Below are 112,164 nucleotides of genomic sequence, written 5' to 3'. Positions count from 1 at the left end.
ACAACCTGCAGGGTGACGGCATCGGGCCGAAGACCCCGGGACTGCCCGACACCGCACTCGGTCTGCGTCGCGCCCGCGCCGCCACGGCCCTGATGCTCGCCCTCCCCGGCAGCTCCTACGTCTACCAGGGCGAGGAGCTCGGCCTGCCGGAGGCCATCCATCTGCCCGACGACGCGCGACAAGACCCCACCTGGTTCCGCACCAAGGGTGAGCGTTACGGGCGCGATGGATGCCGCGTGCCGATTCCCTGGGAGGCCGGCCGGCCGAGCTACGGCTTCGGCCCGACGGCCGCGAGCTGGCTGCCACAGCCGAGCGATTGGGATTCCTACTCCCGCGACAGCCAGACGGGCGTGCCCGGATCGACCCTCGAGCTCTACAAGCTCGCGCTGTCGCTGCGCGCACAGCACGAACTGGGCACGGGCCTGATCGAGTGGCTACCCGGTTACGGCGACGACGTGATCGCATTCTCGAACGGAGCGGTCACCGTGATCGCGAACATCGGTTCGGTGCCGGTCGAGCTGCCGGTCGCGGCCGGCGATGTACTGCTCGCCTCCGAGGCTGTCACCGAGGGCGTGCTGCCGATCGACACAACGGTCTGGCTCGCGAACTAGCCCTCGGGGGCACCGCGGTCCAGCATCGACACGTCGAAAAAGCACCCAAGAATCCGCTCTTGGGTGCTTTCGCGACGAGTGAGTTCGAGGGCACCGATCCATGCGGCGAAGATGCACTCTCCGCCTCGGCTATCGGTGTTTTTCCGCCGAGTCGGCGTATCCGGCGGCTAGTTGGCGTACTGGTTCAGCCAGGGCATGGGGTCGATGGGCTTGTCGCTCGCATCGTGGATCTCGAAGTGCAGGTGCGCACCCGTCGAGGTTCCAGTGCTGCCCACGTTGCCGACCTGCTGGCCGACCTTCACGTCTTCGCCCTTGCTCATCGCGACCGAGTTGCACTGCATGTGGCCGTAGAGGCTCGCGAACTTCATGCCGTTGACGTTGTGGTCGACGATCACGTAGCAGCCGTAGCCGCCCGCATCGCTCTTCTGCGAGAGCCGCACGGTGCCGTCGGCGATCACCTGAATAGGGGCGCCCATTCCGGGGTTGAAGTCGATGCCCTGGTGGTTCGTGCTTCCGATACCACCGGGTGATGAGCGGTAGCCGAAGCCATCGCTGATCGGCACGCCTGTCGGGAACGGCCACTGGATGCTGCCGCTCGTGTCGTTCGAGAAGGTGTCGGCCGTGCTGAAACCGGTCATCGACACCTTGGGCACGCTCGTGACCGTGTAGGAGTCGCGGTTGACCTGCGCCGCGGCGGCCTCTGTCGCGGTTCTGGCCTGCTGCTTCGTCGTGTCTCGGGTCGTGTTCTGCTCGGCCTGCACCTGCACGCTCTGCGAGATCGATGCGTTCGGCGTCGCGGCGAAGTACGCCTCGGCGGGAAGCGACGTGGCCACGGCGATTCCGCCGGCGATCAGGAACGCGAACATGCCAAAGCTCTTCTTGGCGATCGTCTTGGTCGACGGGCGCCGGCGTCGCTGCTGCGGGATGGCCGCCTCGCCAGAGCCGTTGCCGGATGCGTCGGCCGCCGATTTCGGCGAACTCACGCGGGAGCGCTCGGCGGGCGCGCTGGCCGCGCGGCGACCGACCTTCACCCGGGGAGGAGTGTTCTCGTCGTCGGACCGGCCGGAGACGGCGCGGCGGCCCGGCACGCGAGTCGAGGGCGCGGGTGCCACTTCGCCGAGCACGTCGGCGGCGGCGATGTCGACGGAGGCCTCAGCCGAAGAGTCGACGACGGGAACGCTCACGTCGACAGGCGAGTCTGCCGAGACTCCGGAGCCGTCGAGGGTGACATCGACGGCAGACACCGGCGTGACCGACTCGGCTACGCCGACCGCGACCAGTTGCGGCTCGGTCGTTGCGAACGCGACAGCGGAGGCGAGCTCGTCGGTCGACGCGGCAGCGCGACGCCCGCGGGGACGAACAGTGTTCTCGAACGCGGCGCGTTCGGCCGCGCGCTCCTGCTCTTCGGTGAGGATGACGGGGTCGGCCACGCCGGCGGCTCGAGCCGCCCTGCGGGTCTGGGGGGCAGCGACCGGTCGCGCATCCGGAGTCACGGCAGCGGCCACGGGCGCCGCGAGGGGAACTTCGGTGCTGACCGCATCGCTGGATGCCGCCTGGCGCCGTGACCTGCGGGACTGGGGAGCGTCGTGGGCCTTGGGGGTCGAACCGTCGGTCGCAGACGAGAGGTCATCTGGACGGGGGTTGTGACGAGCCAAGGTGCAGGAGTTCCAATATCAGTTCGAGTTTTAGAGCAAAGTGCGTTCTGTATGTCTCACGCCAGTCAAAGACGCGACTGTCGAGGCTAACCGTCTAGTCTGAAAATTTCCGCAAAACGAAAAACTTTCGGCGGACAATGACGGTCTCCGACCGTCAGATGAGGCCGGCGGATGCGTACAGCTCGCGCAGGATCGGCTCGAGCTCGACGGCGAGCGACTCGTCGGCCGCCAGCAGGAACCGGGCGCTCTCGGCGTCGCCGTCGAAGCCGCTGACCCTGCCGCCCCCCTCTCGAACGACAAGGGCACCCGCAGCGTGATCCCACGGATTCAGACCCCGCTCGGCGTAGACGTCGAGGCGCCCCGCCGCGACCCAGCAGAGGTCGAGAGCCGCAGAGCCGGCACGGCGAATGTCGCGGACGCGGCCGATGATGCCGGCCAGCACCTGACCCTGGCGCACGCGCGTCTCGGCGCTGTACGAGAAGCCCGTGCTCAGAAGCGCCTGCTCGAGCGAGACGTCGGAGTTGACCTGAAGCTGCTGCGCGCCGAGGTAGGCGCCACCTCCTTGCGAGGCCGTGAAGACCTCTCCCGTAGCCGGGTTCACGACGCAGCCGGCGAGGGTGTTCCACTGCAGGGGGTCGGCGCCGCCCTCGACGACGGCGATACTCACCGCGTATTGAGGAATGCCGTACAGATAGTTGACCGTTCCGTCGATGGGATCGACGATCCACGTCAGTCCGGAACCGCCCGTCGAGCCGGTGGACTCCTCACCCAGAAAGCCGTCGTCGGGTCGCACGTCGGCGATCGCGCTGCGAATGTAGCTCTCGACCTCTCGGTCGGCGAGGGTGACCACGTCGACGATGGAGGACTTCGTCGCCGCGACCTCGACACCCTCGGCGCGGCGTCGAGCCGCGAGCGCTCCCGCTTCGAGGCCGATTCGTCGGGCGATGTCGAGCAGATCGTTGTTCGCAGCGATGGTCATGACTCCAGCCTGTCACAGCAGTCTGATCCACAGAACTCGCCCGATTATTCACGTGAACGGGCGCCCCGGTTATGATCGACAAGCCTTAAACGTCAACACCGCGCTTTAGACAACATGTGGTGGAAAGAATCTGTCTAGCGACATACATTCGCCGAAGGAGATACGGATGACTCCGGCCGCCGAGGGAGCAGACTCCGAATGCGCAGCGCGACGACGCACCCCGGGTCTGAAGGAGCGGCTGATCGATGCGACGTCACGCATCGTGGCGTCGCGCACCGCGGGCCGCCTGCCCGAGGCGTTGGCCCGCGCGACCGAAGCGCACCGCGCACTCCGTTCTGCAGAGAGCGGCGAGCTCGCCCCGCTGAAGTCGACTCTTCCGCTCCTCACCATCCAGTGGTCGAGGGCGATGGATGTCGCCGACCACCCCTCCGCCGTCGAGCTCTACGAAGACACCTACGAGACCGCGCTGCTCGTCGAGCAGCCTCACGTGGCACGTCGCGCGGCTGCCTCGCTCGCGTGGATGTACGCCGAACAGGGGCATACGCACGAGGCACGCAACTGGCTCGACCGAGCCGACGCGATCGATCGACCGGCGCACGGGCACGATACGCCTCTGTTCCTCGCCGCCGCGTTGCTGTCGGCAGACTCCCTCGACTTCGACGAGGCTCGGGCGCACCTGGCGATGGCTCTGCGATTTCCGCCAGGAGAATACTGGGCCGCCGCGTTGTGGATGAGGTCACTTCTCTGCCGCTCAGCAGAGGACCGCACAGAGCTCGAGCGCGACCTGACCAGCGCGCTGAGCCAGCACCCCGCGGATCTGGCGAACAGCGGCGCCAACCTGCGCTATATCGAACTCGCCCGCTGGGTGCTGAACCGACCTCGAGAACTCTCACCCGACGGTATGCGGACAGCTCTCCAGCCCAGCGCCATCGGCGGTTTAATCGAATCGGAGATGGCCTACAGACAAGGCCTGTTCGACGAGTCGCAGCGCCGAAGCGCGCCGCTTCTCACCGCAGGCACCGCGCCCCGTTTCAGAGCGTTGGCGTTGCTCCTCACCGCCGCGAGTCGATTTCACCTCGACCGCACCGCGTCTGCGCTCGACGCCTTTCGCCAAGCCCACGCGCTTGCCGAGCACGAAGATCTGCTTCTCGTCTTCTCCGTGATCGATGGCGCCGACCTCCACGAACTCGCTCGCCTGAGCGAGAGAGAACTGCGGCCCATCGTCGTCGAGGTCGTCTATCCGCGCACGACATCGCGCCAGAGAATCGCCTCCCTCAGCAAACGAGAGCGCCAGGTGCTCGAGTTGCTCACCACAGAGCTACCGAACACCCAGATCGCCGAGCGTCTGTTCGTCACGACGAACACACTCAAGTCGACCCTCCGCAACGTCTACCGCAAACTCGGCGTACACAACCGACGAAGCGCGTCTGAGGCCGCCCGGTTGCTCGGCTTCGACCGCAGCCGCGAATAAGCCGCCTCATCGAGAAATCCGCGTCATAAGTAACGCGGTCGTGCGTCCCTCCAAGTGATGCCTTCCGCACTCTCCGTGACCGAACCGGGAATTTGACGATGACGATAGACCGGGCCCTGCCCCTGACCGAGACCGCAGTCGCGTTTCTTGCGCGCTTTTCTGCGGAACTCGACGCCCACGGCTGGCGCGCAGCGGCCCGCATCATCGAAGACCACTGGGATCGTCTCGCTCTGACGGAGCCGCAGGCCCTTCTCGACGCCTTCACCGCGCTGCCCGCCGAGGGCTTCATCGAGACCCCCTCCTGGCTCATCGAGGTCGACTACCTGCGCTACATCTCATCGCGAGCAGCGCCCCGCGCGTTTCGCCGCGGGTTCAACCCCGCCGCGGATACCCCGTCTTCCGACCTTTCCCTCCGCGACCGACTGTTCGGCATCACGAGCAGAGTCGCCGAATACAGGTCGGCCGGCAGGGTCTCGGATGCCGTGGCCGCGGCGACGGAGGCGCGTCGGGTTCTCGACGACGCAGAGTCCACAGAGCGCGCGGGTCTGCGGATGTCGTTGCCGCACCTCAGCATCCACTGGGCCCAAGCCCTCGACGTGGGCGACAGCCCTCTCGCCGCGGGGGAATACGAGGAGACCTGCATCGCCGCCGTCGCCACAGACCAACTCCGCGTCGCTCGACGCGCAGCCGCCTCGCTGGCGTGGCTGCACGCCGAGCAGGGGCGCATCCACGACGCACGGCAGTGGCTGGACCGTGCGACCGGATTCGACGTCGCCATCGACCGCTACGAGGTTCCGCTTCTTCTCGCCCAGACCCTGATCGCCCTCGACTCCCTCGACACAGAGGGCGCGCGCCGGCACCTCCAGAACGCAGATCGGTTCATCGCCGGAGAATACTGGGCCGCATCGTTGTGGCTGCATGCCCTGCTGAGCACCTCGCCCGAAGAGATCATCATCACAGAGACCCTGATGACCCGTGAGACGCGACGCCACGTATCGATGGCCGTCGAACCGGGCGCCCACAGGAGGCAAGTCGCACTCGCCAGCTGGGCTCTGCGAGCGAGGCGCGGAACGCTCGCAAGCCCGGACGCGTCGAGCGAGGGTGTCTCCTCCGCGATCGGCGCGGAGACCGCGTACCGCCTCGGCAGATTCAGCGAGGCTCACGCGATCGTCTCTCGACTGTCGCACGACGAGCTTCATCCTCGCCTTCGAGGGGCGGTTCTGCTCGTCGATGCGGCGAGCAATCTCCGGCTCGGCAAACAGGATCAGGCCGTCGAGGTTTTTCGACGCGCGCACGATCTGATTCACACCGAAGGGCTGTCGATGCTCTTCGCGACGATCGACGCTCACGCCCTCCGTGAGCTGGCCGAGGCGAGCCATCTCTCTGTCGATTCCGCCGTGCTGCAGTTCCTGCACACCAGCACCGACGACCCGCGGCCCGCGATCCCTCGGCTGTCGCGCCGCGAGCGGCAGGTACTGGCGCTCCTCGCATCCGGGCTGTCGAACAACGAGATGGCCGAGAGGCTCTTCATCACGGTGAACACCCTCAAATCGACCGTTCGCAACCTCTACCGCAAGCTCGGGGCGAAGGACCGCGCGGAGGCATCGGACCTCGCCCATCGACTCGGACTCGATGACGGGACCGACTGAGAGGTCTGCGCCAGATCGATCGCTCGCATGACGGAGCTTCGACGCGGGTGCCCCCGCTAGGGTCGTTGCCAACACCGGCAGCGGAACAGGAGCAGTAAAAGGATGATCGGCAACAACGCGCCCGTATGGTTCGGCGGCGACTACAACCCGGAGCAGTGGCCGGAGGAGGTCTGGGCCGACGACGTGCGGCTCATGCAGAAGGCCGGCGTCACGATCGCGACGGTCGGCGTGTTCTCGTGGGCCAAGCTCGAGCCGCGCGACGGGGAGTTCGACTTCGCCTGGCTCGACCAGGTGATCGACGGTCTCCACGCGGGCGGAGTCCGCGTCGACCTCGCGACTGCGACCGCCTCTCCCCCGCCGTGGCTCAGCGCCGCGCATCCCGAGATCCTGCCGGTCACCGCCGAGGGTGTGCGCCTCGACGTCGGCAGCCGGCAGCAGTACAGCCCGAGCTCCCGCGTGTACCGCGAGTACGCGACCCGCCTCGTGCGGGCCATGGCCGAGCGTTACGGCGCGCATCCGGCCGTCGCGGCCTGGCACATCAACAACGAATACGGATGCCACGTGGCGCAGTCGTTCGACGACGAGTCGGCCGCGGCGTTCAGGGTGTGGCTCGAGGCGAAGTACGGCAGCATCGAGGCGCTGAACCACGCGTGGGGCACCGCGTTCTGGTCGCAGCACTACGCGGAGTTCAGCGAGGTGCAGCCGCCACGCGCCATGCCCACGTTCCCGAATCCCACACAGCTGCTCGACTGGCACCGCTTCTCTTCGGACGCGCTGCTCGAGTGCTACCGCGCCGAGCTGGCCGTTCTGCGCGAGGTCACCCCCGACATCCCCGTGACCACCAACTTCATGGGCTTCTTCAAACCGGTCGACTACTGGAAGTGGGCGAAGGAGGTCGACTTCGTCTCGGACGACTCGTACCCCGACCCCGCAGATCCGCTCTCCCCCGCGTTCGCCGCAATGACGCGCGACCTCATGCGCTCGCTGCGCGGCGGCCAGCCGTGGATGCTCATGGAGCAGACGACGGGCGCGGTGAACTGGCGAACCCGCAACGCCCCGAAGCTGCCGGGCGAGAACCGGCTCTACTCGATGCAGTCCGTCGCCCGTGGCGCGGACGGCATCCTGTACTTCCAGTGGCGGCAGTCCGTCGCGGGGGCCGAGAAGTTCCACGCCGCGATGATGCCGCACGCCGGAGAGGACACGCGCATCTTCCGCGAGGTGACGGCTCTCGGCGCCGAGCTGACGGCCCTGGGCGACGTCGTTGGATCGCGGGTCCCGAGTTCTGTCGCGATCGTCTTCGACTGGGATTCGTGGAACGCGCTCGAGCAGCCGGCCTCGCCCGCGCAGCTCGTCTATCTCGACGAGATCATGTCGTGGTACTGGTCGCTGCGGGCGCTCGGCGTGACGGTCGACTTCGTCGAGGCGGGCGCTTCTGTCGACGGATACTCGCTCGTCATCGCGCCGGCTCTTTTCGCCGTGCCCCGCGAGGCGCTCGAGACGTTGGCCGCGGTTCCCGCGCGCGGAGGGCAGCTCATCGTCGGCTACCAGACCGGCATCCTCGACGAGAACCTGCACGTGCAGCAGGGCGGCTACCTCGGCCCGCTGCAGGCGGCGCTCGGGGTGCGGGTCGAGGAGTTCGCGCCCCTCGCCGGGCCCGACCTGCGCGCCACGGGAACCGCGCGCGTGCCGACCACGAGCATCCGGTTCGGCGACGAGGTGCGCCCGGCCGCTGTCTGGACGGAGCTTCTGCGCGCCGACGACGCCGAGGTGCTGGCGACGTTCACCGACGGGCTCGCGGCGGGGTCACCTGCGATCACGAGGCGCTCGGCGGGCGGTCCGGCGAGCGGGTCGGATGCGCCGGGCAGGGCCGCCGGCACGGCCTGGTACGTGGCGACCCAGCCCGATACGGCCACCGTGTACGAGTTGCTTCTGGATGCGCTGGGTCGCGCGGGCGTGCGCCCCCTGCTCGACGGTTCGAACCCCGACATCGAGGTGGTCGAGCGCGCCGGAACCCGCTGGGTGCTGAACTTCGGACGCGCCGAGGCCACGGTCACCGTCGGCGACGACACGGTGACGATCCCGGCTCACGACCTGGTGCGGTTGCCTGTGGTGTAGAGCAGGGGCGGCGGCGCTCAGGCGCGCAGGAACTCGATCGCCGCGGTGCGGAAGTGGCGCGACGTGGGCGCGTTGAAGTGGTTGCGACCGGGGATCTCGTAGAAGACCCCGTTCGGCGTAGCCTCGGCCAGGCCCTTCGAGCGCTCGAGTATCGAATCGTCGCTGCCGGTCGCGAACAGCACGGGCTGCAGGGGCGGATGCGCCGGGTCGGGCTGGATGCCGTCGCGCATGCCGTCGACGAGGCTCATCAGCGCCTCGAGATCGTTGCCCGGAATGGCGGAGGCCATGGTCACGTAGGCGCGGGTGATCCGATCCTCGACCTCAGCGCCGGTCTCGATGAACGCCCTGGCCTCGTCGGTGCGCAGACGGGTCAGCGGCTGGCCGTCGGGGATTCCGCCGAGAACCGCGCGGGTGATGCGCCCGGAGAGATCGAGCGCCGCCTGCCAGCCGACCCTCGCGCCCAGCGAGTATCCGGCGTAGACGGCCTCGTCGATGAGATAGGTGTCCATCACGACGACCAGATCGGAGACGAGCTGTTCCATGGAATAGACGGAGGGGTCGTGGGGCTTGTCGCTCTCACCGTGCCCTCGCTGGTCGAGGGCGATCACCCGATAGCCCGCGCGGGTGAGGTCACGGGTCCACCCCGTGGCATGCCAATTGACGAGCGCACTCGAGGCGAATCCGTGCACGGCGAGAACGGTCGGCGCGTCTGCATCGCCGAACTCGTAGGTGGCCAACTGCAGCCCATCGGACGACATGATCTTCTGCGCGCGGGGCGCGGCCGGCACAAGTGAGTTCACGCGTCCAGTCTGCCAACAATCGGGGGCACCTACCGCCAGGCAGAGACTGTGCCCGTTTACCTCCATTCCGTCGGTGCGCGGCCGCACAGTTGGAGGTAAACGGGCACAATCATCGGGCGGAGCGGAACGGGCAACCGCAGCAGCAACGAAGAAAGCCCCGCGAATCGTATGATTCGCAGGGCTTTTCTGGTGGCAAGTGAGGGATTCGAACCCCCGAAGTCTAAGACGGCTGATTTACAGTCAGATCCCTTTGGCCGCTTGGGTAACTTGCCAGGGCGCACCCGACCACGTGAAACACACAACCGAAGGCGCGTGTACACATTACCCGCCTTCACGCCGTCGGCGAAATCAGCCCGTCGCGAGGTCGTTCGAATAGCGGATGGCGTACTCCGAGACGCCCACCGCATAGGGCGCAGCGTCGTTGTATGCCGCGATGGCCATGCGCCAGTTGTCGGCCACCGAGAGGTCTCCGCCCGCATGGCAGAGGTAGTTGGCGGTCGCCAGCACGGCGTCGTCGAAGTTCTGCGGATCGACCTCTCCGTCGCCCGATCCGTCTGCACCCCAGTTGCGCCAGCTGTCGGGGATGAACTGCAGCGGGCCGACCGCGCGATCCCACTCGGCGTCGCCGTCGATCGCGCCCTGGTCGCTGTCGGGAATCGCATTGGTGGTCGCACCGTCGAGGGCGATTCCGAGAATGGGAGGGGTGACGAGGCCGTCGGCGCCGATCGACGAGCCGTCGATGGTGCCGTGGTGGCTCTCCATCTCGCCGATGCCCGCCAGGGTGTTCCACCCGAGGTTGCAGCCGGGGTTCTGGTTGGCCACATAGACGGCGGCACCACCGTAGGCCAGCATGGCGCGATCAGGGATGCCCGTGGCCGCGGCCGCGCGCGCCGCCCAGTCGGCATCGACCAGGGTCGGCAGGCCCGACCAGGGGTCGACGACCGGAGCGATGGCCGCCTCTGGCGTGGCCTTGGCCGGAGCCTCGGCCGTCTCGGATTCGCTGGACTCGGGCGACGTCGTGCACCCGACGAGGGCGAACGCGACCGCGAGGACAGGAGCAAGGAGAAGGGAACGACGCACGGCCTCAAGTGTACGGATGGGGTCTGACACGGCGCCGACACGGCGAAGCTAAACTGGTGCGCATGGCAGATTCAAGCTTCGACGTAGTCAGCAAGGTCGACAAGATGGAGGCGGACAACGCCCTCAATCAGGCGCACAAAGAGGTGGAGCAGCGCTACGACTTCAAGAACATCGGCGCTTCCATCGAGTGGAGCGGCGAAAAGGTTCTGATGAAGGCCAACTCCGCCGAGCGCGTGAAGGCGATCCTCGAGGTGTTCGAGGCCAAGCTCATCAAGCGCGGCATCTCGCTGCGCAGCCTCGACGTGGGCGAGCCCTACGCGTCCGGCAAGGAGTACCGGCTCGAGGCATCCATGAAGAACGGCATCGAGCAAGAGGCCGCCAAGAAGATCTCGAAGCTCATCCGCGACGAGGCCCCCAAGGGCGTCAAGAGCCAGATCCAGGGCGATGAGCTGCGCGTCTCGTCGAAGAGCCGCGACGACCTGCAGGCCACCATGGCGCTACTCAAGGGCGCCGATCTCGACGTGGCCCTGCAGTTCATCAACTTCCGCTGATCGGCGGTCAGATGGTGATGGATGCCGGCACGCCGGCCACCGCCCAGCAGTCCGCGGGAGTTCCCGGCGTCGACGTTCCTGACGCCCGGGGTCGCACCGGTCTCGACCAGACCGGCCGCGACCTGAGCGGCAATCCCCGCGTGCGCGTCGCAGACGTGCGCCTGCTCTCGTCGAACTGGCACGTGTTCCGCGCCAACACGCTCGAGTATCAGCGAGCCGACGGCGTGTGGGAGACGCAGCATCGAGAGACCTACGATCGCGGCAACGGAGCGACGATCCTGCTCTACTCCGTCGAACAGCGCACGGTGCTGCTGACCCGTCAGTTCCGCTACCCGGCGTACGTGAACGGGCATCCAGACGGCAATCTCATCGAGGCGGCCGCGGGCCTGCTCGATGACGACGACCCGCTCACCGCCATCCGGCGCGAGGCGCGCGAAGAGACAGGCCACGAGATCGGCGAGGTGAGCCCGGTCTTCGAGGCGTACATGAGCCCCGGCTCGGTCACCGAGAAGCTTTTCTTCTTCGCCGCGCCCTATTCGCCCGATACCCGAGCGGATGCCGGTGGCGGGCTCGCCGACGAGGGCGAAGAGATCGAGCTGCTCGAGATCGACTTCGACGAGGCGCTCGATCGCATCGGAGTCGACATCATCGACGCGAAGACGATCATGCTGCTGCAGTGGGCCGCACTGCGCGGACCATTCGCACGCTGACGCCGTAACGAATTCAGGAGGGGAGACCCGCCAACGCCACTGTGGCGACGGTGAGCCTCTCCTCCTGAATTGCGTTCGCGCCGACGCCTACTTGGTGGCGGCGGCCAGGGTGTCGACGAGGTTGTCGAGGCCCCACGGCAGTGACAGCGCGGTAGGCGGCGAGACGGCGGAGATGTTCTGCGCCCCCACCAGCTGCGCGGCGTGCCCGGCAGCGACGGCCGGGATCACCGACGTCTGAGGCGAGCTGGTGAACGTGTCGGCCTCGGGCTGCGTGGTCGCGTAGTTCAGCACGACATCGGCCTGCAGCTTGTCGAGCTGCTCGTAGCTGAGTGTGTAGAAGAACGTGCCGTCGCCATTCGACAGCTCGTCGACCGCGGGTGCGTTCGTGAAGCCGAGGTCGAACATGAAGCCCACGCGGGGATCGTTCTTCTTGTAGACGTAGAACGTGCCCGAGCTGTCGGCCACGGCGGCGAGGGTCTTGCCCTTGAACTCGGGGTGCTCGGACGCCTTCTGAGCGATCTGCGCGTCGATGTCAGAGAGAACCGTCTTGGCCTCGTCGCTCTTGCCCAGGGCGGTGCCGACGGTGGTGACGACGTCGCGCCACGGCGTGCTCCACGCCTGATCGGGGTACGCGACGGTCGGTGCGATCTCCGAGAGCTTCTTGTACTGCTCGTCGGTGATGCCCGAGTAGACGGCCAGAATGACGTCGGGGTCTGCGGCGGCGATCGCCTCGTACGGCGGCTCGTCGGGCGAGTCGGGGAGGATCGTCGGCATGGCGGCGCCATCCTTCTCGATCGCGTCTTTCACCCAGGGCAGCACGCCGTCTTCGTCGCCCGCATAGGAGTCGAACGGAATGGCCTTGGGGATCACGCCGAGGGCGATGGATGCGTCGGTGCTGCCCCAGCCGAGCGTCACCACGTTCTTCGGGTTGGCCGGCACCGTCGTCTCACCGAACGCGTGCTCGATGGTCGCGCCTCCGGCCGACGCGGAGTCGGTCGAGGAGTCGGAGGCGGCGGTGCTGCAGCCGGCCAGCAGCAGCGCTGCGGTAAGAGTCGTCGCTGCGAGCGCGGCGAGTTTCATTCTTCGGGGCAAGGGGAGATCTCCAATGGTGATGCGAGGGTTCGGGGATATTAGGTAAGCCTAAGCTGACCTGGCCCCCTCGCGCCACTCACAGCCCCTGGTGAAACCGCCCCATCGGAATGACCATGGGCGAGTGGCTGATCGGGTCGTCGATGATCATGGCCTCGAGGCCGAAAGCGGTACCCACGGTATCGACGGAGATCACGTCACCCGGTGCGCCTTCCGCCACGATCGTGCCCGCCGACATCACGACGAGGTGGTCGGCGTAGCGGGCAGCCAGATTGAGGTCGTGCAGCACCATCACCACCGTGGTCCCTCGCTCGCGGTTGAGCTCGTGCAGCAGGTCGAGCACCTCGATCTGGTGAGTCACGTCGAGGAAGGTCGTGGGCTCGTCGAGCAGCAGGATGTCGGTCTGCTGCGCCAAGGCCATGGCGATCCACACCCGCTGCCGCTGACCTCCCGACAGTTCGTCGATGCGCCGGTCGGCCAGATCCACCGTGTCGGTCGATCGCAGCGCCTCGGCGACGGCCGCCGAATCCTCGGCTGTCCACTGCCGGAACAGGCCCTGACGAGGAAACCGTCCGCGACCCACCAGGTCGGCCACGGTGATGCCATCGGGGGCGATGGGCTGCTGCGGAAGCAGACCGAGCACGGTCGCGAGCTGCTTGCTGGGGTAGCGGTGCACGTCCGTTCCGTCGAGCGTCACGACGCCCGCCTCCGGGCGCAGCAGCCGCGCGAACGAGCGCAGCAGCGTCGACTTGCCGCAGGCGTTCGGACCCACGATCACGGTCACGCGCCCGTCGGGGATGACGGCGTCGAGGCCCTCGACGACGCGACGTCCGTCGTAGCCGAGAGCAAGACCATCCGCTCGCAATTCATGAGACGTCATGCTGTTCCTCTCGATCGGTTGCTGCGGGCCAGCAGAAGTAGCAGAACCGGGGCGCCCACGATCCCCGTCACGATGCCCACCGGCACCTGGAGATTCGAGACGGCGTGCTGGGCGATCAGATCGGAGCCCGTGACGACGAGCGCCCCGACGAGCGCGCTGACGACGAGGGCGGGCCCGGTTCCGCCGAGGAGCCGACGCGCGATGGGCGCAGACACGAAGGCGACGAACACGACGGGCCCTGCAGCAGCCGTGGCGACGGCCGCCAGCCCCACCGCGATCAGGGTGATGACGAGCCGCGCCGGGGTGACGCGCACGCCGAGACCGGCGGCGGCCTCGTCGCCGAGCTGCAGCATCCGCAGCCGGGGCGACACCGCCGCGAGCGCCACAACGAGCACGACAAGACCGACGGCCGTGCTCGTCAGCTCCTCCGAGGTGACGGTTCCGAGGCTGCCGACCAACCAGACCAGGGCGGACTGAGCGTCGCGCACATCCGCCCGGGTCAGCATGTACCCGATCACCGCCTGGGCGAGAAAGGCGAGAGCGATGCCGACGAGCACGAACCGAGAGCCGGCCACTCCGTGTCGGGCCGCGAGCACCGTGATGAGGCCCGCCACCAGCACGGCGCCACCGAACGCGGCGAACGAGACGGCAAGGCCGCTCCAGCCTGCCAGCAGGATGGCAGCGACTGCCGCCGCGCTCGCGCCCTGCGAGATGCCGATGATGTCGGGGCTCGCCAACGGGTTGCCGAGCAGACTCTGGAAGACCGCGCCCGACAGCCCGAACGCCGCGCCCACCATGAGACCGAGGAGGAGCCGTGGCACCCGCAGGCCGAGGATGACGAAGCGGTCGCCACCGCTGCCCCCGCCCAGCAGCGTGGTGAAGACGTCGCCCGGCGCGACGACACGGTCGCCGAGCATCAGCGCGACGACGGCGAGGGCGGCGAGCGCAGCAAGCAGCACGGCGGCGATGACGACAGTCCGGATGCGCCCGGCCCGGCGCGCGGCGGCCACCAGCGCGAGATCGTCGGCCGGCGGCCGGCCGTGGTTCGGCACGCTCATCGGGTCACCGCCTTGTTTCCGCGGACGAGGGCGATCAGCACCGGTGCGCCGATGAGCGCGACAACGATGCCGGCCTCGACCTCGGAGGGCGGGGAGATGAGGCGTCCGATGGTGTCGGCGATGACGAGCAGCGCGGCCCCGAGAGGCATCGACCAGAGCAGGATCCAGCGATAGTCGGCGCCCACGAAGCGACGCACGATGTGCGGCACGACGAGCCCGACGAAGACGAGCGGCCCCGCCAGCGACGTCGCCGAGCCGCAGAGGAAGATGATGGCCACGCCCGCGACGATGCGGGTGAGTCCCACCCGCTGGCCGAGCCCTCGGGCGACATCGTCTCCGAGCGCAAGCGAGTTGAGGCTGCGCCCGAGCAGCAGCGCGGTCGCCGCCCCCACGACCAGGAACGGCGCCAGGGTGGCGACCGTCGACACGTCTCTGCCTACCAGCGAGCCGACAGACCAGAACCGGTACTGCGCGAGGGTGTCGAGATCGCGCAGCAGGATCAGCGTGATGAATGACGTCAGCACGGCCGTCGTGGCTGCGCCCGCAAGGGTGAGGCTGAGCGGGGATGGGCCCGTGCGGCCCGAGGCCACCGCGTACACCAGTGTTGCCGCCAGGGCGGCTCCCCCGAACGCGAACCAGATATAGCCCGACGGAGCGGTGACGCCGAAGAAGGCGATGGCCGTGACGACCGCGAGCGAGGCTCCCGCGTTCACCCCGAGGAGACCGGGGTCGGCGAGCGGGTTTCTCGTGAGGCCCTGCATCAGAGCGCCGGCTAGTCCGAGAGCCGCGCCCGCCACGAGTCCGATGACCGTGCGGGGAACGCGCAGATCGAGCACCACCATCTGCTCGACACCCTTCGTGCCGCGCGAGAACACCGCATCGAGCACGGCGGCCACGTCGATCGAACGGCTGCCGAGAAGGAGGCTCGCCCCCACCGCGAGAAGCACCACGACGAGGAGGGCGATGAAACCCAGGACCCTCGTCGCGGGCCGGGTGAAGGTAAGCATTACCTAAGTATGACAGTCAGCCCGGGCCGCTCTCTGAGAACGGGCGGGCGAATCGTCAGTAGGTGACGGTGACTTCGGTTCCCATCGGAGCCCAGTCGAAGACGTTGGCTGCCTTGTCGAGCGGCATGTTGATGCAGCCGTGACTCATGACGTTGCCGAAGTTGTTGTGCCAGTAGGCGCCGTGGAGAGCCTCGTCACCGTTGTAGTACATGACGTCGGGAACGTTCTGCGTGTAGTAGTTGGGCGCCTTCGTCAGGTCAGGGTTGCCCATGTTCTGCGAGGTCAGCTTCGCCGTGATCCGGAAGCTGCCCGTGTGCGAGTCGTGCCCGGCAGTACCCGACGAGATCAGGAAGCTGTCGATGACCTGGCCGTTCTCGAACAGGTACGTGCGCTGCTCGCTGAGGTTGACGACGATGTTGCGCGACGTCTTGGTGACCTGCGCGGGAGTGACGGTGACGGGCAGTTCGAGCGCGGGCTTGCCCGCGGCCAGCTGTGTCGCGAAGGCCGCAGCCACTCCACTGGTGTCGCCAAGCGCGCGGCCGTCGACGCCCGCGGTGACGGTGTCGAGAGTGGCGCCCTCGGTGTCGGTGATCTCCGTACCATTGACCGCATCACGGTTCACGGCTGCCGGCAGGGTGTCGACGACCTTCTGAATGGCCGCCTTGTCTGCCGTGTAGCTGTAGGTGCCGTCATCGTTCGTCGACAGCGTGATCCACGATGCCACCACCGCTCGATCGACGGGAACGGTGCGCTCCTCGCCCACGTAGAAGCCCGCGGTGTCGAGGATCGTGTTCAGCTGCGTGGCCGTTGCGGTCACGGCCTCGGTCGAAGCGGATGCCGGAAGCACCGTGGGCTCCGCCGCGACCTCGACGCTGGACTCGCCCGAGACGAGCGCATTCTGCAGCGCGTCGCGGAACGAATCGAGGTCGACACCCGTTCCGTCGACGGCGGGCGTCACCGTGTAGGTGGCGGTCGCCGCGTCGAATTGCAGGGTCGCGTTTGTCGGCTCGACGAACAGGCTGGGAGCGACCTTCTGCAGCTCGGCCGTGGCCGTCTTCTCATCGATCTCGACGGTCGGGGTGACAGAGGTCTTCGCGTTCCACGCGGTCACGTTCCAGAACGGACTCTGCGCGTGCGCCTTCTCTGCGAGCGTCTTGGCGTCGACAGACGCGCCCAGGTCACTGCCCGTGAGCTCGGTGGTCGCGCTCTTGGGCGCGCTCAGGACGCTGGCCCCCAGTTGTGCTCCACGAACGATCGGGTCGCCGTCGGCCCCCGTGATGACGATCGAGGTGCTGGCGAGTCGCTTACTCACGGCATCGGATGCGGCGCCGACGGTCATGCCGCCGACATTCACACCGGCCACGGTCGTTCCCGGGGCGATCAAGACGAGCGAAGCGGCCACGAGAGCAGCCACGGCCACGACCGCCGGAATGCCGATCCAGAGGCCGAGGTGACGCTTCTTCTTCTTCTTGGTCTCGGGAAGGACCCATCGGGTCGTCTTGGGCGAGGCCGCCGACGCAGGCGTCTGGGCCGTTTCGGGCGCGACAGTAGAGGCCTCGGCCACGCTGGGCGCAGGAGCCAGTTCAGTCACGTCACTACCTCCGCCTCGGAGAACTCACTGACCTCATGCTACGTCACAAGATCGGCGCGGCCGATAACGATCAGGCGTCAGGCGTTGGAGACCCGGATCATCTCGTCGCGCGGCACGACCTTCTTGCGCAGACGCCCCTCGGCCTCGCCGAGCGCGAGCTCGTGCTGGTCGAGCTGGTGCCAGCCGTCGATGGTCGTGAAATCGATGCCCCGCGAGGTGAGCAGATCGACGATGCTCTGCTCGTCGGGCTGCGACGGCGCCCACCAGCTCGCCTGGTCGTTCACCACGTGCTGGATGGTCTCCATGGCGTCTGACTTGGTGTGACCGATGAGGCCGACCGGCCCGCGCTTGATCCACCCGGTGGCGTAGACGCCGGGAATGACGGAGTTGTCGTCTGCGAGCGCCTGCCCCTCGTGATTGGGAATGACACCGTGACGCTCATCGAACGGGATGTCGATGAGTGGCGATCCGAAGTACCCCACGGCCCGGTAGATGGCCTGGATCTCGATCTCGCGGATCTCGCCCGTTCCCTCGACGCTTCCCGCGCCGTCGGGCCGCGTGCGCTCGTAACGGATCGATGCGACCCGGCCATCGGCATCCGATGTGATCTCGAGCGGCTTCGCGTAGAAGTGCAGGTGCAGGCGACGCGAGGCCCCGCCCACGGGGCGCTCTCGCCACTGGTTGAGCACCTTGTTGATGACGAACACCTGCTTGTTGCTGGCGATCGCGGCCTTCGACGCCTCGTCGAGCTCGAAATCCTCGTCGTAGACGATCATGTCGACATCGCGCATCTCGCCGAGCTCGCGCAGCTCGAGCGGCGTGAACTTCACCTGGGCGGGGCCGCGACGGCCGAAGACGTGCACGTCGGTGACGGGCGACGACTTGAGGATCTCGTAGACGTTGTCGGGGATCTCGGTGGGCAGCAGGTCGTCGGCGTGCTTGGCCAGGATGCGCGACACGTCGAGCGCGACGTTGCCGTTGCCGATCACGGCGACCGACTGGGCCTCGAGCGGCCAGGTGCGCGGAACATCCGGGTGGCCGTCGAACCAGCTCACGAAGTCAGCGGCGCCGTAGGAGCCCTCGAGCTCGATGCCCGGGATCGCGAGCGGAGCGTCGGTGATGGCGCCCGTGGCGAAGATCACGGCGTTGTAGTGCTTCTTGAGGTCGTCGAGGGTCACGTCGACGCCGTAGCGCACGTTGCCGAAGAAGCGGATGTCTCCGCGATCGAGCACCTCGCGCAGAGCGGTGATGATGCCCTTGATGCGCGGGTGATCGGGGGCGACGCCGTAACGCACGAGTCCATAGGGAGCGGGAAGGTGCTCGAAGAGGTCGATCGAGACGTCGAAGTGACGTTCGGCCTTGATCAGAAGGTCGGCAGCGTAGATGCCGGCAGGGCCGGCTCCGACGATGGCCAGTCGCAACGTGGTCATGGAGGGAGGTGTTTCCTTAATTTGTGCGATCCACCACAGTGTCGGCGAATCGGGTGAGGGTCTTCTTGACGGTTCCGTCTGGAAGAGGAGCGAGGGCATCGACGGCGCCACGGGCCCAGCCGTGGGCCTCGTCGATCGTGGCCTTGGTCACCGGATGCGCACGCAGCTCGGCGATCACGGCATCGACGGCGGCCTCGTCGACCGGCGCCCCCGGCTTCGCCGTGGCGATCGCGTCGATGCGCTTCAGCAGCGCTGCGGCCTCGGCGTTGCGCTTGGCCCGCTTGCGCAGATAGAGAACGGGGAGGGTGACGACGCCCGCACGCACATCGGTGCCGGCCTTCTTACCCGTGGGCTGACTCTTCGCGTCGCTCGCGGCGGGCGGCGACATGTCGAGCACGTCGTCGATGAGCTGGAAGGCGACACCGATCTTCTCGCCGAACTCGATCACGGGCTGCTCGTACTCGACGGGAGCGTTCGAGAAGATCACGCCCATCTGAGCGGAGGCGGCGATGAGCGACCCGGTCTTGTCGCTCAGCACCTGCAGGTAGTGCTCGATGGGGTTCTCGTTGTCTTTAGGGCCGATCGTCTCGCGCAGTTGTCCAAGGCACAGGCGCTCGAACGTGTCGGCCTGCAGCTGGATCGCGCGCTCGCCCAGGATGGAGAGCAGCTTCGACGCGCGGGCGAAGAGCAGGTCTCCGACGAGGATCGCGATGGAGTTGCCCCACACGTTCTGCGCCGTCGGAACGCCGCGTCGCACGGGAGCGGAGTCCATGACGTCGTCGTGGTAGAGCGAGGCGAGGTGGGTGAGCTCGATGGATGCCCCGGCCATGATGACCTCGTCGGTCACGCCGTCGCCGAGCTGGGCCGTGAGCATCGCCAGGATGGGTCGCACCCGCTTGCCACCGGCTTCGAGCAGGTAGCGCGCCGCCACATCGGCGAGCTCGTCGCTGAACTTGACCTCGGCGAACAGCCGCGCCTCGAGCCGCTCGATGCCGTTGTCGACGGCGCGCGCGACCTCGCGGTCGCGACTCGTCGAGAAGAGGCGGTCGTGCAGATTGAGCGACGACGAGAGGCTCTGGGTGCGCCGTGCCTTGCCTGCGGGCACACTTGTGCCGGCAACGGGTGTTTTCGGGGTCACGAGTTCAGCCTACTGACCCGTGCGGGGCTTGATGCCCCGATGCAGGGCGACGATACCGAGGCTGAGGTTCTTGTACGCGACCCTCGAGAACCCGGCCACGCGCATCCATTCGGCCAGGGTCTTCTGGTCGGGCCAGGCCTTGATCGAGTCACCGAGGTAGTCGTAGGCCTCGGCGTTCGACGAGGCGAGCTTCACGAGGGTGGGCATGACCTTGTTGAGGTAGGTGAAGTAGCCGGTGCGCACGAGCTTGGCGGGGGGCTTCGAGAACTCGCAGATGACGATGCGGCCACCGGGCTTGGTGACCCGGTAGAGCTCTTTCAGCGCGACGTGGGGGTCGACGATGTTGCGCAGACCGAACGAAATGGTGACGGCATCGAACTCGTCATCGGCGAAAGGCAGGTTCATGCCGTCTGCCTGCACGAACTCGACGTTGCGGTTGCCGGCCTGCTGCCGCTTGCCGACCTCGATCATGCCGGGCGAGAAGTCGGCGGCCACGACGTGGGCGCCCTTCGCGGCGAGCGCGGCACTCGACGTACCCGTTCCGGCCGCAAGGTCGAGGATACGGTCGCCGGGTCGAGGGTCGACGGCCCGCACCGTGGCCGCGCGCCACAGCTGGTCGTTGCCCACCGAGAGCACCGCGTTCGTGCGGTCGTAGTGCGTGGAGACCTGGTCGAACATCGCTGAGACCGCTTGGGGCTTTTTAGTAAGGTCTGCCTTATTCACGCTCCCAGTGTAGTTGCGTAGCCCGCATGACGGCTGGGGATAGCGCATCCCGAAAAGTCGACCGCGCGGATCACGGAACGGGCCTGGAGAACAGATTCACGAGGTTGCCGTCTGGATCTCGGAACAAGGTCGAGCGATTGCCCCAGGGCATGGTGGTCGGCACGAGCACGACGTCGTCGAGCGAGTTCTGCAGGCGGTCGAACTCCGCGTCGACGTCGGCGACCATGAACTCGATGATGAGGGAGTCGTTGCGCCCGGGCTTCGGTGCTCTGTCGCCCAGCATGGCCACGGTCGCCGTGCTCGCGACGGCGAGAGTGCCGTTCTCGGTTCGAAACTCGGCGAACACGGGCGCGGGCCTGGCCGGAGCCATGCCCGTGACCGTCTCGTAGAACGCGACGAGACGATCGACATCGTCTGTGATGATGCGGATGGATGCGAGGTTCATTTCTGCCTTTCCGTCGAACCGCTCGGCCCGACGCGTCCATCGTGACCCGGGGCGACGACACCGTCCTGTCGGTGTTTAGCGATTCTTTTCCGTCGTTGTGATGGCGCGCAGTTCGCCGAATGCGATATCGAGGTCTTCGACATGAAGGGCACGCCGCTCCGGAATCTCGCCGGTAGGCTCCGCGGTTACGATCCGGTCGCCGCGAAACGCCCGAATGCCCTGCCGGTCACGGCACCAGGCGACGAGGTACCAAAACTGACCGCGCGCGACGAACCCCATCGGCTCGACATCGCGAGTTGTGCGCGCGCCCGCCTTGTCGGCGTACGCGATGCGGAGCACGTGCCCCGTGCGCAGCGCATCCGCGAACTCCACGGGGGTTTCGGCCACGGGGCCGTCCGTCAGAAGATGCACTCGCTCGGCCAGCTCCACCGTCTCCGCGAGGCGGCGGTCGTTCATGACGGCCACCACCTTGCGGAGCGCCGACGTCGCGGCATCACGGAAGGGGCTCGTCGCGAGCATCTCGAGCGAGATCGTGACCGCGAGGGCTTCGTCGACCGTGAGGCCGAGCGGAGCAAGCGTGTGCGACACATCGAGGCAGTAGCCGCCGGTGCGCCCCCGTTCAGCCCAGATCGGCACCCCGCTCTGCTGCAAGGCCGCCAGGTCTCGCTCGATGGTTCGAGAACTGACCTCGAACCGCTCTGCGAGCCAGCGAGCGCTCCTCGGGCGAGGCGCGACCGTGCGAAGTTCCTCCACAAGTGCATAGAGACGGTCGGTACGGTTCACACCTCGACCCTAGGCGCGGCTAGCGGAACTAGGCTGAACTAGTGAGCGAAACGTCACGAACTCTGCCCCGGCTGGTCGTCGAGACCACCCGCGTCGATGACATCCGACTTCTGGTGCCACTGCTCGACTCGAGGCACCCGCTGCTCTGGATGCGCAAGGGCGAGGGGATGGCCGGCGCGGGTGTGGCGCTGCGACTCGAGTTCTCGGGTGAGAACCGCTTCGTCGATGCGTGCGAGACCTGGCGAGAAGTCGCACGGCTCGCCCAGGTGACCGATCCGCTGCAGTCGCCTGGCACCGGGCTCGTCGCCTTCGGCGCCTTTGCGTTCTCGGCCACCTCGGCACTCATCTCCACCCTCATCGTTCCCGAGATCGTGATCGGCAAGCGCGCGGGCGTCTACTGGATCACCCGCATCACGGCCGTGTCCGACTCGGGCGCTCCGCTCGCCCCTCCCCTGCCGATGCCCACCACCCGACCGCTCGGCGCCGAGTACCGGCTCTCGCTGCTGCCGGGGCAGGTGAAGCCCGACGACTACCGCGCCTCCGTCGAGTCCGCCGTCTCACGCATCGCTGCTGGAGAGCTGAACAAAGTGGTGCTCGCCCGCGACCTCGTGGGGCACCTGCCCGCCGAAGCCGATCTGCGACGCACCCTCACCGACCTCGCCCTGGGCTACCCCGACTGCTGGACCTTCGCGGTCGACGGCCTCATCGGGTCGAGCCCCGAGACTCTCGTGCGTGTCGACCACGGAACGGTCAGCGCCCGAGTGCTGGCGGGCACGATCTCGCGCGGTCGCGACGCCGAGGCCGATCACGACGCCGCCATCTCGCTCGCCACGAGCTCGAAAGACCTCGACGAGCACCGCTTCGCCGTCGCCAGCGTCGTGCAGTCTCTTCAGCCGCACACGCGCACGCTGATCACCTCGGAGATTCCGTTCACCCTCAAGCTGCCCAACCTGTGGCACCTGGCGAGCGACGCCGAAGGCATCCTCTCCGACGGCTCGACCTCGCTCGATCTGATCGCCGCGCTGCACCCGACGGCGGCCGTCGCCGGTGCGCCGACGGCGACCGCGCTGTCTGTCATCGACGAACTCGAGCCGTTCGACCGGGGCCGCTACGCCGGGCCCGTCGGGTGGGTCGGGGCCGATGGCGACGGCGAGTGGGCCGTGGCGTTGCGCTGCGCCCAGATCGCCGAGAACGGCGACATCACGGCCTACGCGGGTGCGGGCATCGTGGCCGGATCCGATCCGGACCGAGAACTCATCGAGACGAAGATGAAGTTCCGGCCCATCGTCGAGGCGTTCGGCTAGGAGCGTGCGTCGTGCCGCCGTCTTCGTTCTCTGAGCGCGAGGCGCTGGCGCGTGTCGCCTTCGGACGCACGGCATCGAGCGAAGACGAGTCCCGCGCCGCCGAGGCCGCACGCAGGCTGCGCGAGCTCGATCTCCTCGAGGCCGCCGAGCGGCAGGCTCTGGAACGGGCCGCCCTCGATGCGGCGGATGCCCGCGAGCGCCGAGCCCATCGCATCCGGTCTCGCAGTATTCGGGTGCTGCTCGCGCTCGCCGTCATGGGCGTGATCGCGATGGGCGCCGCGTTGCTGCTCGCGCCGCCCCTGCGATCGAGCACGCCGCTCGATGCCGGCGCGGCCACGGGGCCGGCGGGCTCGTGGTTCGACGAGACGCAGACCGACCGCGATCGAGTTGACTCGTACCTGCCGTCGTATGTCGATGGGTCGACCACCCGGCTCGTCTCGACGGCGATGCCGGGATGGAAGGTCTACGTGGCGAAGGGCGACAACGCCGATCTCTGCCTCGTCGTGCACGAGTCCGGCACGACCAAAGCCGTCGCCGAGTGCGTCACCCCCGAGGTCTTCGCGGAGTCGGGTGTGGTCATCTCGAGCGTGGGATCGACCTCGATAAGTGCGTTCTGGGACGGCGCCGACGTACACGTCGGTCAGAACGGATCGAGCGTCGGGCAGGGCGAGCCCTAGCTGGCAGCCAGCCGCGCCTTCTCGACCTCGATGTCGTAGTCGGCCGGAGGCCAGCCCTGGCCGAACGCCGACATCGTCTCGATGAGAATCTGCTGCACCGCGGCCCTGGCGTACCACTTGTGATTGGCGGGTACGACGAACCAGGGGGCGATCTCGGTCGACGTGTTCTGGATCGCCAGCTGGTACGCCTCTTGATAGGCGGGCCAGAGCAGGCGCTCGTCGACGTCTCCCGGGTTGTACTTCCAGTACTTGTCTTCGCGCTCGAGCCTCGCGCCCAGTCGCTCCTTCTGCTCGTCGGAGCTGATGTGCAGCATGACCTTGACGATGCTGGTGCCCGACTCGGTGACCTGACGCTCGAACTCGTTGATGAGCTCGTAGCGGTGCTCGATCACATCGGGGGTGGCGAGATTGCGCACCCGCGCGATGAGCACGTCTTCGTAGTGAGAACGGTCGAACACACCGATCTGCCCGGCCTTCGGCAGTGCGTTACGGATGCGCCACAGAAAGTCGTGGCTGAGCTCCTCGGGCGTCGGCTTCTTGAACGAGGTGTGCGACACACCCTCGGGGTCGACCGTGCCGATCACGTGACTGACGATGCCGCCCTTGCCCGCGGAATCCATTGCCTGGAGAACCAGCAAGACGCTGCGGTTGTCACCCGACAGGCTGTTGGCGTGCAGCCTGATCTGCAGATCGTCGAGAGTGGGTGCTCCGGCGGCCAGGGCCTTCTCACCCTCTTTCTTCGACGCGGTCACGCCCGGGGTGCTGGCCGGATCGACGTCGGCGAGCACGAAGCCCGCGCGCGCCGCGAGAAGATCGCGGGCGCTGCCCGAGAAGAAGGTGTCGTCGTTCTTGGCCATGGTCGTTCCCTTACTGTTTGCGAGTGAAGACGTAGTGCACCACGCCCGACGGCGAGGCCGTCGTCTCGACGTCGAAGCGATCCTCGAGGTGCTCGAGGCCGTCCCACAGTCGAACGCCCCGGCCGAGCACGATGGGCACGACGACGATGTGCAGGAGATCCACGAGGTCGGCTTCGAGGAACTCGCGCACGATCGTGGGTCCGCCACCCAGGCGCACGTCGAGACCGCCGGCCACCTCCGTCGCGAGTTCGAGGGCGTCACGGGGCGAGGCATCGCGGAACAGGAACGTCGTCTCGCCGACGGAGATGTCGGGGCGCGCGTGATGCGTGAGCACGACGACCGGCGAGTGGAACGGTGGCTCCTCGCCCCACCAGCCGCGCCACGACTCGTCCTCCCACGGTCCTTCCTGCGGCCCGAACTTGCCGCGGCCCATGATCTCGGCGCCGATACCCACGTCGGTGGCGGCCGCGAACGCGTCGTCGACACCCCGAGTGCCGGCGCCGACCGCTTCGTCGCCGTGGCCCGTCTTGCTCACGAAGGTGTGCGTCGGCATGAACCACTGCATGAGCCGATGCCCGGCATGACCGAACGGAGCCTCGAACGTTCGACTCTCGCCCGTGGCGAAGCCGTCGATCGAGACGGCGAGATTGTGCACCCGGAGTTTCGTCACGAGGGCAATCTAGCAATCCCGCGAGCTGTTTAGGCGGTTTCGCCGTTTCGGCCGCCGTGCTGAACGCGCTGAGGGTACGGGCCATCAGAGATGGCGTACCTCATTGCCGTGAACTGGGAACGCTCGGGATCGACGATCTCCTCGAACCCGGCTCGCCGGTAGGCCTTCACGGCCGGTTCGTTGTCTGAAACGACGGCCAAGCGAACGTCACTCGCGCCGAGGGCACGAGCCTTCTCGATCGCCGCCTGGGTGAGAGCGCGTCCCAGGCCCCGGCCCCGATACCGGGGATCGATGATCACCCGTCCCAATCGCGCAGAATCGTCTTGCATCGTGAGGTCGAAATGTCCCCATGCGGCCGGGTGTTCGTCGTCCCCGACCATCCAGGCACTGAAACCGGATCGCTGAGCGATCTCCGCGAATTGCGCCACCGACGGCGGCCAGACGAGGCTCGGACCGGCGAACATATACAGAGCGTCGGCGTCGGGCACCCACCCCAGAACGCGTTCATAGTCATCAGCATTCGCACGACGGGTCACGACCATCCCCCAACACTAAGCGGAGTGCGACGGGTCAGTCTTCGTTGGCGTCGCCGAACGGAACCTCGACGATGCTCAGCGGCCCTTCCGGGCTGGTGAGCGCGCGATCGAGCTCGGCGCGCGTGGCGACCCTCGTGTAGCTCCAGCCGTATGCCGCGGCGAGCTGCTCGACCGAGACCGACTGCGGCGTGCGCATCACGCGGGCGAAGGCATCCGGGTCTGCCGTCGCCGCGACCTCGAGGGAGTCGAAGATCGTGCCGCCCCCGTCGTTCGCCACGATGAGCTGAACCCTCGGGCGTCTCTCGCCGTCGCCGATCAGCAGGCCGCCCACGTCGTGCAGCAGTGTGAGATCGCCGAGCAGTACGCGGGTGATTCCGCCCTTCGCATCGGTCTGGCTGGCGAGCGCCACCCCGACGGCGGTCGACACCGTTCCGTCGATGCCGGCCAGGCCACGATTGGCGTGCACCGTGATCTTCTTGCCAGGAACGATCTTGTCGACCTCGCGAATGAGTCGCGATGCACCGAGCACGAGCCTGTCGTGCGGCCACGTCGCTCGCCACACGGAGAGCGCGAGGATCGGCCTCGAGATCGACGCGCGAGCGGCGGCGAGCTCGGCCTTCGCGTACTCACGACGACGACCGAGATCACCCGAGCGCGGAGCTTCGACGTCGGGGGCGGGCAGCTCCGGGTCGTCTAGTTCGAGCTGGTGTCTGCTCGCCATCACCCAGCGACCGAGCCAGGCACGGGCATCCGGTTCTCGACTCGCGGCGATGGCCTCGGCACTCGCCTCGACCCGGTCCACCAGCATCCGGCCGTCGTGACCGGGCGTGATGCGCTCGCCGCCCGATGCCACGACCACGATCTGCACGTCTTCTCGCGCGAGCAGGGCGGGCACCTCGCGGCTGAGAGTCGGATGGCCGAAGACGATCACGCGTTCGACATGCGCGGCCAGCTCGCTCGAGAGCAGGGAGCGATAGGCGACGATCAGGTTCGGTCCGAAGCGCGCACCGCTCGAGACCTCGGCGATCAGTGGCCAGCCGCCCGCATGGGCGAGTTCTTCGGCCTCGGCACCCGCGCCGTCACCAGCTACGACGATGGTGCGCGGCCCGGGCTCGAGCGCGTGGGCGGGTGCCGGATGCGACGGGGCCGGGTCACCGAGATCCATCACCTCGATCTCGGGGAAGGCACCCGAGAGAGGCTCGCGGAACTGCAGGTTGAGGTGCACGGGGCCGGGCATGCCCGCTCGGCCGAGCGCGGCATCCATCGACCGGGCCGCGAGGGCCGCCGCATCGGGCGTCAGCCCGAGCACCTCGTCGACCGGCTCGTCTGCGGCAGCGGATGGCGGCTCCACGTCGAGCTCGAGCCTCACGAACGCGGAGAAGATGCCGGGCTGCCAGGTGGTCTGGTTCGCCCCTGTGCCTCGCAACGGAGCGGGCCTGTCGGCAGAGAGCACGATGAGGGGCACACCGCTGTGATGCGCCTCCATAACAGCGGGAACGAGATTGCCGACGGCCGTGCCCGACGTCGTGACGACGGCTACGGGCAGCCCGGTCTCGCGGGCGATGCCGAGGGCGGTGAAGGCTGCCGAGCGCTCATCGATGCGCACGGTGAGAGTCAGGATGCCGCGGCGATCGAGTTCAGCGGCCGCCAGAGCGAGGGCCTGAGAACGCGACCCCGGCGTGAGCACGACATGGCGAAGCCCCCTGGCCGCAAGGTGCGTGAGGAGGGCGACGGAGAAGTCCGTTGCCGGACTCACTAGGCCGGGCCGGGCTTTCCTCTGCGCCCCGACGTCGGGTCGTCCGTCGGGTTGTCGCCCGCCTGCTCTGCGAGACGCTTCTCGAGGTCGCGGATCTGTTCGTCGGTGCGAGCGTCTGCTGCCGGGTCGCGCGGCGTCGTATAGCCGAGCTTGCCGAGGAAGTCGGGGTCGTCGTCAGGGCCCAGCGTTCGGTAGACAGCCGACTTCTGCTCTCGACCGCGGCCGATGACGAACCAGAGAACACCACCGATGATCGGGATCACGATGATGATGAGCAGCCATGCCCATTTGGGAAGACCTCGAATGAGGCGGACAGGCCGAAGGGCGGCGTCGACGATCGAATAGATCATGAACGTCACGGCGACGATACCGAGGACGAACAGCAAGCGGGCCATGCGTCAATGATAGGCGCGGTAACCGTACGTTTGCCCGGGGGTTGCCAGAGGAGCAGCGCATACACTGAGTGCCGTGAATCCTCGACGCACCTGGCTGCTCTTCTCGCTCATCCGCATCGGGCTGTTCGCCGTCATCCTCGCGCTTCTGCTGCTTCTCTTGTCGCCCGGCGGTGTGCCCGCGTGGATCTCAGCACTGCTCGCGGCGGTCATCTCGCTCTGCATCTCGTTCATCTTCCTGCGCAAACCTCGCGAGGAAGCGGCGCGGAGCCTCTACGAGGCGCGCGCCAGCACGAAGCGCTCCCAGTCGTCTGCGGCGGGCGACGACGAAGACGTCGAAGACGCAGCGGTCGACGGCACGGCCGGCGACAAGCAGGCGTAGCCCTCTCTGCTGCGAGGCCTGAGGCCCCGGCCTATTTGGCCTGGCGCTTCAGCGCCTTCTCGAGGTCGCTGGCGACACCCTTCCAGCGCCCGAGCATCATCTTGCGCTCGTCGCGACTCGTGAGCTTCTGCTGGTGGAACGAGATGGTCGTCGCGCCATCGGCTTCTTTGAGGCTCAACTGCAGAGTGGAATCGTGATTCCATTCGCCCGGTCGCCAGCTCACGCGCAGGTCCACTCCGGGCTGCACGCTGAGAACCCGGCCGGTGATGTCATCGTCGGTCTCGTAGGCAGCACCCTTGACCAGCGGGAGCTTCGTGGTCTTGCCCAGCCAGAGCGGCAGGCCCTCGCCCACGAGGAACGCCCAGACGGCCTTGCGGCTGCCCAGAACCGTCTGTCGAACGCCGACATCCCAGCCTGCAGAAGTGTTCGGTCGCGAGTAGTCAGCCATCCCTCGACTCTAGGCGCTGCGGCACTCGCCTCGCGCCGCTGCCCCTCCGCGCTGCTCGCTCGGCTACTCGATCAGCGCTTCGGCTAGAACGCGATCGCGGCCGCCAGGCCCAACCCGTAGACGAGCCCGGTGAGGCTGGTGAGCTGCAGCGCCAGGATCAGCTCCTTCGGCGTCTTCGCGGTGAGCACGATCAGCGACGCCGGAATCGCGATGAGCAGCGCGAAGAGCACGAGGATCGCGAGCGGGAACAGCAGCGTCAGGAATCCCACCACGAGGAAGGGAATCAGCATGAAAACGCAGTACAGGATGCGCGCCGCCCGGTCGCCGACCCGAACCGCGAGCGTCTTCTTCTTGGCGATGCGGTCCTGCGGAATGTCGCGGATGTTGTTCACCATCAGGACGGCGCAAGAGATGAACCCGATCGCCACGGCGACGAGAAGACCCTCGACGCTGAGGTCACGGGCCAGAACCCACAGCGTGCCGAGGGTGGCGACCAGTCCGAAGAAGACGAACACGAAGAGCTCGCCGAGCCCCGCGTATCCATACGGACGCTTGCCGCCGGTGTAGAACCAGGCCGCCACGATGGCCACGGCGCCCACCGCGAGGAGCCACCAGATCTGGGTGATGATCACGATGGCGAGACCGGCAGCCGCCGCGAGACCGAAGAAGACCAGCGCGACGGTCAGCACCAGCTTCGGTCGTACCGCACCCGAGCCGGTCAGGCGCGCGGGGCCGACACGGTGGGCGTCGGTGCCCCGGATGCCGTCGGAGTAGTCGTTCGCATAGTTCACGCCGATCTGCAGCAGCAGCGAGACGGCCAGGCAGAGCACGACGAGAGGCCACTTGTCGTGCACCGATCCGAGGATCGTGGCGGCACCGGTTCCGAGGGCGACCGGTGCGATCGCCAGGGGAAGAGTGCGCAGCCGCGCGCCCGCTATCCAGTCGCGTGCCGTGACCTTCGTGGGGCGGTTGGGCGCGACGCGAGGCCCGGCCGGATGCCCGGTGGACTTCACTCGACGGGCGTTCCTCGACGGAGACTTCTTGCGGGGCGACTTCTTACTCGTAGGCACCCGATGATTGTAGGGCTCGACGTAGAATGGATGCTGGTGCGCCGGGAAGTCTGGTCGGCAAGCGATCAGGGGATCGTTTCATTCCGCTTCTCGACCCCTCCTACACGGAGGCACGAAGGACACCACATGAGCTTCATTCGATCCGAGCGCGTAGCCGCCCTCTTCCTCCTCGTGGCCGCTGCCGTCGGCCTCATCCTCGCGAACACGCCCGTTGGCCCGGCCCTCATGGGTCTGCAAGACGCGCACCTCGCCATCCCCGGCACACCGCTCGATCTCTCTGTGGGTCACTGGATCAGCGACGGCCTGCTCGCGATCTTCTTCTTCGTGGTCGCCGTCGAGCTGAAGAACGAGTTCGCCGTCGGTCAGCTGAACAGCGTGTCGAAGGCCGTGCGCCCAGCCATCGCCGCCCTCGGCGGCGTGATCGTGCCCGCCCTGATCTACGTTGCCATCACGGCCGGTTCCGACTACGAGGGCGGATGGCCCATCCCCACCGCCACCGATATCGCCTTCGCTCTGGGCGTGCTCGCGGTGTTCGGAAAGGGAATCCCGTCGCGCCTGCGCATCTTCATCCTGGCGTTGGCGATCCTCGACGACATCGTGGCGATCCTCATCATCGCCGTGTTCTTCACGGCCGACCCCAATCTGCTGTTCATCGGCCTCGCCGCCGTCGGGGTCGCGCTCTTCTGGCTGCTCAGCCGCAGCCTCGGCGGGCGTTACCGGGTTCCCGTCGGCATCCTCATGGGGCTCGTGGCCGTGGCCACCTGGTCGCTCACCTATCTCTCCGGCGTGCACGCCACCATCGCGGGCGTCGCGCTCGGCCTGGCCATGGTGCGACTGCCGGCCATGCGCGTACGGCACGTGCTCGAACCCGTGACGAACGGAGCGATCCTTCCGCTGTTCGCGTTCTCGGCGGCGCTTGTCGCCATTCCGCAGGTCGCACCGAGCGAGCTTGCCGCGCCCTTCTGGGGCATCCTCGTCGCACTGCCCGTGGGCAAGATCATCGGAATCAGCCTCGGCGGATGGCTCTCGAGCTTCGTCGGGCCCCGCGAGAAGCGGCCCCACCTGACCCTCCACGGACTGCTCGCGGCCGGAGCCTTGGGCGGCGTCGGCTTCACCGTCTCGCTGCTGATGAACGAGCTCGCCTTCGTCGGCCAAGAAGAGGTGGCCGATGAAGGCACCCTCGCCGTGCTGCTCGGGTCGTCGATCTCCATCGTGATCGCCGCGGTGCTCGTCTCGAGCCTCGCCGCGTACTACAAGCGGCTCCGCGTGCTGCGCGAGAGTGCGGTCGAGAAACTCCGCACCTCCTGATCAGCCAGCAGAGGGCTCGGCCGACGCCAGGGTTCGGGCGAGGCTGAGCCGATCGGGCTTTCCGGATGCGAGGGTCGGCATGGCCTCCACCGTCACGATGCGCACGGGCGCAGCCGCGCGGCCCGGCCCCGCGATCACGGCGTCGCGCACGCGCTGCAGACTGTCGGCATCCACAACGCCGTCGGTGACGACCACCGACACCTGGCCCCATTCGGCGCTCGGCTGAGGAACGACGACGGCGCCGCGGAAGCCCTCGAGAGACTGGACGACGCGCTCGACCCGGTCGAGCGACACCTTGATTCCGCCGGAGATGATGACATTGTCGATGCGGCCGGAGACACGCACGACCCCGTCGACGACGTCGCCGGAATCGGCCGTGCGATACCAGCGGCGGCCGTTCTCGGTTCGGAACTTGCGGTCGGTGAGCTCGGGGTCGCCGAGGTAGCCCTCGGCCAACATCGGGCCCGACAGTTCGAGTTCGCCCGCGCTCACCCGCGCCTGAACCTGGCTGAGCGGAATGCCGTCATACACGCATCCGCCCGCCGTCTCGGAAGAGCCGTAGGTGCGCCGGACGGTGAGACCCAGTTCGACGGCACGCTCGAAGAGAGCGGCCGGCAACGCCTGACCTCCCACGAGGATCGCGTCGAGGCGACGAAGCTGCTGCCGGATGCCCGCATCGGCCTCTCCCGCGTCGATGACCCTGGCCAGCTGGGCCGGAACCAGCGAGGCGAACCTCAGCGGCGCATCCATCTCGTCGACGAGCGAGGCGAAGACGCGGGCCGAGAAGTGGCCGGAGGGCTGCACGACCGGCGTCGTTCCGGCGACGATGGAGCGCACGAGCACCTGCACGCCGGCGATGTAATTGGTGGGAAGCGACAGCAGCCACTGCCCGTTGCCGCCGAGTTCGCTCTCGACGGAGGCTGCGCTGGCGAGCAGGGCTCCGGTCGACAGCGCCACGCGCTTGGGCGCACCCGAGGAGCCGGACGTCTCGATGACGAGGGCGACATTCTTGGCGACCTCGTCGGGAACGGGGTTATCGCGCACGGCAGGTGTCTCTCCGGGTGCGGGGGCGGCGTGCCGCGGCTGGGGCCGCGCGTCGGGCGCGCGGCGCTCTTCGAGCCGGGGCAGGATGGCCGCGCCGCCCTGCGACAGGGCTTCGCGCAGGCGCTGAAGCACGGCCATGGGATCGTTCGCAACCACGATGTCGAGCGGGCGTGTCATTCGTTCACCCTACGGGAGCGCGTGTTTCCGGTGGGTAACGTCTGGCCGGAATCGCTTCGATCATGTGCCGTAACATTGCCCGTTCGTATCGGGAGCGTTCCGAGGGAACGTCATCCTCTACCAGTAGAAAGAGCCGAATGCCCCCCACGAACACGAACCCTCGCCATGCGCGCCGCCACGGAGGTCGTCCCGTGCTGTCGATCCTGATTGTCGTCGGCATGACGCTCGCGGTGGCTCTTGTCGGTGCAACGTCGGTGGCGGCCATCGCCGGCTTCAGCCTCGCGAAGAAGGTCGAAGCGAACTCGATCGAGATCCTCGACGACGACGAGCAGGCACCTCCGTCGATCGGCGAGTACTCGGGCGCGTTCAACATCCTCATCGTGGGCGTCGACAACGACTCCGAACAAGGCGACGCGTACGGCGAGCGCGGAAGCACGCTCAACGACGTCAATCTCATGCTGCATGTGTCGGCCGATCATTCCAACGCCGTGGCAGTCAGCTTCCCCCGAGATCTCATCGTCGACCATCCCACGTGCACCGGCCCAGACGGAGCCGAGTATTCGGAGGCGTATGGAGAACCGATCAACATCGCCATGGGCCGAGGCGGTCTGGCCTGCGTCGTGCGCACTGTCGAGCAGCTCACCGGTCTGAACGTGCCCTACGCCGGGCAGGTCTCATTCGACGCCGTCGTGCAGATGACGGATGCGATCGGCGGCGTCACGATCTGCCTCACCGATTCGTTCGACGACCCCTGGATTCCCCTCGCATTGCCCGCCGGATACTCCGAGATCTCGGGAGCCTCGGCGCTGGGCTTTCTTCGCTCCCGGCACGGAGTGGGTGATGGCAGCGATCTCGGACGCATCTCATCGCAACAGCAGTACCTGTCGTCACTGATGCGCAAAATCAAGAGCGACGAGACGCTGACCGATCTGAGCAAGCTCTATTCGCTGGCGAACGTCGTGGCCACGAACGTTCGATTGTCGAGCACCCTCACGAGCGCCGACACGATGATCTCGATGGCCCAGGCGCTGCGCACCATCGACCTCGACAACATCGTGTTCGTGCAGTACCCGGGATCGACCGGCGACTCCAACTACCCCGGCAAGGTCGTGCCGCTCTCCGACCAGGCCGACGAGCTGTTCGCACTGATCGCGTCAGACCAGCCCTTCACTCTGGGCGCGGACTCCCAGGGGATCGGGACGGTCGCAGATCCGAGCGTGACCGCGCCCGTCGACCCGGCAGTTCCTGCAGAGGAGCCCTCAGCTCCTGATTCGACGGAATCGGAGGCGCCCGCCGGGGTCGACTCCGTCGTACTCGATGGAGTGACGGGGCAGACGGCGCAACAGGCGACCTGCGCCATCCCCAACTGACCGCGAAGCAGCGTCAGTCGTTGTCGACGCGCAGCACGGTCAGGTCGTCGTCGAGTTCGACCTCGACGCTGGTGCCGTCGTCCTTCACGACACCCACCTTGTAGGCGTAGGTGTCGTCGGCGTCGCCGGTGTCGAACTCGTTCGCCTTTCCCTGCCCGACCTCGTCGAGTGCTGCGGCCTCTGCGGCCGAGCGCTCCTCGGCGGTCGCGGGAACGTCGGTGTCATCGATGTCGTTGACGTCGCCGTTGTCGTTGACGTCGCGGTCGTCGTCGATGTCCTGCCCTGTCACCGAGCGATCGTTCGAGCCGGTGCCCGACGAGCTACTGACGGCGCGGTCGTCGTCGTTGTCGAACGCGTCGCTCGATGCGACGGCGACTCCTGCTCCGCCCAGAACGAGAACGGCTCCGACGGCTGCGGCCGTGATCCACATGGTCTTCTTCTGCATGATGTGCCTCCTGGTTTGTGGTGGTGAGACCACTGTGTCCGAGGGGCGCTGAAGCAGTCCTGAAGCATCCTGAAGCCTTCTTCAGCAAGCCGTTCAGTCGACGGACATGGTGACGACGAAGCGCGCTCCCCCGCTTTCGGCCGTCGACGCGGTGACCTCGCCGCCGTGGGCTGCGGCTATCTCGCGCACGATGGCGAGTCCTAGCCCGCTGCCGCCGCCGTCTCTGGCACGAGCCTCATCGAGGCGCACGAAGCGCTCGAAGACCCTCTGTCGGTCTGCCTCGGGAACGCCCTGGCCGTCGTCGTCGACGACGAGAACGACCGCGCCATCCGCTTCGTTCGTGCGCACAGCCAGTCCCACCGACGAGCGGGCGTGGCGCACCGCGTTGTCGACCAGATTGCGCACCAGCTGCGCGAGCAGACCCGCGTCACCCCGCAGCTGTGCCGCGGCGACACCGCTCGAGTCGATGGTCAGCGAGGTCGAGTCCCGCAGACGCCGGGCCTCGGCGAAGAGGATGTCGTCGAGATCGACGAGGGCCGTCGGTCTCGCGAGCGCGCGCTCGTCTGCCCGCGCCAGAACGAGCATCCCCTGCACCAGGCTCTCGAGCCTGGCTCCCTCGTCGAGCACCGCGGTCGACAACTCGTCGGGCGAGATGCGATCCGGGTGCGCACGGGCGACCTCGGCGTACTGGCGCAGCGACGCGAGAGGCGACTTGAGCTCGTGCGAGGCATCCGAGATGAAGCGATTCTGCGAGCGGCGGGAGTCGTCGAGGCGCTGCAGCATGCGGTTCATCGTGTGGGCGAGGCGTCCAACCTCGTCGTCCGTTCCGGGGTCGGCGACGCGCTGGTCGAGGCTCGACGCCGTGACCTCGTCGACCTGCCGGCGCATGCGATCGACGGGGCGGAGCGCCCTGCCCACGACGAACCAGATGGTGAGGGCCAGCACGATGAGCAGAACCGGCAGTGCGACCGCGAGGAGGCTCAGGACGGTGCCGATGGTGCCGTCGACGGGCGCGAGGCTGCGCGCGGCGACGACCCAGAGGTCGCGGCCGGAGTCGCCCTCGGTCGCCGTGCGTCCGACCGCCACGTACGGGTCGCCGTCGTCGGAGGTGACGGATCGAGTCGCCGAGTCATCGATCAGCACAGGAGGCGCCGTCGGTGAGGCCGTGTCATCAGAGGCAGAGCCGGGGGCGGCGGTCTCGCCTGGAGCGTCGCTCGCATCGTCGTCGGAATCGCCGTCGGACGAGTCGTCCGACGGGTCATCGGAGTCGTCGTCGCTCGGCGAGGGAGCCGGAGAGCCGGCCACGTCGTCGGTCACGGGCGACGCGCTGTGGCGCAGCTGAGGCACCGCGATCAGCGGCGCGTCGTCGGCGTTGTCCGTCGACGCCAGGAGCGTGCCCCCGGCCGAGACGACTTGAACGACCCGTCCGTCATCGTCGTCGATATCGGTGTCGACCGTCGCGACCCCGCCCGTCTCGACCTGGCCGACGAGCTCTGCGGCATCCCGCTCGGCGCTCAGCTGCACGCCGGAGACGAGCGACTCGCGCAGAACCCCGACGAATGCGGCGGATCCGACGACGAGGGCCGCCGCGACCACCGCGGTCGCCACGAGCACGATCCTCCAGCGCAGCGACAGACGACGGCCGCGGGCTGGCTGTTCAGCCACCACGGGATGCCAGCCGGTAGCCCGCGCCGCGGAGGGTCTCGATGGCGTTGCGGCCGAAAGGGCGATCGAGCTTGTTGCGCAGATGCCCCACGTAGACCTCCACGATGTTCTGCTCGCCATCGAAGTCGTCGTCCCAGACGTTGTCGATGATGTCGCGCTTCGACACCACGTCGCCCTTGTGACGCATCAGGTACTCCAGCACGGCGAACTCGCGAGCGGTCACGTCGACCACGGTCTCGCCACGGCGGACCTGTCTCGTGGAGGGGTCGACGCGGATGTCTCCGGCCTCGAGAACGGCAGGCCGCTCACTCTGGCCACGCCTGATGAGGGCCCGGATGCGCGCGAGCAGGATCGCGAACGAGAACGGCTTGGTGAGATAGTCGTCGGCGCCGGTGTCGAGCGCCTCGACCTGATCCCACTCACCATCCTTCGCGGTGAGCATCAGTACCGGAGTCCAGTTCTGATCGGCGCGCAGACGCTCGCACACGCGGTAGCCGCTCATTCCGGGCAGCATGATGTCGAGCAGGATCACCGAGTAGTCGTTCTCGGTGGCGAGCCAGAGGCCGTCGGTGCCGGTCGAAGCGACGTCGACGGCGAAGCCCTCAGCCTCGAGTCCGCGTTTCAGCCCCTCGGCGAGGCGTTTCTCGTCTTCGACAACCAGCACGCGCATGCGCCCAGTCTGCCCGACGGGCGCTGAAGCGGGGCTGAAGCGGAGTGACAGCGGCGAGCGCGGGCGTCCTCGTGCGGCGCGGTGGCGGGGCCACGGCGGTCGGCGAGAACACCCGCGCTCGGCGGGGAGAATCCGAGGAGACTAGCCCTCTTCGACGACGATCTGAACGTCGATGTTGCCGCGGGTCGCGTTGGAGTACGGGCAGACCTGGTGCGCGGCGTCGGCGAGCTCCTGGGCCTGACCGAGCTCGAGACCCGGAAGGACGACCTCGAGCAGAACGGCGAGCTGGAATCCGCCTTCGCCGTTCGGTCCGATGTGAACGCGGCCGCCGACGCTGGAGTCGGAGATCTTCACCTTGCGGGCGCGGGCAACGCTCTGCAGAGCGGAGTGGAAGCAAGCCGCGTAACCGGCTGCGAACAGGTCCTCGGGGTTGGCTCCGTTACCCGATCCGCCCATCTCCTTGGGGATGGCGAGGTCGAGGTCGACCTGTCCGTCGCTGGTGCGCACGTGGCCGTTGCGGCCTTCGCCGGTCGAGAGCGCTTCTGCCGTGTAGAGAATCTCCATGGGGTTTCCTTTCATCGACCGGCGTCGGGTGCGCCGGTGGTCTGGGTGGGGCCTGACGACGCGGCGTCGAACGAACGCGTGTCGTCGGCCAGCTGGTGCAGCATGCCTCGCAGCTGCGTGGCGGCGGAGCGGTCGAGGTTCATCGCGCCGGAGACGCAGGCCGGAACGGCCGAGAGCTCCTCGCGCATCCGCTCGCCCTTGTCGGTGAGGCCGATCGTCACGACCCTCGCGTCGTCGGATGCGCGGGAGCGCTCGAGGTAGCCCGCGTCCTCCATGCGCTTCGTGAGCGGCGAGAGAGTGCCGGAGTCGAGCTCGAGCCTGGCGCCGAGGTCTCGCAGCGACATCGCTCCCTCGTTCCAGAGAACGACGAACACGAGGTATTGGGGGTAGGTCAGCCCCCAGGGCGCCAGAACCGAGCGATAGGTCTGGGTGATCGCGTGCGACGCGTTGTAGAGGGCGAAGCAGACGAGTTCATCGATCACGAAGGGCTGCGGCGCTGCAGATGCTGTCGTCGATGCGGTCATTCCAAAAGCATTGCGCACAATTCAATTGCGCGCAATTCTTTCTCAGCAAGCGCTCAGAAGTGGTACGGCCTCAGTAGTGGTACGGGAACGGCGACCAGTCGGGCTCGCGCTTCTCGAGGAACGAGTCGCGGCCCTCGACGGCCTCGTCGGTTCCGTAGGCCAGCCGTGTGGCCTCGCCCGCGAAGACCTGCTGCCCCATCAGGCCGTCGTCGACCGCGTTGAACGCGAACTTCAGCATGCGGATGGCCGTGGGCGACTTGGTGAGGATCGTGCGCGCCCAGTCCAGCGCCTCGCGTTCGAGTTCCGCATGCGGAACAACGGCATTCACCGCGCCCATCTCGTACGCTCGCTCGGCGGAGTACTCCCGGGCGAGAAAGAAGACCTCGCGCGCGAACTTCTGCCCGATCTGGCGTGCGAAGTACGCGCTGCCGTAACCGGCGTCGAACGAGCCGACATCGGCATCCGTCTGTTTGAACTTGCCATGCTCGGCGCTGGCGATCGACAGGTCGCAGACCACGTGCAGCGAGTGTCCGCCGCCGGCCGCCCAACCGGGAACGACCGCGATCACGACCTTGGGCATCGTGCGGATGAGTCGCTGCACCTCGAGGATGTGCAGGCGCCCGGTCGCGGCACCGGCGAGCGGCCCGTCGGGCGCCGTGCCGTCGGCGTACTGATAGCCGTCGCGGCCCCGGATGCGCTGGTCGCCGCCCGAGCAGAAGGCCCAGCCGCCGTCTTTCGGGCTCGGTCCGTTTCCCGTGAGCAGCACGACGCCGATACGCGGATTCTGCCGCGCGTCGTCGAGGGCACGATAGAGCTCATCGACGGTGTGCGGTCGGAAGGCGTTGCGCACCTCGGGACGGTTGAAGGCGATGCGCGCCACGCGCCCGTCGTTCGAGTGGTGGTAGGTGATGTCGGTCAGGGCGCTCGCCCCGGGCGCGGTGGCCCACTCGGATGCATCGAAGATCTCAGAGACGAACGGCGTTTCAGACATGCTGCCAGTCTGCCAGCCTCTGCCCGATGCGAGGTCAGAGCTCGGGTGGTTCGCGGTCGTCGTAGCGGCGGGCCCTGTCGCGGAACTCGTCTTCGAGCTCGGCGGGCAGAGTTCCGCGACTGACGATCTCGAGGTCGACCGAGCTCATCGGCCCGCCGCGAAGCTCGGCCCTCGCCTGTGCCGCTTCGAGGAAGCGGCCGGTGCGATCGTGCTTCAGCTCGATGATCATGAGCTCGAACACGCTGTCCGAGTGCACCGACTCGCGGGCGACCAGCGACCACACCACCTGATCCCGCAGGGTCATACCGCCGAACTCGTGCTCGAGGGCGGCGAGTGCCGCGGCCCCGGATGCGTGGGCCGGGTCGTTGCGCAGAGTCACGTCATGAAAGCCCGCGGCCCCGAGCATTCCCCTGACCAGATCGACGAGCTGCATCTTGACGAGAGGGTTCGTGAGCTTCGCCGTCGAGCGCCAGGTGCCGGTGGTGCAGGTCTCGAGCAGGCTGTCTCCTCCCCAGTCGTTGACCTCGGGATCGACGCGCGGGATCTCTCCGAACAGCCCCCAGCTCAATCCGAAGCGCGGGGTGATGGCCTCGCGTAGTCGTGCCAGGAGGGCCTCGTTGCGCTCGATCGTCTCCTCCTGCGAGAAGGCGGCGAGAGCGAAGTCGGCGTCGCCCGCCCTCGTTCCGGGGTACAGCGACCAGTCCACCCCGTCGGCGACCGTGGGCAGGTCGTCGTCTGGGCCGATGCCGAGATCGGAGAGCACCGCCTGGGCGCGGTCTTGAACGGCATCCAGGAATCCTGCGAAGCCGCCTTCGTCGACGTCGCCGGGCTCCGCCTCGACCGCCGGCGCCGGCGCATCCGACACCGTTCGAGCGGGCAGCGCCGAGCCGTAGGCCGGCCCGCCCACGCGAGGCGGCGTGCCTCCGGGCGTGCCGTAGTCGGGGATGCCGCCCTCCGCGTCGTCGTGCATGCGACCAGTGTGCCAGCCAGGGTCGCTCTGTTACCGCCTCGGCGGCTTTTTGTCTTCGAAGGGGGCCGCCCTTTCGCGAAACTCCTGCGCATCGGAGGCGGCGAGAAGCGCATGGCTCGTGAGCGTCATCGCTATCGAGCTCACGGGCAGGTCGAGGTGCTCCGCGTCTGCCTCGGCATCCGCGGCGAATTCGCCGGTCTTATCCTTTGAGAAGTCGGTGATGGTGACGGTGACATCGACATACGCGTCTTCGACGCTCGAGGCCTTGAGCTCCCACACGACTTGAGTGTCGAGCTTCGAGCCGCCGTACAACCGCTCGATCGATTTCGGAGGGTAGAACGTCGTGGCGGGATCGTTCATGAGCCGTACATCCTGGAATCCGTGATCGGAGAGCACCTCGCTCACACGGTCGACCAGTCGCTGCTTGAGCTTCTGGCCGGAGATCGGCTCTGCCGCATACCAGCGGGGCGACTGCGAATCCCTCAGAAGGCTCGGGGCACCCCACGCGTTCTCGAGCGGCCGGTCGATTGTGGAGCCGTGTTCTATCCAGGAGACGGCGACTTCGTCATCGACGGCGGCCCGCAGCTCGGCGAGGAGAGCCGTATTCTGGGCGACAACCTGTTCCTTGCTCTGGGCGGCGAGAGTGCTCTGGGCGTCACCGGCACGTTGACCCGGGTAGCCCGTCCAATCGACACCGTCTGACACCGTCGATGATGACGGAGAGCTGTTGGTCACGATGATCGGAATGAAGATCGCCGCCGCAATCAGCAGAGTTGCGACCAGCAGATTCCGCACGGTCGCGGACTTCCGAGCGCGCTCTCCTGGTCGGGCGGCACCGGACACCCGTGGCCTCGGTGGCCTCGGTGGCCTCCGTCTGAGCTTGCGCTGTCGCGCACGTTCATAGCTGTAGGTTCCCCTCTGGCCATTGCGCTCGAATCGCGCCCACCGGGTCTCCTCCGCTATCCGAGCCGTGCGCTCCTTCTTCGCGGCGTAGGCGGCCCTCGCCGCCTGCGCCTTCGCGGCCTTCTCAGCCGCGCGCTTCTTCGCACGGGCCTTGGCCGCCTGGGCGACTTCGGCCGCCTTGGCCTCGAGCGCGGCGGCCGCCGCCCGGCGCGCGGCAGCGGCTGCCTCAGCCGCGGCGGCCTTCTCTTCAGCACGGGGATCGAAATCGTGCCGCGCGGGCTCGACCGGCTTCGCCGAATCGCGGCTGCCGTAGACCGGCAGTGCGGGATCCGTGCCCGGCGGAGTTCCGTACACCGGTGGGCCCGACGGCGTGGCGGGCGCTGCGGGCCGCGACCGTTTCGGCTCCGCGGGTCTCGATCGACGGACGACCTTCTTGGTGACCGCGTCGTCGTCTCCGTCCATCTGTCCAGTGTGTCAGCCGGAGTCGCCTACCCTCGATAGTGCGCATTCCCGCTCCGTGCGCCAGAAGGAGTTCACCCGTGACGATCGTCGCTTCCGCAGACGGCTCAGCCCTCGGCAATCCCGGCCCCGCAGGCTGGGCCTGGTACGTCGACGACGAGCGCTGGGCGGCAGGCGGATGGCCGCGCGCCACGAACAACATCGGCGAGCTCACCGCCGTGCTCGAATTGCTGCGCGCGACCGAGAACGAGTCTGAGCCCCTGCACATCCTGTGCGACAGCCAGTACGCCATCAAGGCGTGCACCGAGTGGCTCGCGGGCTGGAAGCGCAAGGGCTGGCGCAAAGCCGACGGCAAGCCCGTGCTGAACGTCGAGATCATCAAGCAGCTCGACGAGGCACTGCAGGGCCGGGTCGTGACCTTCGAGTGGGTCAAAGGACACGCGAACCACCCCATGAACGAGGCGGCCGACGCTCGCGCCCGCGCAGCATCCACCGCATTCCAGAACCGCACGGCCGTGCCGAGCGGTCCAGGATGGCCGGGTGCCGCCGCATCCGCACCGGTCGAGGCCGTCCTGGCCGAAGACACCGCCCCGCCTTCCCTGTTCTGAGCCACAGAGCAGAATGGGGAGATGCCCTCTCCCGCACTCCCTCCCCTCGCCGACCTGCTCGCCGTCGCGCACGTCGTCTCTCTTCCGCTGACGACCCGGTTTCGCCGCATCGACACCCGTGAGGCCGTGGTCTTCCGCGGGCCCGAGGGCGCCACGGAGTTCTCTCCCTTCGTCGAATACGGAGACGACGAGGCCGCGACCTGGCTCGCCGCCGCCATCGACTTCGGCTGGCGCACGCAACCCTCGCCGTTGCGCGACCGCATCCGCGTGAACGCCACTGTTCCCGCGGTGGATGCGTCACGCGTGCCCGAGGTGCTCGCCCTGTACGACGGATGCCGCACCGCGAAGGTGAAGGTCGCCGAGGCTGGGCAGGTGCTCGCCGACGACGTCGCTCGCGTGCGCGCCGTTCGCCGGGAGCTCGGCGCAGAAGGGCGCATCCGGGTCGATGCCAACGGCGGCTGGAACGTCGACGAGGCCGAGCACGCCGTCCACTCGCTGGCGGAATTCGATCTCGAGTACGTCGAGCAGCCGTGCGCGACGATCGACGAGCTCGCGGAGCTGCGCGAGCGCCTGCACGACTGGGACATCCCGATCGCGGCCGACGAGAGCGTGCGCCGAGCCGACGACCCGCTGGCGGTGGCGCGTGCGGGCGCCGCCGACCTGCTCGTCATCAAGGCACAACCGCTGGGCGGCATCCACTCGGCGCTCGACATCGTTCGTGAGGCAGGCCTGCCCGTGGTGGTTTCGAGCGCACTCGACACGTCTGTGGGCTTGTCGATGGGCGCATGGCTGGCCGCCAGCATCCCCTCGCTCGACTTCGACTGCGGCCTCGGCACCGCGTCATTGCTGGCGGCGGATGTGACGGCGCGGCCTCTGCGCGCCGTCGGCGGCTTCATCGACGTGGGGCGCGTCGACCTCGACGAGGAACGACTCACGCAGCACGCGGCGTCGCCCGAGCGCGACGCCTGGTGGCGAGCGCGAATCAGACGCTGCTACGAGTCGCTGTCAGAGCGGTCATGACACGAGTACCCGGCCGCGCGTGGGCAGCGCCCGTCGTCTGCGTGGCGCTCGTTCTCTCCGTGCTCGTCGGAGCACTCCCGCTTATTTCCTTCCTTCGGGACGGCGTGCACCTCTACTGCGAGTTCTCCGATGCGGGCGAGTCCGCGCCGGGCACGTTCATGTGTGCCGACGGCATCGGCTACATCGTTCCCGTCGCAACGGCCATCCTCGTGTGGACGCTTGTTTCAGCGTGGGCGATCGTCGCCATGTCCGCGTGGATTCCATCGGCGCTTCGGCCGCGGCTCGTCAGCCTGCTCGCACTCGCGCCCATGGCGTACATCAGTGTCATCGCGGTGCAGTCGATCGACCGACTCCGCGTGACGGGGCAGCCGCGGGACTTCTGGTCGGCCCCGATGCTCGTGGTCACGATACTGATGGGCGCGTTCGCGGCGGTCGTACTCGTTCTCTTCGCGGTACGGGGGCCGCGGCCTCGGCTCGTTCTCTACATCGCGGGAGGCGTGCTGCTGGTCGCCGCGCTCGTCGTGCAGCCCGGGATGTTGGCGGCTACGTTCCTCGCCCTGGGACTCTTCGGAGCCTCATTCGTACTCGACCGCGCGGTCTACAGACCCGAGTAGGCGTGCAGACCCTTGAAGAACACGTTCACGACGCCGAAGTTGAACAGCACGGCCGCGAAGCCGATGAGTGCCAGCCACGCTGAACGCGATCCACGCCAGCCCTTCGTCGCCCGAGCGTGGATGTAGCCCGCGTAGATGACCCAGATGATGAAGGTCCACACCTCTTTGGTGTCCCAGCCCCAGTAGCGACCCCAGGCCCGCTCGGCCCAGACGGCACCGGCGATGAGGGTGAAGGTCCAGAACACGAAGCCGACGATGTTGATGCGGTAGGCCAGATTCTCGAGGCGCACCGAGTCGGGCAGCGTGTCGAGCAGACGGAAGTTGAGGAAGCGCGACTTCGGCGACACCTCACGACGGTTCTGCAGCAGCTGGATGCCGGAGAGTGCGCCGCCGAGGGCGAAGAACGCGGTGCCCAGGCTGGCCACGAAGACGTGGATGACGAGCCACGCGGACTCGAGCGCAGGCGGCAGCGGAACGACAGCCACGTAGTAGTTGACCGTCGAGACGCCCAGCAGAATCAGCACGAGGCCGGTGATGAACGTTCCGAGAAAGCGCAGGTCCTGGCGAGTCAGCACCACGAGGAAGACGGCCATGATCAGCAGCGTTCCCGTGATCGAGAACTCGTACATGTTGGCCCACGGCACACGTCCGGCGGCGATGCCGCGGAGGACGACACCGACGAGCTGCAGCAGGAATCCGAGAATGGTGAGCGAGACACCGATGCGCAGGCTCGCCGAGCGCTTCGTGGCCACCGCGCCGTCGACGGGCGCATCACTTGCCGGGGTGCCATACGCGGAACCCGCACCCGAGACCGAAGCGCCCACCAGCTCAGGCGCGACAGCAACAGCCGCCGCGGCCTTCATCTGCGATGAGCGACGCGCGAGGTCGAGCGCGAAGGAGATGAACGCGAGCGCGTAGATCGCCATCGCCGAATAGACGAGGAGAATCGAGTACTGTTCGAGCGTTTCGGTCACGGGGGTAATCCTAAGCGTCGTCTGGCGTGTTCGCGCCGGGGTTTGTGGTTATCGGCTTGCCGGCGGGCGTCGGAAGGCTCTTGATGTGTTTCTCGGCTATTTCGGCCACGGCGTCGTCGAGTCGAGGGTCGTCGCCTCGGGCCAGTCCCGCGTACTCGAGGGTCACGCCCGCGCCATCGGCATTCTCGATGAGTTTGACCCACACGCGGCGCCTCGGGATGAACAGTGAGGTGAGCAGGCCGCCCAGCACCAGGATGGCGAACACGAGAACCCAGGCCTGCGTCGGGTCGCGGTGGATGTCGAACGACGCGAAGCGCTTGATCCCGTCGAGCGTCACCGTGCCCATGCCGTTCGGCAGCTGGGCCGTCTCACCCGGCTTGAGCTCGATGGAGTCCACACCGGTCTTGCCGCCGGTGAGCTGGGTCATCTTGTCGGTCGCGAGCGAGTAGACGGATGTCGGCACACCCTTGTCGAGACCGAGGTCGCCCTCGTAGACATTGAGGGTGACGACCGGATATTCGGCCTCGGGGAAAGACGAGAAGTAGGCGCCGTTCGAGCCCACGTCCTGCGTCGGATAGAAGAAGCCGATCATTCCCAGCTGCTCGGGCAGCCCGTCGGTGATCTTGATGACACCCAGAGAGGTGAGGTTGGCGTCTTGCGGCAGGAACGGAACCGAGTCGGTGAAGACGACGTCGCCCTGGGCGTTCTTCACGGTGAGGGTCGGCGCATAGCCGTTTCCGAGCAGATAGACGTCTGAGCCGCCGATCTTCAGCGGGCTGTTGACCTTGACCTCGCCGTCCGATTCCTTGCCGTTTTCGGCGGTCGTCACGTGCGCGGTGTAGTCGATCGGCTGCCCGAACGCATTGAGGTTCTTGGTCTCGTAGGTGGCGTCGAACTCGTCGAGCCGCAGCGTGAACGGCGAGAGCGTGTCGTCGGAGAAGAACCTGCCCGGGTTGAACGAGTCGAAGGCGAGCAGCGTGTTCACGAATGTCTGTCCCTCGACCACGACGCGCTGTCCGGCGTAGCCGAAGCCACCGCCGATTCCCACGGTGACGAGGATGCCGACCAGGGCCGTGTGGAACACCAGGTTGCCGGTCTCGCGAGCGTATCCGCGCTCGGCCGAGACCGACGTGGAGCGCGCATCCTGGAACAGACGCACCCGGTAACCGGACTTCTTGAGGACCGTCCGCGCCGACTCGAGGATCGCGGCGGAGTCGCCCTCGGCCTGTCGGGTGATGAACCCACCGAGCCGCTCGAGCCTGGCCGGCGTCTTCGGCGGGGCCGAGCGCAGTGCGTCGAAGTGGTGCTTGGTGCGCGGAATGACGCAGCCGACCAACGAGATGAACAGCAGCAGGTAGATGCTCGAGAACCACACCGAGCTGTAGACAGAGAACATCTGCACGCTGTCGAGGATCGGCGCCAGCGTGGGGTTGTCGACGAAGTACTGCGTGACGCCGTTCGGGTCGCTGGAGCGCTGCGGCACGAGCGAGCCGGGCACGGCCGCCAGCGCGAGCAGCAGCAGCAGGAACAGTGCTGTGCGCATGCTCGAGAGCTGACGCCAGAACCAGCGCAGCCAGCCGACCACGCCCAGCTTGGGCTGGGTGATGGATGCCGAGCCGCCGCCTCGTGCGGACTCGGGCGCCGGGCTCGGGGAATCGTAATGATCAGACGGGCGAGACAAAGGAGAACATCACCCCCTGCAGGTTGTTCATGACGATGGTCCAGATTCCCGAGACCATCAGGAGACCGACGGCGATGAGCAGCGCTCCACCGATGATGTTGACGGCGCGAATATGCCGCTTGAGGAATGCGACCGAGCCGGTGACCCAGTTGAAGCCGAGAGCGACGAGAAAGAAGGGGATACCGAGGCCGATGCAGTACACCAGGCCGAGCAGGGCACCCCGCCACGGGGAGGCTCCGTTGAGGCTGAGCGCGGCGATGGCAGAGAGGGTCGGGCCGATGCAGGGAGTCCAGCCGAGCCCGAAGACGATGCCGAGCAACGGCGCACCGGCCAGCCCGGTTGCGGGAGCCCACGACGGCTTGAAGGTGCGCTGCATGAAGGTGAACTGGCCGATGAAGACCAGGCCCAGCACGATGACGACGACGCCGAGAATGCGAGTGATCAGATCCTGCCAGGTGGTGAGCCAGGCGCCGACCGCGCCGAATGCCGCTCCGTAGGCCACGAAGACCAGCGAGAAGCCGAGCACGAACAGAGCCACACCGAGGAGTAGCCGGCCGCGGCCGCGCGCGCGACCCGTCGCATCCGGAGCCGAGGCGAAGCCGCCGATGTAGCCGAGGTAGCCCGGCACGAGCGGAAGAACGCACGGCGATGCGAACGACACCAGACCGGCCAACAAGGCGATCGGCAGGGCGAGCAGCAACTGCCCGGAGAGCACCGCCTCCGCGAAGGGATTGTTCACCGGTGCTAGCTCGACTCGGCGATGGTGTCGCGAATGAGCGTGTCGAGAATCGACGGCTCACTCACCTGGCCGAGGATGCGAGCGGCGACCCGGCCCTGCTTGTCGATGACGAGGGTGGTCGGCACCGCATTCGGCGACACCTCTCCGCTGAACGCGAGCTGCAGCGCGCCGTCTGTGTCGATCACAGAGGGGTACTCGATGCCGTAGTTCTTCTCGAAGCTGATGGCCTGGGGCGCCTGGTCGCGCACGTTGACCCCGAGGAAGCTCGCGCCCTGTCCGTCGTACTTCGCACTGAGCTTCGCGAGGTCGGGGGCCTCGACTCGGCACGGCGCGCAACTGGCGTACCAGAAGTTGAGCACGACGACCTCGCCCGAGTAGTCGGCCTGGCTCACCGTGGAGCCCTCGGCCGTGGTGCCGCTGAAGTCGACGGCCTGCTGTCGCGACTCGGGCTCGATCTCGGTGACCGTGCCGTCGCCGGCGATGTAGTTCTTGCTGTCGCCCGAGAGGTACTGGTCTGCGAGGGGATCGTTCGAACATCCCGCCAGCAGCAGGGCACCGGCCACGACGAGACCCGCGACCCCCGCTTTGGCAGCGCGGCGCATCCGAATGCCGGTCATACGGCACCCACGTCGGTCGCGTTCTCGGCAAGATCGGCGGCTGGATCGACGTACCCCGACTCGACCCAGCGGTTGCCCACGCGCTCGAAGCTCGTGATGCTCGAGAGCTCGCATCGGCGGCGGCGCGGATCGTGGAAGAGGGGTTTCGCGGCGACCGCGAGATGTGTCGTCCAGATGGGGAGTTGATGGCTCACGAGCACGACGTCTCCCGACTCGACGGAGTTGTAGGCGTCACTCATGGCGGCCAGCATCCGGATCTTGATCGAAGCGTACGGTTCGCCCCACGTGGGGATGGTGGGGTTGCGGAGCCACGGCCAGGTGCGTGGGCTCTTGAGCGCGGAGCTGCGGCCGCGCATATTCAGCCCCTCGAAGCGGTTCGTGGGCTCGATGATGCGCGGATCGGTGATGATCGGCAGCTCGAACGCCTGCGAGATCGGTTGGGCCGACTCCTGCGTGCGCTGCAGGGGAGATGCGTAGAGGGCACTGACACTGCGGCGCCTCTCGACGAGCTCGGCCGCGGCGGAGCGCGCCATCTCGTGCCCGAGATCGGAGAGACCGAATCCCGGGAGTCGCCCGTAGAGCACACGTTGGGGATTGAAGACCTCGCCGTGACGCACGAGATGGATCTGGCTGGCTACCACGGAGTCCAGTTTACGGAGCCTCGGTCGGGGAAAAGCTGATAGCCGCATGATGCGCTTACAGAGAGGCCCCACAAAGTAGGCAAACTACTTCTCGGTGCAAGAAATAGTTAGTTGTGCTTCTGCGTTGAGAAGTCGAGACTTATCACAAGAAAGGTTCACAACTCATGCTTATCGCCATCGTCGTATCGTCCATCTTCGCTACCATCTCGGTCGCCGGCATCGCCGCAACCGTGCGCGCCGTCGCCACCGACGGCTACCGCCGCCAGCCCACGCGCGAGTACGCCGCACGCTGACGCCGAGTCCCTGCCGAGACTCGAGTCCTGGCAGGGCACAAACGCATTGAGCGTCGACGCTCTGGCCTCGCTTCTCTTATGCGCGACATCATGACGCGTGACCAAAACGCACTCGGATGCCGCCGCGATTCTCGGCGAACGAGTGCGCGAACAGCGCCTCAAGCTGGGTCTCACTCTTGAAGACCTCGCCTCGCTGTCAGAGATGCACTGGACCAGCGTCGGCAAGATCGAACGCGGCCAGGTGCACCCCAACGTCGAGACGCTGGTGCGGCTCGCCACTGCGCTCAACGCAGACCCGGGCTTCTTCGTCGAAGGCTTGAACGCGTCGATGTATTCCAAGCGCGTGCACGGCCTCACCGCCGCAGACTTCATTCGCGAACGCGAGGCGTCGCGGCGCTCCGAGGCGTCCTGACCGTTTCACGCGGCAGGCAACACCGTCACGAGGTCGGGCGCGACCGCATCCATTCGTCGCGCGTGAGCACGTAACGCACGTGCGCCCTGATGGGCGACCCCTCGGGCACGACCGGATGCGCGAAGTCATCGATATGGCGCATGCCGAGACGGCGCATCACGCCGCGCGACGGCTCGTTGATGACGGCCGTGATGGAGTTGACCTCGTGAAGCGTCGGCGCAGCATCCGGCGCGAACGCGGCATCCAGCGCGGCGGTCGCCGCCTCGAGGGCGAAGCCCTGCCGCCAGTGCGCGCGGGCGACCCGCCAGCCAATCTCCATGCCGTCAGAACCGGGCACGCCCTCGGGCATCGGCCCGACGCCCGTGAAGCCGATGAACTCGCCGGTGTCACCACGTTCCATGGCCCAGCGCCCGTGGCCGTGCAGATCGAAGCCCGCATCAATCCGCTCGGCTGAGAGGTCGCTTCTCTCCTTGCTGAGCACCGCGGGAAAATAGCGCATCACCTCGGGGTCGGCGTTCATCGCCGCGTAAGGCTCACGGTCGGACGAGCGCCAGCGGCGAAGGATGAGCCTCGGCGTCTCGAGCTGCGCCGTCGCGGTCATCAGAGTTCGAAGTCGACGCTCGCCCGCGCCGAGACGAGCGGCCTGACGACGTCGACGGCCTTCAGGTGCTCGGGGTGCACCTGGTACGTCTCGAGGCCATCGAGATCGTCGTAGTCGGCGACGAGGCAGATGTCCCAGTTCTGATCGGCGTACGCCACGTTGGGTCCGATCGAGAAGCTCTTGATCTCGGGGATGATCGCGGGCAGCGGGGCGAGGGCGGCCTGGATGGAGGCGGCAGCGGCCACCTTGCCCTCGTCGTCTTCTGCGGCGAGCTTCCATGCGACGACGTGACGGATCATGCGGACTCCTCGAGTTCGGTGGCGAGAGCGTTCGTGAGGCGCGCCGGGTCGACGCGCCAGATGGTGTGCACGCGCCCGTTGATCAGCACCACGGGAATCTCCTCGACGTATTCATCGAAGAGCTCCGGGTCGTCGAGGATCGACTTCTCGTCGAAGTCCACCGAGGCAGAACCGTCGCGCTGCGGGATCGTCGCCAGTACGTCTGCCACGACCTGTCGGGCGTCATCGCAGAGATGGCAGCCCGGCTTCGAAAGCAGGGTGAGCTGGATGGCGGGCACTCATTCACCCTAGCCCCCGGCGCTGTCGCACAGCCCGGGTGAGTACCATGGAGAACCCATGCCGAATACCGAACTCCCGTCTGGCGGCGACCGCGAATCGCCCGTCGGAGACCGCCCTGTCATCGCCTTCTTCGACGTCGACAACACTCTTCTGCGTGGAGCAAGCATCTGGCACGTTGCGATCGGCGCGTGGCGACGCGGCATGCTCTCGCCCCGCGACATCTGGCGCTTCTTCTGGCAGCAGCGACACTTCATCAAGGTCGGCGAGAACATGGGCCACCTCAGCGACATCAAAGAGAAGGCGCTGATTCTCATCGCGGGCAAGACTCAGGCCGAGATCCGCTCGCTGAGCGAGGACATCTTCGATCGCCGCATCAGCCAGCGGCTGTGGCCCGAGACCGTGGCGCTCACCAAAGAGCACCTCGCGATGGGGCACCAGGTCTGGATCGTCTCCGCCACAGCCAGCGAGGTCGCCGACGTCTTCGCGAGCCGACTCGGCTTGACCGGCGCACTGGGAACCCGCTTCGAGTCGAAAGACGGCGTCTACACTGGCGTGCTCGAGGGCCCCGTCATGCACGCGCAAGACAAAGCCGACGCGTCGATCGCCCTCGCGAACGGAGTTGGCGTCGACCCCACCGAATGCTGGGCCTACTCCGACTCGAGCAACGACATTCCGTTGCTGTCGTTCGTCGGCCATCCCGTCGTGGTGAACCCCGACCACGCGCTGCTCGCCCACGCCACCAAGCACGACTGGCCGGTGATGCGGTTGAACCCGTCGAGCATCAAAGATGCGCGCAAGCGCGTACGCCGAGAGGCCCGCCGAGCTCGCTGATCCGGCGTCCGCGCCGGTTGGGCGCATCCGCGCCCGGTCGACCAGCAGCGGATGCGCCCAATCGGCGCGGATGCGGCCGCCAAGGCGCGCGGGCACAGCAAAAGCGCCAGACCTCAGGCCTGGCGCTGGTGCTACATCGACAGCGCTATGAGCGCTGCACGAGATGCTACTTCTTGTTGCGGCGCTGGTGACGTGTCTTGCGAAGCAGCTTGCGGTGCTTCTTCTTCGCCATACGCTTGCGACGCTTCTTGATTACTGAACCCACAGGGACCTCACGATTTTGAGCTTCGCTGCGCAGATCGCAGCGGAAGAGAATTTTGCCTCGGAGCAGTCTACAAGGCCGAACGCTGAACGACTAATGCGCCCGACCAGCGCATAGGCTGAAGCCATGGTTCGCGACTTCGACATCCCCCAGCAGCGCTCGCTCGTCACAGAACTTCCCGGCCCCAAATCGGTCGCCTTGCAGGAGCGGCGGGTCCGCTCCGTCTCTCGCGGCGCCGGCACGCTGGCCAACATCTACATGGAGCGCGGCGACGGGGCGATCCTGGTCGACGTCGACGGCAACCAGCTGATCGATCTCGGGTGCGGAATCGGTGTTACCACGATCGGCCACGCGCATCCGGATGTCGCGGCCGCGGCGGCCGCTCAGGCCGGCAAGCTCACGCACACCCTCTTCACCGTCACCCCCTACGAGAACTACGTTCGGGTGGCAGAGAAGCTCGCGGAGATCACGCCCGGCGACTTCGAGAAGCACTCGATTTTGGTGAACTCGGGAGCGGAGGCCGTGGAGAACGCGGTGAAGATCGCGCGCAAGTTCACCGGCCGTCGTGCGATCGTCAGCCTCGACCACGCCTTCCACGGCCGCACGAGCCTCACCATGGCGATGACCTACCGCCCCTGGCCGGAGCGGGCCGGCATGGGGCCGTTCCCCGGCGAGGTCTACAGCGTGCCCACGAGCTACCCGTTCCGCGACGGACTCTCTGGCCCCGAGGCAGCCGAGAAGACCATCGACTACATCACGACCCACATCGGCGCGTCCGAGATCGCCGCGTTCTTCGTGGAGCCGATCCAGGGCGACGGCGGCATCGTCATTCCGGCACCCGGATACTTCGCCCGCATCGCCGAGTTCTGCCGCGAGAACGGTATCGTCTTCGTCGCCGACGAGATCCAGGCCGGCATTGCCCGCACCGGAACCTGGTACTCGATCGAGCACCACGACGGCGTGATCCCCGACCTCATCACCACGGCCAAGGGCATCGCGGGCGGGTTCCCGCTGGCCGCGGTCACCGGTCGCGCAGAGATCATGGATGCCGTGCAGCCCGGCGGCATCGGCGGCACGTTCGGCGGCAACCCGGTCTCGACCGCGGCCGCGCTCGAGGTGTTCGACATCATCGAACGCGAGAATCTGCTGGCCGAGGCCCAGCGTGTGGAGGCCTCGCTGTGGAAGCGCATCGGCGACTGGGCCGAGAGGTTCGACGTGGTCGGCGAGGTGCGCGGCAAGGGTGCCATGTTCGGCGTCGAGCTCGTCAAGCCCGGCACGCGCGAGCCCAACCCCGAGGCCCTGACCGCCATCCTGAAGTACGCCACCACGCACGGCGTGATCGTGCTCGATGCGGGCAGCTGGGACTCGGTGCTGCGCATCATGCCGTCGGTCGTCATCAGCGACGAACTCATCGACGACGCGGCGACAGTGCTCGAAGAGGCCCTGGCCGCGCTCTAGCCACCTCGCTCCCATCCGCGCCTGTTCGGGGCATCCGCGCCTGGTCGGCCGGTAGCGGATGCGCCGAACCGGCGCGGATGCGGCGGGCGGGACGCGGCAGGAACCGCCGCGGGGCTACGCCGTGTCGGCCGCGTGCTGGGTGAGGGCCTCGGCCACCGCGGTCTCGGGCACGCGGAAGCTGCGGCCGAAACGGATCGCGGGCATCTCGCCCGAGTGCACCATGCGGTAGACGGTCATCTTCGACACGCGCATCATGTCGGCGACCTCGGCCACGGTCAGAAAGCGCACATCGGGCAGGTCTGAGCCGGCCATGGCGTCTCTCCTCTATACGAACTTCTCTACGGGCACTGCGACGAATCACGCGAGTGACGAATGAGACCCCGTGATGATTCGCAACTCTAGGGCGTGCACCGGATGCGGGGCAACCGGGTGTTCGCCCCTATTTGCGCAGTCGCGATACGAGCTTGGTCGCGTTGGCCTGCAGATCTTCGACCACGGCTCGCGCCTGGTGGCTCGAGGTCGCGACCGTGCGCCCGACGTTGCGGGCGAATTCCGAGGCCGAGCCCGCGGCATCCGGCGTGTGGCCGCCCACGGCGGTGTCTGCCCACTCGGCGTCGTCGTCTTTGAGGGAGCCATCGAAGTCGGCCGAGAGAAACGGGATGGCCCAGTCCTCGACCTCTTCGAGCGGCGATGCGTCGAGCTTGTAGTACCGGTGCTGCCCCTCTTCGCGAACGGCGACGAGGCCGGCGTCGCGCAGAACCTTGAGGTGCTTCGACACGGTGGGCTGGCTCAGGTCGAGTGCGTGAACCAGTTCGGAGACGCTCGACTCCCCCGCGTGCGGCGCGGCCTCGGCGGAACCAGCGGCCGTGTAGCGCTCGAGCAGAAGCTCGAGCAGGTGGCGTCTCGTCGGGTCAGCGATCACGGAGAAGATGTCGGCCATGGCACCAGGGTAGTCAGTCGAGGCGAGATTGCTCCTCAGCCTGGGGGCTGGCGCGCCGCCCGGATGCTTCGCCGGAGTACCATGACTGGAATTCATTCGGCCGACCGAGCAGCAGTCGGCCTTGTCGACGAAGGACGCTCGATGCGCATACCCGCACCCACGCGGCGCTCCGTCTACGCCAGGCGCACACCGTTCGGCCGCGTCCGCGACATGATCGACGAGTTCTCCGAGCAGTCGCCGTCGCGCTTCGCGATTCTGATCTTCACGGCGATGATCCTGATCTTCACCGTGCTCTTCTCGTTGCCGATCTCGCAGGCGAAAGGCTCGGTCACGCCGATCGCCGACGCGCTCTTCACCGCCGTCTCGGTGATCTGCGTCACGGGGCTCTCGACCGTCGACATGGCCACGCACTGGTCGGTCGTGGGCCACATCTTCATCTTTATCGGCGTGCAGATCGGTGCGCTGGGCGTTCTCACGCTGGCGTCGATCCTCGGCCTCGCCGTGTCGCGCAAACTCGGCCTCAAGAGCCGACTCATGGCCGCCGGCGACACCAACCCCATGCGGATGCGCCACGGCGCCGTGTCGGAAGGCCAGGCCGTGCGGCTCGGCGAGATCGGCGGGCTGCTGGCCACCGTCGCGGTGAGCTCCCTCGTGATCCAGCTCGTGATCGCGCTTCTTCTCATCCCCCGCATGCTCATCGACGGCGTCGCCCTCGCCCCGGCGATCACCGACAGCTTCTACTACTCGGCCATGGCCTTCACGAACACCGGCTTCTCGCCTAACGCCGAAGGCCTCACCCCGTTCGAGAACGACTACTGGTTCCTCAGCATCCTGATGCTGGGCGTCTTCATGGGAAGCATCGGATTCCCGATCATCTACGTGCTCTCGCGCAACATCAAGAAGCCGAAGCGCTGGTCACTGCACGTGAAGCTCACGCTCGTGACCTCGCTCATCCTCATCGTCGCCGGTGCCGTGCTCTACATCGTGCTCGAGTTCGACAACCCGAAGACCTACGGCGACCTCAACGCGGGCGACACCATCTTCCAGTCGCTCTTCCTGTCGGTGATGACGAGGTCGGGTGGTTTCTCGACGGTTGCCATCAGCGACCTCAACGGATCGAGCCTGCTCGTCACCGACATGCTGATGTTCATCGGCGGCGGTTCCGCGTCGACGGCCGGTGGCATCAAGGTCACCACACTCGCCGTATTGTTTCTCGCCGCCTTCGCGGAGGCCCGCGGAAACGAGTCGATGGAGGCCTTCGGGCGCCGCATCCCGGGTGACGTCCTCCGACTCGGCGTGAGCGTCGTGCTGTGGGGCGCCACCACCGTGGCCATCTCCACCATCGTCATTTTGCAGATCACCAAGGCACCGCTCGACTTCGTGCTCTTCGACGTGATCTCCGCGTTCGCGACCTCGGGGCTCACGACCGGACTCACGGCATCCCTGCCCGACTCGGGCATCTACGTGCTGGCCGCGACGATGTTCATGGGTCGCGTTGGTACAGTGACTCTCGCCGCAGCCCTCGCAGCGAGCCAGCGCCGGCAGCTGTTCAGACGACCCGAAGAGAGGCCCATCGTTGGTTGATCGCATCAAGCACGACGCTCCTGTCCTCGTGATCGGCCTCGGTCGCTTCGGCGCCGCGACGGCCGGCCAGCTCGACCGCCTCGGCCGCGAGGTCCTGGCCATCGATGACAACGACACGCTCGTTCAGAAGTGGTCCGAGCGCATCACCCACACGGTGCAGGCGGATGCGCGCAACATCGACGCGCTACGGCAGATCGGCGCGGGCGAGTTCTCGATCGCAGTCGTCGCCGTCGGTTCGTCGATCGAGGCGAGCGTGCTCATCACCGCCAACCTCGTCGATCTCAAGGTTCCGCAGATCTGGGCCAAGGCCATCTCGAAATCGCACGGCAAGATCCTCGAGCGCATCGGCGCTAACCACGTGATCTACCCGGAGGCCGAGGCCGGCGAGCGGGTCGCCCACCTCGTGTCGGGACGGATGCTCGACTTCATCGAGTTCGACGACGACTTCGCTCTCGTCAAGATGTTCCCGCCGAGGCCCATCCGCGGAAAGAACCTCACCGAGTCGGGCGTTCGCTCGCGCCACAACATCACCGTCGTCGGAGTGAAGTCGCCCGGCAAGCCCTTCACCTACGCCACAGAGAAGACGGTCGTGACCGACCACGACATCATCATCGTCTCCGGCACCTCGAGCGACATCGAGAAGTTCTCGGCCCTCGAGTAGCGAAATCTCGCTACCGGTGTCGGCATAAATGCGGACACCGAACACCCTCATACGGGTGCCCCCGAGTGCTAGACAAGGTGTGGGGAAAATCCCACGCCGAATTCAGGCCGACTCGAGGGAATTCCAGTGACCGACGAAGCAACCGCGCCCGCAGGCGATCCGAACACCCCGCAACCGGCCGCCCCGGCGCAGCCGCAACCGGCCGCTGCGACACCGCCACCCGCGGGGCCGCCATCCGTCTTTGCCCGAGCATTCGGGCCGCAGCGCCTGTTGCCGATGTTTCTGCCCGTGGCCACCACGCTGGTGGTCGGCTACGTGCTCGGACTCCTGGCGACGATCCTCACCGTTCTCTCGATCGACGAGTCTCGGCCCTGGTCGTTGGTGGCCGCACTTCCCCTGCAGCTGCTGGGCGCCGGGCTCTTCGGAACGATCACGGGATCGGTCTCTGCCGGCGCCATGGGATTGTCCGTCAGCGGCTCGGTCTTCGTCTTCGTCGTACCGCTGCTCTTCCTCCTGGTGCAGGCCGGATCTCTTGCCGTCACGTCTCACGTTGCCGAACGGCGAGTACCGAGTGACACTGCGTCCGTGCGCTGGATCACCGCGCTGACCCAGGGCCTGAGCTACTCCGTCCTGATCACCGTGCTCGCGCTGATCGGTTCGATCGCCTACTCGTCCGAGGGCGCGATGTTCTCGGTCACCACAGCATCCGTCAGCCTCTTCGCGGGCGCACTCGTGATCATGACGCTCAGTGCTGTGATCGGTCGCGCGAGCACACCCGGTGCCCGACGCGAGGCGAAGCCGTTCGGTGTCGGCCTTCGCCTTCCCGCTGCGCTCAGCTCAGCGCTCTGGATCGCCCTCGGTTACGCCGTCGCCGCTTCGCTCGTCGTCGGCATCGCACTCATCATCGGGGTCACCGTGCAATCTGGTCCGCGCGCCCTGTTGAGCGCGCCGCTCTGGCTGCCGACGGCCGCGGTCGACGCGCTTGCGGTCATGCATTTCGGCCAGCTCTCGGCCGGCGGCACCCTGATGCAGGCCATCGGAACCGGCACACCGAGCTCGATCTGGATCGGCTCGGCGGACCCCTGGGTCGTCGTCGTCGATGTCGTGCTCGTCATCGTCTTGATCGCCGTTGCGGGCACGCTCCTGCGAGTCCTCCGGGCCTCGCGACCCATGGCTCCCGTGGCGGCCTGGGCTTCGAGCGTCGGCGCCTTCGCTCTGGTCGGTCTGCTCATCTCGTTGTTCGGTTCGGTCGCGGCAAGCGGATCCGTGGGCGGGTTCGTCTCGGGGTCACTGACGGTCGGCCCTGCGGCCTACACGTTCCTGCTCTTCGCCGCGCTCGGGGCCCTCGTCGAGGTGGTCTCTCGGTACGTCGCGGGATACGTACTCGGAGTCCTGCCCGCCGGCTTCGTCGCTCGCCTCAACCGCGTGGCGCTGCGTTTCGTGAGCTCCACTCCGCCCGCGTCTCTCGCTCGGCCCCACGTGTCCGTCGCGCCGTTCGCGGGCGCTCCCGAGGTCGGGGAGCCGGTCGTCACCGACCCGAACGCGGCAACCTCCGCACCCGCGACCACTGCCTCACCCGCGGTGACGACCCCGCCCACCAACCCGCTAGATCCGCGCACCAAGAAGCGCATCGTGGTCGGCTCCATCGTGGCTGGCAGCGTGATCGTCGTCGCGGTACTCGCGTCGGTGGGGCTCTCGATCGCCAACGGCGTGGTCAACGCCCCGCAGGCGAAGGTGTCGGAGTACCTCGATGCACTCGTCGAGGGCGACGCTTCGCGTGCGCTCCAGTTGAGCGACGTCGACGCCCCGAACTCTGAGCGCCTCCTGCTCGACGACGAGATCTTCCGCGCCGCGGCCGGCCGCATCACGTCATACGACATCACGTCGGTGACCACCTCGGGCGACACCGCGAACGTGACCGCCGAGGTCGATCAAGACGGCAGCAAGGCCACCATGCAGTTCACCGTCGAGTCCCGCGGCAAGCAGTGGCTCTTCTTCGACGACTGGAAGCTCGACCGCCCCGAACAGTCCACCCTGCCGGTGTACATCGACGAGTCGCTCGACCAGGTCGAGGTCAACGGCGTGCCGATCGAACTCAGCGACGAGCAGCGCGGCGAAGGGCTGAGCCTGATCGCGTTCCCCGGACGCTACGACTTCAGCATCTCGAAGTCGAGCAGATGGCTGACAGCGGAACCGGTCTCCGGCACGATCATGGCCGGCAGCGTCCTCGGCAGCACGAACCCGGTCGCGCTCGAGCCCGAGGCCACGCCGGGCCTGACAGAGGAGATCAGCAAGCAGGTGGACGCCTACCTCGCAGAGTGCATCGCGTCGACATCGCTCGAGCCCGACAACTGCCCGAACGATCTGTACTACTCGTACGGCAACCCCACCAACGTGGTGTGGAGTCTGACCGAGGCTCCCGAATACGAGATCAGAATCAGCTACGACGGCACCATGGGCGTGACGACCACCAAGACCGGATCCGCCTCGGTCACCTACAAGTACACCTCGGGCGGCGAGCGTGACGGCTCGAACAAGACGACTATCCGGGTGGGCGGCGATGTGAAGATCGACGGCGACAAGGCGACTTTCGTGCCCGACTCCAACGGCTACTGAGTCGGCGATGCAGCCTCGCGGGCCCGGATGCTTCGGGCCCGCGAAGCGACATCAGGCAAGAACGCCGAGGCCCAGACCCGGTAGCCGCGGTCGTTCGGGTGGAACAGGTCGGCCGCCGACTGATAGACCGCCTTCACGATTCCCTGCCGCTTGGTCACCTCGTAGAGCGGCGCGACGGTGAGGCCATGGCGCTCGGCGGTCGCCCTCACGATACGATTGGCGACGGCCACGAGCCGCTCACGCTGTGGGATATGGAAGCAGGGCAGATCGGCGACGATCGCGGTCGAGGGCAGTTGTGAGTACAGCTCTTCGAGCTCGCGGGCGAAGCGCTCTTTCTCGAACGAGTTGATGTCGTTGGCACCGATCGACACGGTCAGCAGATCGGGCGAGACATCGCGCAGCAGCTTGGCCAGCTTCGGCATCTGGATGGCGAGAGCCTCTCGAAGCCGGGCGCCCGCGACGCTGAGATTGACGATCCGCACAGAGCGCCCCGTCTCTGCGGCGAAGTGGTTCGCCACGACCTGGACGTAACCGCGGTACGGCTTCGACGCCCCGATTCCCTGCGCCGCTGAATCTCCGATGACCACGTAGAGCAGCTCGCCCGCCTTCTTCTGGCGCGCGCGCCAGAACGCCGAGTTCACCGGAATCGTGAGGTCGATGCGCGCCGCCGCTGTTTCGCGATGCCGCACGATCAGACTGATCGGCCACAGAGAGAGAAGGTTCACTCTGAAACGCTATCGCTGCGCCCCGACACAGCACAGGGGGTTGCCCATCTGCTGGCTCAGGGAGCGAACGCTCAGCCGGCGGCGAGCTCCCGAGCGCGAGCGAGCGCCGCATCCGTCGCCCGGGCGAACAGCTCGTCGACTCCCCCGTCTTGCAGCACCGCGACGGCGCGCTCGGTCGTTCCCTTGGGGCTCGTCACCTGTCGACGCAGCTCTGCAGGGGTCGACTCCGACGCCGCCAGCAACTGCGATGCCCCCAGGAACGTGCCGTTCACCAGAACGGCGGCCTCCTCCGGGGTGAACCCCTTCTGCACGGCCACCGCGGTGAGCTGCTCGATCAGAAAGAAGACGTACGCCGGGCCCGACCCCGAGATCGTCGACAACGCATCCAGCTTGTCTTCGGGAACGACGACGACCTCGCCGACCGTCTCGAACACCCGCCTGACGAGCGCGAGCTGATCGGCCGTCGACCGGGTGCCGGCCGAGAGCCCGGTCACGGCGCTGCCGACGATCGCGGGGGTGTTGGGCATCGACCGCAGCACGGCCACAGCCTCCGGCAGACGCTGCTCGAAAGTCGCGACGGTCACGCCCGCCGCCACGCTCACGACGATCGCGCCGGGCTCCAGCGCATCCGCGATCTCGTCGAGCAGGGCCGGCACCATGGGCGGTTTGACCGCCACCAGAACGATGGATGCGCCGGCGACAGCCCGGCGATTCGCCTCGGGATCGTCGTCGGTCGCCCAGGCCGAGACCGCCTCGACGTCGTCGAACTCCGCGGCGCGGGCGGCCGAGCGATTCGTCACGCGGATGCCGCCGGACACGTCGACGGTCGGTGCGAGCAGTCCGGAGAGAATGGCACGACCCATCGATCCGGCGCCGAGGATGGCGATGGCGGGCAGGGAGACGGGGGCAGTGTCGGTCACGGGTCCATCCTAGGATTGGGGATCGACGGGTAAGCCGCCACCTGTGCAGGTACAGCGCGTAGAGGACAGACTCATGAGCACATCCGGAGGCAGCAAGGCGATCTTCGCCGCGCTGGCAGCCAATCTCGGCATCGCTCTCACCAAATTCATCGCCTTCCTGTTCTCTGGGTCGTCGTCGATGCTCGCCGAGAGCGTGCACTCTGCCGCCGACTCGGGCAATCAGCTGCTGTTGCTGCTCGGCGGCCGCAAGTCGCGCAAGCAGGCCGACCGCGCGCATCCCTTCGGCTACGGCCGCGAGCGCTACGTCTACGCCTTCGTCGTGTCGATCATCCTGTTCTCTGTGGGTGGCGTGTTCGCTCTGTACGAAGGCATCGAGAAGATCAACAATCCGCACCCGCTCGAGGTGTGGTGGCTGCCGATGCTGGTGCTCGTCATTGCCATCGGCCTCGAGGGGTTCTCTCTGCGTACGGCGATCGGCGAGTCGAACCCCACGCGTGGCACGCTCAGCTGGCTGCAGTTCATCCGCCGGGCGAAGGCGCCGGAGCTGCCCGTGGTGCTGCTCGAAGACACTGCGGCCCTGCTCGGACTCGTCTTCGCCTTCGCCGGAGTCGGTCTGACCGTTCTCACCGGCAATGGCGTGTGGGACGGCATCGGAACCGTCTTCATCGGCGCCCTGCTCGTGCTCGTCGCCGTGATCCTGGGCATCGAGACCAAGAGTCTGCTGGTCGGCGAGGGCGCCACCGACGAAGACCTCTCGAAGATCGAGAACGCCATCACGTCGAGCCCCGAGGTCGAGCACCTCGTGCACCTGAAGACGATGTATCTCGGCCCGGAAGAGATGCTCGTCGGCGCCAAGATCACGCTGCCCGCGGCCACCACGCTCACCGATATCGCTCTGGCCATCAACGCCGTCGAGGCGCGCATTCGCGAGGCAGTGCCCATCGCTCGCGTGATCTACCTGGAGCCCGACGTCTACGCGCCGAGCGTCGCGGACGCGACGACCGACCTCTAACCGAGGACATAAGCGCGTCGAGTCACACTCGGCGCAGCGTGCGCCGCGAATCGGCTGGTGCCGTCCGCTCGAGGCAGGATTTTGTCCTCATCTAGCTCGCGCGCCCGAGGCTGATCGGTCTCTGAACACCCTCTTCGACGAGGCAATGAAGATTACCCGCGCGAAAGCTTTCTCTTCGTGCAAACGCATCGTAGAGTCACTGGGGTACCGGGCAAGTCCCAGACACAATACGAATTACCTGCAAGGGAGCAGAACGATGGAGCCGAACTACAGCACCTCCTCCGCGCGGTCGGCCGAAGCCCGCCGCGACCGGGTGCGAGCGTGAAGGCCCTGTCGATCGAGGTCGACGTCGCCGTGATCGGGGGCGGCCTCGGCGGAGTGGCCGCGGCCCTCGCCGTGCTGCGTTCGGGACGCACGGTTCTGCTCAGCGACGAGTTCTCCTGGCTCGGCGGACAGCTCACCTCGCAGGCCGTGCCGCCCGACGAGCACAAGTGGGTCGAGCAGTTCGGGGTCACCTCCTCGTATCGAGCCCTGCGTGAGGGAATCAGGCAGTACTACCGCGACTTCTACCCGCTTACCCCCGAGGCTCGCGACAACGCTCGGCTGAACCCGGGTGCGGGTCTTGTGAGCAAGCTCTGCCACGAGCCCCGCGTCGCCGTCGCCGTCATCGATCAGATGCTGGCGCCCTATCGTTCGAGCGGGCGGTTGCAGGTGCTGCAGCCCTACGTTCCCGTTGCCGCAGAGCGCCACGAACACGTCGTCTCGAGCGTGCTGCTGCGCAACATAGAGAACGGACACGAGGTTGAGGTGTCGGCACCGTACGTGCTCGACGCCACCGAGACAGGAGCGCTGCTTCCGCTCTCGTCGACCGACTACGTGACCGGCTCCGAGTCGAACGCGGAGTACGGCGAACCGAGCGCTCCCAACACCGCAGACCCGCGCAATGTGCAGGCCGTCACGTGGTGCTTCGCATTCGACGTCGCGCCGGGCGACAACACCATCGACCGCCCAGCCGACTATGACTACTGGCACAGCTACGAACCGACGTTCTGGGGCGACAGGCTGCTGTCGTTCACCGCCCCGAACCCACGCACCCTCACGCCCGAGCTGCGCACCATGTTCGTCAACCCGCCGCTCGTCGAGGGCCGCGACGCCGATCAGAGCCTGTCGGGCGGAGACACCGATCTGTGGATGTTCCGCCGCATCGCCGCACGCTCCACCTTCATCGAAGGCAGCTACGAGAGCGACATCGTGATCGCCAACTGGCCGATGCTCGATTACCTCGACGACTCCATCCTCGACAACGACGACGTCGCGCGTCATCTCGAGGGCGCCCGCCAGCTCGCACTGTCGTACTTCTACTGGCTTCAGACCGAGGCCCCGAGACCGGATGGCGGGTTCGGCTGGCCCGGACTCAGGCTGCGCGGCGACGTTCTGGGAACGGCCGACGGCCTGGCCCAGGCTCCGTATATCCGCGAATCCCGCCGCATCAAGGCCCTGACGACGATCGTCGAGCAAGACATCAGCGTCGCCGCTCGAGGAAGCGACGGACCGGCCCGCTTCGACAAGTCGGTGGGCGTCGGCATGTACCGTATCGACCTGCACCCGTCGGTCGGCGGCGACAACTACATCGATGTCGAATGCAGCCCCTTCGAGATCCCCCTGGGAGCCTTGATCCCCCGGGAGACGATCAATTTGCTGGCCGCGTCGAAGAACATCGGCACGACCCACATCACCAACGGCGCGTATCGACTGCACCCGGTCGAGTGGAACATCGGGGAGTCCGCGGGTGAGTTGGCGGCGTTCTGCCTCGAGACCGGGCACACACCGAGAGACGTCTGGGCCGACGACGACCTGACCGAGCAGTTCCAGGCGCGGCTCGAAGCGTCCGGAATCGAGATCCACTGGCCCGAAATCCTGGGCTACTAAGAGAAATGAGAGAGGCAATGAAATCAGCAAGGAAGCTGGCGGCCGTCGCCACGATCGCGGCGAGCGCACTGCTCGTATCCGCGTGCTCGGGAGGGGCGCCCGACGCGGCACCCACCTCCGCCCCGCCCGGAAGCGTCGAGTTGCGCATGTCGGTCTGGACGTCTGACGCGAACCAGCTGGCGCTGTTCAACTCGGTCGCCGACGAGTACAAGACGACCCACCCCGAGATCAAGTCGATCACGTTCGAGTCACTGCCGTTCGCCGACTACAACACCACCCTCACGACGCAGGTCGCCGGCGGCAACGCACCTGACATGGCCTGGGTCGGCGACATCGCGAAAGACCTGATCGTGTCGGATGCCATGGTGCCGCTGACCGAGCCGTTCAAGGCGACCAAGGGGTACGACTACGACGACATCCTGCCGAGCGTGGCGAAGTCGTTCTCTCAAGACGGAGAGCTCTACGCCTATCCGTTCTCGAATTCGCCGTTCGCCCTGTACGTGAACAAGACGCTGCTGGCCGAGGCCGGCCAGACGGTCGATCCCGCCGATCTCACGTGGGAGAACGTCTCGAAGATGGGGACGGCGGTGAACGCGCAGACCGGCAAGGCCGGCTTCGTCATCCGCGACTTCAACTTCTCGTCGTGGCTCACCCTCCCCGCGGTGTGGACCGGATGGGGCGCAGAAGCCTGGAACGACAAGGGCGACACGTGCACGATGGACACGCCGGAGATGGTGGACGCGTTCCAGTTCCTGCACGACGCCGTCTATGTCGACAAGTCGATGCCCGGTCCTGGTGTGACGGCGGACTTCTTCGCCGGTGACGCCGCCTTCACCACCGCGCAGGTGTCACGGGCGTCGCTGCTCGACGGGTCGTTCGACTTCGACATCTACCCACTGCCCGCAGGCCCCGCAGGAGACTACTCCGTTCTCGGCCAGGCAGGCATGGGCGTGCTGCAGTCGAGCAAGCACCCGCAGGAGGCCGTGGACTTCCTCTCGTTCCTGACGAACCCGACGAACTCGGCCAAGCTGGCCCAGTTCTTCCCGCCGCCCCGCGAGTCGCTCCTGACCGGCGAGAAGCTGGCCGCTGTGAACACGAAACTCTCCGAGGAGCAGCTGACCCGCGTGGTCGTCGATGAGCTTCCCGAGGCCGTCTCGCCGCCCGTGCACACAGGTCCGGCCGAGATCGCGCAGACCGGAAAGACGGTGCTCGACCGCATGTGGACGCCTGACGCCGACGTGAAAGAGGTTCTGACCGACATGTGCGGTGCGCTCGAGCCCCTGTTGACGGCCGAGTGACCTCATGACCTCCACCATCTCGCAGCCGGTGGCGCCCCCCACGTCGCCGGCTGCGCCCCCCGGGGCGACGGCGAAGAAGCGGTCGTTCTGGAATATGAAGCGCCGCGACACTCTCGCGGGCTACCTGTTCATCCTTCCCCAATTCATCGGGATCGTCGCGTTCGTGCTGATCCCCGTGGGGCTCGGCATCTGGTTCAGCCTCAACAAGTGGAACATCTTCACGGGCAAGCTGAGCTTCGTCGGCGGAGAGAACTACAGCGCGGCCCTCGCCGACCCCAAGCTGGGCAGCGTGCTCGGTGCGACGGCCATCTTCAGCGTGGGTGTCGTCGTACTCAACCTGGCCGTCGGTCTCGGCTTGGCCGTGCTGCTGAATCGGCGTATCAAGGGCGGCGCCCTGTTCCGCACGCTGTTCTTCTCGCCGGTCGTCATCTCGGTCGTCGCCTGGACCCTGGTCTGGGGCTTCCTCCTCCAAGACAACGGCGCGATCAACAACCTGCTCGCGCTCGTGGGGGTGAGTGGACCCAACTGGCTGCAGACCGGCCCCACCGCGATGATCGCCGTCATCGTCACGCAGGTCATCCGCAGCGTCGGGGTCAACATGATCCTGTTCCTGTCTGCTCTGCAGGGCGTGCCCGGCGACCTCTACGAGGCTGCCCGCATCGACGGCGCCACCCCTCGCAAGATCTTCTTCAGCATCACGCTGCCGCTGATCTCCCCCACGCTCCTGTTGACCTCGGTCATCACCATCGTGGGATCACTGCAGGCCTTCGCGCAGGTGGCCGTGCTCACGGAGGGCGGACCGGAACTCTCGACGACCGTGCTGGTCTACTACGTGTTCCAGCAGGCTTTCCAATTCAACGACATCGGCTACGGCTCCACGCTGGCGCTGATGCTGCTGAGCTTCGTGCTGGTGCTCACCATCGTGCAGTGGCAGCTGAGACGCAAGTGGGTGTTCTATGAAGACTGACGTCCTGACCAGACCCGTCACGGCTACACAGGCCCCGGCGGCCAACGGCATCCGCAAGCCTCGTCGCGTGCGTTCGCGTCTCAGGTCGGTGCTGCTCATCGCCTCGCTGATCGTGATGGCCATCCCGTTCGCGGTGCCGACCCTGTGGATGATCACGTCGTCGTTCAAGCCGTTGAACGAGATCTTCGCGTCGCCGCCGACCCTGTTCGCCGAGAACCCCACCACGGCGGCCTACGTCGACGCGTTCACATTCCAGCCGTTCGCGCAGCAGTACCTGAACAGCCTCTATATCGCGGCGATCGTCACCGTGGTCGCGATGCTGGTCTCCAGCCTGGCCGGATACGCGTTCGCGCGCATCCGCTTTCCCGGCAAGAACGTGCTGTTCCTGATCGTGCTCACGGGCCTGCTGGTGCCGAGCGAGGTGACGATCATCCCGCTGTTCCAGATCTTCAAGAACCTGGGCATGATCAACACCCACCTGCCGCTCATCCTGGTGCCCGCGATCGGTGCTCCCGCTGTGCTCGGAACCTTCATCATGCGGCAGTTCTTCATCTCGTTGCCGGTCGAGCTCGAAGAGGCCGCACGCCTCGACGGTCTGGGGCGTGTGGCGATCTGGTGGCGCATCTGCATGCCGCTGGCCAAACCCGCACTCTCGGCCGTCGCCATCCTCACGTTCCTCGGATCGTGGAACATGTACCTGGAACCCACGGTGTATCTCACGAGCCCCGAGCTGTTCACGCTGCCGCAGGCGCTGACCAGGTTCACCGATGCCTACGGCGGAGAGATGTGGGACACCCAGTTGGCCGCGGCCACGATGACGGTCGTTCCGGTGCTGGTCGTCTTCCTCATCGCGCAGAGACAGTTCGTGGAGGGCCTGGCCCACTCCGGCCTCAAGGGCTGACAGGATCGAGTCATGTTCACCGATATGCCCGAGGCGGCGCTGCGCACCTTCCGCAGCGCCGTCGTCGCCCCTGCCGACTTCGACGAGTTCTGGTCTGAGACGATCGCCGCGTCGCGCCAGGCGGCGCAGCCCGCGGTCTTCACCGCGCTCGCGACACCGCTCTCGAGCGTCGACGTGCACGACGTGCAGTTCTCGGGCTTCGGCGGCGAGCCCGTGCGCGGCTGGCTGATCGTGCCCGTGGGCGCCGACCCGGCGCATCCGATGCCGGCCGTCGTCGAGTACCTGGGTTACGGAGGCGGTCGCGGCAACCCGATCGCGCACCTCGCCTACGCGTCGGCCGGCTTCGCGCATCTCGTCATGGATTCGCGCGGGCAGGGCTCGGGTCGGCTTCAGGCGGCGGGCGCGACCGCAGACCCGCACGGCTCGCCACCCGCATTCCCCGGGGTGATGACCAAGGGCATCGGCCACCGCGACAGCTACTACTTTCGTCGGCTGATCACCGACGCCGTGCTCGCCGTCGACGCTGTGGCGCAACTGCCGTTCGTCGATGCCACGCGTATCGGGGTCGTCGGCGGCAGTCAGGGCGGAGCGCTGTCGCTCGCTGTGGCAGGCCTCCGCGACGACATCGCGGCGGCCGTGGCCTTTGTTCCGTTCCTCTCCGACATCGTGCGGGCGACGACCATCACGAACGAGAACCCCTATGCCGAGATCGCGAACTACCTGGCGACGCAGCGCGACCAGGTCGATGCGGTCACGCAGACCTTGCCCTATTTCGACGGCGTGAACTTCGCCCGCCGAGCATCGGCACCCGCGTGGTATTCGGTGGCCCTCATGGACGCGATCTGCCCGCCGTCGACGGTGTTCGCGTCGTACAACGACTACGCGGGGCCGAAGCACATTCAGGTGTGGCCCTACAACGGCCACGAGGGCGGCGCGATCGAAGACCGCGCCCAGGCGCTCGAGATCTTCGCCGAGGTGCTGCGGGGCTGATCAGCGCTGCCGCAGCCCGCTTCTCCCCACAATCGCTCGTTAGGGCAAGGAACTCATGAACGTGTCTCAAGCTCAGGCCGATGTTCGACGCGTCTATCGCGCGGGCTTTCCCGGCCCCCTCATCTCGGCCGTCATCTGGGCCGTGGCGAACGCGGTCTTCATCTGGGTCTCTCCGAGCGCGGCCATGGTCGTGCTCTTCGTCGGCGGCATGCTCATCTTTCCGCTGACCACACTCGTGCTGAAGCTCATGGGAGGGCCGGCGACCTTGCCGAAGGGCCACCCATCGGTCGCCCTCGCCATGCAGTCCGCATTCACGGTTCCGTTCGGCCTGCTCGTCGCGATCGTGCTGGGTGCGTACGAACCGGCTCTCTTCTTCGCGGCATCGCTCATCATCGTGGGCGCTCACTATCTCGTATTCATCTCGCTGTACGGGCTGAGGGTGTTCGGGGTGCTGGCCGGAGTGCTGATCGTTCTCGGCACGGTCGTGCTGTTTGTCGCGCCCGGTCTCGGCTCGATCACCGGATGGCTGGGTGCCGCCGTGCTCGCCGTTTTCGGAGCCGTGCTGTTCCGCGCACGAAACGCACGCTGAGAAAAGAACCCGTCGACGATCGGCGTCTGCAAGGCTGATCGCATGCGCGCGCACGACCCGGATGGACCCGAACTCGTGGGCGCTGTCGCCCGACGGCTCGGCGTGAGTGTGCGCACGCTGCACCACTGGGATGCACTCGGCGTTGCGTCGCCGTCCGGACGCACTGCCGGTGGATACCGGGCCTACAGCCCCGCCGATATCGCCTACCTGCGCAGGGTGATGCTGTTTCGAGAGCTCGGCATCGAGTTGGCGGCCATTCCCGCGCTGCTCGACACGAGTGGGCAGTCGAGACGACACGAATTGGCCGAGGTGCGGCGCAAACTGGGCGACAAGATCACCGACCTGCAACGGCTCGCCGGAGACCTCGACAGATTGCTCGACGCCCACGAGGGGGGCCTCGCCCTCACCGAGCAGGAGCAGTCCGAGATCTTCGGTGCGGCCTGGGATCCCTCGTGGACGCAGCAGGCGCGGGACCGGTGGGACGGAACCGCGCAGTGGGCGGAGTACGTTGAGCGCAGCAGCCAGAGGACATCCGACGAGTGGCGGTCGATGGCGTCGGAGACAGACGCGTTGCACGCCGACCTGGCTGGCGCGATGCGCTCACACGTCGAGCCGGGAACGGCGGAGGCGAACGCCCTCGCCGAGCGTCATCGCGCCGCTCAGAGCGAGCACTTCCACTGCACGCACTCGATGCACGTCCTCATCGCGCGCCGCTACGTGACGGAAGCCGGATTCACCGCCTTCTACGACGACATCGAGCCCGGGCTCGCCGAGTGGCTCACACGCATCATCGATGCGAACGCGACGGCCAAGGGGGTCGACCCGAGCTCGGCACAGTGGATCTGAGCCCGGCCTAGCGCAACGCTCGAAGGGCCACGTCGATGACCTCGTGACTGTCGACGTGGAGGGCCTGCGACGCCGACATGCCCGTGCTCTGCAAGAAGGCGTCGACCAAGCGATTCCCGACCGCGTAGCCCGCTCCGGTCGGAACGCCCATCGGCTCTGCGCCGAACCGGCGAGCCGCCTCGTCTCCGTGCACCCAGGCCGTGAAGTTCTGCATGCCGTTTACCCGCAAGCCCGAGACCACCTTGTCGAAGACGTCGTCGTCGTGCAGATGCGCCGCACCCATAGGCGTGTAGCCGATGTCGCCGAACAATTCCCGGGCGAACGCGTCTGCCAGGCCCTCCGAGACGATCTGCTCCCCCACCATGACGGATGCCGGATTCCAGACCACGCCTCTGGGCGCGTACCGAAGATTGTGCTGCAGCTCGTGAGCGGCCGCAGCCTCCAGCCTGCCCAGGTTCTCGTCTGTCGGCCACACGGTGAGGGCGATGAATCCCGTCATGCTGCCGTTTCCGGTAAAACCGCGTGCGGGGCCCATGAAGTAATCGTCGCCCGGGTCGCCGAGCACGAGCAGAACCGTGATGTCCGGCACGAAGATGGCGGGAAGCGCAGCGGTCTGCACTCGTACAGCCTCGGCCAAAGACGTCTCGATTCGGGTCCAGGCATCAGCCTCGTCGAGGCGAGCCAGGGCACGACTCGACTCCCCCAGGTGCCGGTCGATAGGGAAACCCAGACTCATGGCGTGCATCGCCGCGAGGTCGACCTCGTCGGAGAAGTAGCGGAACATGCCCTTCGTCGGGGCGAGCATCCGACGCAGCGCATCGGGGCGCCGAGATGGGTCGGCAGAGAGAACGGCCCGCATGCCAGCTGAGGTGTCGAGAACGGTGATCGTCATGCGGCCACGCTAAAGCCTGACGTCACGTCAGGGTCAAGCGGTGCCGGCCGCGCAGCCCGAGGGAGCTGCGCGGCCGACCGTCACGCCCGCGCGAAGCGCAGAGTGAGCAGTTGGAAGGGTCGCAGTTCGATGTGAGCCGTCGCACCCTCGGTCTCGACGAGAGCATCGGTGGGCAGCACCCGCTCCAGGAGATCGGTCTCCGAGATACCCGTGACGTCGAACCCTGCGGTCACACTCGTCCGCGCTCGTGACCCCGTGGACTCGTACAGCCTCACAATCACGTCTCCGCTGCCGTCGCGAGCGAGCTTGACGGCCTCGACCACCACGGCCTGGTCGGCGACGACGACGAGCGGCTGGAGGGGAGCCCCGCTGACGCCCGAGAACGTGCGCAGCGGCAGGTTCCTGCGGTATCCGGCCTCGACCGCTGCCCGGATGTCTGCGCCGAGACCCACGGAGACGTTCAGGGTGTGGGTGCCCTGGTCTGCAGCCGGATCGGGGAACGTGGGCGCGCGCAGCAGCGAGAGCCGGACGGTGGTCGCCGATGCCCGTCGTCCCGTGTCGCCGCTGGGGCGCGTACGACCGATGTCGTGGCCGTAGGTGGAGTCGTTGGCGATCACGACGCCGTAGTCTCGCTCGCCCACGTGCACCCAGCGATGGGCCGAGGTCTCGAAGCGTGCGACATCCCAGGAGGTATTCGCGTGAGTGGGCCGATAGACGTGGCCGAACTGGATCTCCGAGGCGGCCCGGTCCGTGTGCAGGTCGAGCGGAAAGGCCAGCTTCAGCAGCTTCTGTCGCTCGTGCCAATCGATGACGTTCTCGATGTCGACGGTCGAGGATCCGGGAGCCAGAACAAGAGTCTGCACGATCGTGGACGAGCCGAAGGATCGTGCAATGCGGAGAGACCCCTCCCACGCCTCGATCGAGTCGACCTCGGTGAGCTCGACAGTGTTGCGCCGGTAGTGGTCGTCGATGTCCCACGCGTCCCACTTGTTCGGGGTGTCACGATGAAGCTGCAGCAGGTTCGCGACGGAGCCCGCGGGCACGAGCTCTCGGTCGATGCGCAGATCGCGCAGCGACGTGATCAACCCGTTGGCGTTCACCTCGACCCGCACGACGCCGTTCTCGAGCACCCAGCCGTCGCCCTCGGGGCGAGTCACCGTCGACCCCGACGGAGGCGCGAGAACGCCCCCGGCGAGCGCCGGGATCCCGTCGACGGCGAACGGCGAGGCGTTCAGGGTCAGCTCATGGTCGCCCTCACCCGCCAGCGCCTCGACAGACGAGCGGATGATCTGCTCTAGCACCTCGGAGATCTGCGCGTAGTTCCGCTCGGCCTCCTGGTGCACCCACGCGATCGACGTCCCCGGCAGCACGTCGTGGAACTGCTGCAGCAGAACGGTGTGCCAGGCCTGCTGCAGGGCCTCGACCGGATACTCGACCCCGGCGCGCACGTTGGCCGCGGTCGCCCACAGCTCGGCCTCGCGCAGCAGATGCTCGCTGCGGCGGTTGCCCCGCTTGGTGCGCGCCTGCGAGGTGTAGGTGCCGCGGTGGAACTCGAGGTAGAGCTCCCCGCTCCACACCGGCGGCTGCGGGTACTCGGCCTCGGCGGCCTCGAAGAAACGACGTGGGCTCGAGAGCTCGACGGTGGGCGAGCCCTCGAGGCTCTCGGCTCGCTTGGCCGCGGCGATCATCTCGCGGGTGGGGCCTCCGCCGCCGTCACCGTAGCCGAACGGCACCAGCGATGTGGTGCCGCGACCCTTTTCGGCGTACTGCCGCTCGGCCCTGGCGAGGTCTTCACCCGACAGGTCGGAGTTGTAGAGGTCGACGGGCGGAAAGTGCGTGAAGATCTGGCTGCCGTCGATTCCCTCCCAGTGGAAGGTGTGGTGCGGCATGACATTCGTCTCGTTCCACGAGATCTTCTGAGTCAGGAACCACCGCGCGCCCGCGGCTATAGCGATCTGCGGCAGAGCGGCCGAATAGCCGAACGAGTCGGGCAGCCACACCTCTTCGGTGTCGACGCCGAACTCCTCGAGGAAGAAGGCCTTGCCCTCGACGAACTGCCGGGCGAGCGCCTCGCCGCCGGGCAGGTTCGTATCGGACTCGACCCACATGCCGCCGACGGGCACGAAGTTGCCCGAAGCGACCCGCTCGCGCACGCGTTCGAACAGTTCGGGATAGAACTCCTTCAGCCACGCGTACTGTTGCGCCGAAGACGCCGCGAACACGAAGTCGGGGTTCTCGTCGATGAGGTCGCAGACGTTCGAGAAGGTCCGCGCCACCTTGCGCACGGTCTCGCGGGTCGGCCACAGCCAGGCGGAGTCGATGTGGGCGTGGCCCACGGCGTGCAGATGATGCGCGCTCGCCGACGCGGGCTTCGCCAGGGCGACTGCCAGGATGTCGCGGGCAACGTGAGCGGTTCCGCGCACGTCCTCGGGGTCGATCGCGTCGATCGCCCGGTCGAGGGCCACCATGATCTCGGCCTGGCGTTGGGATGTCTCGGGCAGTTGGGCCGCGAGCCCCACGAGGGTGCGCAGATCCTGCTCCAGCTCCCAGACCGTCTGGTCGAGAAGTCCGAGCTCGAGCCTGGCGAGGCGGTAGATGGCGTCGCGGCCCGCCGTGGCCTTGTCGCCGTACGGAGTCGGCGCGAACGACCAGTCGCCGGTGACGTTCGGGTTCGACGCCGCCTCGATCAGGAGGTCGACGGTCGTGGTGCCCGTGGCAAGCGGAACGGACTTGTTGAACGGCTCGACAGCCTTCACGATGCGCCCGTCGAGCGTGTAGACGGTCCCCTCCGCCTCGAAGCCCGATTGCGCCCCCGTGTATCCGAGGTCGACGACCAGCTCGGCAGAACCGTCGGACACGTCGGCCCAGGAGGCGGGCACCTCTCCCGTGACGCGGAACCAGACCGTTCCCCAGGGTCGACCCCAGAGACGCCCCACGTCGAACGCCTCGAACTCGTCGAGGTGGGCGCGCATCTCGGCGAACGGCACCGGTTCGTCGGGCACCTCCCACATGCTGATGGAGAGCGGAGTCGTGCTGAGGTGCAGGGCCGGCAGGATCCGCTCCTGTCGGAAACGCTCGACGCGCTGCTGGATCTGGGTGGTGCTGAAGTGCATGTCGGGTGTGTGCTTTCTCGTGTGGGGTTCTGTGGCGTCTGCCGCCGGTGCTCGGCTACGAGGCGATGACGACGCGGCGCCCGTCGGGGAACACCGCGACCTTCTGCCAGGTCGAGCCGTTCTTCTCCCAGCCCTCGTTGACCTGGTCGGCCGCGGGGGTCGGAATGGAATCCGCGAAGCGGTTCTGAGTGGTGTAACCCTGAGGGGTCATCGACGTGTATCCGGGCAGATCGAACGATGTGCGGTATCCGCCGTCGGAGATGAGGGATTCCTCGGTTCGAGCAGCCTCCCCGCCGCCGAGTTCGATGGTCGGGTTGACGAACCGGGTGTTCCGTGAATTGGGGCCCAGCACCATGGCCTTCTGGTCGCCGAACTTGCTGATGACTCCGAAGTACCCACCGACCACGGTGAGGTTGCGCACGTAGTTGTCCGAATTCTCGTCTCCGAGACCGACCCCCAGGCAGTGCGCGCCCGAGGTCGGAAAGAAGTTGGGGTTCACGATCATGTGGCTGATGCCGGCCTCGATCAGAATCTCGTAGCCCTCGCGCGATCCCTCGGAGCGGAAGTTCAGGAGGGTGAGCCCCGAGTTGACCGAACGCAGGGTCTGGTTGCGAACCGATCGCAGGCCCACTGTGCCGCCGATTGCCTGGCAGTCGAGCAGCGTCATGTTCGTGGGTGCGAGCAAGAAGCCGCCCAGTCCAGGGCTGATCGCCTCGACGTTCGTCATGGAGCCCCCGATCGAGGCGATGCCGGAGTCCTGCACACCCCACCCGCCGGGAGACACGATCTTGATCTTGTTGAACGAGTTCGCGTAGGAGTACTCGTCGTTCACCCCGCCCACGAAGGTCGCACGTTCTCTGAAGATGCCCGACTTGCCCGTCTTCTGCATCCAGATGTTGCGGAACTCGCAGTTCACGAGCGAGCGCAGGTAGAGGCCGTTTCCGCCTCCCGGTGTTCCTGTCAGTTCCAGGTCGGCGATCGTCACGCCGGTGGCCTTGTTGTTGTTGGCGGGCCCCGCATTCGAGTCGACTTGCCCGCAGACCGTGAAGATGTCGGCTGTCGAGCCTGCTATCTGAATGATCTTGGTCTGCCGCATGCCGGCTCCCGTGATCTTGGGCCCCGCATAGCCGTAGGGCAGTCCGTTCACCGGCTGGGTCGGCGAGTTGCGGTAGTCCACCGCGAGCGCCGTGACATAGATCTCGCCAGCCGGCAGAGAGACTTCGCCACCGGGGGCGGTCATCGCCTTCGAGATGGCCGCCTGAACGGCGGCGGTGTTGTCGGCGCCCGGCGTGCGGTCGTAGTGAAACTCGGGGTCGAGCGGCGAGATGGGCTTCTCGTTCACGGTCAGTTGCTTCGGCGGCTTCGGGCCCGGCGGCGCGGCGACAACACCGGATGCGGCGCCGCTCGCCGACGACGCCGTCATTCCGGCCGCTGCGGCGATGCGCGCCGGGCCGACGGCCGTGACGACTCCCGCCGCAGCTATCGCAGCGCCGGTGAGGAACAGTCGTCGCCCCGTGCCCTTCTCGTCGGGCCGGTTCTCCGAGCTGACCGGCTCGTCGTTCTGACTCTCTGTCTTCTTTGACATGGTGGAATCCTTACAGTGCGGCTTCTATGGCGGGGGTATCTATACGGAGCATGCGCCACCCGACTACGATCGTCAAGAAGTAATACCTATTAGCACTGGAATCCGATAGCGATCCCGACGGTTCACGGAAGAGCCCGCAATGAATCCACGCATCACTCAGAAGGACATCGCCAAGCTCGCCGGGGTGAGCCAGACGGTCGTCTCCTTCGTTTTGAACGAACGCGACGAGAATCTGACGCGCGTCCCCGAGGCCACCAGAGCCAGAGTGCTGCGCATCATCCAGGAGACGGGCTACGTCGCCGACCCGATCGCGCGACGACTCAAGCAGATGGGCAATCGCATGATCGGCGTCTACACCTACGAGGCGTTGTTCCCCCACGATCGCGAGGACTTCTTCTACCCGTTCCTCGCCGGAATCGAAGAGGAGGCACAGCGCCTCGACCACGATCTGCTGCTGCTCACCAGCGGGCGCGCCGCCGGGCGCAACCTCGGCCTGAGCGCGGGGGCGACGAGGCTACGGCTCGCCGACTGCTGCATCCTGCTCGGCCAGCACATGCCTCCCGAAGAACTGCGCTTCCTGTCTGGCAGCGGCTTTCCCTTCGTATCGATCGGTCGTCGCGATGACGCGGGCGGGCCGATCCCCTACGTCGCGGCCAACTACGAGCAGGCGGTCGGAGCGTTGGTCGAGCACGCCCGGTCGCTCGGCCACCGACGTTTCTTCTACCTGGGCTACGGGGCCGGTGTCGAGTCGTACGTCGACCGCGCGAAGGGGTTCGACGCGAAGGCGGGGCCCGACGGCACCCATCTCGCTCCGACAGGCGAGCCCGAGGAGTGGCTCCGAGCCATCCGCGCGTCGGGATCGACAGTGGTGTTCGTCGAGCAGCACGAGCAGGTTCAGCAGCTGGTCGCCGCTCTCGCCCGGCAGGGCCTGTCTGTGCCGTCTGCCTTCTCGCTCGTGACACTGTCGGGCTCCCCCGACTCACCCGAGGAATACGCCGGCTTCGAATTGCCGAGGCGAGAGATGGGCCGCCTTGCCGTGTCGATGCTGTCGGAACCAGGCCAGCATGGTCACCAGGTGCTGCTCGACTGCCGCATCGTGCCCGGCACGACTCTGGCGCCGCCCGCCTGACGACGTGTCAGAAACGACTGCGGAAGAACGCGGTCAGCGCTGACGAGCAGGCGTCGGCCTCGACGCCGGCCCACACCTCGACCCGGTGGTTGAGCCGCACATCGCGCAGAACGTCGTAGACCGAGCCGACCGCGCCCGCCTTCTCGTCCCACGCGCCGAACACCACGGTGGGAACGCGAGCGCCGAGGATCGCCCCGGCGCACATGACGCACGGTTCGAGGGTGACGATCAGCGTGCAGCCCTCGAGACGCCAGTCCCCCGTCGCCGCTGCGGCCTCGCGCAGCGCCAGCACCTCGGCGTGGGCGGTGGGGTCGTGAAGCAGTTCGCGCTCGTTACGGCCGCGTCCGATGACCCGGCCCGAGGCATCCAGAACCATGGCCGCCACGGGCACATCGCCCGACGCCTCGGCGAGCAGGGCGTCTGCGAGAAGCTCGCGCATCCGCTCGCCGTAGGCGGCAGGCCATGGATGCGCGGGGTGCGATCGATCGGACATTCCGTCGGTCCCCTTCCGCTCCAGTAGATTGAGCCTATGCGAGTACACGTTGCCGACCACCCGCTCATCACGCACAAGCTCACCGTGCTGCGAGAGAAGTCGACGCCGTCACCGACGTTCCGGGCGCTCACCGAAGAGCTCGTGACTCTGCTCGCCTACGAGGCCACCCGCGAGGTGCGCACCGAGGTCGTCACCATCCAGACGCCGGTCGCCGAGACCCATGGTCTGGCCATCTCGGAGCCTCGCCCCCTGATCGTTCCCATTCTTCGCGCGGGCCTCGGCATGCTCGAAGGCATGATGAAGCTCGTTCCGAGCGCCGAAGTCGGCTTTCTCGGCATGGTGCGCGATGAAGAGACGTTCGAGCCCACGACCTACGCGGAGCGTCTGCCCGACGACCTCAGCGACCGCCAGTGCTTTGTACTCGACCCGATGCTCGCCACCGGCGGATCGCTGAGCGCAGCCATCGAGTTCCTCTTCGAGCGCGGAGCCGTCGACGTGACCGCCATCTGCCTGCTCGGGGCACCCGAGGGCGTCGCGGCGCTCGAGAAGGCGGTGGAGGGTCGCGAGGTGCACCTCGTTCTCGGAGCGCTCGACGAGCGACTCAACGAGAAGGGCTACATCGTTCCGGGCCTCGGAGATGCCGGCGACCGCCTCTACGGCCTCGTCTGACCCTTCGCGAGGTCACGATCGACCTCGCGAGCAAGAAATAACTTGACACGCGGAGTCACATTCCGCTTAGCTTTCGTTCATGACTGACAACGCGCTCGCCCTTACCTCCTTTGAGGCACTGGGGACTGCTGGCATGATGATGCCCAGCAGCGCTGTCATGTGTTGCCGAATGTGTGCCTAACCAGACACTGCGCCTGACAATCAGGTTCGCTCGGTTCTGAGGTCTGCCTCTCTCTTTCCTGAAAGAGACCTCCGTTCCCCCCGCCTGGTTCTGACTCTCTAGAACCGTCTGCGGTCTCCGGCCTTTGCGCCGCACCATTCGCACAACCCGCCCTGGGGCATCCGCTTCGTCGCCGAATCCGGCCGGAGCCCCGAGGGCACATCATCGAAGGACTTCTCTCATGTCTCTTGCACACCTCGACACCCGCCCCGCCGCCTCCGTCACCCCGATCACCCGCTCGGAGCAGTTCGCTCCCGAGTCGACGTCGGCTCATCTGCGCGCCGTGCCCACCGGCACCGAGGCTCGCGGCTTCGTGCTCTACGTCGGAATCGACGAAGACAAGGCCGCAGCCGACGGCACCGATCTCTCGGAGATCGTCGCCCAGCTGCGGGCCCTCGCAGCCCAGCTGTCCCCCTCCTCCGAGACCTATGCCGCCGTCGCCCTGGCCCCTCGCGGCGCCGGCGGACGCGATGTCGACGTCGTGCGCCTCGCGCTGCAGGATCCTGCGGCGCTCGCGAAGCACCGCCACACCCCCGAAGACGAAGACCGCGCCCGTGACGGCGTCGTGATCGACCTGTCCCGCAAGCGCGTGCTGCTCGACAATACCGCAGCGAACCTCACGTACAAGGAGTTCGAGCTGCTGCAGTACCTCGTGCTTCGCGAGGGCAAGACCATCGACCGCGCCGAACTGATCGCCTCGCTCTGGTCTGCCGACGACAGCGACATTCCGAACGAGCGCACCATCGACGTGCACGTGCGGCGCCTCCGCGCCAAGCTGGGCGACTACGAAGACATCGTGCGCACGGTCCGCGGCGCGGGCTACCGCTTCGATCGCCACGCCGACGTGTCTGTGCAGCACACGTCGACGCCGTCGCCCGACCTCTTCTAAGCCGCGAGCGCCGTTCTGAAGACCTCTGAATACTCGGCGCTCGACGCCACCGCCCTACGGGAGCTACTCGTGACCGGCCAGGTCACCGCCGCCGAGGTCGAGGCCGTCGCCCGAGAGTGCATCGCTGTGGTGGACTCGGAGCTGAACGCCCTCGCCGCGCCCGCGTTCGAGCCGACTCTGCACGCCGATCCGTCTGGCGCCCTCGACGGCGTGCCGTTCGCCATCAAGGATTCGGGACCCGTCGCATCCGGCGTGCCGTTCTCGCTCGGCAGCCGCAGCATCACCGCAGCGAGGTCGCCTGTCGACTCGACGATCATGGTCAGGTTCCGAGAGGCGGGTCTGGTGACCCTCGCTCAGACGACTGCACCGGAGTACGGCCTGAGCTTCGCCACGGAGTCGAAGCGCTATGGCGCCACCCGCAATCCGTGGAACCTCGACCGCGGCGTCGGCGGGTCGAGCGGAGGAGCGGCCGCGCTGGTCGCCGCCGGCGCCGTTCCCCTCGCACACGCGAACGACGCGGGCGGCTCCATCAGAATTCCCGCCTCCTCGTGCGGACTGGTGGGGCTGAAACCGAGCCGGGGTCGAACGCCGAGCGGCCCCCTCGTCGGCGAGGCCGGTTTCGGGCTGACCGTCGAGTTCGCAGTCAGCCGCACCGTGCGCGACAGCGCGCTGCTCCTCGACTGCGTGTCAGCCCATGCCCCCGGCGAGAAGTACTCCATGCCGACCCCGCTGTCGCGTTTCGTCGACGCACCGACGACCGACCCGGGACGGCTGCGCATCGGCGTGACGACCGCGGCTGCACCCGGCTCCTTCACCGACCCGCAGGTCACGCGGGCGACCGTGATGTGCGGCGAGCTGCTCGAGTGGATCGGGCACGAGCTCGACGAGCGCGGCCCCACCCTCGCCACGTCGGACCTGCTCGAGGCGGAGATGCTCGCCGTCTACTCGTCGGGCGCAGCCATCCTGAGCCTGCCGCACCGGCCCGACGAGGCACTGCTCGAGGCCGTGTCTCGTCAGGTTCTCAGAGAGACGGCGTCTGCGGGCGTCGTCGACGTCGAGCGCGCTCTCGCCGCCCAGAACAGGGTCACGCGCGGCGTAGCCGACTTCTTTTCGCACCACGACCTCCTCCTCACCCCGACGATGGCGGTGCTGCCTCTTGCGATAGGAGCGCTCGACTACGACGACCCCGACTGCACGGTGCGCCAGTGGTTGCAGCGGCTGCTCGAGGTCAGCCCGTTCGTGTCTGCGTTCAACATCAGCGGCAACCCGGCCATCAGCATCCCGCTCGCGCAGAGTCGCGAAGGACTTCCCATCGGCGTGCAACTCGTGGCGGCACCCGGTCGCGAAGACCTTCTCCTCGCCGTCGCCGCGCAGCTGGAGCAGGCCGCCCCGTGGTCAGATCGACTGCCGCTGATCTACGCGGACTGAGGCGTCGGCTCTCCTAGCAGGTCGGGCCGCCCGGGACATCCTCTCGCTTTGCGCGGTCACCGCCAGTAGGTTGTGCCCATGGGCGCGGAACTGACGCTAGGCGCAGAAGAAGAGCTTCACCTCATCGATCTCGACTCGTCGCGCCTCTCGGCTTCGGCCCCGCAGCTGTTGACGACGCTGCCGAGCGAGAGCTACGCCGCCGAGCTGCAGCGCACCACGGTGGAGACCAACAGCCGCGTGGTGCGCACGCTGAGCGAACTGCGCGACGAACTCGTGCGGCTGCGCCGCGGCGTGATGGATGTCGCGGGTCCGCTCGGTGTGGGAATCGCTGCGGTCGGTACCGCGCCGCGCTCCGAGATCTCCGACTTCGAACTCACCCCGTCGCAGCGCTTCGGCGCCATGCAGGAGAAGTACCGGCTTCTCGTCGACGAGCAGTTGATCTGCGGCTTCCAGGTGCACGTCGGCGTCTCCGACCGCGACCTCGCCGTGCGACTCGCGCAACGTGTGGCCGAGCACCTTCCCGTGCTTCTCGCCCTATCGGCGAGCTCGCCGTTCTGGAACGGTCACGACACGGGGTACGCGAGCGTCAGGAGCCTGGTCTGGCAACGCTGGCCGAGCGCCGGAGACACGGGCCCGCTCGAGTCCGCGGCCGAATACGACGAACTCATCGCCGAGCTGATCGACACCGGGGTCATCGCCGACAGCGGCATGGCCTACTTCGATGTGCGCCCCTCCGCTCACGTGCCGACGCTCGAACTGCGCGTCTGTGATGCGATCCCGCGGGTCGACGATGCTGTGCTCATCGCGGGCCTGTTCCGGGGCATCGTGAGAGCGGCGGAGATCGATCTCGAGAAGGGTCTCCCCTTCCGCGCCCGCCGCGCCCCCGTGCAGCGAGCCGCCCTCTGGCAGGCATCGCGCACGGGGCTGTCGGCAGAGCTGCTCGGCGCGGGCCCGCGCCCCCAACCGATCCCCGCGGCGGATGCCGTGAGCGAGTTGATCGCCCTGGTGCGCCCGGCCCTCGAGGAGCTGGGAGACTACGACGACGTGCAGACGCTGACGCAGGACACCCTGGCGCGAGGCAATTCATCAGACCGGCAGCGCGCGACATTCGCCCGCACACAAGCGCTCGACGACGTCGTGAGGCTTGTGGTGTCGGAGACCCAATCGATCGGAGCACACCCATGACGACACGACCGCGCCGCGCTATCGGCTTCACCACTGACCTCGTCGCGGGTGCCGTGGCCCATCGCAGCTGGAGCGTCGCGACGCAGACGCCTCCCACCGAGTTCTACTCGCGCTTCGGGCCCCTGCCCGCCGTGGTCGGTGTCGTCGGGCAGCCCGAGACCTGGGACATCGTGGGTTCCACGCGAACACTTCGCCTCTCCGATGGCAGCACCGTCATCGAAACGATCACGCACAGCGAGGCGGGGGCGTTCTTCGCCTACGATCTGAGCCAGTTCACCGGCATCCTCGGACGCCTCGTGAGCGGCGGTCGCGCGGAGTGGACGTTCACGCCCGCCGGCTCCGGCGGTTCCGACGCCTCAGGTGGCCCGGGCGGCTCGAGCCCGCGCTCCGAGCCGGCGACCACGAACATCCGCTGGCAGTACCGCTTCTTTCCGCTGCCAGGCCGCGCGCCGATCGTTCGCGCCATCGTGGGGCTGTTCTGGGCGCCGTACATGCGCCGGGTGCTCTCGGTGATCGTCGAGGCGATCGAGGCACGCGGAAGCCGGCCTCACGATTGATGCGAGCTTCGGCTACAAGGTAGCGCAGGGGCTGGATGCCGACAGGATGATCGCGGGGACGCCCTGGCCGGCGTCGGCAACTTCATCGATACGCACGTAGTACCCCGCCTCAGAACGTAGGGAGAGGCCGGAGGTAGCGTCGGATGAACCGTCTGCCGCGACTTGCTTAGACACGGTCCAACCCCCTTCCGCCGAGAACGTCGCGGCTACCGAGTCGATCCACACGGAGCGATCGAATCCCTCTGCCACCTGTATCGTGCGCGTGCCGTCGTACTGGCCCGTGTCACCTGCCCCGTCACAGGGAATGAGGTTGTCCGCGTCCGAGGAACCAGCTACATATTCCGACGGCAGCGTTTTCTCGATGTCGTCGCGGAGCGTGAGCGCGCTTTGCTTTGCATCATCGAAAGTCAGCTGCTCATTCGTCGGGTTCAGATTCATCACACTGCATCCTGTCACTGTCGTTATACACGCGATCGCCACACTGGCGAGAACTACGCCGCGCCTCACGACCCGGCCGGCCTCTTGCCCAAGAGCAAGTTCGTGAGGCCATCCTTTACCTCGTCGCTGGTGCGACCCGATGCGACGAGGCTGTGATTGTCCTTCGACTCTTCCACGAGATGCCATCCGGCTAGCGGGTCTAGGAGGTCGGGTTTGGTCACTCCGATTCCCGAATCAAGAACGGAGAAGCCGTTCTCCGCGCTCGGCGTCAACGGGAAGCCCATCTCCACTTCGGTGATGTGAACCTTCGGGGCGAATATTGGTCCCGAGATATCGATGTCCGGAATCGAGGCGTGCAACCCTCGAGCCGCAAGGATCATGTCGCCCCCGGTGGTGTAGTCGTAGTAGGACGTACCGGATTGCGGCTTCCAGCCATCGTCCATGCCGATCCCGGAGAGGGAGACCACGCTGTCGTAGCGAGCGCCCGCCTGCTCGCTTGCCGTAAGGATGGCGAGTCCCGCCGAGTGTCCGACGGCGGTGGTCGGCAGCGGTGGTAGCCCGGATGCGTCGAGCCCTGTCTGGAACTGAGCCATCGTGCGCCCCAAATCCATTGCGATCGAGGTGTCGGACGGGGGATGTGCCGGGTCCCACTGAGGGTAATAGCCATCTTTTGTGACGAAAACCAACGTTCCCGGTACGCGATCCGAAAGCGACGATGACAGGGCCTGAATGTCGTTGCCGTAGCCGATCTTCGCGTTGCCATAGAACGACTCCATGGTCGTAGCTGTGCCGGGAATCCACGTCATTTGCTGGGTGGCCGTCTCGGGGTTGCCAATCATCTCGACCAGTCGATCGGCGTCTTTGTCGTAGGTGTATAGCTGAACGTCGCCGTCTACTGCCTTCTGCAGGTAGCCGTTCTCATTCTTGAGATCCTTGAGTTCGTCGCGCAGGGCCTGGGTGTCGTTAGCGCCCGAGATGGAGCTGAGTGCGTACCGCCACGGATCCTCCAGCTGCCGCTCGATCTCCTTGATGCGGGCATCGTTCGCGTCGATCTGGTCACCCGCGATGTTCGCATTCGCATCGACGCGGTCGAGCGCCGGCACCCCGTCGAGGCCTCCGACGAGCTCGGGCGCATCCTTGATGAGCCGGGCCTGCTCGGCAGGCGTCAGCGATTCCCACCACGCGTGAGCGGCATCGGGATCCTTGCTGTACTTCTCAGCCAGATCGCGCAACTTGTCGGCTGACATGTCGCTGAGGTCGTCGACCGACTTGCCACCCAGCTCTCCCGAGTGTCCGCCAGCTCCCTCTCCACCGGATCCGTGCGCACCGCCGGTCCCTCCTCCCGCATCAGAGCTCGTGGCCTGCTGATCGTCGGCGTTCTTCACGAGGATGGCGACGAGACCCTGCAGACTTCCGCTGGCCCGGGTGAGCACCGGCTTGTGCTGCGAGTTCCACCGAGACGTGAACTCCGAGCCGTCTGGACCGAGCCATGGCGTGCCGGTCAACGTCGCCGTCAGGCCGATCGCCGTATCGTCGAGCTGGCGACTGGCGGTGTCGACGAGTTTCGCGAACGCGCGGAGTTCGGCCACATCGGCGCCTACGAATCCGGCCATGAACGACTCCCTCTTTCGCGCGGCGTGCACTGACCACCGGTTCGATCCACAGTAGGGGCGCGGGGGCCAGACAGCCATGGGCAGAACTACCCATGGGGGCTCACCGACCGCGAGTGCCGCTCCGGTCCCTCAAAAGCCTGCCCGTCACACGTCGAAGACGTGCAGGCCGAGGTCCGCGCTCAGTGCATCGCTGGCGCGGTGGCCCCGCACACTGGTACCGCGCTCATCGAGGGGTGGGCTCACGACCGCTGCTCCGAGAACCCCGGGAACGGAGAGCACGATGGCTCCCGAGACGCTCGACTTGGCGGGCACCCCGACCTCCCGCATCCACCGGCCAGAGCCGTCGTACACACCACAGGTCGCCGTCACGGAGATGACGTCGCGCGCCACGTCGCGCGAGACGACGCGCTCGCCCGAGCGGGGATTCACTCCTCCCGCGGCCAGCGTCGCACCCATCGTGGCCAGCGCCTCCGCGTCGACCAGCACGGCGCACGCACTCGCGTAGACGGCGATGGCGTCATCGGCCTCCACATTGAGGGTGCCTTCGGAGCGCATGAGGTGCGCCAGGGCGTGGTTACGGTCGCCGAGGAGGTGCTCGCTGCGGGCCACGTCGTCATCGATGTCGAGAGTCCGCCCGGCGAACGCCGACAGGCCCGCGATGATCCGAGCGATGCGTCCGTCTACTCCATCACCCTCGACCAGTGAACTGGTGACGATCGCGCCCGCGTTCACCATCGGATTCGGCGGACGCCCGGTGCCGGTCTCGAGCTTGATCGCATCGAAGGCCTCACCCGTGGGCTCGATCCCGATACGCCCGAGGGCCGCTCGGTCGGTGTCGTGCAGAGCGAGCGCGAAGAGAAACGGCTTCACCGCCGACTGGATGCTGAACGGCACGTCGGCATCGACGCTCACCCTGACCTCGCCGTTTACCGTGACGAGAGCGATGCCGCAGAGGTCGGGATCCGCGTCTGCCAACTGCGGAATGCTGTCGTCTACTTCGCCGGCGGTATCCGGCAGCACTCGCCTACGGAGTCGGTCGAGGTCGTAAGCGAGGATGTCGGCCGTGGTCGTCATGTCCACCAGTCTGGCGGGCGCGCGACGAAAGCGCCGACGGCATCGCCCACGTAGAGCAGTCACCCCCGAACAGGGGCTCACAGCCAACTCCCAGTAAAATAACGTTTTGGTAACTAGCGCTCCGTTACTCAACCGTTATATGGTTCTAGAGCGTTAGTTGTTTGCTGTGGCAGGTAACGCGGAATGTGATTGCAGGACACTCTTGGTGCAAGGGAAGAAAGCCCGTCGTTAGCCTCTACGACGGGCTTTCTGTCTGTCTGCGAACGCGTCGCTCCCGCGGGGATGTCAACCCGCCTCGCCTGTTTCGGGGATTACCCGGTGGCCGCCCTAATGTGGAGCCACGAGAGGATCTCCATGACCAAGCCAGCCTCCCCCGTCGACGCGTGGGAATCCCTTTTCCGCACCCAGGTCGCCGTGATGCGGCAGATCGCTTCGGAGTTCCCCTCTGACGTCATCTCTCTGAATGAGTACGACGTTCTCTTCACCCTCACCCGCAGCGAGAACCGCACCCTGCGCATCCGCGAACTGAACGAGAACGTGTTGCTCACCCAACCCAGCATCTCCCGCCTCGTCGACCGGCTCTCGGCCCGCGGTCTCGTGACCAAGCTCACCGATCCGAACGACGGACGGGGAACCCTTGTCGCCCTCACCGACGCCGGCTTCGCCCTGTTCCGCGACGCCGCCCGCATCCACGGCCGATCGATCACCAGTCGTATGAATGCCGCGCTCTCGCCCGAGGAGCTCACGGAGTTGGCCCGCCTCACCGGCAAGCTCTACGCAAGCGTCACCGCTAAATGAGCGCGCCCAGCGTCGTTTGGTTTCGCGACGATCTGAGGGTTGCAGACAACCCCGCCCTGCACGAGGCCGCCCAACGCGGCGAGCCCATCGTGTGCCTCTACATTCTGGATGACGCCAGCCCAGGGCTCAGGCCGCTGGGCGGCGCGGCCCGCTGGTGGCTGCACCACAGCCTCGAGGCCCTCGCCTCATCGCTGCGCGACCTCGGCCTCGAACTGACGCTTCGACGTGGCGCCGCCGCCGACGTGATCGACGCCGTCGTCGGCGAGACGGGCGCCGCCGCCGTCTTCTGGAACCGTCGCTACGGCGAGGCCGAACGCACGGTGGATGCTGGCATCAAGTCGTCGCTGCGGGCTGCGGGCATCGAGGCGCGAAGCTCTCAGGCCGCGCTGATGTTCGAACCCTGGACCGTGCTCACCGGGCAGGGCGCCCCCTATCGCGTCTTCACCCCGTTCTACCGGTCGTGCCTCGCCCAACCCGAGCCACGGCATCCGCTGCCCGTCGACGACGACGTGTCGGCCGTTACCGGCGTGACCGGTGACAATCTGGGCGACTGGGCGCTGCTGCCCACCACGCCCGACTGGGCGGCGGGGCTGCGCGAGGCGTGGACTCCGGGAGAGAAGACCGCTCTTGAGAGGCTGCGCGCATTTCTGGCCGACGAGCTGTCGTCGTATGTGGCCGAGCAGGACCTGCCGGCGCAGGACGCGACATCCGGTCTCTCGCCGTATCTGCGCTGGGGCGAGATCAGCCCGTTCCAGGTGTGGCACGAGACCCGCTCGTTCGTCGCCTCGCTCGACAGGCGCACCTCGGAGGGCGCCCGAGCCGCCGAGGGGGCGAGCGCGTTTCTGCGTCAACTCGTGTGGCGCGAGTTCTCGTACCACGTGCTGTTCCACTGGCCGCAGATCACGCACGCCAATATGCGGCCCGCCTTCGACGATTTTCCGTGGGCCGAGCCGACCGACGTGGTGATGGAGGCGTGGCAGATGGGTCGCACGGGCATACCGCTCGTCGACGCGGGCATGCGCGAGCTGTGGCAGACCGGCATCATGCACAACCGGGTGCGCATGGTGGTGGCCTCGTTCCTCGTGAAGAACCTGCGCATCGACTGGCGCGAGGGCGAGAGATGGTTCTGGGACACCCTGGTCGACGCAGACCCCGCGGCCAACGCGGTGAACTGGCAGTGGGTGGCGGGCTCAGGAGTCGACGCGGCCCCGTACTTCCGCGTGTTCAATCCCGAATTGCAGGCCTCCAAATTCGACCCGCACCGCGAGTACATCCGGCGCTTCGTGCCCGACATCGACGACGAGACCTACCCGCCGCCGCTCGTCGACCTCAAAGAGTCGCGCAAGGCCGCACTGGATGCCTACGCCTCGATCTCGAAGGATCGCGCGTTGGGCGAGCCGGGCGCCTCGGGCGACTAGCTAGATTCCCTCGCCCGGCACGATCGTCGAGTCGATGCTGCGGTTCAGCGCCTGCGCATCGGCGTCGAGGTCTCGGAGCTGCTGCTGAAGGTCTCCGAGTCGCGTGGTCTTGTCGTTGATGGCCGTCCTGCGCGTCTCGAGCTCGGAGTCCCGGGCGATGAGCGCCGCCTTGTCGGCGTCGAATCCGGCCGGGTCGCCCGAATAGCCATACGCCTGGTTCTTGGCGATGAAGGCGTCGATGTCGGTGTTCAGCTGCGTCTGATCGGCATTGAACGTCGCGGTGTCCGACTCGATCTCGTCTGCCAGCGCCAGAATCTGGTTCGACAGGTCGGTCGTCTGCTGCTCGAGGTCGCTGAACACCTTCATGTACGAGGCGTGCAGGTCGACGACGACGCTGCGGTCGTTGAAGTAGCGCTTGTAATAGGTCTCGAGCTCCGGGTCGAGATCGGCGAACTCGGTGCCGATGATCGAATGAAGCTCGGTGATGCGGGTGCCCGGCTGCGACACCGCGTAGGCATCCATGCGCTCGGCGAGCTCAGGGTCGTCGCCGTGCTCCTCGTAGGCCTTCTCGAGAAGGTCGCCCAGGTGATCCTGCGACGCCGTGTCGAGGCGGTCGAACGCCGCGTGCAGCATCTCGTGCGCCGCGGTGACCTCGCGCAGTCCGTCGAGGCGCTCTTCGGTGACGTCGTAGAGATGGATCGTCTCGCCCGTGTAACAGCCGAGGAGGAACTGCTCCGGGCGGATTCCGCAGGCCGTGTTGAACTCGTTGGCCGTATTCAGCTCGGGATGACTCGTGTAGAAGATGAAGGTGCCGACATCGTTCAGATCAGCACGCTCGACCAGCGACGCGATGTTGTCACTCGGGGTGTAGTCGGCCACCGACTGGCGGTCGGCGATGAGCCGGGCATTGGCCATGTAGTAGACGCCGCCCGAGACGGGGAGTGCGATCGCCAACAGTGCGGCGACTCCGACCATCAGTCCCTGCCACCAGGTGATCCCGCGCGTGCGCGCCGGCTTCGGCGACCCGGATGCGTTGGGCTGCGGCGCATGTGACGGAAACTGCTGGGTGGGCTGCGGCAGATAGGACGGCTGCGGGGCGTGCTGCTGCGGCATGGGGGGAACCGGAGGTCGACCTTCTGCGCCGCCCCGCTCGGGGCCGGTCGGATACGGGGGAAGACTCACGGAGGTTCCTAACACTCGTCACAATCCTGCTGAACAGACTAGCGGGGAGCGGATTTCGAGAGAGGAAGAGCCGAATAGACTTGAAGGCGATCGCAAGACGAGGAGCACGATGAGCACACGCTGGACACGCGTCGCTCGCGGCAGCCTCGCCGCCGTCTTCTCCACCTTCGTCGCCGCCTTCTCGCACGCCATCGCCGGCGGAACGGCCCCGAGCATTGCGGCGGTCTCGTTGGCCATCGCCTTCTCGACCATGATCTGCGTGGCCCTCGCCGGACGCGGCCTCTCGTACTGGCGCATCGGCGCCTCGGTTGCCGTGAGCCAGGTCTTCTTCCACACTCTCTTCAGCCTCATCGCCACGCCCGCGGCGCAGACGGCGACAACCGCGCGGCCTGCTCACAGCGGCCACGACATGGCCGCGATGTTCGCACCCGCCGGCCCCGGCGCATCCAGCGCATTGGCGGTGACCGTCGACATCGCCATGGTCGCCGGTCACGTGTTCGCCGCGGTAGCGACCTTCGCCGCGATCGTCTGGGGTGAACGCGCCGTGCGTGGCCTCCTGGCCGCCGCGGTGCTGCGCTCGAGCCGGCTCGTGGCACTCCTTCTCCCCGCTCCCACCTTCGTGCCCCGCGCGATCCGCGTGGGTCGGGTACACCGCATCGACGCACCGGCCGCGCTCGAGGTGCTGCGCGCATCCCTCTGGCACCGCGGTCCTCCGCTCTTCGCCTGACCCCTCACCTCGCTCGGACCGGCACCCGCCCGCGTACCGAGACTTTTTCGCGCACCCCGCGCATCCACCTCGCCGGAGCAGCCGCGCGTTCGACGCGCCCCTCCGCACTCTTCTCAAGGACCCACCATGAAGAAATCCACCTCGCTCACCCTCGCCTCGACCGGCCTCGGCCTCGGACTGCTGATGGCCGTCGCCGTTCCGCTGTCGGCCAGCGCTCACGTGAGCGTCACGCCCGCCGCCACGGCAGCCGGGTCGTACACCGTGCTGACGTTCGCCGTTCCGCACGGATGCGACGGGTCGGCCACCACGTCGATCACCATCGACGTTCCCGAGTCGATCGCATCGGTGACCCCCACGGTCAACCCCAACTGGGACGTGTCGAAGACCATGGCCCCGCTGGCCACGCCCGCGACGAATGCTCACGGCGCAACCGCGACGGAGCGCGTCGGTCAGGTCGTGTACACCGCCAAGACGCCGCTGGCCGATGGATACCGCGACACCTTCGCGCTGTCTCTGCAGCTCCCCGCCGATGCAGCAGGCACGACCCTCGACTTCCCCGTTCTGCAGACCTGCGAGACCGGGTCGACGAACTGGAACGAGATCCCGGCCGACGGCGCCGACGAGGACTCGGTCGAGCACCCGGCGCCCAGCATCACGGTGACCGATGCCGTGGCGACCGAGGCCGATGGCGACCCGATGAACGCCGCCTCCGCTTCGTCGGATGCGTCGGGTTCGGCGTCGAGTGCCGCCTCCGGCTCGTCGGATGACGTGCTGGCACGCGTTCTCGGCATCGGCGGACTCGTCGTGGGAGCCGTCGGCGTCGTCATCGCCGTCGTGGCCACGCGACGCTCGCGGGCGGCCTAGGCATATGCGCATCCCTCTTCCGCGACTGTCGAGTGGCGCGACCGTGGCGATCGGCGCACTCGCGCTGCTCGGCACGGGCGCGCTCACCGTCGGCGCGATCGGTCAGCTTCCGGCCGCGTCGGCGCACAACTATCTCGTGTCGTCGACCCCGGAGGCGGGTTCCGTGCTCACCACGCTGCCGAGCGACTTCGTCATCACGACCAACGACGTGCTTCTCGACTTCGGCGGCGGCAACACCGGGTCGGCCGGAGCTCTCGAGGTGCAGGGCCCCGACGGCAAGTTCTACGGCGATGGATGTGTGACCGTCTCGGGACCCTCGATCTCGACAGCAGCAGCGCTCGGTCCGTCGGGCGACTACACCGTGCTCTGGCGGGTCGTCTCGACCGACGGTCATCCGGTCTCGAACCAGTTCTCGTTCACCTGGCAGCCGGATGCGGGCCAGCCCGCCTCCTCCGGCTCCGCGACCGCGCCCGTCTGTCCGACGGCGGCCGACGACGCGTCTGCGCCGTCTTCTTCCGACCGCGCCGACACCTCTGTGGCGGCTACCTCGAACGACGAGTTCCTCTCGGTCGCGGCATGGGGCGGCGGTGCACTCGCCGCCGTCGCGGTCGCGGTGGGCGTGACGCTGTTCGTCCTGCGTCGCCCGAAGCTGGGAGCCGGCTCCGGAAGTGATTCACGCTCCTCGAGGGATATCTAGCCCTGCCGCGAACCGGGGCTCTCGCCGAGACTGGTGAGAGCTTCGGTTCGCGTCCTTCGTGAGAGAAGCGAAGAAAGAGCAGGAATAGCGTGATCGCACACAGCACAGCCGCGCCGACTCAACCGCCGATCTCGCTTGTGAGACTGTCTCCTACAGAGTGGCGAGTGTCCGACCCTCGCGTCTCACCGCACGACGCCGCATCGCTGCTCGGGTTCATCGAGGCACGCGGCACCCTCTTCGAGGTGACGCTTTTGAACGGCGGCGTCGCATCCCATACAGCTCGCAGCCTTGATGACGCACTGGAACTCTTCGCGTCGAATAATGATTCAGCTCGTGTCTCGCCTAATGTGGGAGGATCATCGCGCGCAGCGGCGCAGTAAGGCACGAGGGGACATCATGGGAAAGTTGCTATACGGTGACTCCGATATCGAGATCGAGTTCGACGACCGGGCGCTGACGCACCTGCAGATCGTGATCGGCTCCAAGCTGCGCCGTGGTGAGAGCTTCTTCTTCTCATGGAAAGACGATCCGGCGATCGGCGACGGCCGGTCCAGCATCTGGCTCGACAAGTCGATCCCCCTGTACTTCAAGTTCTTCGGCGGCAAGATGCCCACGCTGAACCGCGAATGGCTCGAGATCCTGACCTCGTCCGCGAACAGCGGCCAGGGACTCATCTTCTCCGAGGAGCCGAACGGGTCGACGAACCCGCCCCGCGGCCACGTCTAGACCCTCCCGCGGCGTGTAGCACACCCAGGCCGGACTCGCCCAACACCCCCTTGATGGGGGTACTTTAAACCTGTTGTTTACACGCTCGTCTCTCGCGCGTCGCTCGCTGTCCCTTGGATAGATGGATACCACCCATCATCTGAACAAGGGATCTCCATGCCCCGCATGATCCATGCGCGAACCACGATCGGCCTCGCCGTCGTCGTGGGAACAGCACTCGCCGCCAGCCCCGTGATCGCCGTGCCCGCGCTCGCCGCCAGCGCGGGCGTCATTATCAACGAGGCGTACGTGAACGGCGGCTCCGCCGGCGCGAGCTACCTCAACAAGTACGTCGAGCTCTACAACCCCACCGACGCCGCCGTCGATCTGAGCACGATGTCGCTGCAGTACCGCTCCGCCACGGCAGCGGCGAACCCGACCGGAGTCCTTCCGCTGTCGGGAACCATCCCGGCCGGCGGGCACTACCTCATTCAGGGCACGAGCAACGCCGCCAACGGAGAGGCGCTGCCGACACCCGACGCCACTCTGTCGTTCTCCTTCGCGGGTGGAGGAGGAACACTCTTCCTCGCGAACCAGACCACCGCCCTGTCGGCGCCCGCCACGGGCTCCCTCGTCAACAACCCGGCGGTCGTCGATCTTCTGGGCTACGGCACATCGAACACCTTCGAGGGCACCCCCGCGGCAGCGCCCTCCGTGACCACCTCGCTGACCCGCTCGAGCACCACCGACAGCGACGTGAACTCTGTCGACTTCTCCGCCGTCGCGCCGACACCGGAGAACAGCACCGGCGGGCAGGATCCAGAGCCGGAGGAGCCATCCGGGCCGCCGACTCTGGCCTCGATCGCCGAAATCCAGGGCACGACCGACACGAGCCCGCTGGCAGGACAGAGGGTCGTCACCCGCGGAGTCGTGACCGCGAGCTACCCCACGGGTGGCCTGAACGGTTACGTGATCCAGACTCCGGGCACCGGAGGAGCGCTCGACCTCGCCTCGCACGCGGCATCCGACGCCGTCTTCGTCTTCTCATCAGCCACGGTTCAGCAGGCGACCGTGGGCGCGTACGTCGAGGTCACCGGCGCCGTGTCGGAGTATCAGGGCCTGACCGAGGTGACCGTCGCATCCGGTGGGCTGACCGTGCTGGCCGAGGCGGCGACGCCGCCCGCCCCCGCCACCATCGCCGTTCCCACGGACGCCGCCCAGCGCGAGTCTCTCGAGAGCATGCTGATCGCCCCCGTCGGCGACTACACGGTGACCGACAACTACGACACGAACTTCTACGGATCCGTCGTGCTCACGGCGGGCAGCGAGCCGCTCGTGACGCCGACGTCGGTGACCGAGCCCGGCAGCGCCGAGTACAGGGCGCTCCTGGCCGCCAACGAGGCCGCGAAGGTGACTCTCGACGACGGATCGAGCACAGACTTCTCGAGCTCCGCGAACAGCTCGACTCCTCTTCCGTATCTGACGGTCGAGGCCCCGGTGCGCATCGGCGCGGGCGTGACCTTCACCCGCCCGGTCGTGCTGGACTACCGCTTCGATGCGTGGAGTCTTCAGCCGACTCAGCAGCTGACGGCCGTGAACGCCGCCGAGGTGCAGCCGGCGACGTTCGAGAACACGCGCACGCCCGCCCCCGCCACGGTCGGCGGCGACGCCACCGTCGCCTCGTTCAACGTCCTCAACTACTTCTCGACCACGGGCGACGAGCTCACCGGATGCTCATTCTACACGGACCGAGAGGGCGACCCCGTCACCGTGAACAGGGGCTGTGACGCTCGTGGCGCGGCCGAGCAGGAGGACCTCGACAGGCAGCAGGCCAAGATCGTCTCGGCCATCAACGCGCTCGACGCCGACGTCGTCTCTCTCGAGGAGATCGAGAACTCGGCGCGCTTCGGAGAGGCACGCGACGCCGCCCTCGCCCAGCTGACCGCGGCCCTCAACGCCGCGGCCGGAGCCGACACCTGGGCATTCGTCCCCTCGCCCTCCGCCATTCCCGCAGACGAAGACGTCATTCGCACGGCCTTCATCTACAAGCCGGCCGTCATCACGACCGTCGGCCCCTCGGTGATCCTCGACGACCCGGCCTTCGTGAATGCGCGCGACCCCCTGTCGCAGGTGTTCGCTCTCGCCGACGGAGGCGACGACAGCCAGTTCATGGTGATCGTGAACCACTTCAAGTCGAAGAGTTCGGGCACGGGCGACGACGCGAACCAGAACGACGGGCAGAGCGGGTCGAACGCATCGCGCGTGCGCCAGGCCAACGCTCTCGTGACCTTCGCCGCCGACCGCAGGGCCGAGACGGGCATCGACCGGGTGCTGCTGAGCGGCGACTTCAACGCCTACGAGAAAGAGGATCCGATCGACGTGATCCTCGCGGCCGGGTACACCGATATCGGCGAGGCGACGGGCAAGAAGAGCTACGCGTTCGAGGGCGCTGTCGGTTCGCTCGATCACGTGTTCGCGTCGAGCGCGGCCGCGGCGGATGTGACGGGTACAGACATCTGGAACATCAACTCGGTGGAGTCGATCGCCCTCGAGTACAGCCGCTACAACTACAACGCGCTCGACCTGTATCGGGCCGACCCCTACCGCTCGAGCGACCACGATCCGGTGGTCGTCGGCTTGGCTCTGCGGGAAGACGCACCGGTCGACCCGGGAACTCCGGGTACGCCGAGCGATCCCGGAGCAGCGGTTCCGAGCGGAGGCGCCGGGGGCGCTGGCGGCGCCGCATCGGGCCGCCTTGCAGCCACCGGAACGGACGCCTCACCCGCGCTGTTCGCGGCCCTTGCGCTGCTCGTGCTCGGAGCGGGGTTCGGTCACGTCGCTCTTCGTCGCCGCCGCGCCTAGTCGCGACTAATTCTTGAGGAGCGCGTCTCCGTCGCCACAGTGGCTACGGCGACGCGCTCCTCCTGAATTGCTAACGGGTTTCAGCCCTTGAGCCGCTCGACCAGAATGGCGCGGCTCATCCGCGAGTAACCGACGATTCCCTTGGCCTTCGCCTGAGCGCGAAGCTCGACGAGGGTCGGCGGTTTGGTCGGGGCTGTCGCCGCGGTCTTCGGTGCCGATGCAGGGGCGGATGCCTTCGGCAGGTCGAGTCCGCGTTTAGTCGCCGGCGGCGCGGATGCGATGGGCGGCGCGGCCACCTTCTTCGCGCCCTGCTTCTTCGCGGCGACGGGTTTCTCGGCGGCGGCTTTCTTCGCCTCGGGCGCGGCATCCTTCACGACGTTCTCGAGGTCGCGGCCGACCTTCTCGGCCTGCTTGCGCAGCTCCTTCGAGCGCTCGCTCGCGGCCTTGCGCGCCTTCTTCACTGCGGTCTCCGCGGCGGCGATCGCCTCGCGTGCGGCCTTTTCGAGCTTCTTCTCGATGTTCTTTGCAGCCTTCGACGGGGTCTTCTCGTTCGACTTCTTCGTCGCCTTCGAGGTGGACTTCTTCGTCTTCTTATCAGCCATGTCGGCACCCTTCTCTTCCGCGGCGCTGGCGCGTCGGGGTTCCAGAGTGGCAGTCCTCAGTGTGAAAGCACCGAACCACGCACTCGACACACGTTCGTGCCCGCGGCGCTCAGCTCGGGAGCGGCGGCGGGTCGTCGAGGAAATCGCCCGTGGGCGTGAAGTACAACGAGCCCGTGACCGCCGTCGAGAAGTCGAGGATGCGGTCGTAGTTTCCCTCCGGATCGCCGACGAACATGTTCTTCAGCATGCGCTCCGTGACCGCAGGAGTCTTCGCATAGCCGATGAAGTACGTTCCGAACTCGGCCTCGCCGATCCTGCCGAACGGCATGTTGTCGCGCACGATCTTGAGTTCGTTGCCATTGGCATCCGTCAGCACGGTCAAGACCGTGTGGGCGTTCGGGGCCTTCTTCTCTTCGGCCTGCTCGACGTTGTCGGCCTTGCCTCGGCCGATCGCCTGCTCCTGCTGCTCGACGGTGAGGGTGTTCCAGGCCGCGAGGTTGTGCAGGTACTTCTGCACGACCACGTAGCTTCCTCCCACGAACTGCGGCACGTCGTCGCGGACGATCACGTTCCGCACGGCCAGGGCGCCGGTCGGATTCTCCGTGCCGTCGACGAAGCCGAGCAGGTCGCGTTCCTCGAAGTATTTGAATCCGTGCACCTCGTCGACGACGGCGGAGTACCCTCCGAATCGTTCGACGAGAAGGCTCGCCAGCTCGAAGCAGAGATCCATGCCCTTGGCGCGGATATGGAAGAGGATGTCGCCGGGCGTCGTGACCGACGCGTGCACCGCTCCGTGGAACTCGGGCAGAACGTGCAGCTCCTTCGGGCGCGGTCCGTCGAAGAGCCGCGACCAGGCATCCGAGCCGATCGACGTGATGCACGTGAGCACGCCATCGGGCACACGGAAGCCCACGGAGCGCACGAGACCCGAGATGTCTCCGAGGGCGTCGTGCACCAGCTGCTCGTTGCCCGGCGCCACCGTCAGCACGAGAAAGATCGCGGAATCGCTCAGCGGATTCAGGATGGCTTGGGATGCGGCGAGCGGCACCCCGTCGACAGGATCGGTCACACGTGAACGCTACTGGAGCGGTTCGCCGACTCCACTAGACGGGCGTCGAAACCTTCGGCGGAGCCGACCCACGTGGCGGCCGACCCGCGGCCGTCGTCAGCCGACCTCGTCGACGGGCGCCGTCGCATCCAAGGGATGCGCGATCTCGTCGCGCGGCATGCGGGCGATGAGCAGAGCGGCGACCGCGAAGAAGACGGGCACGATGGCCGCGACGAGGAACGTGGGCATCAGGCCGACCGCCTCGCCGACCGGGCCCGCGAGCGCCATGGACACGGGCATGAGCGCCAGCGAGACGAAGAAGTCGAGGCTCGAGACCCGGCCGAGCAGGTGGCGCGGAACACGGCGCTGCAGGAGCGTTCCCCAGATCACCTGGCCGGCAGAGCCCGTGAATCCCACGATGAAGACGGCGACCGCCATCACCCAGAGCTCACTCGTGAACCCGATGACCGCGAGCGGAACCGAGCCGACGCCCCACGCGAGCAGCATCACCGTGAGGTAGCGGCGCGGCAGTCGTCGAGAGGCGACGAAGATCGATCCGATGGCACCGCCGACGCCGAAGGCGGCGAGCACGAACGCGAACGATCCGGCGCCTCCCCCGGTCTGGTCGCGCACCGCGAACGGAAGAAGCACCTCGATGGGCCCGAGCATCACGAGCACCCAGCCGAACGCGAACAGCAGGGTCGCGAACAGCCACGGCGTGCGCACCATGTAGACGACGCCCTCCCGCATATCGCGATAGACAGAGACGATCGGATGCGCCGAGTCGGCCGAGCGGTCGCGCACGACGGGCACGCTGCGCATCAGGCTGAGTCCGGCGAGCGCCAGCACGTGCACGACCACGATCACCATGAACGCAAGAGGAGGACCGCCGAGCGCGATGAGACCGGCAGCGAGGGCGGGGCCGGCCGCCTGCATCACGGCGGGGCGGAGTACACCCTCGATTCCGTTCGCCGCGAGCAGGTCGTCGGCGGGGAGAAGCGCAGGCAGGATCGCGGAATACGCCGGGTAGAAGAACCCCTCGCCGATGCCGAGGAGAGCGGCCGCGACGACGAGATGCCAGAGCTCGAGAGATCCGGTGAGCGCGAGCGCGGCGACGCCGGCCATACTCACCAGCTTGACCGCCTCGATGCCGACCAGGATGAGTCGCTGCGGCACACGGTCTGCGACGACTCCCCCGATGAGAGTGGCGCCCACCATGCCGATGCTCGTGGCGGTCGCGGTGATCGACAGCTGCAGCGGGCCCCCGCCGAGCTCGATGACCTGCCACACGAGGGCCACCAGCCACATGCCGCCGCCGAACAACGACAGCGTGAGCGCGCCGAAGAGCAGCCGGTACTGCCCGGTCGCGAAGGGCCGCATGGCGCGGGGAAGCTGTGCCATACCTCCACGCTACGGGCTTGCGCGGCTGCATCTGCGCCGCTTCGGCGCATCCGCGCCTGCTCGGCCTGGCGCGGATGCTCCCAGAAGGCGCGGATGCCCATGCGAGAGACTGGATGCATGGCCTCCGCTCGCACTTTGACGCCCGAGAGACTCTTCCGCGTCTTCGCCCTGCTCGAAACCATCACGTGGACACTGCTGATCATCGGCATGATCCTGAAGTACGCGGTCGGAGTCGGCGACTGGCCGGTGTCGATCGCGGGGTTCATCCACGGACTGATCTTCATCGCCTACGCGCTGCAGGCCGGTGTGGTGGCCGTGAACCAACGGTGGCGACTCGGTCTCGCGGCGCTGGCCGTCGCATCCGCCGTCGTGCCCTACGCGACGATCCCGATGGAGCGCTGGCTGGCCCGCCGAGGCAGCCTCGAGGGCGGATGGCGCACGGAGGCGACGAGCGACCCTCGAGACGCGCGCCCGCTCGACCGCGCGTTCCGCTGGGCGATTCAGCGGCCCGTCCCGTTGGCGGGCGGCCTTCTGGTGGCCCTCGTCGTCATCATGGCGACGCTGCTGATGGTCGGCCCTCCCGGCGGCAAGGCCTGACCCGCGGAGCGCTCCCGGTCAGAGCTTCGGTTCGTCGGTCCCATCCGCGATAAGCAACTCGATCTTGAGTTCTTGCACGCGCCGGTAGCTCTAGAGTGCGGCCGTCGCCGCCAGCATCAAGCGCGCGAGGATAACCACGAGAACGATGGCACCGATGAACAGTGCGAGCATGAACGCGATGTAGGGGATCGGGAACCAGTCGTTGTAGAACATCTACTCGACGCTAGTACGCGGCGCGAGGAGACTTCGACTCCCGACTCAGTCGCACGTCGTTCGCCCGTATTCAGGAGGAGCGCCCCGAACCGGCCGAGTTCGCACTCGTCGTGGCGGTTTTTCCTGAATTCGAGCACTCGAGGGCAAAGAAAAAGCCCCCGACTCTCGCGAGTCGGGGGCTGATCATGTTGTGCGCCCTAAGGGATTCGAACCCCTGGCCTTCTGATCCGTAGTCAGACGCTCTATCCAGCTGAGCTAAGGGCGCAGGTCAAGACCAGATGAAATCCTAGCACGCCTCACGGCGCCCCGTTGACGCGGCCGAAAAAGCACGCGTCACAGCCGCAGATACCCCCACGCCACCTGCCACGTCTCGCCGAGCTCGAAGCGCTCGAGAACGGCGCGCTGCAGCGAGGTGTCGCGCGGCAGTTCGTCGAGGCGGCTCAGGTCTCGGGTGCGGAACACGAAGTACAGCGCGTCGGTGTGGCCGTCGCTCGAGTGACCGATCGGCGTGAAGCGGCGCACGAACGATCCCACGTTGCTCTCGGGCGCGACGCGGTCGAGCAGAAACGGGTCGAGCATCCATGAATCGCAGGTGACGACAGACACCGGATACTGCGGAAAGTGCTCTGCGAAGAACTGTTTGGCCGCGGCCAAGCTCTCGTCGACGAGGGAGGGCAGCAGCGGCCCGGACTCCGGAATGTGAACGGCCAACACCCAGTCACCCGCGGCGATCACGCCCTCGACCTCGATCGTGGGCGTTGCTCGCTGCAGGGCGAATTGCAGCCGGCCCAGGGCGAAGATGCGCACGGTGAAGTGGTGGGTGAGCCAGCGCCAGGTCTGCAGGCCGAACTCCCCCGTGACTCGACGACTGATGGCGATGTGCCGTCCGACATCGGCCAGAGTGTCGCGAATCACCCGATCGGGGATGTCGTGGCGTCGGCTCCAGGCCACTACTCGCGGAGTCAGCGTGAAGAACGCCTTGAGCCAGACCAGGGGGTTTTGGGTGGGCTCGTCGAGCGGAATCTGGTTGAAGCTGCCGAAGCTGCGCCTCAGTGCCGCCACCACGAGCGCGACCTGCTCCTCGTCGCCATCGCTCTGAAGAAGACGGGTGCAGTCGGCGCGATCGGCGTCGTCGATGGCGAGAAGATCGAACAGATCGGTCAGACCGGCGAGGTCGGGGGTGTCGTGCGTCACGGCGGGCGCCGCCTCCTTAGGTGTCGTCGTCTTGGGTGTCGTCGTCTTGAGGGTCATCGACTCGAGATGCCGTCGAGCATGCCGCTGATGAAGCGCTTCTGCAGAAAGAAGTACAGCACGACGATGGGCGCCGCGATGATGATGCCTGCTGCCGCGAGCAGAGAGTAATCGGTCGCGTGCTGACCCTGGAAGAAGGCGAGGCCCAGGGGCGCGGTGCGCAAGTTGTCCTGCGTCACCATCACGAGGGGGATCAGGAACTCGTTCCAGGTCCACATGGCCACGAGCAGGCACATGGTCATGATCGAGGGAATCGACGGGGGAACGATGATCTGCCACAGGGTGCGCAGATCGGTGGCTCCGTCGAGCCGCGCCGCCTCGATCACCTCGCCGGGGAACGACATGAACTGGTTTCGCATCCAGAAGATGCCGAACGCGAGCGACTGCGCGATCTGCGGCAGGATGAGCGCCCAGTAGCTGTCGGTGACATGCGCGGAACGCAGGTTGAAGTACAGCGGAATGATGAACGCCTCGGCCGGCAGCAGCAGGCCGGCGAGCAACACGAAGAACACGATGTTCGAGCCGAAGAATTTGAGCCGCGCGAACGCGAATCCGGCCATCACACTGAGCACGGTGGTGACCACGATCACCGTGATCGTGACGATGACGCTCGACATGATGTACTGCGCGAAGTGACCGCGATCCCAGGCCTCCACGAAGTTGCCGAGCTCGATCGACTCCGGCATGCGGAAGCCGCTCGTGGAGCTCGACGGGCTGACCGCGGTGATGACGACACCGAGCAGCGGCACCAGCGCGAACGCCGCGAAGATGACGAGAACGAGGTAGGTGACGAGCTTTTCGCCGAGCGAGAGCTTCATTCGGTGTCCTTCGGCTGCAGGCGGCCGATCAGGGCGGTGATCAACAGGATGCCGATGGTCAGCACGACCGCGACACTCGCGGCGGATCCGACCTGGCCCGAGTTGAACGCGCGGTTGTAGGCCTCGAACGCGGGAACGGAGGTGCTGTTTCCCGGCCCGCCGCGGGTGGTGATGTAGACGAGGTCGAAGGTCTTCAGCGACGACACCACGGTGAGGGTGAGCGCCACCGTGATCTGGCCGCGCAGCGCGGGCAGCGTGATTCCGAAGAACTCCTGCAGGCCGCTCGCGCCGTCGAGGCGAGCGGCCTCGAACAGTTCGGGCTGCACGTTACCGACCCCGCTCAGAAAGAGAACGAGACAGAGGCCGACGTTGAGCCAGGTACCGACGAAGCCGACCGATACCAGTGCGGTGTTGAAATCGCCGAGCCACACGTGGGTGAGCGAGTCGAGCCCGATCGCCCGCAGCAGCGTATTGAGCAGTCCATTGGGCGAGTAGATCGAGAGCCACGTCGTGGCGATGACCACCGACGCGATGACCTGGGGAAGGAAGAGCACCGTGCGAAAGAAGGACATGCCGCGAAGGGCATGCGCCCGCGAGATGACCATCGTCAGCAGCAGGGCGATCGCGATCGGCAGGAACGAGTAGAACACCACGAGCACGCCCACGTGCAGGAACGAGTCGCGCAGCTGCTCGTCTTGAACGATGTCGATGTAGTTCTGCACCCCGGCCCACGTGGCGACACTCAGACCGTTCCAGTCGTAGAGCGAGTACCACGCTGTCTGCAGAGTGGGCACGATGAGAAAGATCAGCGAGAACGCGAGCGCAGGGGCGACGTAGAGGAACGCCTTGAGCGAGGCGATCCGGCGCCGACGGGTGCGGCTCGGCGCCGCACCCGTCGTTCGCGTCTCACCCGAGCGAAGCCGAGTGGTGACGGTCATTCGGAGTCCTTACTTGCTTCCCACGAAGCCGGAGTAGTCCTTCTGGAGGATCTCCGTAAAGGCTTGCGGCGTCACCTGCTTGTCGGTCAGCTGCTGCACCGCACTGGTGAGCGTGTCGTAGAACGTGGGCGTGGAGTAGTCGAGGTACGGGACCAGTCCGCCCGAGGAGGTGACCGAGCCGTAGGTGTCGAACACATCCGTCTCGAGACCCGGCTTCGGCGTGTAGTCCGCCGGAATCACCGAGGGCAGGCTGTTCTCGTCGATGAAGGTCTTGGCCGCTTCGGCATTGTTGATGAAGTCGATGTAGGCGGCAGCGACATCCGGGTTCTTCGAGCCCGTCGTGACGGCCCACGCGAGACCCTCGCCACCCGTGGTCACCGGAGAATCGGCGCCCTTCGGTGTGAGCGTGGTGAAGCCGGCGTCGTCGCCCATCGCCTCCGAGATCGCGGCCTGCTTCCAGGTGCCGACGATATAGAAGGCAGCCTGACCGGCCTCGAACTGGGCGAGGGCGTCATCGCGAGACACACCGTTGGCGCCCTCGGTGATGTAGCCCTTGCTCGACCAGTCCTGGATGGTCTTCGCCGCTTCGACCGTCGCGTCGTCGGTCCACGCGCCGCCCGCGCCGGTGACGAGCTCGTTCACCGCGTCGGATCCGGCGATCGCCGCCTGCACGACTCCGAACAGGTGGATGCCGGGGCTCTTCTCGATGTCTCCGTAGGCCATGGGCAGGATGCCTGCGGCCTTCGAGGCGGCCATGCTCTTCTCGAGATCGTCGAGCGAGGTGGGGGCTTCGACGCCGAGCTGGCTCAGGATCTTCTTGTTGTAGTAGATGCCCACCACCTCGCCGGTCTGCGAGATACCGAAGAGGTTGTCGCCCTGCCAGGTCTTGCCGTCGGCGCTGAAGGAGTTGATCTTCAGCAGAGACTCCGGGTAGTACGAGCTCCAGTCATAGAGGCCGTCGTAGTCGTTCAGCGAGCGGATGAGACCGCCTTCGACGAACGCTCCCATGTCGGGGTACCCCTGGTTCGCCTGAACCACGTCGGGCGGGTTGTCGCCCGAGAGCGCGAGTTTGAGAGTCGTCTTGAGATCGGCGAACGACTGGGTCACCCTGTCGATCTTCACGTTCGGGTACTTCGCCGAGAACGCCGCGTTGAGCTTTTCCTGCGCGTCGGTGATGCCCTCGTCGGTGTTCTGGTCCCACACGGTGAGGGTCACGTCGCCGGCGCCGGCGACGTCTTTCGACACCGGGCCGCTCGACTCCGCGGGAGCCGACCCCGCTCCGGGAGCACAGGCGGTGAGCGACAGTGCTACCGCGACGGATACGGCGATGACTCCTGTCCAGGAACGTTTCTTGCCATTCATACTGACTCCTCGACTTGCTGGGGCGAACTGAGTGATGGGGAAGGGTGATCGGGATGGTCGAGCGAAAAAGGTGGATCGGGTGCCTGCCATACAAGCTATGGTTCGTATGTTTCGTGCGGGTTACCGTTTGATTGCCACTGTAAGTACATTCTGATTCGAACTACTTCGTTCGATTTTCGCCCTATATGGTGAGTGTATGACACGCGCAGAGATTTTCCGAGAGTCGGAATACGCCCCGGGTTCGGTGGGCGACATCTTTCGCCTGATCCGTTCGGGCGCGGCCACCTCACGCTCGGCTCTCGCTCGTCAGATCGGTATGGCACCCTCCACGATCTCACTCCGCATCGACTCCCTCATCCGACTCGGCCTCATCAGTGAGGCCGGCGACGAACAGTCTCGCGGCGGCCGGCGAGCGCGCGCGCTCGAGGTCGCGACCACCGCCGGGTTCGTCGGGGCGATGGATGTCGGTGCTCACCACGTGCAGGTCGGCATCGCCGATCTCGGTGGGCGCATGCTCGCCATAGAAGACGTTCCGGTGGCGATCGAAGACGGCCCAGCGCCGGCCGCCGAGGCGCTGTGGGCAGCCCTGCAGAACCTGATCGTCGCCCACGACCTCGATGAGGCGCACCTGCGTGGCGTGGCGATCGGTCTCCCCGCGCCCATCGAATATCCGAGCGGCCGTGTCGTGCTGCCCTCGTTCATGCCCAGCTGGCACAACGCCGATCTGCCCGGACTGTTCGCCGAGTTCACCAGCATTCCGGTGCTCGTCGAGAACGACGCGAACCTCATCGCGTTGGCCGAGCAGACCATGGGAGGCCACAGCAGCGACCAGCTTCTGGCGGTCAAGCTCGGCACCCGCATCGGCTGCGGCATCATCTCCGACGGCCGTCTGCATCGCGGAGCCGGCGGCGCGGCCGGCGAGATCAGCCATACCGCCGTGCAGGGAACATCGACGATCTCGTGCGTCTGCGGCACCCCGAACTGCCTCGAATCCGTCGCGAGCGGCGGCGCGATCGTGTCCCGGCTCTCGCAACTGGGCTACAGCGTGCAGACCGCTGCAGACGTCGTGGAGCTCGGCCGCGGGGGCGACGCTCAGGTCGTCGACATCCTGCGCAGCGCCGGCACCTCGATCGGCGGCGTCCTCGCCTCGATCGTCAACTTCTTCAATCCCCGCGACGTGATCCTCGGCGGTGCCATGTCCGCGTCGGCGCCGCTGGTCGCCGCCATCAGAGCCGAGCTCTTTCAGCGCTGCCTGCCCCTGGTCGGCAACGACCTCGACGTGCGCGCCGCCCGCAGCCCGGGCGACGCCGGCGTTCGGGGTGCCGCACACCTCGTTCTCGAAGAGGTGCTGGCCCCGGCCCGCATCGAACAGCTCGTCCGAGAACTCGACGACACCCCCGACACCGCACCCTCCGACACCACGGCGCAGACCGCCTGATCCTCTCGGCATCACCTCCACCCGAACCTGCGTCCTAGAACAGCGAGTACCTCCGTGATCCACCCGCACCACTCGGCCCTCGACGTCGTCATCGCTATCGACATCGGCGGCACCACCGTCAAGGGCGCGGCCGTCGACGCCGCGGGCACGGTGCTCGCACGGCAGACAACCTCGACCTTCGACGCCGAACGCGACGCATACGAGAGCGTGGTCGCGATCGCGCGCCAACTCGTCGACGAGGCCGCGGCGGCCGGTTACACGACAGCGGGCATCGGCATCGCCACGCCGGGGCTGGTCGACCCCGCCTCGGGCACCGTGCGTTTCGCCGCGAATCTCGGATGGGACGCTTTTCCGCTGCGGGGCCTGCTCGAGGCCGAGTTCCAGGTCGCCGTCTATGTCGGCCACGACGCCCGAACGGCCGCGCTCGCCGAGCGAGCGGCGCACGGAGCCGGCGCATCCGGCACTGAGGCCAACGCGAGCTACGACCCCGCGTACGACAACGCCCTCATCGTGCCCATCGGCACCGGAGTATCGTCCGCCGTCGTCACCGGCGGGGTTCTCGTCGAGGGAGCCACCGGCGCCGCCGGCGAGCTCGGCCACATGCAGGTCGTGCCGAATGGCGCCCTCTGCACGTGCGGCCGGCACGGCTGCATCGAGGCCTACGCGTCGGGAACGACGATCCTCGAGCGATACCTCGAGCGCGGCGGAACGACCGCCTCGTCGACCCAGGAAATCGCATCCGTTCTCGATACCGACCCGGTGGCCGCGCGCGTGTGGGCAGACGCCGTCGATGCCCTCGCCATCGGGCTGGCCGGCATCACCGCCGTGCTCGATCCGGCCGTGATCGTCATCGGCGGGGGCGTCTCGGCGGCGGGTGACACCCTGATCGACCCGCTCCGCGAGGCCGTCTCCGCCCGCCTCGGCTGGCGCTCGACCCCGCGCATCGAGCAGTCGGCGCTCGGGGCGATGGGCGGCCTGATCGGCGCGGCGATCCTCGGCTGGGCAGACCGGGTTCCGGATGCGGGCTTCGCCCGGCAGACTCTCCGTTCGTTGAGCTCGGCGCCACAGGGAGCAGCCGATGCCTAAGCCCGTTCTCGCTGGCAGCTCGCTCGACCGGAGGCTGATGCTCATCTGGGGCGCCGGCGTTCTGGCCTACATCGTCTCCATCGTCAACCGCACCTCGCTCTCCGCGGTGGGCACCGAAGCGTCGGCACGATTCCACGCCGACGCGTCGACGCTCGCCCTCTTCGCCGTGCTGCAACTGCTCGTCTACGGAGCCATGCAGATCCCCGTCGGCCTCCTGCTCGACAGATTCGGCTCGCGTCGCGTGATGACCGTGGGAATGCTGGTCATGGCATCCGGACAACTCGTGATGGCCCTCACCCCGGACGTGCACATCGCTATCGCCGCCCGCGTTCTGCTGGGCGCCGGCGACGCCGCGATCTTCCCCAGCATCCTGCGCGTGATCGCGGCCTGGTTCCCGGTCAAGCGCGCCCCCATCGTCATTCAGCTCACGGGGCTGCTCGGGCAGTTCGGCCAGATCGTCTCGGTCATTCCGCTGGCCGCCCTGCTGCACGCCACGAACTGGCCCACCGCCTTCGTCTCGCTCGCCGCCGTCGGTGCGCTGGCCGGCATCCTGACCTTCGCCGTGGTGCGCAACGAACCCGAGAAGACGGGCGCGATCACCGTCGTCACGTCTCGCCCTGATCTGCGCCAGGGCTTTGTGGATGCCTGGAAACACCCGGGCACGCGGCTCGCGTTCTGGTCGCACTTCTCCACGCCGTTCGCGGGAAATGCGTTCGCGCTGCTGTGGGGCTACCCGTTCCTCATCGAGGGGCTCGGACTCTCGGTGCAGCTCGCGTCGCTGATCTTCACCTTCTATGTGCTGGCCGGGCTCGTGTTGGGCCCCCTGGTTGGTGCGGCATCCGCCCGGCATCCGCTGCGTCGATCGTGGATCGTGCTGACCGTCGTCGGGGCCCAGGCCGCGCTCTGGGCCGTGGTCATCCTCTGGCCGGGGGCCGCTCCCCTGCCCGTGATCTTCGCGCTCGCCGCCGCTCTGTGCGCCGGTGGCCCGGGCTCGATGATCGCGTTCGATCTCACCCGCGCCCACAACCCCGCGCAGCGCCTCGGCACCGCCACGGGAATCGTCAACGGCGGCGGTTTCCTCGCCAGCGTGATCGCAATCCTCTTCATCGGCATCGCGATGGATGTGCAGGGCGCGGGCACTCCCGCCACCTATTCCCTCGCCGCGTTCAAGGTCGCGTTCCTCGTGCAGTTCCCGATCTGGGCGATCGGCATCATCGCCCTGCTGCGCGAACGCCGCCGCACCCGCGCGGTGATGGCGGCCAGAGGCATCCATCTGCCCCGCATTCGCGATGTCATCGCCCGAAGGCGATGACCCCGTGCCCGCCAGCTCTTCACCCGCCCACCTCTCCTCCGACGGAAAGACAGCCATGACACACACTCCGCTTCGAATCGGTCTCATCGGTGCCGGTGGCATCAGCAATTCCCACCTGCCGCATCTGCTCACGCTCGGTGCCGACGTCTACGTCTACTCCGAGGCGGGCGCACCCGAGCTGGTCGCCCAATACGGTGGAACCGTCGTCGACACGCTCGACGAACTGCTGGCCGCCGTGGACTTCGTCGATGTGGCCACTCCGACATTCACGCACCACGCCCTGGTGAAACGCGCGCTCGAGGCCGGAAAACACGTGATCAGCGAGAAGCCGCTGGCACGGACCGATGCCGAAGTCGACGAGCTGGCGAGGCTGGCCGATGAGCTCGGACTCATGCTGTTTCCCGCCCACGTCGTGCGGTTCTTTCCGGAGTACGTGCTGCTGAAAGAGGCCGTCGCATCCGGCCGTCTCGGCGATCTCGCCGTGCTGCGCTTCTCGCGATCCGGCGCCTTCCCCACCCGCACGCCCTGGTTCGCCGATCGAGCGCTGTCGGGCGGCATCATCATGGACCAGATGATCCACGACATCGACATCGCCCGGTGGGTCGCCGGCCCCGTGACGCGGGTCTCCGCGGTCTCGTCACGGGCCGGGGATGCGACGGTGCCGGTCGAGGCGGCGCATGTTCTGCTCACGCACGCCTCAGGCGCCATCAGCCACATCGCCGGAATCTGGGGTCCGTCGCACCTGCCGTTCACCACGGAGTACTCGGTGACCGGAACCGAAGGCTCGCTGGCCCACTCGTCTGCCGCGGAACGCAACTACATCTCGCACCTCGCCAGCGTCGACGGGCCGAGCGGTCTTCTGCCCGAGGTCGACCCGGCCGAGAACCCCTACTTCGCCGAGCTGCGCGAGTTCACCGACGCCTTCAGGGGCGGCGGCGTGCCGCGGGTGTGCGCCTCCGAGGGAGCCGAGGCCGTTCGCCTGGCCAATGCCGCTCTGCTCTCGCTCGAGACGGGGCAGCCCGTCGACATCGACTCCCCCGCGTCCCCCTCCGTCCAGGCCACCGGAAAGTAGAAGACGATGCGCACACCCGATCGCCCACTGAAGATCGCCGTCATGTCGTTCGCGCACACCCACGCTCGCGGCTACATCGAGCTGCTGAAGAGCACTCGTTCGGTGAGCCTGCTCACCTCCGACCCCGGCGAGCATTCCACTGCAGAGCTGCGCGGTCGTGCCTTCGCCGAGCACCTGGGCGTCGACTACGTCGACAGCTACGACGAGCTCATGGCATGGCAACCGGATGCGGTCATCGTCACCAGCGAGAACGCCCGCCACCGGGCCGACGTCGAGCGCGCGGCCAAGGCCGGAGCGCACATCCTGTGCGAGAAGCCGCTGGCCACGAGCCACGCAGACGGCGTGGCCATGCTCGAAGCGGCAGACGCCGCAGGCGTCATCCTGATGGTCGCGTTTCCCGTGCGGTTCGCCAGCACCTTCTCTCGTCTGAAGGCCGAGTACGACGCCGGCCAGCTGGGCCAGGTCTTCTCTGTTCGCGGCAGCAACAACGGCAAGCTGCCCAGCGAGCGCGCCTGGTTCACCGACCCGGCGCTGTCGGGTGGAGGCGCTCTCGTCGATCACGTCGTGCACATCGCCGATCTGCTCGAGGCGCTGATGGGCGCGACTCCGGTGTCGGTGACCGCCGTCACCAACCAGAAGCTGCACGCCGAGCGAGCCCGTGCCGAGACGGCCGGTCTCGTGACCATCAGCTACGACAATGGCGTGATCGCCGCCATCGACTGCTCCTGGAGCCAGCCCGACTCTGCGCCCACCTGGGGCGGCGTCTCCGTGACCGTGGCCGGCACATCCGGAACCGTGGCCGTCGACTTCTTCGGCCCGCGCGCACGTGGCCTCGACACGGCGACGGGCCTGCCGATCGAAGCGCCCTACGGCCCGAACTTCGACGAGGCGCTGCTCTCGACCTTCATCGACGCGGTCTGCGCCGACGCACAACCCCAGCCTGACGGCAATGTGGGGCTGCGTACGCTCGATATCGTCTTGGCGGCGCAGGAGTCGGCGCGCACCGGTCGCACGATCGCCGTCGCAGACATCGCGTCCATCGCGTCGAACGGCTAGGGGGGCAGCATGCAGGTCATCATTCTTCCCAGCGCGGCCGCGATCGGCGACTACGCGGCCGGCGTGATTCTGCGCGGTGTCGCCGAGCGTTCGAACTACGTTCTCGGCGTGGCCACCGGCTCGTCGCCGCTGCCCGTCTACGAGGCGCTCGAGCGGCGGTGGATTCCCGAGCTGGCCGGCATCTCTGCCTTCGCCCTCGACGAGTATGTGGGGCTGCCGTACTCCCACCCCGAAAGCTACCACTCGGTGATCGACCGCGAGGTCACGACCCGACTGCGGCTGGATCCGAACAGGGTGCATGTTCCCGACGGGATCGCCGACGATCCGGCCGCGGCCGCGACGGCGTACGAGACGGCGATCCGGGATGCCGGCGGCATCGATCTGCAGCTGCTCGGCATCGGCGGCTCGGGGCACATCGGCTTCAACGAGCCGACCTCGTCGTTCGCGAGTCGCACCCGCATCAAGACCCTCACCCCCGAGACGCGCAGCGACAACGCGCGTTTCTTTTCGTCGCCCGACGAGGTACCCCTGCACTGCATGACGCAAGGGCTCGGCACGATCCTCGACGCGCGACAGGTTCTGCTCGTCGCAACAGGAGAGAAGAAGGCCTCGGCGATCGCCCGGGCCGTCGAGGGTCCGCTCACGAGCATGTGCCCGGGTTCGGCGCTGCAGCTGCATCCGGATGCGACGGTGCTGCTCGACGAGGCGGCCGCGAGCGAGCTGACCCTCAGGGACTACTACCGCTTCGTGTTCGAGCACCGCCCGGAGTGGCAGCGCTGACGGCTGGCGCCGCGTAGGTTCTGCCCCGGTCATTCCTCCACAGCTATTCCTCCACAGGGCACGCTTTTCGAAGTTATCCACAGGCGGATCCCCTGATCAAGCGCCTTTTCTGTGTTTCGACTCAATGTCGGTGGCTGCTGTTTGACTTCTCGTATGACATCAACGATCCCGCTCCCCGAGCCAGACCCGTATGTGGTCGCACTCGAGGAGGTCGCCGCCCTCGATCAGCAGATAGCCCGACTGTCTGCCGACAGGGCCAGACGCGTCACCGACGCGAGAAACCACCTGCACAGACAGGCACCCACCGATACTTCGACGGGTGGCCCCGTCTGGTCGACGGCCCGGGTCGAACGGGTCGAGCTCGTCACGGAACTGGCGCAGCTCACTCGCCGAACGGAGTACCGGGCCGCGACCCTGATCGACACCAGCACCGCGCTGGTCGACTTGCTGCCGGCAACGCTGGCTGCCGTCGCTGCGGGCGCGTTGTCATGGGAGCACGCCGAGGTCATCGCAAAGCATTCCGACGGCCTCGACGGCGACGCTTTGGTGTCGTATGACGCCCGGCTTGCGGCGCTGGCGGCGGAGGTGAACCCGAAGCAGCTCGACCGCAAGGCGAGAGCGCAGGTCGAGCTCTCCCAAGCGTCCACCGCGGTCGAACGGGCAGAGAAATCGGCGGCCACCCGGCGTATCTATGTCGATCCCGGAGCCGATGGCATGGCGTATTTGTCCCTGTTCGCGCCAGCACCCGAGATCCACGCGATCGCCGATCGGGCTGCACGCCTCGCTGCCGGGCTCAGGGCGGGTGGTGATCCGCGCAGCATGGGGCACCTGAAGCTCGATGTCCTCACCGACCTCATGCTCAACGGAGAGACCTCGATCCCCGGAGCCACCCGAGGAGTTCGGGGGCGGGTTCACGTGATGGTTCCGGCGATGACGTTGCTCGGTGTTGGGCAGGAGGCCGCGATCTTGCGCGGTTATGGTCCGATCGACCCGGCGACTGCGGCGCAGTTGACCGCGGAGGCGACGTCGTGGAGGCGCATCCTCACCGACCCCGTCACCGGACGCATCCTCACGACCGATCCCCGCGACTACCGGCCGACCGCCCGGATGATCGACCATGCCCGGTTGGTGCATCCGACGTGTGTGTTTCCGGGGTGCACTGTTCCGTCGGAGCGGGCCGACATCGACCACACCGAAGATCATGCTTTGGGTGGGCACACCGCGCCAGAGAACCTGGCCCCGCTGAGTCAAGAGCATCACAAGGTGAAGCACCACACGAGGTGGCAGATCGTGCAGAACGGTGACGATACCCTCACCGCCACGTCGCCAGCGGGCTACCGATACGTTGTTCAGCCGGAGGGCAGGATGAAACCCGCACCGAAACAACTCATCGCAGCAACCGCAGCAAGGAACGCGGCTGCAAACGGAACAGAACCGGCGGACGACCTAGCCGACTGCCCCTTCTGAGAACTCGACCCGCACGCCGAACCAGAGGAGGAGTTCACGGACGGCCCCTTCTAGATGTGGCGTCAGACGTGCGCGCTCTCCGGAACGTCGAAGGCCAGGAGCAACGCGACAGCGCCGAGCAGCACTCCCGTCGTGCGTCGTTGCCAGATCACCCAGCGGGGTCGCCGCGCGAGGAAGCTCGCGATGGATCCCGCAGCGATGACGATGAGCGCGTTCACAGTGAGACTGACGACGATCTGCAGCAGACCGAGGGCGAGTCCTTGAAGGAGGGGGTGACCGCGTTGAGGATCGATGAACTGCGGAATGACGGTCAGGTACATGATCGCGACTTTGGGGTTGAGCAGATTGGTCATCAGGCCCATGCGAAAGAGGCGCCCGACGCTATCGCGCGGCAGATCGCCGACCTCGAAGACTCCGCGACCCGCGGGGCGCAGGGCTTGCCAGGCCAGGTATGCGAGATAGACGACGCCCGCCGCCTTGAGCCCGATGAACAGCAACGGAAGGGAGACGAAGACGACCGCCAGCCCCAGGTTCGCCATCAGCATGTAGACGATGAAACCCAGGCCCGTTCCTGCCAGCGAGATCAGGCCGGCCCGACGGCCCTGGCTAACGCTGCGCGACGCGAGGTAGATCATGTTCGGGCCGGGGATGAGAACCATCGTGAGAGCGGTGAGGATCATGGCGACGGCTGCTGCCGCAGAGATGGGCGGAGCCAGTGCAGTAAAGGTCATATGCACACCATGATGTAATGCCTTTATGCAACTCAACCCTTACGGAGAGTACGCCGTTCTGCTTGCACAATCACTCGCGAATGACTGGCCGAGCAGCCGAGCGGGGGTCATCGCGCGAACTCGGGAGTTCGGCATGACGATGCCTTTTCCCGAACAGCCACAGGACCACACCCGTTGCCGCTCTGTACTGGACACCTGGCTGACCGTCGTCGATGCGGCCACGCCAAACGATCGGGCGGCGATCCTCAACGAGCAGATGGCCATCGCCTCGGCGTACCCCCGCTTGACCGACCACAACGCCGAGGGGTGGCACCTGCACTATCGCGAGGTCGACAACGACCTTCCGCGCGTCCTGCAAGCAGTCTTCATGGTCGGCACCGCTCTTCACCTGACCACTCGCGGAATGACACGCCTCGAGCGTTGCGCTGCGAACCCGTGCACGAACGTGGTCGTCGACGTGTCCCGCAACGGCACTCAGCGGTACTGCTCACCCCGGTGCGGAAGCCGAGACGCCGTCAGGCGCCATAGAGCCCGACTGCAACGGTCGTGAACGTCGCCCTCAGCTGATCAAGCGCGGCTCATCCGACTCCTCTCGGCGGCGACGAGGCTCACAGCGTGTTCCCGAGCTTGAAGCCCTCGACCGTGTCGTCTTTGCGGGTATACGAGAATCCGTCGGCGCCCACCGTCACCGCCATCTCGCTGGCGTCCGTGCGGGCGATCACCGGCTGCGGGTTGCCGTCGAGGTCGAGCACGAGGGATGCCTCGGTGTACCAACTTGGCACCACCGCATTTCCCCACCAGTCGCGACGCTGGTTGTCATGCACGTCCCAGGTCACGACCGGGTTGTCGGGATCGCCGGTGTAGTAGTCCTGCGTGTAGATCTCGACCCGGTGGCCGTCGGGATCGGTGATGTACAGGTAGAAGGCGTTCGAGACTCCGTGCCGACCGGGGCCGCGCTCGATCACGTCGCTCTTGCGCAGCGCCCCGAGCTTGTCGCAGATGTAGAGGATGTTGTGCTTCTCGTGGGTCGAGAACGCGATGTGGTGCATCCGGGGACCGTCGCCGCCGGTGAGGGCGGTGTCGTGCACGGTGTCTTTGCGGCGCAGCCAGGCCGCGTAGGTCACGCCGTCTTCGTCTTGGATGTCTTCGGTGACCCTGAAGCCGAGGTCTTCGAGGTACTTACGCCCACGTGGCACGTCGGGGGTGACCTGGTTGAAGTGGTCGAGGCGAACGAGTGCACCGGGTCCGTAGAGGTCGTAGCGCCAGGCGAGGCGCTCCACGTGCTCGACCGAGTAGAAGAACTCGTATGGAAAGCCGAGCGGATCGGTGACCCTCACCGAGTCGCCGATGCCGTTGACGAAACCGTCGCGCTTGCGCTCGGTGCGGCATCCGAGGGCCTGATACCAGGCCTCGGCGCGGTCGACGTCTTCGGGCGTGCGCACCCGGTAGCTGAAGGCGGCGACGGCCGCGATCGGGCCTTTGCGCAGCACGAGGTTGTGGTGAATGAACTCCTCGAGACTGCGCAGGTAGATCGCGTTCTCGTCCTCCTCGGTGACGACGAGACCCAGGATGTCGACATAGAACTCGCGCGACCGCGCCAGGTCGGTCACCACGATCTCCATGTAAGCGCAGCGCAGGATGTCTGGCGGCGTGAGCTCGGTGGGCGTGGGAACCGGGGTGGAATTCGTCATTGAATCGTCTTTCATGAAAGGGGTGGTGAGGTCAGTGGGAGGCGGGGCTATTCGCGCCGAAGCGCGCGGTGTGCACGTCGCCGAGAGTGATGTGCACGGCCTGCTGGTCGGAGTAGAAGTCGAGCGAGCGGTAGCCGCCCTCGTGGCCGAGTCCCGAAGCCTTCACTCCGCCAAACGGGGTGCGCAGGTCGCGCACGTTATGAGAGTTGAGCCACACCATGCCCGAGTCGACGGCCTGCGCGAATACGTGCGCACGCTCGAGATTCGAGGTCCAGATGTACGCGGCCAGGCCGTACTTGACACCGTTGGCGAGCTCGAGCGCCTCTTCCTCGGTGTCGAACGGGGTGATCGCGACGACGGGGCCGAAGATCTCCTCTTGAAAGATGCGCGCATCCGGCTTCACATCGACGAAGACGGTGGGCTGCACGTAATTGCCCGTGGGCAGGTGCTCGGGGCGCCCACCACCCGCGACCAAGCGACCCTCCTCCTTACCGATCTCGACGTAGCTC

112 protein-coding genes, 2 tRNA genes and 1 pseudogene (2 of these 115 only partly in view) are annotated in these 112,164 nt (G+C 67.0%); 51 read left to right on the top strand and 64 right to left on the bottom strand.

Going from position 1 to position 112,164, the window contains the following annotated elements; genetic code table 11:
- Positions 1-611, top strand: partial view of a glycoside hydrolase family 13 protein gene (locus ASF79_RS01670; RefSeq protein WP_082495623.1) — the 3' portion only. 1,135 nt of this gene lie to the left of the window's left edge; the window shows 611 of its 1,746 coding nt (coding positions 1,136-1,746); its start codon lies beyond the left edge, outside the window; it ends in the stop codon at positions 609-611.
- 167 nt (positions 612-778) lie between these two features.
- On the opposite strand, the gene ASF79_RS01665 is transcribed toward ASF79_RS01670, so the two are convergent.
- A complete protein-coding gene (locus ASF79_RS01665; RefSeq protein WP_055851197.1) occupies positions 779-2,266 on the bottom strand; it encodes a M23 family metallopeptidase in 1,488 nt (495 codons plus the stop codon).
- Positions 2,267-2,420: 154 nt separating this feature from the next.
- A complete protein-coding gene (locus ASF79_RS01660) occupies positions 2,421-3,245 on the bottom strand; it encodes an inositol monophosphatase family protein (protein ID WP_055851194.1) in 825 nt (274 codons plus the stop codon).
- Between the two features lie 166 nt (positions 3,246-3,411).
- On the opposite strand from ASF79_RS01660, the gene ASF79_RS17625 reads away from it, so the two are divergent.
- The 3 genes from ASF79_RS17625 (at position 3,412) to ASF79_RS01645 (ending at position 8,480) form a co-directional block, all read left to right on the top strand.
- A complete protein-coding gene (locus tag ASF79_RS17625; RefSeq protein ID WP_055851191.1) occupies positions 3,412-4,716 on the top strand; it encodes a helix-turn-helix transcriptional regulator in 1,305 nt (434 codons plus the stop codon).
- A gap of 98 nt (positions 4,717-4,814) precedes the next feature.
- Positions 4,815-6,365, top strand: coding sequence for a response regulator transcription factor (locus ASF79_RS01650; protein ID WP_055851187.1), 1,551 nt, complete (start codon positions 4,815-4,817; stop codon positions 6,363-6,365).
- A 102-nt stretch (positions 6,366-6,467) separates the two neighbouring features.
- The gene (locus tag ASF79_RS01645; protein WP_055851184.1) at positions 6,468-8,480 is read left to right on the top strand and encodes a beta-galactosidase; all 2,013 of its coding nucleotides are present in this window, start codon (positions 6,468-6,470) and stop codon (positions 8,478-8,480) included.
- A 17-nt stretch (positions 8,481-8,497) separates the two neighbouring features.
- Here the strand turns inward: ASF79_RS01645 and ASF79_RS01640 are convergent, their stop codons facing one another.
- From ASF79_RS01640 to ASF79_RS01630, 3 genes are all read right to left on the bottom strand, one after another.
- On the bottom strand, positions 8,498-9,280 hold the full coding sequence (locus ASF79_RS01640; protein WP_055851181.1) for an alpha/beta fold hydrolase: 783 nt from the start codon (positions 9,278-9,280) through the stop codon (positions 8,498-8,500).
- Between the two features lie 187 nt (positions 9,281-9,467).
- Positions 9,468-9,552, bottom strand: a tRNA-Tyr gene (locus ASF79_RS01635).
- Positions 9,553-9,628: 76 nt separating this feature from the next.
- Positions 9,629-10,360 (bottom strand): lytic transglycosylase domain-containing protein, encoded by a 732-nt coding sequence (locus ASF79_RS01630; RefSeq protein ID WP_055851178.1) that lies wholly within the window; start codon positions 10,358-10,360, stop codon positions 9,629-9,631.
- Between the two features lie 62 nt (positions 10,361-10,422).
- Here ASF79_RS01630 and ASF79_RS01625 point away from each other — a divergent pair, with 62 nt between their 5' ends.
- Both ASF79_RS01625 and ASF79_RS01620 read left to right on the top strand, forming a co-directional pair.
- The gene (locus ASF79_RS01625; RefSeq protein ID WP_055776386.1) at positions 10,423-10,911 is read left to right on the top strand and encodes a YajQ family cyclic di-GMP-binding protein; all 489 of its coding nucleotides are present in this window, start codon (positions 10,423-10,425) and stop codon (positions 10,909-10,911) included.
- An 11-nt stretch (positions 10,912-10,922) separates the two neighbouring features.
- Positions 10,923-11,621, top strand: coding sequence for an NUDIX domain-containing protein (locus tag ASF79_RS01620; RefSeq protein WP_235500600.1), 699 nt, complete (start codon positions 10,923-10,925; stop codon positions 11,619-11,621).
- Between the two features lie 87 nt (positions 11,622-11,708).
- Here the strand turns inward: ASF79_RS01620 and ASF79_RS01615 are convergent, their stop codons facing one another.
- The 10 genes and pseudogenes from ASF79_RS01615 to ASF79_RS01570 form a co-directional block, all read right to left on the bottom strand.
- Complete coding sequence (locus ASF79_RS01615) at positions 11,709-12,701, bottom strand: iron-siderophore ABC transporter substrate-binding protein (RefSeq protein ID WP_055776393.1); 993 nt, start codon at positions 12,699-12,701, stop codon at positions 11,709-11,711.
- An 88-nt stretch (positions 12,702-12,789) separates the two neighbouring features.
- Positions 12,790-13,590 carry an ABC transporter ATP-binding protein gene (locus ASF79_RS01610; RefSeq protein ID WP_055776396.1) on the bottom strand — a complete coding sequence of 267 codons (801 nt, stop codon included), beginning with the start codon at positions 13,588-13,590 and terminating at the stop codon, positions 12,790-12,792.
- Positions 13,587-14,648, bottom strand: coding sequence for a FecCD family ABC transporter permease (locus ASF79_RS01605; protein WP_055851175.1), 1,062 nt, complete (start codon positions 14,646-14,648; stop codon positions 13,587-13,589). Before ASF79_RS01605 ends, ASF79_RS01610 begins: the two co-directional genes overlap by 4 nt.
- Positions 14,645-15,655: a FecCD family ABC transporter permease gene (locus ASF79_RS01600; RefSeq protein WP_055851172.1), complete on the bottom strand. Its 1,011-nt coding sequence runs from the start codon at positions 15,653-15,655 to the stop codon at positions 14,645-14,647. Before ASF79_RS01600 ends, ASF79_RS01605 begins: the two co-directional genes overlap by 4 nt.
- Positions 15,656-15,710: 55 nt before the next feature.
- Positions 15,711-17,246, bottom strand: coding sequence for a L,D-transpeptidase family protein (locus ASF79_RS01595; protein WP_156366123.1), 1,536 nt, complete (start codon positions 17,244-17,246; stop codon positions 15,711-15,713).
- A 938-nt stretch (positions 17,247-18,184) separates the two neighbouring features.
- Positions 18,185-18,676 (bottom strand): annotated as a pseudogene (locus ASF79_RS17850) (FAD-dependent oxidoreductase); the annotation flags it as partial.
- 16 nt (positions 18,677-18,692) lie between these two features.
- Positions 18,693-19,814, bottom strand: coding sequence for a polyprenyl synthetase family protein (locus tag ASF79_RS01585; protein WP_082465885.1), 1,122 nt, complete (start codon positions 19,812-19,814; stop codon positions 18,693-18,695).
- A gap of 9 nt (positions 19,815-19,823) precedes the next feature.
- Positions 19,824-20,537: a demethylmenaquinone methyltransferase gene (locus ASF79_RS01580; RefSeq protein ID WP_235500599.1), complete on the bottom strand. Its 714-nt coding sequence runs from the start codon at positions 20,535-20,537 to the stop codon at positions 19,824-19,826.
- Between the two features lie 70 nt (positions 20,538-20,607).
- Positions 20,608-20,982 carry a VOC family protein gene (locus ASF79_RS01575; RefSeq protein WP_055851162.1) on the bottom strand — a complete coding sequence of 125 codons (375 nt, stop codon included), beginning with the start codon at positions 20,980-20,982 and terminating at the stop codon, positions 20,608-20,610.
- Positions 20,983-21,057: 75 nt separating this feature from the next.
- The gene (locus ASF79_RS01570; RefSeq protein WP_055851159.1) at positions 21,058-21,765 is read right to left on the bottom strand and encodes a helix-turn-helix transcriptional regulator; all 708 of its coding nucleotides are present in this window, start codon (positions 21,763-21,765) and stop codon (positions 21,058-21,060) included.
- A gap of 41 nt (positions 21,766-21,806) precedes the next feature.
- Between ASF79_RS01570 and ASF79_RS01565 the strand changes: the two genes are divergently transcribed.
- Both ASF79_RS01565 and ASF79_RS01560 read left to right on the top strand, forming a co-directional pair.
- Complete coding sequence (locus tag ASF79_RS01565) at positions 21,807-23,069, top strand: isochorismate synthase (RefSeq protein WP_055776417.1); 1,263 nt, start codon at positions 21,807-21,809, stop codon at positions 23,067-23,069.
- A gap of 11 nt (positions 23,070-23,080) precedes the next feature.
- The gene (locus ASF79_RS01560) at positions 23,081-23,746 is read left to right on the top strand and encodes a hypothetical protein (RefSeq protein ID WP_055851157.1); all 666 of its coding nucleotides are present in this window, start codon (positions 23,081-23,083) and stop codon (positions 23,744-23,746) included.
- On the opposite strand, the gene ASF79_RS01555 is transcribed toward ASF79_RS01560, so the two are convergent.
- Genes ASF79_RS01555 through ASF79_RS01535 form a run of 5 tightly spaced genes read right to left on the bottom strand, consistent with a single transcriptional unit; the run spans position 23,743 to position 27,960 of the window.
- Complete coding sequence (locus ASF79_RS01555) at positions 23,743-24,603, bottom strand: PPK2 family polyphosphate kinase (protein WP_055776423.1); 861 nt, start codon at positions 24,601-24,603, stop codon at positions 23,743-23,745. The genes ASF79_RS01560 and ASF79_RS01555 overlap by 4 nt on opposite strands.
- A 10-nt stretch (positions 24,604-24,613) precedes the next feature.
- A complete protein-coding gene (locus ASF79_RS01550) occupies positions 24,614-25,273 on the bottom strand; it encodes a dihydrofolate reductase family protein (protein WP_055851154.1) in 660 nt (219 codons plus the stop codon).
- A 29-nt stretch (positions 25,274-25,302) separates the two neighbouring features.
- Positions 25,303-25,815, bottom strand: a complete 513-nt coding sequence (locus ASF79_RS01545; protein ID WP_055851151.1) for a GNAT family N-acetyltransferase — start codon at positions 25,813-25,815, stop codon at positions 25,303-25,305.
- A gap of 28 nt (positions 25,816-25,843) precedes the next feature.
- Positions 25,844-27,565 (bottom strand): 2-succinyl-5-enolpyruvyl-6-hydroxy-3-cyclohexene-1-carboxylic-acid synthase, encoded by a 1,722-nt coding sequence (gene menD, locus ASF79_RS01540; RefSeq protein WP_055851148.1) that lies wholly within the window; start codon positions 27,563-27,565, stop codon positions 25,844-25,846.
- Complete coding sequence (locus ASF79_RS01535; protein WP_055776434.1) at positions 27,565-27,960, bottom strand: PLDc N-terminal domain-containing protein; 396 nt, start codon at positions 27,958-27,960, stop codon at positions 27,565-27,567. Before ASF79_RS01535 ends, menD begins: the two co-directional genes overlap by 1 nt.
- Before the next feature lie 73 nt (positions 27,961-28,033).
- Between ASF79_RS01535 and ASF79_RS01530 the strand changes: the two genes are divergently transcribed.
- Positions 28,034-28,339, top strand: coding sequence for a DUF4229 domain-containing protein (locus tag ASF79_RS01530; protein WP_055851145.1), 306 nt, complete (start codon positions 28,034-28,036; stop codon positions 28,337-28,339).
- A 31-nt stretch (positions 28,340-28,370) separates the two neighbouring features.
- On the opposite strand, the gene ASF79_RS01525 is transcribed toward ASF79_RS01530, so the two are convergent.
- Together ASF79_RS01525 and ASF79_RS01520 are read right to left on the bottom strand one after the other, a co-directional pair.
- On the bottom strand, positions 28,371-28,787 hold the full coding sequence (locus ASF79_RS01525; protein WP_055776440.1) for an SRPBCC domain-containing protein: 417 nt from the start codon (positions 28,785-28,787) through the stop codon (positions 28,371-28,373).
- Between the two features lie 83 nt (positions 28,788-28,870).
- Positions 28,871-29,857: a 1,4-dihydroxy-2-naphthoate polyprenyltransferase gene (locus ASF79_RS01520; protein ID WP_156351640.1), complete on the bottom strand. Its 987-nt coding sequence runs from the start codon at positions 29,855-29,857 to the stop codon at positions 28,871-28,873.
- A 126-nt stretch (positions 29,858-29,983) separates the two neighbouring features.
- On the opposite strand from ASF79_RS01520, the gene ASF79_RS01515 reads away from it, so the two are divergent.
- Positions 29,984-31,165, top strand: coding sequence for a Na+/H+ antiporter NhaA (locus ASF79_RS01515; protein ID WP_055851143.1), 1,182 nt, complete (start codon positions 29,984-29,986; stop codon positions 31,163-31,165).
- Here the strand turns inward: ASF79_RS01515 and ASF79_RS01510 are convergent, their stop codons facing one another.
- Entirely contained in the window at positions 31,166-32,386 is a 1,221-nt protein-coding gene (locus tag ASF79_RS01510) for an AMP-binding protein (protein ID WP_082495620.1), read from the bottom strand.
- A gap of 137 nt (positions 32,387-32,523) precedes the next feature.
- Between ASF79_RS01510 and ASF79_RS01505 the strand changes: the two genes are divergently transcribed.
- The gene (locus ASF79_RS01505; protein WP_162239052.1) at positions 32,524-33,756 is read left to right on the top strand and encodes an LCP family protein; all 1,233 of its coding nucleotides are present in this window, start codon (positions 32,524-32,526) and stop codon (positions 33,754-33,756) included.
- A gap of 13 nt (positions 33,757-33,769) precedes the next feature.
- Here the strand turns inward: ASF79_RS01505 and ASF79_RS01500 are convergent, their stop codons facing one another.
- The 8 genes from ASF79_RS01500 to ASF79_RS01465 form a co-directional block, all read right to left on the bottom strand.
- Positions 33,770-34,201 (bottom strand): hypothetical protein, encoded by a 432-nt coding sequence (locus ASF79_RS01500; protein WP_055851138.1) that lies wholly within the window; start codon positions 34,199-34,201, stop codon positions 33,770-33,772.
- A 93-nt stretch (positions 34,202-34,294) separates the two neighbouring features.
- The gene (locus ASF79_RS01495) at positions 34,295-35,866 is read right to left on the bottom strand and encodes a sensor histidine kinase (protein ID WP_055852966.1); all 1,572 of its coding nucleotides are present in this window, start codon (positions 35,864-35,866) and stop codon (positions 34,295-34,297) included.
- Complete coding sequence (locus ASF79_RS01490; RefSeq protein ID WP_055851136.1) at positions 35,859-36,536, bottom strand: response regulator transcription factor; 678 nt, start codon at positions 36,534-36,536, stop codon at positions 35,859-35,861. Before ASF79_RS01490 ends, ASF79_RS01495 begins: the two co-directional genes overlap by 8 nt.
- A 141-nt stretch (positions 36,537-36,677) precedes the next feature.
- The gene (locus ASF79_RS01485) at positions 36,678-37,100 is read right to left on the bottom strand and encodes an organic hydroperoxide resistance protein (RefSeq protein ID WP_055776459.1); all 423 of its coding nucleotides are present in this window, start codon (positions 37,098-37,100) and stop codon (positions 36,678-36,680) included.
- A gap of 11 nt (positions 37,101-37,111) precedes the next feature.
- Positions 37,112-37,624 (bottom strand): MarR family winged helix-turn-helix transcriptional regulator, encoded by a 513-nt coding sequence (locus ASF79_RS01480; protein ID WP_082495617.1) that lies wholly within the window; start codon positions 37,622-37,624, stop codon positions 37,112-37,114.
- A gap of 70 nt (positions 37,625-37,694) precedes the next feature.
- Complete coding sequence (locus ASF79_RS01475; RefSeq protein WP_055776463.1) at positions 37,695-38,615, bottom strand: 1,4-dihydroxy-2-naphthoyl-CoA synthase; 921 nt, start codon at positions 38,613-38,615, stop codon at positions 37,695-37,697.
- A gap of 34 nt (positions 38,616-38,649) precedes the next feature.
- A complete protein-coding gene (locus tag ASF79_RS01470; protein WP_055851133.1) occupies positions 38,650-39,585 on the bottom strand; it encodes a hypothetical protein in 936 nt (311 codons plus the stop codon).
- A 30-nt stretch (positions 39,586-39,615) separates the two neighbouring features.
- Entirely contained in the window at positions 39,616-40,950 is a 1,335-nt protein-coding gene (locus ASF79_RS01465; protein WP_055851129.1) for a hypothetical protein, read from the bottom strand.
- 77 nt (positions 40,951-41,027) lie between these two features.
- Here ASF79_RS01465 and ASF79_RS01460 point away from each other — a divergent pair, with 77 nt between their 5' ends.
- Genes ASF79_RS01460 through ASF79_RS01450 form a run of 3 tightly spaced genes read left to right on the top strand, consistent with a single transcriptional unit; the run spans position 41,028 to position 43,189 of the window.
- On the top strand, positions 41,028-41,555 hold the full coding sequence (locus ASF79_RS01460; protein ID WP_055851127.1) for a ribonuclease H family protein: 528 nt from the start codon (positions 41,028-41,030) through the stop codon (positions 41,553-41,555).
- 21 nt (positions 41,556-41,576) lie between these two features.
- A complete protein-coding gene (locus tag ASF79_RS01455) occupies positions 41,577-42,575 on the top strand; it encodes an o-succinylbenzoate synthase (protein ID WP_055851124.1) in 999 nt (332 codons plus the stop codon).
- On the top strand, positions 42,572-43,189 hold the full coding sequence (locus ASF79_RS01450; protein ID WP_055851121.1) for a hypothetical protein: 618 nt from the start codon (positions 42,572-42,574) through the stop codon (positions 43,187-43,189). Before ASF79_RS01455 ends, ASF79_RS01450 begins: the two co-directional genes overlap by 4 nt.
- Here the strand turns inward: ASF79_RS01450 and ccsB are convergent.
- Genes ccsB through ASF79_RS01425 form a run of 5 tightly spaced genes read right to left on the bottom strand, consistent with a single transcriptional unit; the run spans position 43,174 to position 47,841 of the window.
- Positions 43,174-44,163, bottom strand: a complete 990-nt coding sequence (ccsB, locus tag ASF79_RS01445; protein ID WP_235500596.1) for a c-type cytochrome biogenesis protein CcsB — start codon at positions 44,161-44,163, stop codon at positions 43,174-43,176. The genes ASF79_RS01450 and ccsB overlap by 16 nt on opposite strands.
- Before the next feature lie 10 nt (positions 44,164-44,173).
- On the bottom strand, positions 44,174-45,844 hold the full coding sequence (resB, locus tag ASF79_RS01440) for a cytochrome c biogenesis protein ResB (RefSeq protein WP_055851118.1): 1,671 nt from the start codon (positions 45,842-45,844) through the stop codon (positions 44,174-44,176).
- On the bottom strand, positions 45,828-46,583 hold the full coding sequence (locus tag ASF79_RS01435; RefSeq protein WP_055776487.1) for a cytochrome c biogenesis CcdA family protein: 756 nt from the start codon (positions 46,581-46,583) through the stop codon (positions 45,828-45,830). Before ASF79_RS01435 ends, resB begins: the two co-directional genes overlap by 17 nt.
- A gap of 5 nt (positions 46,584-46,588) precedes the next feature.
- Positions 46,589-47,200 carry a TlpA family protein disulfide reductase gene (locus ASF79_RS01430; RefSeq protein WP_055776490.1) on the bottom strand — a complete coding sequence of 204 codons (612 nt, stop codon included), beginning with the start codon at positions 47,198-47,200 and terminating at the stop codon, positions 46,589-46,591.
- Positions 47,197-47,841, bottom strand: a complete 645-nt coding sequence (locus tag ASF79_RS01425; RefSeq protein WP_055776493.1) for a histidine phosphatase family protein — start codon at positions 47,839-47,841, stop codon at positions 47,197-47,199. Before ASF79_RS01425 ends, ASF79_RS01430 begins: the two co-directional genes overlap by 4 nt.
- 164 nt (positions 47,842-48,005) lie before the next feature.
- Between ASF79_RS01425 and ASF79_RS17780 the strand changes: the two genes are divergently transcribed.
- Together ASF79_RS17780 and ASF79_RS01420 are read left to right on the top strand one after the other, a co-directional pair.
- Positions 48,006-48,134, top strand: a complete 129-nt coding sequence (locus ASF79_RS17780) for a hypothetical protein (protein WP_268750559.1) — start codon at positions 48,006-48,008, stop codon at positions 48,132-48,134.
- A 97-nt stretch (positions 48,135-48,231) separates the two neighbouring features.
- On the top strand, positions 48,232-48,546 hold the full coding sequence (locus ASF79_RS01420; protein ID WP_055776496.1) for a helix-turn-helix domain-containing protein: 315 nt from the start codon (positions 48,232-48,234) through the stop codon (positions 48,544-48,546).
- A gap of 25 nt (positions 48,547-48,571) precedes the next feature.
- Here the strand turns inward: ASF79_RS01420 and ASF79_RS01415 are convergent, their stop codons facing one another.
- Genes ASF79_RS01415 through ASF79_RS01405 form a run of 3 tightly spaced genes read right to left on the bottom strand, consistent with a single transcriptional unit; the run spans position 48,572 to position 49,724 of the window.
- Positions 48,572-49,147: a GNAT family N-acetyltransferase gene (locus ASF79_RS01415; RefSeq protein ID WP_055851115.1), complete on the bottom strand. Its 576-nt coding sequence runs from the start codon at positions 49,145-49,147 to the stop codon at positions 48,572-48,574.
- Positions 49,147-49,446 carry a Dabb family protein gene (locus tag ASF79_RS01410; RefSeq protein ID WP_055776502.1) on the bottom strand — a complete coding sequence of 100 codons (300 nt, stop codon included), beginning with the start codon at positions 49,444-49,446 and terminating at the stop codon, positions 49,147-49,149. The genes ASF79_RS01415 and ASF79_RS01410 overlap by 1 nt, the downstream gene beginning before the upstream one ends.
- On the bottom strand, positions 49,443-49,724 hold the full coding sequence (locus tag ASF79_RS01405; protein ID WP_055851112.1) for a glutaredoxin family protein: 282 nt from the start codon (positions 49,722-49,724) through the stop codon (positions 49,443-49,445). The genes ASF79_RS01410 and ASF79_RS01405 overlap by 4 nt, the downstream gene beginning before the upstream one ends.
- A gap of 58 nt (positions 49,725-49,782) precedes the next feature.
- On the opposite strand from ASF79_RS01405, the gene ASF79_RS01400 reads away from it, so the two are divergent.
- Entirely contained in the window at positions 49,783-50,556 is a 774-nt protein-coding gene (locus ASF79_RS01400; protein ID WP_055851110.1) for an HAD family hydrolase, read from the top strand.
- 166 nt (positions 50,557-50,722) lie between these two features.
- Here ASF79_RS01400 and ASF79_RS16980 read toward each other — a convergent pair whose 3' ends face one another.
- The gene (locus ASF79_RS16980) at positions 50,723-50,821 is read right to left on the bottom strand and encodes a 30S ribosomal protein bS22 (RefSeq protein WP_003792170.1); all 99 of its coding nucleotides are present in this window, start codon (positions 50,819-50,821) and stop codon (positions 50,723-50,725) included.
- Positions 50,822-50,944: 123 nt separating this feature from the next.
- On the opposite strand from ASF79_RS16980, the gene ASF79_RS01395 reads away from it, so the two are divergent.
- Positions 50,945-52,276 carry an aminotransferase class III-fold pyridoxal phosphate-dependent enzyme gene (locus ASF79_RS01395; protein WP_055851107.1) on the top strand — a complete coding sequence of 444 codons (1,332 nt, stop codon included), beginning with the start codon at positions 50,945-50,947 and terminating at the stop codon, positions 52,274-52,276.
- Between the two features lie 114 nt (positions 52,277-52,390).
- On the opposite strand, the gene ASF79_RS01390 is transcribed toward ASF79_RS01395, so the two are convergent.
- Together ASF79_RS01390 and ASF79_RS01385 are read right to left on the bottom strand one after the other, a co-directional pair.
- A complete protein-coding gene (locus ASF79_RS01390; RefSeq protein WP_044442490.1) occupies positions 52,391-52,588 on the bottom strand; it encodes a helix-turn-helix domain-containing protein in 198 nt (65 codons plus the stop codon).
- Positions 52,589-52,715: 127 nt separating this feature from the next.
- Positions 52,716-53,216 (bottom strand): ArsR/SmtB family transcription factor, encoded by a 501-nt coding sequence (locus tag ASF79_RS01385; protein WP_055776516.1) that lies wholly within the window; start codon positions 53,214-53,216, stop codon positions 52,716-52,718.
- A 141-nt stretch (positions 53,217-53,357) separates the two neighbouring features.
- Here ASF79_RS01385 and ASF79_RS01380 point away from each other — a divergent pair, with 141 nt between their 5' ends.
- The 3 genes from ASF79_RS01380 to ASF79_RS01370 all read left to right on the top strand — a co-directional run bounded on the left by ASF79_RS01380 (position 53,358) and on the right by ASF79_RS01370 (position 58,077).
- The gene (locus tag ASF79_RS01380) at positions 53,358-54,800 is read left to right on the top strand and encodes a TrkH family potassium uptake protein (protein ID WP_055851104.1); all 1,443 of its coding nucleotides are present in this window, start codon (positions 53,358-53,360) and stop codon (positions 54,798-54,800) included.
- Positions 54,793-55,461 carry a potassium channel family protein gene (locus tag ASF79_RS01375; protein ID WP_055776522.1) on the top strand — a complete coding sequence of 223 codons (669 nt, stop codon included), beginning with the start codon at positions 54,793-54,795 and terminating at the stop codon, positions 55,459-55,461. The genes ASF79_RS01380 and ASF79_RS01375 overlap by 8 nt, the downstream gene beginning before the upstream one ends.
- 126 nt (positions 55,462-55,587) lie before the next feature.
- Positions 55,588-58,077, top strand: coding sequence for a hypothetical protein (locus ASF79_RS01370; protein WP_156366122.1), 2,490 nt, complete (start codon positions 55,588-55,590; stop codon positions 58,075-58,077).
- On the opposite strand, the gene ASF79_RS01365 is transcribed toward ASF79_RS01370, so the two are convergent.
- Positions 58,071-58,802: an SGNH/GDSL hydrolase family protein gene (locus ASF79_RS01365; RefSeq protein WP_082465890.1), complete on the bottom strand. Its 732-nt coding sequence runs from the start codon at positions 58,800-58,802 to the stop codon at positions 58,071-58,073. The genes ASF79_RS01370 and ASF79_RS01365 overlap by 7 nt on opposite strands.
- Before the next feature lie 71 nt (positions 58,803-58,873).
- Positions 58,874-59,722 (bottom strand): pyrroline-5-carboxylate reductase, encoded by an 849-nt coding sequence (gene proC, locus ASF79_RS01360; protein ID WP_082465891.1) that lies wholly within the window; start codon positions 59,720-59,722, stop codon positions 58,874-58,876.
- Between the two features lie 73 nt (positions 59,723-59,795).
- Here proC and ASF79_RS01355 point away from each other — a divergent pair, with 73 nt between their 5' ends.
- The 8 genes from ASF79_RS01355 (at position 59,796) to ASF79_RS01320 (ending at position 68,254) form a co-directional block, all read left to right on the top strand.
- Entirely contained in the window at positions 59,796-60,734 is a 939-nt protein-coding gene (locus ASF79_RS01355; RefSeq protein WP_055851098.1) for a cation diffusion facilitator family transporter, read from the top strand.
- 321 nt (positions 60,735-61,055) lie between these two features.
- Positions 61,056-62,663, top strand: coding sequence for an FAD-dependent oxidoreductase (locus tag ASF79_RS01350; protein ID WP_235500594.1), 1,608 nt, complete (start codon positions 61,056-61,058; stop codon positions 62,661-62,663).
- Positions 62,664-62,680: 17 nt separating this feature from the next.
- Entirely contained in the window at positions 62,681-63,961 is a 1,281-nt protein-coding gene (locus ASF79_RS01345; RefSeq protein ID WP_055851095.1) for an ABC transporter substrate-binding protein, read from the top strand.
- A gap of 4 nt (positions 63,962-63,965) precedes the next feature.
- Positions 63,966-64,928 (top strand): carbohydrate ABC transporter permease, encoded by a 963-nt coding sequence (locus tag ASF79_RS01340; RefSeq protein WP_082465892.1) that lies wholly within the window; start codon positions 63,966-63,968, stop codon positions 64,926-64,928.
- Positions 64,918-65,829: a carbohydrate ABC transporter permease gene (locus ASF79_RS01335; protein ID WP_082495616.1), complete on the top strand. Its 912-nt coding sequence runs from the start codon at positions 64,918-64,920 to the stop codon at positions 65,827-65,829. The genes ASF79_RS01340 and ASF79_RS01335 overlap by 11 nt, the downstream gene beginning before the upstream one ends.
- A gap of 12 nt (positions 65,830-65,841) precedes the next feature.
- Positions 65,842-66,819 (top strand): acetylxylan esterase, encoded by a 978-nt coding sequence (locus ASF79_RS01330; RefSeq protein ID WP_055851092.1) that lies wholly within the window; start codon positions 65,842-65,844, stop codon positions 66,817-66,819.
- Positions 66,820-66,874: 55 nt separating this feature from the next.
- Positions 66,875-67,408 (top strand): DUF7010 family protein, encoded by a 534-nt coding sequence (locus ASF79_RS01325; RefSeq protein WP_055851089.1) that lies wholly within the window; start codon positions 66,875-66,877, stop codon positions 67,406-67,408.
- A 42-nt stretch (positions 67,409-67,450) separates the two neighbouring features.
- Positions 67,451-68,254 (top strand): MerR family transcriptional regulator, encoded by an 804-nt coding sequence (locus ASF79_RS01320; protein ID WP_055851086.1) that lies wholly within the window; start codon positions 67,451-67,453, stop codon positions 68,252-68,254.
- Positions 68,255-68,261: 7 nt separating this feature from the next.
- Here ASF79_RS01320 and ASF79_RS01315 read toward each other — a convergent pair whose 3' ends face one another.
- From ASF79_RS01315 to ASF79_RS01305, 3 genes are all read right to left on the bottom strand, one after another.
- Positions 68,262-69,146, bottom strand: a complete 885-nt coding sequence (locus ASF79_RS01315; RefSeq protein ID WP_055851083.1) for a DUF2268 domain-containing protein — start codon at positions 69,144-69,146, stop codon at positions 68,262-68,264.
- Between the two features lie 80 nt (positions 69,147-69,226).
- On the bottom strand, positions 69,227-72,259 hold the full coding sequence (locus tag ASF79_RS01310) for an alpha-mannosidase (protein WP_055851080.1): 3,033 nt from the start codon (positions 72,257-72,259) through the stop codon (positions 69,227-69,229).
- 55 nt (positions 72,260-72,314) lie between these two features.
- Positions 72,315-73,844 (bottom strand): hypothetical protein, encoded by a 1,530-nt coding sequence (locus ASF79_RS01305; protein ID WP_055851077.1) that lies wholly within the window; start codon positions 73,842-73,844, stop codon positions 72,315-72,317.
- Positions 73,845-73,983: 139 nt separating this feature from the next.
- Here ASF79_RS01305 and ASF79_RS01300 point away from each other — a divergent pair, with 139 nt between their 5' ends.
- Complete coding sequence (locus ASF79_RS01300; protein ID WP_055851074.1) at positions 73,984-74,973, top strand: LacI family DNA-binding transcriptional regulator; 990 nt, start codon at positions 73,984-73,986, stop codon at positions 74,971-74,973.
- Between the two features lie 7 nt (positions 74,974-74,980).
- On the opposite strand, the gene tadA is transcribed toward ASF79_RS01300, so the two are convergent.
- Positions 74,981-75,412: a tRNA adenosine(34) deaminase TadA gene (gene tadA, locus ASF79_RS01295; protein ID WP_082495711.1), complete on the bottom strand. Its 432-nt coding sequence runs from the start codon at positions 75,410-75,412 to the stop codon at positions 74,981-74,983.
- A 90-nt stretch (positions 75,413-75,502) separates the two neighbouring features.
- Between tadA and upp the strand changes: the two genes are divergently transcribed.
- From upp to ASF79_RS01270, 5 genes are all read left to right on the top strand, one after another.
- On the top strand, positions 75,503-76,135 hold the full coding sequence (gene upp / locus ASF79_RS01290; RefSeq protein ID WP_055851068.1) for a uracil phosphoribosyltransferase: 633 nt from the start codon (positions 75,503-75,505) through the stop codon (positions 76,133-76,135).
- Between the two features lie 401 nt (positions 76,136-76,536).
- Positions 76,537-77,244 (top strand): winged helix-turn-helix domain-containing protein, encoded by a 708-nt coding sequence (locus ASF79_RS01285; protein WP_055776559.1) that lies wholly within the window; start codon positions 76,537-76,539, stop codon positions 77,242-77,244.
- A 69-nt stretch (positions 77,245-77,313) separates the two neighbouring features.
- The gene (locus ASF79_RS01280; RefSeq protein WP_200933512.1) at positions 77,314-78,672 is read left to right on the top strand and encodes an amidase; all 1,359 of its coding nucleotides are present in this window, start codon (positions 77,314-77,316) and stop codon (positions 78,670-78,672) included.
- A gap of 78 nt (positions 78,673-78,750) precedes the next feature.
- The gene (locus tag ASF79_RS01275) at positions 78,751-79,857 is read left to right on the top strand and encodes a carboxylate-amine ligase (RefSeq protein WP_055851063.1); all 1,107 of its coding nucleotides are present in this window, start codon (positions 78,751-78,753) and stop codon (positions 79,855-79,857) included.
- Positions 79,854-80,414: an SRPBCC family protein gene (locus ASF79_RS01270; RefSeq protein WP_055851060.1), complete on the top strand. Its 561-nt coding sequence runs from the start codon at positions 79,854-79,856 to the stop codon at positions 80,412-80,414. The genes ASF79_RS01275 and ASF79_RS01270 overlap by 4 nt, the downstream gene beginning before the upstream one ends.
- A gap of 12 nt (positions 80,415-80,426) precedes the next feature.
- Here the strand turns inward: ASF79_RS01270 and ASF79_RS01265 are convergent, their stop codons facing one another.
- The 3 genes from ASF79_RS01265 to glsA form a co-directional block, all read right to left on the bottom strand.
- A complete protein-coding gene (locus ASF79_RS01265; RefSeq protein WP_156366121.1) occupies positions 80,427-80,855 on the bottom strand; it encodes a hypothetical protein in 429 nt (142 codons plus the stop codon).
- Positions 80,856-80,917: 62 nt separating this feature from the next.
- Complete coding sequence (locus ASF79_RS01260; RefSeq protein WP_156366120.1) at positions 80,918-82,465, bottom strand: hypothetical protein; 1,548 nt, start codon at positions 82,463-82,465, stop codon at positions 80,918-80,920.
- 144 nt (positions 82,466-82,609) lie between these two features.
- Positions 82,610-83,539, bottom strand: coding sequence for a glutaminase A (gene glsA / locus ASF79_RS01255; RefSeq protein WP_055851052.1), 930 nt, complete (start codon positions 83,537-83,539; stop codon positions 82,610-82,612).
- 354 nt (positions 83,540-83,893) lie between these two features.
- Between glsA and ASF79_RS01250 the strand changes: the two genes are divergently transcribed.
- Both ASF79_RS01250 and ASF79_RS01245 read left to right on the top strand, forming a co-directional pair.
- A complete protein-coding gene (locus tag ASF79_RS01250) occupies positions 83,894-84,337 on the top strand; it encodes a MarR family winged helix-turn-helix transcriptional regulator (protein ID WP_082465894.1) in 444 nt (147 codons plus the stop codon).
- On the top strand, positions 84,334-85,755 hold the full coding sequence (locus tag ASF79_RS01245; protein WP_055851049.1) for a cryptochrome/photolyase family protein: 1,422 nt from the start codon (positions 84,334-84,336) through the stop codon (positions 85,753-85,755). The genes ASF79_RS01250 and ASF79_RS01245 overlap by 4 nt, the downstream gene beginning before the upstream one ends.
- Here the strand turns inward: ASF79_RS01245 and ASF79_RS01240 are convergent, their stop codons facing one another.
- Complete coding sequence (locus tag ASF79_RS01240) at positions 85,756-86,937, bottom strand: hypothetical protein (protein WP_156366119.1); 1,182 nt, start codon at positions 86,935-86,937, stop codon at positions 85,756-85,758.
- Between the two features lie 109 nt (positions 86,938-87,046).
- Between ASF79_RS01240 and ASF79_RS01235 the strand changes: the two genes are divergently transcribed.
- The 5 genes from ASF79_RS01235 to ASF79_RS01215 all read left to right on the top strand — a co-directional run bounded on the left by ASF79_RS01235 (position 87,047) and on the right by ASF79_RS01215 (position 92,792).
- The gene (locus tag ASF79_RS01235) at positions 87,047-87,664 is read left to right on the top strand and encodes a hypothetical protein (RefSeq protein WP_055776588.1); all 618 of its coding nucleotides are present in this window, start codon (positions 87,047-87,049) and stop codon (positions 87,662-87,664) included.
- A gap of 126 nt (positions 87,665-87,790) precedes the next feature.
- The gene (locus tag ASF79_RS01230; protein ID WP_055851045.1) at positions 87,791-88,528 is read left to right on the top strand and encodes a YcnI family copper-binding membrane protein; all 738 of its coding nucleotides are present in this window, start codon (positions 87,791-87,793) and stop codon (positions 88,526-88,528) included.
- Positions 88,529-88,532: 4 nt separating this feature from the next.
- Positions 88,533-89,225 carry a copper resistance CopC family protein gene (locus ASF79_RS01225; RefSeq protein ID WP_055851042.1) on the top strand — a complete coding sequence of 231 codons (693 nt, stop codon included), beginning with the start codon at positions 88,533-88,535 and terminating at the stop codon, positions 89,223-89,225.
- Between the two features lie 396 nt (positions 89,226-89,621).
- Positions 89,622-89,951: a DUF7882 family protein gene (locus tag ASF79_RS01220; RefSeq protein ID WP_055776597.1), complete on the top strand. Its 330-nt coding sequence runs from the start codon at positions 89,622-89,624 to the stop codon at positions 89,949-89,951.
- A gap of 156 nt (positions 89,952-90,107) precedes the next feature.
- Positions 90,108-92,792, top strand: a complete 2,685-nt coding sequence (locus ASF79_RS01215; protein ID WP_055851039.1) for an ExeM/NucH family extracellular endonuclease — start codon at positions 90,108-90,110, stop codon at positions 92,790-92,792.
- Positions 92,793-92,872: 80 nt separating this feature from the next.
- Here the strand turns inward: ASF79_RS01215 and ASF79_RS01210 are convergent, their stop codons facing one another.
- The 3 genes from ASF79_RS01210 to ASF79_RS01200 form a co-directional block, all read right to left on the bottom strand.
- A complete protein-coding gene (locus ASF79_RS01210; protein ID WP_156366118.1) occupies positions 92,873-93,394 on the bottom strand; it encodes a hypothetical protein in 522 nt (173 codons plus the stop codon).
- Positions 93,395-93,503: 109 nt separating this feature from the next.
- A complete protein-coding gene (locus ASF79_RS01205; protein ID WP_055851034.1) occupies positions 93,504-94,463 on the bottom strand; it encodes a Dyp-type peroxidase in 960 nt (319 codons plus the stop codon).
- Between the two features lie 96 nt (positions 94,464-94,559).
- Positions 94,560-95,843, bottom strand: a complete 1,284-nt coding sequence (locus tag ASF79_RS01200; RefSeq protein WP_055851032.1) for an MFS transporter — start codon at positions 95,841-95,843, stop codon at positions 94,560-94,562.
- A gap of 117 nt (positions 95,844-95,960) precedes the next feature.
- On the opposite strand from ASF79_RS01200, the gene ASF79_RS01195 reads away from it, so the two are divergent.
- The gene (locus ASF79_RS01195; RefSeq protein ID WP_055851029.1) at positions 95,961-96,440 is read left to right on the top strand and encodes a DUF3817 domain-containing protein; all 480 of its coding nucleotides are present in this window, start codon (positions 95,961-95,963) and stop codon (positions 96,438-96,440) included.
- Positions 96,441-96,530: 90 nt separating this feature from the next.
- Here ASF79_RS01195 and ASF79_RS17775 read toward each other — a convergent pair whose 3' ends face one another.
- The 6 genes from ASF79_RS17775 to ASF79_RS01170 form a co-directional block, all read right to left on the bottom strand.
- Positions 96,531-96,653, bottom strand: a complete 123-nt coding sequence (locus ASF79_RS17775; protein ID WP_268751119.1) for a hypothetical protein — start codon at positions 96,651-96,653, stop codon at positions 96,531-96,533.
- A gap of 191 nt (positions 96,654-96,844) precedes the next feature.
- A tRNA-Arg gene (locus ASF79_RS01190) sits at positions 96,845-96,918 on the bottom strand.
- 68 nt (positions 96,919-96,986) lie between these two features.
- The gene (locus tag ASF79_RS01185; RefSeq protein ID WP_055851026.1) at positions 96,987-97,904 is read right to left on the bottom strand and encodes an acyltransferase domain-containing protein; all 918 of its coding nucleotides are present in this window, start codon (positions 97,902-97,904) and stop codon (positions 96,987-96,989) included.
- Positions 97,901-98,722 carry a carbohydrate ABC transporter permease gene (locus ASF79_RS01180; RefSeq protein WP_055776620.1) on the bottom strand — a complete coding sequence of 274 codons (822 nt, stop codon included), beginning with the start codon at positions 98,720-98,722 and terminating at the stop codon, positions 97,901-97,903. The genes ASF79_RS01185 and ASF79_RS01180 overlap by 4 nt, the downstream gene beginning before the upstream one ends.
- Positions 98,719-99,660, bottom strand: coding sequence for a carbohydrate ABC transporter permease (locus tag ASF79_RS01175; protein ID WP_082465898.1), 942 nt, complete (start codon positions 99,658-99,660; stop codon positions 98,719-98,721). Before ASF79_RS01175 ends, ASF79_RS01180 begins: the two co-directional genes overlap by 4 nt.
- A gap of 9 nt (positions 99,661-99,669) precedes the next feature.
- Entirely contained in the window at positions 99,670-101,022 is a 1,353-nt protein-coding gene (locus ASF79_RS01170; protein WP_055776622.1) for an extracellular solute-binding protein, read from the bottom strand.
- Between the two features lie 196 nt (positions 101,023-101,218).
- Here ASF79_RS01170 and ASF79_RS01165 point away from each other — a divergent pair, with 196 nt between their 5' ends.
- The 7 genes from ASF79_RS01165 (at position 101,219) to ASF79_RS01135 (ending at position 109,233) form a co-directional block, all read left to right on the top strand.
- Positions 101,219-102,460 (top strand): ROK family transcriptional regulator, encoded by a 1,242-nt coding sequence (locus tag ASF79_RS01165; RefSeq protein ID WP_055851024.1) that lies wholly within the window; start codon positions 101,219-101,221, stop codon positions 102,458-102,460.
- 54 nt (positions 102,461-102,514) lie between these two features.
- Entirely contained in the window at positions 102,515-103,546 is a 1,032-nt protein-coding gene (locus ASF79_RS01160) for an ROK family protein (protein WP_055851021.1), read from the top strand.
- The gene (locus tag ASF79_RS01155) at positions 103,539-104,858 is read left to right on the top strand and encodes an MFS transporter (protein WP_055851018.1); all 1,320 of its coding nucleotides are present in this window, start codon (positions 103,539-103,541) and stop codon (positions 104,856-104,858) included. Before ASF79_RS01160 ends, ASF79_RS01155 begins: the two co-directional genes overlap by 8 nt.
- 55 nt (positions 104,859-104,913) lie before the next feature.
- Positions 104,914-105,930 (top strand): Gfo/Idh/MocA family protein, encoded by a 1,017-nt coding sequence (locus tag ASF79_RS01150; protein ID WP_055851017.1) that lies wholly within the window; start codon positions 104,914-104,916, stop codon positions 105,928-105,930.
- Between the two features lie 6 nt (positions 105,931-105,936).
- Complete coding sequence (locus ASF79_RS01145; protein WP_055851015.1) at positions 105,937-106,986, top strand: Gfo/Idh/MocA family protein; 1,050 nt, start codon at positions 105,937-105,939, stop codon at positions 106,984-106,986.
- 9 nt (positions 106,987-106,995) lie between these two features.
- On the top strand, positions 106,996-107,766 hold the full coding sequence (locus ASF79_RS01140) for a glucosamine-6-phosphate deaminase (protein WP_055851011.1): 771 nt from the start codon (positions 106,996-106,998) through the stop codon (positions 107,764-107,766).
- 153 nt (positions 107,767-107,919) lie between these two features.
- Positions 107,920-109,233, top strand: a complete 1,314-nt coding sequence (locus tag ASF79_RS01135; RefSeq protein WP_082495613.1) for an HNH endonuclease signature motif containing protein — start codon at positions 107,920-107,922, stop codon at positions 109,231-109,233.
- A 62-nt stretch (positions 109,234-109,295) separates the two neighbouring features.
- Here ASF79_RS01135 and ASF79_RS01130 read toward each other — a convergent pair whose 3' ends face one another.
- On the bottom strand, positions 109,296-109,964 hold the full coding sequence (locus ASF79_RS01130; protein WP_055851006.1) for a LysE family translocator: 669 nt from the start codon (positions 109,962-109,964) through the stop codon (positions 109,296-109,298).
- A 133-nt stretch (positions 109,965-110,097) separates the two neighbouring features.
- Between ASF79_RS01130 and ASF79_RS01125 the strand changes: the two genes are divergently transcribed.
- Entirely contained in the window at positions 110,098-110,514 is a 417-nt protein-coding gene (locus ASF79_RS01125; protein WP_326942839.1) for a CGNR zinc finger domain-containing protein, read from the top strand.
- Between the two features lie 58 nt (positions 110,515-110,572).
- On the opposite strand, the gene hpaD is transcribed toward ASF79_RS01125, so the two are convergent.
- Entirely contained in the window at positions 110,573-111,655 is a 1,083-nt protein-coding gene (gene hpaD / locus ASF79_RS01120) for a 3,4-dihydroxyphenylacetate 2,3-dioxygenase (RefSeq protein ID WP_055851000.1), read from the bottom strand.
- Positions 111,656-111,686: 31 nt separating this feature from the next.
- Positions 111,687-112,164, bottom strand: the final stretch of a protein-coding gene (hpaE, locus tag ASF79_RS01115; RefSeq protein WP_055850997.1) for a 5-carboxymethyl-2-hydroxymuconate semialdehyde dehydrogenase. Its footprint extends 1,067 nt past the window's final position; only the last 478 of its 1,545 coding nucleotides appear in the window; the start codon falls outside the window, past its right edge — the gene reads right to left on this strand; the stop codon is at positions 111,687-111,689.

Source organism: Agreia sp. Leaf335 (assembly GCF_001423605.1).
Classification (GTDB): Bacteria; Actinomycetota; Actinomycetes; order Actinomycetales; family Microbacteriaceae; genus Agreia.
Note: the sequence above shows the minus strand (reverse complement) of the source record. Positions and strands in the feature narration are given on the sequence as shown.

Coding starts and splice junctions, on each gene's coding strand:
- ASF79_RS01315 (WP_055851083.1), bottom strand. CDS start 69,146: ATGACGATCACCGTTCTCGACACCTCAGCTGGCATGCGGGCCGTTCTC.
- ASF79_RS01175 (WP_082465898.1), bottom strand. CDS start 99,660: ATGACCGTCACCACTCGGCTTCGCTCGGGTGAGACGCGAACGACGGGT.
- ASF79_RS17775 (WP_268751119.1), bottom strand. CDS start 96,653: ATGTTCTACAACGACTGGTTCCCGATCCCCTACATCGCGTTCATGCTC.
- ASF79_RS01230 (WP_055851045.1), top strand. CDS start 87,791: ATGAAGAAATCCACCTCGCTCACCCTCGCCTCGACCGGCCTCGGCCTC.
- ASF79_RS01500 (WP_055851138.1), bottom strand. CDS start 34,201: ATGCAGAAGAAGACCATGTGGATCACGGCCGCAGCCGTCGGAGCCGTT.
- ASF79_RS01145 (WP_055851015.1), top strand. CDS start 105,937: ATGCGCACACCCGATCGCCCACTGAAGATCGCCGTCATGTCGTTCGCG.
- ASF79_RS01510 (WP_082495620.1), bottom strand. CDS start 32,386: ATGACACGCCCGCTCGACATCGTGGTTGCGAACGATCCCATGGCCGTG.
- ASF79_RS01210 (WP_156366118.1), bottom strand. CDS start 93,394: ATGGCTGATAAGAAGACGAAGAAGTCCACCTCGAAGGCGACGAAGAAG.
- ASF79_RS01395 (WP_055851107.1), top strand. CDS start 50,945: ATGGTTCGCGACTTCGACATCCCCCAGCAGCGCTCGCTCGTCACAGAA.
- ASF79_RS01195 (WP_055851029.1), top strand. CDS start 95,961: ATGGCCTCCGCTCGCACTTTGACGCCCGAGAGACTCTTCCGCGTCTTC.
- ASF79_RS01260 (WP_156366120.1), bottom strand. CDS start 82,465: ATGGCCGGATTCGTAGGCGCCGATGTGGCCGAACTCCGCGCGTTCGCG.
- ASF79_RS01185 (WP_055851026.1), bottom strand. CDS start 97,904: ATGACCCTCAAGACGACGACACCCAAGACGACGACACCTAAGGAGGCG.
- ASF79_RS01200 (WP_055851032.1), bottom strand. CDS start 95,843: ATGGCACAGCTTCCCCGCGCCATGCGGCCCTTCGCGACCGGGCAGTAC.
- ASF79_RS01390 (WP_044442490.1), bottom strand. CDS start 52,588: ATGGCCGGCTCAGACCTGCCCGATGTGCGCTTTCTGACCGTGGCCGAG.
- ASF79_RS01555 (WP_055776423.1), bottom strand. CDS start 24,603: ATGGCCAAGAACGACGACACCTTCTTCTCGGGCAGCGCCCGCGATCTT.
- ASF79_RS01455 (WP_055851124.1), top strand. CDS start 41,577: ATGCCCTCTCCCGCACTCCCTCCCCTCGCCGACCTGCTCGCCGTCGCG.
- ASF79_RS01135 (WP_082495613.1), top strand. CDS start 107,920: ATGACATCAACGATCCCGCTCCCCGAGCCAGACCCGTATGTGGTCGCA.
- ASF79_RS01355 (WP_055851098.1), top strand. CDS start 59,796: ATGAGCACATCCGGAGGCAGCAAGGCGATCTTCGCCGCGCTGGCAGCC.
- ASF79_RS01610 (WP_055776396.1), bottom strand. CDS start 13,590: ATGACGTCTCATGAATTGCGAGCGGATGGTCTTGCTCTCGGCTACGAC.
- ASF79_RS01220 (WP_055776597.1), top strand. CDS start 89,622: ATGGGAAAGTTGCTATACGGTGACTCCGATATCGAGATCGAGTTCGAC.
- ASF79_RS01380 (WP_055851104.1), top strand. CDS start 53,358: ATGCGCATACCCGCACCCACGCGGCGCTCCGTCTACGCCAGGCGCACA.
- ASF79_RS01325 (WP_055851089.1), top strand. CDS start 66,875: ATGAACGTGTCTCAAGCTCAGGCCGATGTTCGACGCGTCTATCGCGCG.
- ASF79_RS01415 (WP_055851115.1), bottom strand. CDS start 49,147: ATGACCGCGACGGCGCAGCTCGAGACGCCGAGGCTCATCCTTCGCCGC.
- ASF79_RS01400 (WP_055851110.1), top strand. CDS start 49,783: ATGCCGAATACCGAACTCCCGTCTGGCGGCGACCGCGAATCGCCCGTC.
- ASF79_RS01600 (WP_055851172.1), bottom strand. CDS start 15,655: ATGCTTACCTTCACCCGGCCCGCGACGAGGGTCCTGGGTTTCATCGCC.
- ASF79_RS01475 (WP_055776463.1), bottom strand. CDS start 38,615: ATGTCTGAAACGCCGTTCGTCTCTGAGATCTTCGATGCATCCGAGTGG.
- ASF79_RS01470 (WP_055851133.1), bottom strand. CDS start 39,585: ATGCACGACGACGCGGAGGGCGGCATCCCCGACTACGGCACGCCCGGA.
- ASF79_RS01305 (WP_055851077.1), bottom strand. CDS start 73,844: ATGTCAAAGAAGACAGAGAGTCAGAACGACGAGCCGGTCAGCTCGGAG.
- ASF79_RS01645 (WP_055851184.1), top strand. CDS start 6,468: ATGATCGGCAACAACGCGCCCGTATGGTTCGGCGGCGACTACAACCCG.
- ASF79_RS01300 (WP_055851074.1), top strand. CDS start 73,984: ATGAATCCACGCATCACTCAGAAGGACATCGCCAAGCTCGCCGGGGTG.
- ASF79_RS01615 (WP_055776393.1), bottom strand. CDS start 12,701: ATGAAACTCGCCGCGCTCGCAGCGACGACTCTTACCGCAGCGCTGCTG.
- ASF79_RS01235 (WP_055776588.1), top strand. CDS start 87,047: ATGAGCACACGCTGGACACGCGTCGCTCGCGGCAGCCTCGCCGCCGTC.
- ASF79_RS17625 (WP_055851191.1), top strand. CDS start 3,412: ATGACTCCGGCCGCCGAGGGAGCAGACTCCGAATGCGCAGCGCGACGA.
- ASF79_RS17780 (WP_268750559.1), top strand. CDS start 48,006: ATGCTTATCGCCATCGTCGTATCGTCCATCTTCGCTACCATCTCGGTC.
- ASF79_RS01250 (WP_082465894.1), top strand. CDS start 83,894: ATGACCAAGCCAGCCTCCCCCGTCGACGCGTGGGAATCCCTTTTCCGC.
- ASF79_RS01515 (WP_055851143.1), top strand. CDS start 29,984: ATGAGCTTCATTCGATCCGAGCGCGTAGCCGCCCTCTTCCTCCTCGTG.
- hpaD (WP_055851000.1), bottom strand. CDS start 111,655: ATGACGAATTCCACCCCGGTTCCCACGCCCACCGAGCTCACGCCGCCA.
- ASF79_RS01225 (WP_055851042.1), top strand. CDS start 88,533: ATGCGCATCCCTCTTCCGCGACTGTCGAGTGGCGCGACCGTGGCGATC.
- ASF79_RS01575 (WP_055851162.1), bottom strand. CDS start 20,982: ATGAACCTCGCATCCATCCGCATCATCACAGACGATGTCGATCGTCTC.
- ASF79_RS01535 (WP_055776434.1), bottom strand. CDS start 27,960: ATGGCCCGCTTGCTGTTCGTCCTCGGTATCGTCGCCGTGACGTTCATG.
- ASF79_RS01270 (WP_055851060.1), top strand. CDS start 79,854: ATGACGACACGACCGCGCCGCGCTATCGGCTTCACCACTGACCTCGTC.
- upp (WP_055851068.1), top strand. CDS start 75,503: ATGCGAGTACACGTTGCCGACCACCCGCTCATCACGCACAAGCTCACC.
- ASF79_RS01345 (WP_055851095.1), top strand. CDS start 62,681: ATGAAATCAGCAAGGAAGCTGGCGGCCGTCGCCACGATCGCGGCGAGC.
- ASF79_RS01340 (WP_082465892.1), top strand. CDS start 63,966: ATGACCTCCACCATCTCGCAGCCGGTGGCGCCCCCCACGTCGCCGGCT.
- ASF79_RS01320 (WP_055851086.1), top strand. CDS start 67,451: ATGCGCGCGCACGACCCGGATGGACCCGAACTCGTGGGCGCTGTCGCC.
- tadA (WP_082495711.1), bottom strand. CDS start 75,412: ATGCGCGAGCTTCTCGCAGACGCCCTGCTCGCCGAGGCGTCGGGCGAT.
- ASF79_RS01125 (WP_326942839.1), top strand. CDS start 110,098: ATGACGATGCCTTTTCCCGAACAGCCACAGGACCACACCCGTTGCCGC.
- ASF79_RS01330 (WP_055851092.1), top strand. CDS start 65,842: ATGTTCACCGATATGCCCGAGGCGGCGCTGCGCACCTTCCGCAGCGCC.
- ASF79_RS01450 (WP_055851121.1), top strand. CDS start 42,572: ATGACACGAGTACCCGGCCGCGCGTGGGCAGCGCCCGTCGTCTGCGTG.
- ASF79_RS01485 (WP_055776459.1), bottom strand. CDS start 37,100: ATGGAGATTCTCTACACGGCAGAAGCGCTCTCGACCGGCGAAGGCCGC.
- ASF79_RS01385 (WP_055776516.1), bottom strand. CDS start 53,216: ATGGCCGACATCTTCTCCGTGATCGCTGACCCGACGAGACGCCACCTG.
- ASF79_RS01480 (WP_082495617.1), bottom strand. CDS start 37,624: ATGACCGCATCGACGACAGCATCTGCAGCGCCGCAGCCCTTCGTGATC.
- ASF79_RS01465 (WP_055851129.1), bottom strand. CDS start 40,950: ATGGACGGAGACGACGACGCGGTCACCAAGAAGGTCGTCCGTCGATCG.
- ASF79_RS01620 (WP_235500600.1), top strand. CDS start 10,923: ATGGTGATGGATGCCGGCACGCCGGCCACCGCCCAGCAGTCCGCGGGA.
- ASF79_RS01155 (WP_055851018.1), top strand. CDS start 103,539: ATGCCTAAGCCCGTTCTCGCTGGCAGCTCGCTCGACCGGAGGCTGATG.
- ASF79_RS01310 (WP_055851080.1), bottom strand. CDS start 72,259: ATGCACTTCAGCACCACCCAGATCCAGCAGCGCGTCGAGCGTTTCCGA.
- ASF79_RS01625 (WP_055776386.1), top strand. CDS start 10,423: ATGGCAGATTCAAGCTTCGACGTAGTCAGCAAGGTCGACAAGATGGAG.
- ASF79_RS01660 (WP_055851194.1), bottom strand. CDS start 3,245: ATGACCATCGCTGCGAACAACGATCTGCTCGACATCGCCCGACGAATC.
- ASF79_RS01490 (WP_055851136.1), bottom strand. CDS start 36,536: ATGCGCGTGCTGGTTGTCGAAGACGAGAAACGCCTCGCCGAGGGGCTG.
- ASF79_RS01275 (WP_055851063.1), top strand. CDS start 78,751: ATGGGCGCGGAACTGACGCTAGGCGCAGAAGAAGAGCTTCACCTCATC.
- ASF79_RS01525 (WP_055776440.1), bottom strand. CDS start 28,787: ATGGCTGACTACTCGCGACCGAACACTTCTGCAGGCTGGGATGTCGGC.
- ASF79_RS01130 (WP_055851006.1), bottom strand. CDS start 109,964: ATGACCTTTACTGCACTGGCTCCGCCCATCTCTGCGGCAGCAGCCGTC.
- ASF79_RS01410 (WP_055776502.1), bottom strand. CDS start 49,446: ATGATCCGTCACGTCGTCGCATGGAAGCTCGCCGCAGAAGACGACGAG.
- ASF79_RS01170 (WP_055776622.1), bottom strand. CDS start 101,022: ATGAATGGCAAGAAACGTTCCTGGACAGGAGTCATCGCCGTATCCGTC.
- ASF79_RS01215 (WP_055851039.1), top strand. CDS start 90,108: ATGCCCCGCATGATCCATGCGCGAACCACGATCGGCCTCGCCGTCGTC.
- ASF79_RS01430 (WP_055776490.1), bottom strand. CDS start 47,200: ATGACCGGCATTCGGATGCGCCGCGCTGCCAAAGCGGGGGTCGCGGGT.
- ASF79_RS01140 (WP_055851011.1), top strand. CDS start 106,996: ATGCAGGTCATCATTCTTCCCAGCGCGGCCGCGATCGGCGACTACGCG.
- ASF79_RS01545 (WP_055851151.1), bottom strand. CDS start 25,815: ATGGTCGTGACCCGTCGTGCGAATGCTGATGACTATGAACGCGTTCTG.
- ASF79_RS01165 (WP_055851024.1), top strand. CDS start 101,219: ATGACACGCGCAGAGATTTTCCGAGAGTCGGAATACGCCCCGGGTTCG.
- ASF79_RS01285 (WP_055776559.1), top strand. CDS start 76,537: ATGTCTCTTGCACACCTCGACACCCGCCCCGCCGCCTCCGTCACCCCG.
- ASF79_RS01245 (WP_055851049.1), top strand. CDS start 84,334: ATGAGCGCGCCCAGCGTCGTTTGGTTTCGCGACGATCTGAGGGTTGCA.
- ASF79_RS01505 (WP_162239052.1), top strand. CDS start 32,524: ATGCCCCCCACGAACACGAACCCTCGCCATGCGCGCCGCCACGGAGGT.
- ASF79_RS01150 (WP_055851017.1), top strand. CDS start 104,914: ATGACACACACTCCGCTTCGAATCGGTCTCATCGGTGCCGGTGGCATC.
- ASF79_RS01605 (WP_055851175.1), bottom strand. CDS start 14,648: ATGAGCGTGCCGAACCACGGCCGGCCGCCGGCCGACGATCTCGCGCTG.
- ASF79_RS01180 (WP_055776620.1), bottom strand. CDS start 98,722: ATGAAGCTCTCGCTCGGCGAAAAGCTCGTCACCTACCTCGTTCTCGTC.
- ASF79_RS01335 (WP_082495616.1), top strand. CDS start 64,918: ATGAAGACTGACGTCCTGACCAGACCCGTCACGGCTACACAGGCCCCG.
- glsA (WP_055851052.1), bottom strand. CDS start 83,539: ATGACGACCACGGCCGACATCCTCGCTTACGACCTCGACCGACTCCGT.
- ASF79_RS01650 (WP_055851187.1), top strand. CDS start 4,815: ATGACGATAGACCGGGCCCTGCCCCTGACCGAGACCGCAGTCGCGTTT.